The sequence below is a fragment of the Thalassotalea mangrovi genome (assembly GCF_005116735.1).
Taxonomy (GTDB): domain Bacteria; phylum Pseudomonadota; class Gammaproteobacteria; order Enterobacterales; family Alteromonadaceae; genus Thalassotalea_A; species Thalassotalea_A mangrovi.
In genome coordinates, this window is sequence record NZ_SWDB01000003.1 from 1 (window position 1) to 115343 (window position 115343).

Here is a 115343-nt window from a genome sequence, read left to right on the forward strand (position 1 = left end):
CGCAGGATAAACGCCTTTAAAACTCACCCGTAGGGAGTTTGTCAGAGGCCCATTTACTGCCCTATATTTCATATATATAGAATGACTATATCAATGAAATCTATGTTGTAAATGAACCTCGGCCCTAACTCTGAGTTGTGCAAAAACTTAATGGAGTTGGTATTACCTTTTATTAGCAAGGAAACGATTATGCATGACAGTATTATTGTAGGAATTATGTTTACTTCAGTAGTTGCCGTGGCTTTCTCATTTTTGTATTTTGGCCATCGCAATAAAATGGCGCTTCAGGAAACTATCCGCCTGGCGATGGACAAAGGGCAGAATTTGTCGCCAGAGAGCATTGAACAGATACTGCAGAGTCAGGCAGCGCCGCAAAAAGATTTTAAACGCGGTATTTTATTGGTCTGCCTGGCATTAGCGACGGCAGCGTATGGCTTGCTTGATGGCTATGATAGCACCATTATCGGTTTGAGTATGTTCCCATTAGCGCTCGGTGCGGGTTATCTGCTGGTTTGGAAGTTTGACCAGCAACAGCCATAATTGGGTTCAGGGTGGTAGATGATATTGCCCTCAACATTACCGTTTTGGCTATAGGTTTTAGGAATAGATCGTGTCGATATTAAAGGACTGGTTAAATCGTTTTCAACAACAACGGGATAGCCAATCATTTGCACAGGTTGTCGCTCAATGTCAGACACCATTGCAAGGGTATTGTCGACGTTTAACCGCGGGCGATATGGCTATGGCTGATGATATCGCTCAGGAAACCCTGATCAGTGTTTATCAACAGGTCGGGCAACTGCAAAATCTTGATGCATTTAAATCCTGGCTTTACCGGATAGCCTATCGGCATTTTTTACACATCCAGGCAAAGCAAAATCGCTGGAAGTCGATGACCGAGCAAGAGCTTGAATTTGCGTTACAGCAGGAAACTGGTTGTGGCAGCGAACAACAAGCCTGTGAGGATGAACGTCTGGTGTTGCAATATATGGCACTCCTGACTCATGAGGAGCGGGCGGTGATCACCTTAAATCATACCCTTGAGTATTCTCATCAACAAATAGCCTCGTTGTTAGATATGCCGCTGGGCACGGTAAAGTCCCATGCGAAGCGAGGTAAAGATAAACTCATCGCCTTTTCCCACAGACAACAGCGAGGAGCCGCGTAATGAAACCGTCCGAAGATTTTATTTTATCGCAATTACAACGAGGTTTTGTTGCCGACTCACCGGAACAGCAGAAACGTTTTATACAACAAACCGTACTTCGCATGCAGCGTAAATCCCGGCAACGAATGTGGGTGTTGGGCATATGCTCTGTGGTGGCGATTTTGTCATTATTGTTGTTCTTTCCCCTTGAACCATTAGTGCAAGTGCTCAGCTCGCAGACGCTGGTAGCGGGAATATCCAGGTCGACACTATTATTAGCCACCTTGCCGGTTGTCGTTGTTGGCTATGTGATGATCCTGATTGAAAATACCCGCTAATGGTCCCGGTTGTCATATTTGATCACAATCGTAAGTAATTGCTCCTTTTTTGCCGATCCGAATGTCAGATTTCTCTTGTTTAATGGGCTTATGTTCATTAAACAAGAGAAGACCAGATGAAACTTCAACACATATCCAGATTCATCGCACAGTGCTGCTGGTGGGGGATGTATCTATTTGCCGGAACGGGGATCCTGGTGCACTGGGTGGCAGGTGCCAGTATTGCAACGGATAGTCTTCCTGAACTGGGGAATTCGTCATTACATTTAAACCACAACCAGGACGTTGAAAATCGAATAGCGAAAAAGCTGTCATCAACACAGCCCAACACCTTAATCGGCGAAAATATAGCGGCGTATTTTTATACCAACCCGGATATATATGTTGGTGATATTACTGGCATGAACAGCATGGCAATATCCGAGCCGGTGTTTTCGGATGATACCAAGCGGCTAACCGCCGATGGGGATGAATCTAAAGCCATGTCCTGGCAAGGTGGCGTGTCGCTGAGGTTTAACTCTGTCGCCTACCAGCAAAACCTACGCTATTTAAATCCGTCTGAGACTGTGCTTTTGCAGGATGACTTGTATGGTCCGGGAAAGTATCAAATTCTCACCATCTTGCTGATGAGTGACGCGGCGTTAAACGAATGGCTTGCTGAGCAACAGCAGTCGTCATCGAAGAGCAAGCCAAGATGGTTAATTTTGCATAGCCCTTATGAGCAGGAAGCCAGCGAAATCCGCTATGTGATCATGGCGCACAAGTTATCTGATTCCGTTAATCTCGAGCAGGTAAGCTACCGGTTTTAAGTATAGGGGTGAAGGGACGGTGCGGTGAGTGAATCGCGCTCAATCAATACTGGCTGGCTATCATATTTCAGGTTTTTTGATTTAAGCCCGTAGGTGGAGTTCAGTACGCGGTTAGCAGAGACGGCACCAATTTCTTTTATCGGGTTCTTAATTGTCGTCAGGCGCGGATAAATAAATCGAGAAAAATACGCATCATCAAATCCGATAATGGAAAGTTGTTGCGGCATGGAAAAGCCAAAACTTCTTGCGGTTACGATAGCACCCGCGGCCATTTCATCATTGCCACATATCAACCCGGTAAACGGTACTTTAGATTTTAGAATTTTTGCTAAACCCTGTTCTCCACTTTGCTCACTATAGTCGCCCAGATAGAACAATTCATCGGAAAAGGTTAAGCCGTTATCGTCAAGGGCCTGACGATGACCTCGCAATCGCTCCATCGCATCCAGTTTCCAGTCAGGACCTGAAATATAGGCTATGCTGGTGTGCCCGGCTTCAATCATTTTCTGACAAGCCAGGTAACCACCCTGGTAATTATCAATAGACAGACACTGATCCTCAAGGCCATCTACCTGGCGATTGATTAGCGTAAACCGCACGCCTCGACTGTACAGGTCTCGCAAATATTGGTCACTGACCGCTTCCACAAATAAGATCAGTGCATCGCAATTTCGTTGCAACAGGAACTCGATGGAATCTTCTTCAATAGCGGCATCGGCATGACCGGCTGCGATCATGACATGTTTTTTGGCATTTCGCAGGGTGAGTTCGATTTCATTCAGGAGCATACCGTAATACGACCCCTGTAATTCGGAGATAACCACGCCAATGGAATTAGAACGTTTGGACGCCAGTGACTGAGCAATCGAATTTGGCCGGTAGCCTAATTCTTCCATGGCATTGAGTACCTTTTCACGGGTTTTCGGGCTGACGCGAGAGCTTTTGTTCATTACCCGGGATACGGTAGCCGAAGATACGCCGGCCAACTTTGATACTTCGTAGATGGTACTCATGGATTTGCTCAGGGGTTAAAAATATTTAGCTAACTTATCATAAAAAACGGTTAACCTTCAGCAACTTTAATGGCCAGGTATCGACAGTCTGGAGCATGGATTCTTGTCGCTAGACTCGGCTTTTAATCAATGCCGAATACGCAACGCCGCTATCTTTGAGGTAACGAGTTTGCGTTTCGTAGTCTACATAAACCAGTCCGAAGCGCTTGGTATATCCAAGAGCCCATTCAAAATTGTCCATCAGGCTCCAGGCGAAATAACCCTGGACATTCACGCCACTTTCGATGGCGCAATGGACGGCATTGAGATGATCCTGATAGTAATGAATCCGATCCAGATCATGAACCTGTGCATGACTCAATTCGTCGCGCACAGCAGCACCGTTTTCGGTAATATAAATTGGGGGTAACTGATAGCGGTTATGCAACTCCTGTAATAAAGCGGTAAATGCTTCAGGGTATATCTCCCAGCCCATATCGGTTACCGGCGCATTAGTGGGTTCAAGTTCTTCAAAAATGTCTGTGGGGTGAGCCTTATAAACCGCGCGGGTATAAAAGTTGACACCAAGAAAGTCGATTGGGGTATTAATAATAGCCATGTCACCCGGAGCAATATCCGGTTTAATATCAGCCGCAAAGTCGTCAATAATGTCCGGGTATTTGCCCTCGAAGATCGGACGGCTATACCACCAGTTGAAATAATCGTTTGCATACGCGGTTGCCTTGATATCATCGCTGTTGTCAGTTGCCGGAAAACCAGGCGTAAAATTAAGTACGATACCATTCATGCTAGCGGGGCAGTTCGAATGCAACACCTGCATCGCCAGCCCGTGCGCGAGTAACAAGTGGTGTGCCGCCTGGCGACCATCGGCCTGACTGGATTTTCCTGGCGCGTGAACACCAACTTCATAACCCAGGTAAGAGCTACAGAAGGGCTCGTTCAGAGTGGCCCAGGAGTCCACCAAGTCACCAAGTTCGCGACTCGCGATATCCGCGTAATTCCTGAACTCATAGGCAGTTTGACGATTCAGCCATCCGCCATTGTCCTCAAGGTGCTGAGGTAAATCCCAATGATATAGGGTAACAAAGGTTTTGATGTTTTTATCTTTCAGTGCCGACAGTAACTGTCGGTAAAAGTCGATGCCTTCACGATTCGCAGTTCCGTCTTCATTGAGCACGCGTCCCCAGGCCAGGGATAAGCGATAGGCATCAACACCAATATCTGCAATTAGGTTTATATCGTTTGCCCAGCGGTGATAATGGTCACAGGCAACGCTTCCATCGGAACCATCGGCAATGGTGCCAGGTTGTGCACAAAAAGTATCCCAGATACAGGCCTGACGTTTGTCGATGCCCCCCTCGATTTGAAAGGATGCAGTCGCAACGCCATAGGTAAAGTCTTTGGTAAGCATCCTGGAATTGCTGGGTAGGGATAATTTCATAGTGTCTCTTAATACAGTAAAGGCTCAGGGTTTGACGATAGTAAGTGATAACTGCGGTCGTAATTTAACCAGTTAAGGGTAATTTTTGCCTGAGCATGATAAAAGCATTGCTCGCAATTTCCAATTTATGCTATAAATGAAACCGCTTACATTTTCACAAAGGTTAGGGCTTTCGTTTCCAAAGGTCAATACTCTTTGCGACAAATATCAATAAAAAATAACCTGTTAGCGGGCCACCAAATCATAGCCTTACAGGAAAAATAACATCTGGGGAATCAACATGACTTCATCGAGTACGGTCAATCCACCGGTGCAAGCCGCGCAAACGAGCGGTAACTATACATTTGCACTTACGTCGTTAACAACACTGTTTTTTATGTGGGGGTTTATTACCTGTCTGAATGACATACTGATCCCTCATTTAAAAGCGGTCTTTGACCTGACTTACACCCAGGCGATGTTAATCCAGTTTTGCTTTTTCGGCGCCTACTTTATTTGTTCAATTCCAAGTGGTTCATTGGTTAAAAAAATCGGTTACCAAAAGGGGATTGTGGCGGGGTTAATCGTCGCCGCGATTGGTTGTCTGGGGTTTTATCCTGCCGCTGCGATGCACAGTTACCCGGTATTCTTACTGGCATTATTTATCCTGGCATCAGGCATCACCTTATTACAGGTTTCAGCAAACCCCTACGTAACCTTGTTAGGTAAATCGGAAACCGCATCATCTCGTTTAACCCTGACCCAGGCCTTTAATTCTTTTGGTACCACCATTGCGCCATATTTTGGTGCCTACCTTATCCTGGACAACGTCGCCTCTTCAATGGCAACCGCGGCTGAAAAAGCGGCTTCGGTACAAATGCCGTATGTGATGCTGGCAACGTCTCTGTTAGTACTGGCGGCGATCTTTGCCTGGTTAAAGCTACCAAAAATTGAAAAACATAATGAAACATCAGAAGCTATTTCAGGTAGTGCTTTACAATATTCTCACTTAGTTTTTGGGGCACTCGGAATTTTCGTTTATGTGGGAGCGGAAGTTGCTATTGGAAGCTTTATGGTTAACTTCTTCGGCGAAGCAAATATTGCCGGACTCGAAGAAGCGGAAGCGGCGAAATACCTGGGTTACTACTGGGGTGGCGCCATGGTGGGTCGTTTCATTGGCGCAGCTGTGATGCAAAAAATCGCCGCTGGTAAGGTTCTGGCTTTTAATGCGCTGATGGCTTGCTTGTTAATTCTGGTAACGGTTATGAGTTCCGGTGAACTGGCAATGTGGGCGATCCTTTTGGTAGGGCTGTTTAATTCAATTATGTTCCCGACTATCTTCTCCCTGGCATTAAACGGCCTGGGCCCTCATACCGCACAAGGTTCAGGCATTTTATGCCTGGCAATTGTTGGTGGTGCTATCGTGCCTCTGTTGCAGGGCATGCTTGCCGACAGCATTGGCATTCAATTGTCATTCGTTTTACCGATTATTTGCTATGCCTATATTTGTTACTACGGCCTGAAGGGTTCAAAGCCTGCTCAGGCAAACGTTTAATTGAGAAATATTATGACTACATTGAAAAAACATGAGAATAAATCTCGGCTAGCGTCTTTGTTAGTACTTGGCGCCACGTCTACCTTAATGGTCGGTTGTAATCAGGCTGATAACCAAGCCGTTGCGGAGCAGGAAGTTCCGCAATCAAAACCTGTCGCAATGGAACACAACATCGACATTTGGCCGGAACTGAATTTGCCAGTGAAAAAGGATCCTGAGATAGAACGAAAAATCTCTGAGTATCTGGCAAAGATGACCCTGGAGCAGAAAGTCGCGCAAATGATCCAACCAGAAATTCGTGATATTACGGTTGCAGACATGCGCAAATACGGGTTTGGCTCGTACCTTAATGGCGGCGGCTCCTTCCCTAATAACGATAAGCATTCCACTCCCGATGATTGGATTAATCTTGCGGAAGCCATGTATCAGGCGTCAATGGATGACAGCGAAGATGGTATTGCCATTCCTACCATGTGGGGCACGGATGCGGTACATGGTCATAACAATGTGATCGGCGCTACGTTATTTCCGCATAACATTGGCCTTGGCGCTGCAAACAATCCAGAGTTGCTCGAGCAGATTGCTGCGATTACTGCTACCGAGGTAATGGTAACCGGGATTGACTGGGTATTTGCGCCAACGGTAGCCGTAGTACGTGATGATCGCTGGGGCAGAACGTATGAGGGCTACTCGGAAGATCCGGAAATTGTGCGAGAATATTCCGCGGCCATCGTTCGTGGTCTGCAAGGCGCAGCGGAAAAAGACTTCCTTGGTGACAGTCGGGTTATCTCTACGGTAAAACATTTTGTTGGCGACGGTGGTACCGAAAACGGTGATGATCAGGGTAACAACCTGGCATCCGAACAGGAACTTTATGACATTCACGCACAAGGGTACGTCGGCGGTTTAAGTGCAGGTTCTCAAAGTGTAATGGCATCGTTTAACAGCTGGCATGGTGAGAAAAACCACGGTAACAAATATCTGTTAACCGATGTGTTAAAAGACAAAATGGGCTTTGATGGCTTTGTCGTTGGTGACTGGAATGGTCACGGTCAGATTCCGGGTTGTACGAATGACAACTGTAGCCAGACCATCAATGCCGGCCTGGATATCTTTATGGTGCCAACCGACGCCTGGAAGCCTTTATATGAGAATACCATTGCCCAGGTGAAATCTGGCGAAATCCCCATGTCTCGCATCGATGACGCGGTATCCCGTATCCTGCGCGTTAAACTGCGAGCAGGTTTGTTTGAAAAACCAAGCCCGGCGAATCGTCCTGTTTCCGGCAAACTCGAATTAATCGGCGCTGCTGAACATCGAGCGGTTGCTCGCCAGGCGGTCAGGGAATCTTTGGTTCTGTTGAAAAATAAAGGCAATGTATTACCGCTGAATCCGACGCAAAAAATCTTAATGGCCGGTGATGGTGCTGACAACATTGGCAAGCAGTCTGGTGGTTGGACCATCACCTGGCAAGGTACCGGTAATACCAATGAAGATTTCCCTGGCGGTACATCGATTTACGCCGGATTTGAAAAGGCTGTTAAGGCCGCTGGCGGGGACATAGAACTTGCCGCAGATGGTAATTACAAGGTTAAACCGGATGTTGCTGTGGTGGTATTTGGTGAAGAACCTTATGCCGAGGGTATTGGTGATATCGACAACCTTGAATATCAACGGGGCAATAAAAAAGATTTGGCCTTGTTAAAGAAACTAAAGGCAGAAGGGATTCCGGTCGTATCGGTGTTCATTTCCGGTCGTCCGATGTGGGTAAATGCCGAGTTAAATGCTTCTGATGCGTTTGTAGCCGCCTGGTTACCGGGCAGTGAAGGGCAGGGGATTGCTGATGTGCTACTTACTAATGAGAAAGGCAAAGTACAACATGACTTTGTTGGTAAACTGTCTTTTTCGTGGCCCAAATCCGCAAACCAGGCCACAGTGAATCGCAATGATGAAGACTATGCCCCATTGCTGCCTTACGGTTTCGGCCTGCAATATGGCGATGACAATGTGTTGGCCGATGATTTAGACGAAACGGTGACTAAGTCAGCCGATGCCGATCAGCCGTTAGTGTTGTTTGAGCATGCCGCGAAAGCGCCTTGGGCATTAACCATGATGTCTGGAACTGAAGTTTCACTGGTGAACAGCTCTGTTGTTGAGTTGGGCAGTATTAAATTGCAAACCATGGATAAGGACGTTCAGGAAGATGCCCGAACCATCACGTTTGCAGGTAACGATAAGGCAATGGTCGCTTTGCGTGGTAACTTTGTTGAAGATTTGCGTCGCTATAGTGAAAATCAGTCAGCGATTACTTTACTGGTTCGCAAAGATCAGGAATTCAGCGATAAGGTCTATCTGGAAATGCACTGCGATGAGGAAGGTTGTCAAACCCGCGTCGATATTACTGAAAAAATGGCCGGTTTTACTATCGATGAGTGGCAGGTGCTGAGTGTTGATCTTAAATGTTTCACTGATCAGGGCTTAAATATTGCCCGTACGACTTTGCCATTCGGTATTTCTACATCCGGCAGCGGTATCGTATCTTTTGCCGACATTAAACTGGCACCGAATAAAGCATCTACCGCATTAATCAGCTGTCAGTAATCTGACACTATCCAATCAACTGGCTATCGAAATCTGTGCATTTTGGTAGTCAGTTTTTTATTTCTCCTATGGAAAAATTTCAGGGATAAAGCAATGAATGCATCGAACCTAAACTATAAAGATATTTTGACAGTACCTTTGATCACTCTGACACTTGCAGGTTGCAGTAGTGAAAGTGGCAGTGATGAACCTTCGGTAAATACTGAGGCACCGATATTTCCCAGCCAAGTAACGGCTAGAAGTCCCCACTGGCAGCTGTTGTGGCAGGACGAATTTGACGGTGCCATTATAGATAGCCGTAACTGGCAGTTTGAACAAAATTGCTGGGGTGGGGGTAACAATGAGCAGCAGTGTTATACCAACCGGGCAGAGAATGCGTTTGTAGAAGCAGGTTTTTTACATATCGTTGCGCGCAAAGAGTCCTTCACCGGACCTGCTGAAAAAGACGATTCTGACAACTATTTGACGGCCGGTACCAAGACCTTGCCTTTTACTTCAGCCAGACTGCGTAGCAAAGGTTTACAAGACTGGCGTTATGGCCGGGTTGAAGTCCGGGCAAAACTACCACAGGGGCAGGGAACCTGGCCGGCAATCTGGATGTTACCGACAGGCAATGTTTACGGTAGCTGGGCGGCATCCGGCGAAATCGATATCATGGAAGCGGTAAACCTTGGCACTCAAAGTGATGCCGTATGGGCAAAACCCGGAGATCTGGAAAAACGCATACACGGTACTCTACACTATGGCGGAATCTCACCGGACAATGTTTATAACGGCCGGGAATTTGTCTTAAATAACGCTAGCCCCTGGGAAACATTTCACACCTATGCGATTGAATGGCAAGAAGGGGAAATCCGCTGGTATATGGACGATGTCCATTATGCAACTCAGACCCGGGATAGCTGGTATAGCCAACCAAGCAATGAAAATGGTGATAATACCGAAGCTCAGGGTAGCGCGCCGTTTGATCAGGAATTTCACTTGTTACTGAATCTGGCGATTGGAGGGGATTGGGCTGCTAACACTAATGAAAAAGGTATCGCTGAAGATTTAACCGAGGCCCGGCTGATTGTCGATTTTGTTCGCGTATATCAATGCTCGGTCGATAAACAATCAGGGCGGGGTTGTGAGGCAATTTCAGAGCAGGCGCCAATCGTAACAACGCCAACATCTTAACCTTTTCCCAACACTTGCTGTTCAGCGGTTAACCACTGGCAGCAATCTTTATACGAATTCTACAAACAGGTTGCAGGTGAGTCTTCCAGTTTGTGGATTCGCGTCAATATCCCTGTCGATATCGACGATCGTAGAATGTAATAAATTTCCCGGATAAATTACTAACCGATTCGGCTTGTATTCGAGGCGTTGATATAACTCGTACTGGTCATTGCTCGCGGTAATGTACTGACTTTCTGGCTCACCAAATTGATGTAAATGTTGTTGCCGATAGTTTTGGTAGGTCTGGAAACGGTTTTGATGGATACGTTCGAACCCACTGGATTTGTGACGAAACAGGCCTGTATCGCCATGAACACCGTTATTTAAGTAAATCAATACCGCGAAATAAAAGGGACGTTCAGTATCAAAATGTGGCATTCGCTGCAGAAGTTGCAGGTTTTCCTGCTCAGTACTTAACAGTGACAGGTAAGCATCCATAGGTTTTAATCTAAGCGTTCTAGGCACCTGATAAACCTTGTATATACCTTGATATACCGCCTGTAACAGCGGCACATAATACTCGGGCGGAATTTTCGCCCGAACCCCGGGGTATAACGAAAATTTATCTGGTTCAAAGCTGATTTGCTGAGCAAGCTCCTCCAATGCGGTCGATGATGAAAGAAAATCATCGATAATAATCACCGGGGTCTGCTCATTACCTACCCGAATCACCTCTGGCGTAAAATCAGCATTGATGTCGGCTATCGGTTGCATTTATCGTTATCCATCAGAGAGTCGCGTATCTGTTGCTCAGTTAACTATTTGCTGCCCGACAATAGTGCTGGATGAAATCATTGTGATCTGGCCAGCTATCGACCTTCTTGCGAACCCCATTTTTTATCTTGTTGAGAAACGCTTCCAGTTCCTTATCGCCCATCATGTCGACAATTGGGTGATACTGTTCTGGCATCAATCCCTGACCTAGCATCACTTGCACCCAGGATGATTCACCAAATAAATCATCTTGTTTTTTGAAATTGCGACCTGACTCTTTAAATAGCTTCATTCGGTGTTGCAAAGACTCTGGAATATCCATGTTTGCACAATAACGCCAGAATGGGGTGTCACGGCGATCCGTCAGATGGTAATGGAGGATAATGAAATCGCGAATATTGTTAGCCTCTTCGCGGGTTTGAGCATTGTACTCATCCACATCTGACTGCTGAATGCCATGGTGAGGGAACAATTGCATCAGGCGCACAATGGCTTTCTGGAAAAGGTGGATACCGGTTGATTCCAGCGGCTCGATAAAACCGGATGCAAGACCCACGGCAATACAGTTCTTTTTCCAGTGAGTGCGACGGGCACCAGTTTTGTATTTTATGACTCTTGGCTCATTCAATAATTCGCCATCAATGTTATCAAGCAGGGTTTGCTTGGCCTCTTCATCACTCATGTATTTACTGCAGAAAACCAATCCATTACCGGTACGGCTTTGCAACGGGATGCGCCACTGCCAACCTGCATCGCGGGCGATAGAGCGGGTATATGGAACTGGACGTTCTGTGGATTTGGTCTGCACGGCAATCGCACTATCACAAGGCAGATAATGACTCCAGTCGTCGTAGCCACTATGCAAGGCCTGCTCGATAAGCAGTCCCCGAAAACCGGTGCAGTCGAGATACAAATCACCTTCTACGGTTTTACCATTGGCCAGATGTAATTTTTCGATGTATCCGTTATCGGAATTCAGCACTACTTTCTGAATTTTTCCTTCAACTCGCTGGCAACCATGTTGCTCAGCGATATTGCGCAAGAATTTGGCGTACAGGCCGGCGTCCAGGTGATAAGCATGATTAAGATCCTGGTTTGCCATCACCGCGAACTTGCCTTCTCTGGAAGCTAGATGCTCTGGACAATAATCGCCGATGTCACCAACTAAGCCTTTTTGCAGGCCTTTTAACCAAAAGTGATGGAAACCGCAGGCCCAGCAATCCTGGCCTAGAAAACCAAATGAGTGGACATAGTCCTTGTTAACATCGCGCCAGTTTTCAAAGGAGATACCAAGCTTGAAGGTGGCATTGGTAGCCGCCATCACTTCCGCTTCATTGATGCCGAGCATACGATGGAATATATGCAGGGTTGGGATCGTGGCTTCGCCAACGCCAACGGTTGGGATCTCATCGGACTCCACAAGAGTGACTGAAATGGTTTTACCAAGTAGTTTGGTTAATGCAGCAGCTGCCATCCAGCCGGCGGTGCCACCACCGGCAATAACCACATTTTGAATTTTTTTATCTGTCATCTTTTCAGCTTCTCTATTAATTCTGCGCGGATTTTTCTTGCGGTTGATTCCTGCAACGGTAATTCTAACCGTTCATGTTTTTCGGTTGGGAAATGCTCTGGACCCACCTCATCGTGTTCAAAAATATAGTGATTGAACAGTTGCTGCCAGGCTTTTCGCTGTGCTTTTGGTAAGCTTCTTATCGAAAGAATTGCTAATAACAAGGCATTGTTGGGACGCCCCATAAACCCTGGACTATCTCGCCACCAATGAGTAACTAACATATTTACCGGATCAAGGGCTTCTACATGGTGCCACCACATGCTTGGTAAATATAACGCATCACCAGCGTCAAGTTCGGCTATCTGCGCGGCTTCAATGGCATCTGCAAACTTTGGATATTTTTGTAGATCCGGCGCTGCGAAATCGACCAGAGATATATCCTGGCCACCCGGAGCAAAATCCATTGGCCCCACGTACAAATTATGAATTTGATCCGGTGGGAACAAGGTAAAGCGGCGTCTGCCGACTGCCGAAACGGCAATATTATGCGGAAAATCAAAATGAGCGGCAATTCGGCTTTGATTACCAATCCAGATACTGGTTAGTGCCTGATGACCTTCTAAATCGATACTGTGTGCTTCTTTAAACCCCGGCAGAAAACGGGTTACTTCCGTTGAGCCCACATACATAGTGGGCGATTCAGAATCATCTGCATGGCTTAACAGTTTGTCGAGTACCGGATTTAAATCGATTTTCGAGGCGCGATAGTTAAAACCGTCAAAGGTATCGTTGTAAAACACCCGACCGTTAATCTCCGGATCTCCATAACAAGCTATCACCGGATTGCCGGTATAAAGTGTTCGCAGGTAATCGCAAGCATGGGCCGCTGACTGCATTCCCGCCTCTACCAACGGCCAGTGGCGGGCGGCGCCTTTTAAAATTAAAGGCTGTTCAGAGGCAAATACTGCCTCTGGGATATCATCCAGGGTGATACCTTTAATTTCTTTTACTTGCGAGTTGATATCCAACATAGTATTTGCTCGTTAAGCCGGTTGTGCCGCCGCTTCTAAGGCATTCTTCTTGTTTAACAAGGTACGAACATTGCTTTGCGAAGCCAATGCCATATATATCGCTTGTAAATAATTGTCCTTGTGCAAACGCTCAAGCTGTTCATTGCTAAGGGCTGCCAGCTTGTCTTCATTAATGGTGTAAAAACCAATCATTTGATGTTTTTCACCGGTCTGTAACTGCACATCCAGGGTGAAAGGCTCTAACAATTCCATGTCAGTTAATGCCTGACAAAACTGGGTACCATCACTTACCCCAAAGTGCAGGGCTTCTAACATGTTGGCAACTTTATCCAAAAATTCACTGTTGCCACCATAAGGCAAGAACAGAGGTTCACCTTCTTCGGTGCTGACGCGCGGATTATCCATATCCATGCTTAGCATACGCTGTTGTTTTTCTTCACCATTTTCAGTGATGGTTTGCTGAGCAATTAAGAAAGGCTGGCGCATTACAGCCGCTGGAATGTAACTGGCGTGCCAGCCCTGGTCGTCTAAAAACAGGTTTTCCTGATGTTTAAAGCCGAATAGGGCAACCGGTAGGAACTGACCCGTTTCCGGATTCTTGCTGAAAAAGATTGGATAGTGGGCCTGTACCGCACGAAATTCCTGTGGAAAGGTTTGCGCGTACCAAATGTTATCGCCAAGCTCTGCACTGCGTTTGGTAATGATCTTTATGTCTTTATGTTCTTCGTTATTGACGATGACGTGTTTAGCCATGGTGTTCTCCCTTTTCCGGTTTTATAGACAATACGGTAGGCAGTGAGCGCTACACTTTGCTCAATCCGAATTGTCTTATCTTGTTTAGTAATTCCCGATTGGTCGGTAATGTTCGCAGTAAATGCTGCGTTTTCTTGTTGTTTTCATTAAAGTACTGTTGCACCGATTGCATCGGAACGTGGCGTTTTTGCAACCAGCTTAAATCGGTATCGAATCCCATCCCGTAGAGGACATACTGAAAGCTTGCTGCTGGAAATAATTCTTCTGTCCGTGAACTGTCGAACGTGAATGGCGTCTGGTATTGCCATAGGGTCAACAACTCCTGAAGTGGTTCAGGAATCGAATGTTGAGCACGGTTATCTTGCCAATAAGGCTCGCTGCGTTTTGATAGTACGTAATGTAATTTCAAAAATTCGATTATGCGTTGCCAGTGATGGCTGAAGCGTTGGTTAAACCGTTTCGCGGTGATATCCATAATCTGACGGTTGGCCGGAAGCTGTTCGGCTATCATTTTTGCCGATTGCTCAATGAGCGCCAGCGCAGATGCTTCAAGGGGTTCTATGAACCCTGCAGACATGCCAACGGCGACGCAGTTTTGATGCCAGAAGGTTTTACGGTGTCCTGGTTTTATTGATATCTTGCGAATATCAAGGGTGTTGGCCTGATCGCCAATATCGGCACGGATATAATCCCTTAATTGCTGCTCAGCCTGCTCGTCACTAATGTAATCGCTGGCATATACGTGGCCGACGCCCCGGCGAGAGGGAAGGCCTATATCCCAAATCCAGCCACTCGTTTGTGCCGTCGACAGGGTGTGCGAGGCAATTTCAGCATCAGGCGTTTGATACGATACGTGCACTGCAAGTGCTGAATCATTGAATAACACTGAAGATTGATCGATAAACTCAACGCCATAATAGCCGCCAAGTAACAAAGATTTGCTACCGGTACAGTCGATGAATAAATCGCCTTGGATATCGCCATGTTCTAGTGTCGATACACTGGCTATATCATTAGAATGAGGACAAGAGTTAATATCGGTTACATCGTCAAGAATATGCTTAACACCAAGCTCTTGGGTACAGTGTTGCTGCAAAAGTTTACTGAATTTTGCAGCATCCAAATGATAACCATAGTTGGCGTGGAACGCATATTCCGGCGTTGCGATTTGTTTCGGTGCCAGGTTGTTATCGCATAGTTGTCCCTGGCAAGTGACCGCATCGGCAAAGGATACTTTGTCACGATGAGGATACCAGTGTTGGGCGATATTGGTTTCGAAAAAACCGACCGGTGGCGTAAATGGATGATAGTAGCTGTCACCACCACCATGCAGCCAATTACTAAACTTTGAGCCTTGCTTGAAACTGGCGTCGCATTCCGTTAAAAACTGGGTTTCACTGATCCCCATTTTTTTCAGACTGGCACGCATAGATGGCCAGGTACCTTCACCGACACCGACGGTTGGTATATTGGCTGATTCAATAAGTACTACTTCAATACTATTGGAATTTTTGGTTTCGTGTTCAGCGGCAATCAATCCGGCACTGAGCCATCCTGCGGAACCGCCGCCAACGATAATTATTCTTCTAACGGGTTGATTCATTCGGCTTTGAATTGTTGTAAAACTTTTATCTTTATTTAAGTCTACAAAGCACTTTTTTCGATGTTGTTTTTGATAGTGCAAATGTGACGACAACCCTTACTATATCTGGGTTTTCGTCATCTATCTACAGGAAATTTCGATATCTGAAAATTAATTTTCGGTCAATTTTTAACAAGCTGAAAATGCAAAATAAAAAGCCGCACGAGGCGGCTTTTTTATTACGTCTACGGGGAGTAAACGCTGGTTTAGAATACGTAGCGTGCACCTAAGCTGTAACGCGCACCTTGTTGATACACATTAAGTACCTGGTACTCAGAACGACCGTGCTTACGACGGTACTCGTTAGTAATGTTGATACCTTCTACGAAGATAGACAAACCTTCAAGATCCTGGAACGTGTAGCTTACGTTGAAGTCGAACTGCTCGTATTCTTCAACATATACAGGGTGAGCACCCGCGCCGTTACCAGTAGCTTCCAGGTAGTCATCACGCCAGTTATAGGCTAAACGTGCTGAAATGCCGTATTTTTCATAGAAAAGTACAAAGTTAGCAGTATCAGAAATACCTTCCTGTACACCATCATTAGTATCACCAACCACAGCAGTGTTGTCGTAAGGAGGGTTTACTAGGATGCGGTTGTTGTACTCATCACCGGCATCAACAACGGTGAAGTTAGCAAACGCACCGAAACCGGTATCCCAGAATACGTGCTGAATTGCGAATTCCCAACCATCGAAGGTGTTTTCAAAATCACTGTTACCCGGGGTTGTAGTATTAAAGCTCAACAGATCATCGCCAGGGACACCTTCAATGACTATTTGTCCACCTTCCATGTAAACTTCTGGGTTGTCGCTAAAGTTATCGAAGATATATTGACGAATTGCCGCATCATCACCAGCACCGGCAGCGCGGGCAGCGTCTACTTTAGGACCATTACGCGGGTCGTAAATGCCGAATAGCTCAGCTGTTCCACGATCCTGTCCTATCCAGTTTTTCACATCTTTCTGGAACCAGCCTAAAGCAACATAGCTGGACTCATCGTAGTACCATTCTGCTGATAAATCGTAGTTGGTTGACTCTAGAGGTAGGAGACCCGGGTTACCGGAATTACCGTCGGCACCAGCGGCGCTATAAAGCGTGGCAACAGTAGTACCACCTTGTAATTGCGAGTAATCAGCACGACCGATAGTTTCACTATAAGCAGCACGTAAGATAATGTCGTCTGTTACTTCAATATTAAAGTTAAAGTTCGGAAGTAAATGATCGTAATCACCTTCCTGACTTAGGAATATCTGGCTATTACCTTCAGGCTGAGCAAAAACGGTTTCATTCGAACCGATCCATCTAGCTGTCGCACCAGTGTAATCCAGTACCGCAGATTCCGCGAAGATTTCCGTTTCTTCGTAACGAAGACCGATGTGCACGTCAAACGGCATGTCGCCAATTTCACCGTCATAGTTCCACTGTACATAGTAAGACGTGATTTCTTCTTCAACGAAGCGGTTGGTATCACGGGCATAATTGGTTGAAGGGCAGTACAAAGTGCCACAGTCACCTGCAAGGGCAGGGTCTACCATCATTGCGTAGTTGTCACGCGCATATTGAAGGACTGACTCAAAGTCCCACATAAATAGGCTGTCAACAATTTCAAACTCATCCGCAGACATAGTAGGGTGGTTTTCGAAATTGCCGCCACTGACGTCATCGAACTTATCCTGAATGCTTTGCTCAGGGAAGAATTCTGCAGGAATATCGCCGGCATTACCAACACCACCCCACTCATCACGCTGTACCTGAACCGCTAAGTTAGTCTTATTAGCGGTCATCATGTTGATACCAAAATCAATGCTACCAAACTCGTCTAGCTCGTAGGTACCGCTTAATTGCGCCTGATCGATTTCAGAACGGTTGTCATCATTTCGGAAGAAACCACCGGTTAATTGCATATCTGCAGGGGTAATACCCGCTGAGCCGCGAACCGCTAATGTTGGAATGGTACCAGTAAAGTCGGTGGCTGAAGCTTCACGAATGAATGCTGCAGTCGACAATACGTTTGAGCTACCATATGGGCTGTTTGGCGTTTCTTCGGCTTCAGAGGAGTGATAATCAAACTCAAGGCTTAGATTATCATTTACCTGCCAAGATAGATTAAGACCAATAGAGTTGGATTCTGCTTTTGTTCCAGAAACACTTGCGCCCATTGAGAAATCCTGAATTGCATCACCATAATCTTCTGAGTAGTAAAGAGGTGAGAACACACCAGGTTCAGCTTCGGTCCAAACGTTTTCTGAAGGGAAGAACTGATACCAGGCCGATACATCGTTAAACTGACGATCGATTTCGTTAGTCATGTGAGTGTAATCAACGGTAGCTACGAAATCTTCAGTGATTTCATATTGTAATACTAACTGACCATTAATACGGGTACGTTGTTGTTCTTCAAAACGGTACGCGGTTGTTTGTGGAACCGAGTAGATATTGCTGTCATCGAGAGTAGGTGATGGGCGATCGATTTGGTTTTCATAAGGAACCCCACCCCAATCCGCGTTACTGCCACTCCAGTCCTGGTTAATTCTTGCAGGGAATGAACGCCAGCCGGTACCAACTTCAGCTTGCTGGCTACCACTTTCACGCTCGGCGTAACTACCAGAAATTGAAATACCAAATTTATCGTCCATGAAAGTGTTTGAGTACAAACCTGATAATTCAGGAGTTACGCCACCTTCCAGGGTTGAACTATCATCCATTGCTTTTACACCAACGGTTGCTTTCAGACCCGGTGTGTTAAGAGGACGATGAGTAAGGATGTTAATGGTTGCACCGATACCACCTGTTGCGATGGTTGCATCGCTGGATTTATAAATCTCTGCACCAGTAACCAGCTCAGATGCGATGTTATCAAAATCAAACGAACGTCCACCGGTAGAAGTTGGCATCTGACGACCGTTTAATAAAACAAGGTTACGGTCAGGACCAAAACCACGAACCGTTACCCGGCTACCTTCACCGTTATCGCGGTCGATAGCGACACCGGTAATACGTTGCAAAGATTCTGCAAGGTTAGTATCTGGAAATTTACCGATATCTTCGGCATTGATGGCTTCAACGATACCTTTCGCGCTGCGTTTGATATCCATTGATTTCGTTAAACTGCCGCGAATACCAGTAACTTCAATAACTTCGACTTCTTCTTCAACAGAAGCAGTGTTCTCTTCAGCACCGGCACTGGCCATGGTTGTGGCACCTAACACTAAAGACAGTGTTGTAGCCAACTTAGATTTTCGGAACGTCATGTTCGTCATCTGATTCTCCCCTGGGAATTAATCCCTGTTGTTTTTCTTTTGTAACCGCTTACATTTTTTATTTTGGATTCGCAATGGACGCGGCTTTTTATAAATTAATACGATATCTGCGATAGGTCAACAAGATTGTTATCACTTAGTTATTTTAGTGTTATCAGGACTTCCTGTTTAGAGGTGATATGAGTAATGCTGTTTACTTCGATTAACGATTATCTCAATAGCAACTTGTTTATGCGGGCAAGGCAAGGCCCGAAGGGAACTGTTGTGTTCTGGATTATCTGAAGTGGTACATTAAACTATGAGGAAGAATTGCTGGTAAATTCAAGCTTTGTGGGTAGTAGCGTCACAGATAAAATGAAAACAATGGGTGTGGTGAATAATATGAAAAGTTTATGCAAACGAATCTTCATGGATGTTTTTATTCTCTCCACCCTGATTCTTGTGATACCGCCAACAATGTTCGCTGCGCAGGCAAAAGACGGTGCATCAACCTTGATCATCGCTATGGATGACTACCGGGATAAAGTCTATGCGTCCTGGCTGGGGCAAATGGTCGGTAATTTTTATGGATTGCCGTATGAGTTTAAATTCCTTGAACAACCTGGACCAGATACCTTTCCCTATGGCTATGGTTCAAGCCTGGAGCGGCTTAAACAGGCAGGTGGGGCGTTTTCTGATGATGATACCGACATTGAGTACATGTACTTACTGGCGATGGAAAACTATGGTACCGCGCCTTATTATCATCAGCTGGCAGAGACTTGGCAGCATCAGGTTCGCGAGCGGGTATGGGCAGCAAATCGTCAAGCTTTGACTCTGATGCGGGCGGGCTACACGCCCCCACTTACGGGCCATCAACATTTTAACAGTGAATGGTTTCAAATTGACCCGCAATTAGTCAATGAAATCTGGGCGGTGACGGCGCCGGGCATGGTGCGCTATGCGGTCCAGAAAACCGATTGGGCGGCACGAATTACCAGTGATAGTTTCGGGGTCGAGCCGGCGATGCATTATGCCGCCATGTACAGTGCGGCCTTTTACGAATCGGATATTGAAAACCTGATTAACATTGGCTTGCAGGCCCTGCCAAGAAGCTCCCGCTTTGCCGGCGTTGTCGAAGAAATGCTGGCCCTGTATCGAACCTATCCCAACAATTGGCAAATGGCGCGTCAGCAAATGGCAGGTAAATACGCCAAGCGGTTTGAATATAACCAAAACTCCTGGTATCCGATTGATGCGACGCTCAATGGAGCCTGTGCCATACTCGCCTTGCTCTATGGCGAAGGAGATTTTCAGCGTACCATGGACATGTCAGTGGCGATGGGGTTTGATGCCGACAACCAGGCCGCCACCCTGGGCGGACTGCTTGGAATCATCGGTGGCATTAATGCGATCCCGGAATCATTATTATTTCCGCTGGGTAAACAACACTGGTCAAAACCGTTCAATGATAAATACATCAATGTAACCCGGGAAGACCTGCCGGATGCCAGTATTGTCGAGATGGCAAAGCGCATCGCCGAGCAGGGGGAGAAGGTCATTATTGCCAATGGCGGTAGTAAAATTAGCCGTGATGGTGAAATCCTATATCACATTAATAAAGATGCCCGTTTTACCGCGCCTCTGGAGTTGCCACGAGCGCCGGTGCAGTTTATCGAAGTGAATAAAACCACAGACTTTGAATTTTATCCGTTGTTGCATCACCAGACCCTGGACTATTTGCGTTTTTCGATTATTGATGGCGAGCTGCCCAGCGGCCTGAAACTAGAACAAAATCATATAGCAGGGGTGGCAACCAAACCGGGTCACTATCAAGTCACCATTAAAGCCGTGACGCCGGGGATGAGTATGCAGCAGCAATACGAGTTTAGTGTGCACAGTGAAAACCTGGCGAGTACGGCAGTCGCTATCATTCACAACGATCGGGATTATTCGAGAGAGGATGCCAGCATCGATTTATTACGTGATGGCATTCGCAACCTGCAGCAGGGGTTAGGGGCTCAACAAACATTTTACTCAGAGCCTCAGACCAGGGCGCCAGCAGCACCAGACAGCTACGGTTATCGTTTCGCAACGCCCCAGAGAATGTCTGCCCTGTTGTTTAACCCGGGATACGTACTTGAAGACAGTGGCTGGTATACCACATTTAACGTGCAATACCTGAACGCAGAGCAGCAATGGCAGGATGTCGAAGATCTGATAATCACACCGCACATGAGTTTACACAACAATAAATACTTACAGGGTAAAGTCATCGATCATCTGATTCGCTTTCGGCCGGTAACCAGCAGCGCCATTCGCATTCTTGGAATACCCGGCGGCACGCAACCCGATGATCCAGGCAAGCCGAAACAATTTCAAACGGCTATTTCCGAGCTTAGTGTCCATCAGTATTGACCTGGGCGGGAATCGCAGTGACCGGAGATTCAGTGCGCTGTGCTTGTTGCATTAATGAATACCCGGGCTGATAAAAGTAACTGCGCAAAAAACCGGATTCTGGCGCAATAACAAGCGGGTATGCAGACGGCACTGACCGTTGTCTGCTATCTGTTTTAGGCTGTATTGATTGTAATTTGAACCGGGTGATACCACGGTAATCCATGCTGGTGTTGAAATTGTGATAACCGTGGCGAAATTGTCGATAGGTCAAATCTACCGGCAAACTGTCTATCGCCCAGAGCGACGCTGGGATTTGTTGACTTTGAACCATAACACCTGACACAAACTGGCCGCGAGTTGCAGTTTCCTGATTCATCCGTTGGCTTATTTCCAGGCGATTGCTGGCCGCGACGGAAGGATAATTAAACATTAAGCTTAACGCCTGCTGATCAGGAGGTAAGTATTGTGGGTCATTACTGGCGCTCATCGCTCCCAGGTTATGCCAGAAGTGGGTTTGCTTAAATTGGCTGCGTAACACCTGTTCTACTTGTTGCCACGTGTTTTCGTTGAAGCGCTCTTGCTGATGTTGCAACCACAGTGTTTCGATTGGTGAATATTGATGATGTGCTAACAGCCACTGAATCAGTATCGTTGGCGAGGATGCTTTATCTGTCTCTTTTGTTGGTATTTTACCGTGGCCGATAAACCCTTCACTGAATCCAGACAGGTTTATTTGTTGGCGAATTTGCTTTGCTGAATAGATGGCCTCGGGGTACCAGGAAAGGGTTCTTAGTAACACCATCACATACTGGGACTTTGTGGTAATCAATTTACCCGTATAGTGACCGGACGGTTTGTCCTGCTGCTTGAGTATATATTTGAACTGGCCCTCGGTCGTGTCCTGGTAAAAAATCTGTTGATAGTTTAAATCAATGACCTGAATGCTTCGATAAGGGGCAAACTGCTCAGGCAAGGTAATGATGGCTGGGGTGGTGCGCAAATCTGCGATAGCCAGCAAATGCTGAATGCCCGGCGCTGAGTAGTCGACTGGGCTTGAAGGCACTGCCAGTGTGAACTGATTAGGGCCAGCCGCTTGCAAATGGTGCAGTACTCGTTCGGCATGGTAGATGCGGGTGAAAGTAAAGTAGTCGCTGTCTTGCAAACTTGCGCTTTGGGCCATTGTCAGGGTATTGATGGTCAGCGCCAGTATAAACATGCCGAAGCGGGGAAGTATCGGATATCTTGCCATGCACTAAAGCATAGGGCACAACGCGGGAAAACGAAAAAAGCCAGCCGTTGGCGGCTGGCTTGAATGAAACTGGGGTAATTAAGATTCCGCGTTAAATTTCTTGGTGATCGATTGCCAGCAGTCGATATAGTTTTGCTGGCGTTCTTTTCCGTTCAATGCGTAAGCCGTTGGCGCAATGATATAACGAGATTCAAACATAAATGCCAGGGTATTTTCATAACGTTGCGGCTGTAGCTCAACGGTGCTGGCTTTTTCAAAAACATCCGCTTCAGGCCCATGTGGCGACATGCAATTGTGCAGACTGGCACCACCAGGGACGAAGCCATGTTCTTTGGCATCATAAACCCCTTCAATCAGGCCCATATATTCACTCATCAGGTTGCGGTGATACCAGGGCGGGCGGAAGGTATTTTCGGCTACCATCCAACGAGGTGGAAAGATCACAAAATCCAGGTTAGCGACACCAGGAGTACCCGATTGCGAGGTTAACACGGTAAAGATGGATGGATCCGGATGATCATAACTGACCGTGTTGATGACATTAAATCGGGATAAATCGTATTTATACGGCGCCGAGTTACCGGTCCAGGCAACCACATCCAACGGCGAGTGGCCAAGTTCACAGCGGAACAGGTTGCCGTTGAATTTAGTAACCAGTTCAAAGCTACCTTCTTTATCTTCGAAAGCCGCGACTGGATACTGAAAATCACGATCATTACTATACCCGTTAGCACCAACAGGACCGCGCTCAGGAAGATGCAGCAGGTCGCCATAGTTTTCACAAAGGTAACCGCGGGCATTGTTATCCAATAGATTTACGGTAAATTTCATACCACGGGGAATCACCGCAATTTCACCAGCAGTAACGGTTAACTTGCCGCATTCTGTGGCCAGTAACAGCTCCCCCTGTTGCGGGACGAACAAGAGTTCACCATCGGCATTACAAAAGTAACGATCTTCCATATCCGCATTGCAGGCGTAATGATGAATGGCAATCCCGGTATGGGACGCAGCACTGCCATTAGCGGCCATGGTGATCAGGCCATCGATAAAGTCGGTGCGTTGCTCTGGAATGGCTATAGGATCCCAGCGCATCATATCCGGTGGGGTAACGGCTTCGGTAATGGGAGCGGTTCTGATTAAACCATTATCTATCGCCTGATAGTTACCCTGTACGGCGCTCGGGCGGATACGATACATCCAGGTACGGCGGTTACTGGCGCGCGGGGCAGTAAAAGCCGTGGAACTGAATTGTTCAGCGTACAAATCGTATTTCACACGTTGCGGACTAAACTGTCCTTTAGGCAACGCACCCTCAAGGGCCTCGGTTTCGAACTCGTTACCAAACCCAGTCATATATGTTAATGAATCGGCGACCGACATAAAGGCTTCCTATTAGTTATTATCTTTGGTCATTAAGATTAAATACTAACTCAAAAAATCTCTGGAATTAATGCATCATGACTAATATAAACTCGTATAACCGTAAGGTTTGGTCATTTGTGTAATTACAAGTTTACAGCGAATGTAAATAAGGAATATTAAGGGCTTATTGCTGATTTCTGCTTGCTATTTACCAATTTGCCCATAGATTATTGTTTAATTTAAGACGTTATTGCAGGTCCTATGATTCACGTTACTCCTGAAAACTTTCAACAATTGATGTTTGAAGACTCAAAGCAAAAGCTGGTTTTGGTCGTATTCTGGGCGGATCAAATTCCAGAGAGTGTGCAGATGCGCGATGCACTGGCTGCTCGCCTGGCCGGTAAAGAGCAGGCGATCACCTTTGCCGGCGTTGACTGTCAGCAACAGCAGCAAATAGCTGCACAATTTGGCATCCAAAGCCTGCCGACGGCGGTTGTGGTAAAGGATGGTCAGCCGATAGATGGTATTGCCGGACCGCAGACGGACGAATCCCTTAGTCAGTTTGTCGATAAACACTTACCTAGACCCGAAGATGAACTGTTGCAACTAGGGCAGGCAGCGTTGGCTCAGAATCAGCCTGGCGATGCAATGAATGCCTTGCAACAGGCTCACGGTTTCGATGCCGAGCGAGCGGATATCGCCCTGGCACTGGCAGACTGTTATATCCAATTGGGTAAGCTTGATGATGCCGAAACCCTGCTTGCAACCATTAAGATGGTTGACCAGGACAGCTACTTTCAATCGCTGGTGTCGAAACTGGAATTGGCGCGGGAAGCCAGTCAGTCACCAGAAATCCAGGCGTTGGAACAAAAATTACAGGCGGATCCTGACAATATCGATATTCAGCGTCAGCTAGCGGCGCAGTACAGCCAGAATAATCGTCAGGAAGAAGCATTAGATATGCTGTTTAAGCTGTTGCAAAAGGATATGGATGACAGTGAATCTCGGAAGATATTACTCGATATTCTCGCTGCACTACCAGCAGGTGATGCATTGGCAGGCAAGTATCGCAGGAAACTGTATACGTTAATGTATTAGAGCTACAAGCTGTAAGCTGTAAGCGACAAGTAGTTTAAAAATATAACTAAGCTTCTGAGGCCTGAAACCTGAGACCCGCCTACTTTTTTAAGTAGCGCTTTAACTTTTCCAGTTTTGGGGCGACGATTATCTGGCAGTAGGGTTGGTACGGATTGGAATCGTAGTAATCCTGATGATAATCCTCGGCCCGATAGAAGTGGGCCAGTGGTTCAATATTGGTCACTATCTTTTCAGCATATCCTCCATGTTCGTTAAGCGTCCTGATTTTTTCTATTGCTCGTCGCTTTTGCTCTTCGTTATGGGGAAAAATCGCGCTTCGATACTGACTACCAATGTCATTGCCCTGGCGATCTAACTGGGTTGGATCGTGGAGAATAAAAAAGATATCCAGTATTTCATCGAAACTTAGTTGCTCTGCAATAAACTGGATTTGCACCACTTCCGCATGGCCGGTTGTTCCTGAACATATTTGTGCATAGGTTGGATTCTCGACATCGCCGCCCATATAGCCGCTGATCACCTTAACGACACCGGGAACACGCTGAAAGGGTGCCTCAAGACACCAAAAGCAGCCACCGGCTAAGGTAGCCATTTCCATATTTTCAGAGGTAGACATGGGCCGGTCTCCATTGAATCATCGTTATCACCCTGTTAAGTCATATCGGGAAAAGGTAACATTGAATCTCGATACAGGCATTATTGTTATTATGGATCAACAAGAATTAATTGACGCGGTAAATCAGATTATGCCGTTTGGAAAATATCAAGGCAGGCCATTATTAAAGCTTCCAGAACCCTACCTGGTGTGGTTTAAAAGCAAGGGCTTTCCTGAGTCTAAATTGGGACGGCAGCTGGCGTTAATTTATGAAGTAAAATTAAATGGCTTAGAAAGCATGCTGATGCCGCTGTTACAGGAAGAAAATCGCTGAGTCGCAACACCTTGATGATTTTCTTAAAAAGTAAGTTGCCGGCCAGGTAATCGACAGCGCCTGGCCTGGAAGGACAAGACGGTGCATTATTGAATTGGCACTAGTATTCGTCCAGCGCCTACTAACCGGCTACGATTGATTATCTGTAGATCAGAGGGTTGAGTGTTTGCGAATTAAGTTGTGATACACATGGTGCAGGCTGTCCAATTGCTCCCTAGCAACAGATTCGTTACTGGACAGTTGTTGAATGTTTTGATCAAGCTCGAATAATAGCTCGCGAATGTGAGTGTCTTGTACCATGCTTTGCATCCAGGTAATAGCGGCAAAACGAACCCCTGAGGTCACCGGTGTTACTTTATGCAAGCTGCTGGAAGGGTAGGTCACTGCATCGCCCGCCTTGGGTTTAATTCTCTGCTCGCCAAACTCGGTTTGAATGACTAGTTCTCCCCCCTCGTATTCTTCTGGCTCTGACAAAAATAATGTCATCGACATATCGGAACGCAGTACTTCGGCGGAATTTGGGATGCGCATAACCGCCGCGTCAACGTGATACCCGTAGGTTTCTCCCGAACTGTAGCGGTTGAAGCAGGGAGGAAATATTTTGTGTGGCAGTACTGCGGAAACGAGTTTCTCCGTTTCTCCATATTTCGCCAGTAAGGAGTTAGCAAGTTGCTGAACGGTTTTAAAACTGGCATCGGCCTGAACATTATCTTTAACGGCAGCCGCCATGCCCATGGCGGTGCCTTTACCATCTAACCACGGCACTTGATCGAGGTGCTGACGCATCAGGTTAACTTCTTGTTTGGTTAGCAATTGCTCGATCAAGACCATCTGTTTTCTCCTAGAACTGGTAGGTTAACGTTGCGCGAAGTGACTGGCGATCACCGATGTACATGAACTTAGGTGCGCGATACGTTGAGGTGTAATATTCCGTGTCAAATACGTTACCAAGATTTATTCGGGCGGTAATGTCTTCGCTAAAATTATAACTGGCAAACATATTAACAACGCGATATGCGGGCACTTCCGGGCCGGAAGAACCGGTATCGGGTTGCCCACCGGTCATGCTGCTTTTATAGGTAAAATCACCACCAAAGGCAAAGTCATCGGTTAGCTGATAACGAGCCTGGGCAAAGAAGCTGTTTTCAGCAAAAAGCGCTAATGGTAAGCCGACGCTGTCGGGGTTGGATGCCGACTCCAAAATTTCGGAGTCCATCTTTGCGGCGCTCAGCTGAATACTTAGTTCATCACTAAGCTGACCATTCATTGCCACTTCAATACCGGTTACTTCATGCTTACCGGTATTTAAGGCACCGGTTACGTCATAACCGCGACCGGCACCTTCCATGATGTCGTCTTTGACCAGGCGGAACGCCGCTAACTGCACAAATAACGATTCATCATTAAGTGACATTTTTGTACCAACTTCAAAATTGCTCACCGTTTCCGGCTCTGCGTCGGCACTGCCTTCAGAATCGGTACAAACACCACCATATCCGCAATTGCCACCAACGTCAGATTCACCCCCGTTGATATTGGTTGCCGTGCCGTATGACGCATACAGGTTAACATCATCTACTACCTCGTATACGACTCCGAAATGGCCATTAGTCAAAGTATCCGAAAATTCATAAAGGTTTTCACCATTAAAACCATTTGCCAGGTTGCTGTAATCGTAACTATCGAATCGAACACCGGCAAATATCATGAAATCATCTGTAACTTGTATCGTGTCCATTAACGATATGGCAACTACCTCGTAGTTGTAATCGGAACTGAAATCACCTTTCATTGCCGCTGAACGATCAATGATATTATTTAAATCGGCAACCGGATTGCCATCATTGTCTAACCCACAGAAGTTTTCGCTTATGCCTCCGCGCCCGGCACTCCAGCAATTAGTGAGTGCGTTACCCGTATTGGTATAACGTCCATTTAGTACCGAATAGTCGGCATATTCTGCGCTGATTAAAAATTTGTGTTCGACAGACCCTGACTGAATGTCGGCGAATAGATTGAATTGTGTCGCGAAGTGTTGAATATCCTGATAGTTTGAGTGTGTACCGAAGGTGAAGGTACCAAATCCATTGGTCTCATTAATGGCATCTTGTTCGGTCAGGTAACCCGTAGTACCGCCGGCGCTGGTGGCAATATAGCCATTTTCGGTTTCGCCGTAGCGGGTAATATTATAAATCTTCCAGCTATTGTTAATTTCATGCTCAACCCGCAAGGTTGATGACCAGGCTTCAGAGTTCATAAAGTCGCCTTGCTGAGCATATACGGGAATATCTTCGACTATTTTATCGTTAATGACGGTCGAGCCTAAGTCAGGAACATCTTCCGCATTCAGGTAATAAAAATCGGCCCAAACCCGACTTTTTCGGCCATCATCGTATAAACCAGAAAGCAAGGCCCCTTCACGGTTACGCTCAGCTCCCTGGCGTTTTGGAGCATCTTCGCTCGCCTTCATAATATTAATGCGAGTGGCGATATCGTCAGTAAGTGGTTTATTGACATCTACGGATGCACGATAGTAATTATCGCTGCCAACACCGACATCTACCCGACCAAAATCGTAACCAAGAGAAGCTTTTTTGGTAATACTATTAATGGCACCTCCCGAGGAGCCACGCCCGGCAAACGTAGAGCTTGGTCCTTTAGTTATTTCAATTTGTTCAACCGAAAAACTCTCCCGGGTATTCATCCCAGGATCTCGCAAGCCATCTACGAATACATCAGACCGTGCCTCATGACCACGAATAATATAGCGGTCGCCAAAGGCATTACCGTTTTCACCCGTACCTAAGGTAACACCCGCCTGAGTCGACAATACTTCTTTTAAGTCAGAGCGTCCTGATTCTTCAATTTGATCTTTGGTTAAAACGGTAATCGTGGCTGGCGTATCGATTAGATCAGCAAGGCGGCGAGTATCACCCGACTTCTTAACGTTATAAATGGAATCTCGTACACCATGAATTTCAATCAGCTCAATTTCTTTGTCTTTAGCTTTACGTTCTTTAGTTGCGGAGTCATCGGCATAGGCCGATGTCATGCTCACAGATAATGCACCGAATAAAGCAGTAGAGCCCAATAACACTTTTTTGGACATTGTTATTCCCTGTTAAAGTTATTAAAAATCAGGCGCATTATATCGTTAAATATGCGAATGTAAATAACAATCATTCTCATTTAATGTTGTAGGGGGTTAAAGTTACACGATTGCTAAAGTTGCTTTTCGTTACTCTGCGTCCGCATAAAGTGTGCATAACCGGTTCGGTTCATAGCTCATATCACCTCGACTGCGCCGTAACGATAATTCATTGCAAACATCTAATGGTGTGGCTGGTTACTATGATTCTCGGTATCCGGGTTCTTCTCGTACGCCCCGGTTTGATATGCAATTCTCGACTTTGGCAGATAAAAATAATGGCTACCTGGGCTGGCTGTTATGGTTTACCAGGTCAAGTCAGGTTTGCTTCAACCAATTGCCATATTGACCGCATTCGCCGCAGGGCCCAGCAAAGTAAGTTGGGATTTGTCGATTGCCGTTTCATTTACGCTGTCATAAAACCGACAAAAAAATGTCATATCCTAGGGTTTTCGGGTTGCCAGAGTGTTATTTGTGAACTTAAATTAAACGTTAGGGTTAGTTGAATTCACTCCTTTTCCCGGTGCGAATAGCATTAACTACCCGCCTTCCATAAGACGTGTTGATTAGCCAGGAGTTATCAATGAAAAGACAAAAACGCGATCGTCTGCAACGAGCACATTCCCATGGTTACCAGGCCGGCCTGCACGGCAAAAATAAAGAAGAGTGTCCCTATCAAAACCTCGATGCAAAATCCCAGTGGCTGGGCGGTTGGCGTGAAGCAATGTCTGACAGGAGTATGGGGTTATTTAAATAGTGTTATACCAATCACATTAAGTTTGTGCACAACTCAGAGTTAGGGCAGAGGTTCATTTGCAACATAAATTTCATTGATATAGCCATTCTATATTACTGAAATATAGGGCCGGAAATGGACCTCTGATAAACACCCTCCGGGTGAGTTTTAAAGGCATTTATCCTGCGTTACTGATTTTGACAATGGAGTAACCATTCTCTGTAATCAAAGCCTTGCCTAAATGCCTTTAAATTCTCACTGAGTGAGCAATAATTTAATGTGATTGGCATCAATAACAGCGGATTGCGTCGGCCTGGAACTGGATAAAAACTTCGGTTCCATGGCTAAGGCGCAACAATTCCACAGCATATCTGGACGTGTTAATGGCAAAGGTGTGCTCCATCACCTGAACTTTGATTAGCATGCCGTTTCGGCTTAGACGATGTAACTGGCTGATTCTACCGGGCAGGCAGTTGATGATCGAGCTCGCCTCGGGTTTGTTCAGGCTAATACTTAAATCATCCGCTAAAATATAGCAGCGTAATTGTTGCCCCAGAGGTTGGTTCATCAGTGGCGCGAACAGTTTTACCTGATTATGGCTTGGCGCCATAAAATCCAGTTGCGTCAGGCCAAAGTTCACCAGGTGTTGCTTTACTTTCAGGGTTAACGAAGTAGGGCTACTAAACTCGGTCGACATTCGTTCATTGAGGTTATTGAGAACCTGATGCACATGCCCAACCTGGATGATCCGGCCATTTTCCATCACCAGTACCTCATCGGCAAGCTGCTGGATTTCAATAATATTGTGGCTGACGTAGAGGATAGGCAAATTCAGGCGTTGATGGATCAGGCGTAATAAATGGACCATATCCCTGCGTGCCCGGTTATCCAGGTTCGATAACGGTTCATCCATCAATAATAATTCAGGCTCGGCTAACAGCGCCCGGGCGATGGCTACCCGTTGTTTTTCACCCGCCGATAATTTAACGACATCACGCTTTAGCAGCGCACCGATTTGCGTCATTTGAATAATTTCATTGGCATCCAGGCTATTTGGTTTGCATCGCTTGCGAGCATATTCGAGGTTCCCAGCTACGGATAAATGCGGAAACAGGCGGGCATCCTGAAACACGAAACCAATCTTGCGATGTTCAGGTTTGATAAACTGGGTATCACTTTGCAGCGTTCGTTGCTTGAGTATTACCGTCCCCGCGGCATCCCGATTTAAACCGGCAATTACTCGCAGTAAACTGGTTTTTCCCGATCCTGAGTGGCCTAAAATACCGGTGATACCATTAAGGTCAAAGCGAATATCACAACTTAACTGGAAACTGTCGAAACTTAAATTAACGTCGACGCTAAGGTCGCGTTGAATGGCTTGTGGGGCCTCAGATACGGCTAGCGTGCTCATGGTTCCATCCGGTATTTTATGTTGCGTTCATGATTGAAATTGAGCAGGTATATCAGTGCAAGCAATACCATTGAGCCGATTAACAGGCAGGCTGCAAGCCAGTGTGCGGTGCTGTAATTCAAGGCTTCGACATGATCAAACAGGGCAATTGACAGGACACGTGTTTCGCCGGGAATATTGCCACCTATCATTAGTACCACACCAAACTCTCCTACTGTATGGGCGAAGCCAAGGCTGGCCGCAGTGATAAAGCTGGCTTTGGTCATGGGGAGCACCAGGGTGAAAAAACGATCCATGCTATTGGCGGAAAGCATGGCGCCGGCCTCTAGAACATGATCGCCGAGCTGTTCAAAAGCCTTTTGCAACGGTTGCACGACAAACGGTAGCGAGTAAATAACGGAACCGATTAAAATTCCCGTAAAACTAAATGCCAGGGAGTAGCCTGTCGTATCTAACCACCACTTGCCAGGCGTGCTGGTAGGTGAAAATATTACCAGTAAGTAGAATCCGAGTACGGTTGGGGGAAGCACCAGGGGTAATGCGACAATGGCTTCTAAGAATACTTTATAGCGACTCTGGATTTTGCTCATATACCAGGCAAGCGGTGTGCCCAAAAGTAATAGGATCAGGGTCGTCAGGCCGGCGAGTTTGATCGTGGTGTATAGGGCTAACCATTCGTCACTGCTGCTCATGTCCGGTCTTCCTTGTGTCCGCATACCCCATGCTGATGATTAATTCCTGACTACTATCACTGAGAATAAATTGCTGAAATTTTCTTGCTAGATCTTCATTTAATGTGGATTTTAAGATCAGCATTTGCTGTTCAATGGGCTCATGTAATTGACTGTCGATAAGTACGCCGCTACCGGTATCAGATAACAGAAATTGCGAATAGGAAATGATGCCAAAATCGACTGCGCCAGTGCGGGTTTGCTGATAGGTCTGACTGATATTATTGCCGGTGATCACTTTATCATGAAATTTTCGCCACAAGTCCAGGGATAACAGCGCTTCTTTGGAGGCCTTACCGTAAGGAGCCAGGTGCGGTGCAGCGATAGCAATCCTACCTTGATAGGGTGTGAGATCGTCCAGGGCGACCTGATCACGGGTGGTAGACCACAGTGCCAGCTGCCCGGTGGCATAGGTAAAGCGGCTATTTTCCAGCGCCAGGCCTTCCTCTTCAATCAATTGTGGGCGCTTTATATCGGCGGCAAATACCATATCAAACGGCGCGCCATGACGCACTTGTTGGTAAAGCACGCCGGTAGCGGCAACAGATAATTTAACGTCAATGTCAGGCTCAAACTTCTCATTATAGGTATCCACTAATTGCTTGAGTGGTTCGGTGAAGTTCGCCGATACGCCGATTTTTAAGCTTTGTTCGGCTTTTGTTGTCGCGCTGAGCAGCAGGGTTGCACAAGTCAGTAATACAGGGAAAAATGTTTTTACCACTTTTGGGCCTCATTTTGATCGTTTTGATTGGCAGTAACCCAGCGGCTTCCAGCGGCGGTCTGCTCTTTTTTCCAAAAGGGGGCTTCGGTTTTCAGGTAATCCATAATCATCTGACTAGCATAGAAAGCGTCCTGGCGGTGTGCACTGGTTACGCCGACAAAAACAATATTATCATCGACATGCAATTCGCCAACGCGATGAATGATGCGGATTTTGCCGATTTGCCAGCGTTGCTTCGCCTGTTCGGCTATTTGCTGCAGGCTGCGCTCAGCCATGCCAGCATAATGTTCCAGGTACAAGTGGGCAACTTGTTCTCCCTGGTTGTGGTCGCGAACTTTACCAATAAAGGTCACCAGGGCCCCATCTTCGGAGGTATCCCGTTCCAGCCATTTAATTTCAGCGCCAGGGTCAAAGTCCTGCGCTTGCACGGTTATTTTAATGTCCATCGTATCAGCCACCGGTAACCGGCGGAAAGAATGCGATTTCATCACCGGGTTTAATGACGATATTGTCTTGCACCATCTGCTGATTTACCGCCACTAGCAAACTGGAATTGGTAAATACCTGTTGCCACATGTCGCCACGCTTGGCCAGGGTGTGTTTGATGCTGGCAATATCCGTCACGTCTGTTGATGCCAGTGCCAGCTGGTCACAACCGAGTTGTTCGCGAAACTGGGCGAAAAAAAGAACCCGGATGTCCTGTTTAGCTGCGCCAGTGGCCATGTTTTCCTCCTTGCTTTTCTAATACCTGGATATCACTGATTATCATCCCAGGATCCAGGGCCTTACACATGTCGAACAGGGTCAGGGCTGCCACCGATACGGCGGTCAGGGCTTCCATCTCAACGCCAGTCTGGCCTGCCAGTTTACAGAGGCTGGTAATCTTTACCTGATTGTTGGTTTTATCGATGTCAAAATCGACCTGTACTTTCGATAACATTAACGGGTGGCATAAGGGAATCAGATCACTACACTTTTTGGCGGCCTGAATACCGGCGATGCGTGCCACGGAAAAAACATCCCCTTTATGGTGTTTTCCGTCGATAATGTGTTGCAACGTCTCAGGTTGCATAATCACATAGCCCTGAGCCCGGGCTTCTCTTGCCGTTACCGGTTTGCTACTGACATCCACCATATTGGCTTCACCGGATTGGTTAATATGACTAAATCCCATCCTTAGCCCCGTGACTCGCACGCCGTGGTCGCTTGCAGGTGACAGATGAAATTACAGGGTTTATGGGTGGCATCCAGTTGTTCTTTTATGATTTTATCCCAACCGGTTTTACAGGCATTGGTCGAACCCGGAAGACAAAAAATAACCGTATGGTTTGCCATGCCGCCAATCGCCCTGGACTGAACCGTCGAGGTGCCAATTTCTTCATAGGATATGGCGCGGAATAACTCACCAAAACCTTCAATTTCTTTATCGAATAACGGTGCAATGGCCTGTGGCGTATTATCCCGGCCGGAAAACCCGGTACCGCCAGTGAGTAGGATGGCATGTATGTTATCGTTGGCAATCCACTGCGAGACCTGACTGCGTAACTGGTAAATGTCGTCTTTGCAGATATCCCGCGCCGCCAGGTTATGGCCGGCCTGGGTTAATCGTTCCACCAGCACCTGACCAGAGGTATCCGTTTGCATATTTCGGGTGTCCGATACGGTTAAAACGGCAATATTTAACGGTGTGAATGGCCGCGCTTGTTTAGTTGACATAACAGTGAAAACCTCGTTGTTGTTCTATCTGGCGAGCTCTTTGCCTTGCTCGTTGCCATTGTTCCGGCGTATTGGTGTTGTGCAGCCTCTCTGGTGTTCTGCAGTCGAGCAGGTTGACACCAGTTTGTTGAAACATCTGTTTAAAAGAAGGGCCTCTACCTTCAGGATTCGCCCGCAAGCGAAGGAACTCGCTCTTAAGAAACCCTTCAACCATGGCATTAACCGGCAAATATAAGGGTAATGGGTGGTCTTTGTAGCAGGTGACCTGCCCGCTGAGTTCGCCACTTAATTTGATTTGATTTAACTCGTTACTGCCAAGTAGCGGCATATCCACAGGGAGTGCCAATATGGCCTTCGGACGCGTTGACTGGATGACCGAATACAGTCCCATCAAAGGGCCGGCATGAGTGATATCATCGACAATGCCGTGTTGTCCTTGCTTGCCACTAATGACGACATCAACGATGCCGACCTGAGTTAGCAATGACTGACAAAACTGCAACATGGAGATATCAGCCTGGCTATCACCAGCAAGAGACGGTTTGGTTTGCTGAAGAGCGGGTAACAGTGCTTTGTCCCTGCCCATCCGCTGTGAACGGCCACCGGCTAAGACTACGCCCAATATAGAGGAAGAGAATCGCGTATTCATATTAATCAGCCTCCCAGCATCGACAATTGCGTTGTGGCTCCGGTGTGCCCCTGTTGCAGATAGTGGGTCGGTTTTTTCTCAGTCAGCAGGTTTCGAATCGCTGCCTGCAAAGCTTGTGGGTCATCACTATTCAGGTGTTCACGTAATGAAAACCCCTGGTCGGCAAACAGGCATAAATGCAGATTGCCCAGGGCGCTGACCCTAAGCCGGTTACAGGTACTGCAAAAATCTTTGCTGTACGGTCGTATCAGGCCAATCCTGCCGGCAAAGTCATGGTGCTGATACTCCAGCGCCGGTCCGGCAGTTTTCGGACGAGTAGTCAGGCGCCAACCCTGTTGTAATAAAGCGTTTTCGATAATCTGGCCGCTGACATGTTGCTGTCGGTAAAACTCGAGGTTTGTACCGGTTTGCATGAGCTCAATAAATCGCAGTGTCACCGGCGTATGTTTGACGAAATCAAAAAACTGGCTGAGATCATGGTCATTGAACTCGCGCAATAATACCGTGTTAATTTTGAGTTTATTCAGCCCATAGGTTAAACACGTGTCGATACCACTGAGAATATCATCCAGCTTATTTTTGCCGGTGATGGCTTCAAACTGGCGCGGGTCGAAGGAATCAATACTGATATTCAAACTATCCAAGCCGGCATCAATCCAGTCTTGGGCTTTTTGTTTCAGATTAAAGCCATTACTGGTCATCGCCACATGCTCAATGCCATCGGTGTTTTTCACCGTCTGAATTATTTCGGGTAAATCTTTACGAAGTGCCGGTTCACCACCAGTGATGCGAATCTTTTCGGTGCCAAGTCGGGCAAAACCATTGGCCAGGCGGCTGATCTCCGCCAGTGACAGGAAATCCCGATCATGATCACATCGGTAACCATCAGGCAGGCAATAGTTGCAACGGAAGTTGCAAACATCGGTTATGGAAAGCCGCAAATAATAAAATCTACGACCAAACGAATCTTCAAGCATGTTCACCTTTCCAAAGTCGGGAGGCTAACCCGTTTCCCGGTTAACCCTGGTGGCCGTGGCCACGGCTGAGCATTCATAGGTCAGGCCCTTAGAATACATAGCTCGGCGATAATTTAGTTATACCTTTAAGATTAACACTTAGGCAACAAACAACCAATGTTTGTGGCGAAATATGTTGGGCCAAAAAGTGGGGTCAGGTCTTGAATTTTGCACTTGTTGCACAATTCAAGACCTGACCCCATTTAAATCTGGCTATTTGTTTTCGATTTAAAACCCTCTTATTATTAGTGCATTAACCTGTCTGCTAAAAATCCTGACTGGAAATTTAAATAATGACCGCTGATGTCTGTGCCTCTCCCCAATTATTATCGTTTGAACAAGCGCTGGAGCGCATCGATTCTCTGGTCTCAGAGGTTTTACAAACCGAAAAAGTCGCTATTGGGCAGGCGATGGGGCGAGTTTGTGGCAAGCCTGTGTGCTCTCCGGTATATGTGCCGCCAGCAGATAATTCTGCAATGGATGGTTATGCGTTTGTGCATCCGGGCGAGGTAAACCCAGATGAGCTGGCCTTTGAACTGGTTGGCGAAAGCTTTGCCGGACACCCCTTCGCCGGAAACGTGGCGCCAGGGCAATGTGTGCGCATTATGACCGGTGGTTTAGTGCCTCAAGGCTGCGATACGGTATTAATGCAGGAAGATTGTGACTTTGATAACGGCAGAGTCAGGTTAAAGCGTTTGCCTAAACCGGGTAACAGTATTCGCCGTCGAGGTGAGGATATCGACTTCGGCAGTGAGGTTATCAGTAAAGGCCAGGTCATCAGTGCTGTCGGTATCGGCTTATTGTCGTCACTGGGGATCAGTACTGTTGAGGTAAGCCGCCAGGTAAAAGTGGCTATTTTAGCCAGTGGCGATGAACTGAAATCGCCAGGTGAGCCATTAAATAGCGGTGAAATCTATGAAAGCAACCGAATTTCGATTGCCTCCATGTTAACAAGGCTAGGCTGCGAAGTATTAGATTTAGGCATCATCGCCGATGATCCGGATGCTTTGAAGGCGGCATTTGCAAAAGCCAACCGGGAATGTGATGTGGTGATTTCTTCCGGCGGTGTATCCGTCGGAGAAGCCGATTATACCAAGCATGTATTGGCTGAAATTGGCGAGATTGATTTTTATAAAATTGCCATGAAACCGGGTAAACCGTTCGCCTGTGGCAAGTTATCAGACAGTGTTTTCTTTGGCCTGCCTGGAAATCCAGTGTCGGCATTGGTTACCTTTATGCAATTGGCGGTGCCGGGTATCGAAGCGATGCAAGGTAAAGCAAAGCAATCTCGCCCAGGCTTCTGGGCAACTGCCGCATGCGATCTAAGAAAAACCATTGGTCGTCGCGATTTTCAGCGCGGCGTTTATCAATTCAATGAGTCGGGAATGCCAGGCGTAACCTCTACCGGTGCACAGGGCTCAGGTATTTTGACCAGTCTGGCAAAAGCTAATTGTTTTATTGTCCTGGCGGCAGAACAGGGTAGCGTTAAAGCAGGTGACTCGGTTTGGGTTGAGCCTTTCCCGGCCTGGCTGGATTAGAATGGGGTCAGGTCTTGAATTGTGCAACAAGTGCAAAATTCAAGACCTGACCCCTGTAAATATTGAAGGAAACTGGAGCTGATAATGATTATGATTTTTAATAAAGCGCGAATAGGGCAGATGTTATTGTGTCTGCTGGCAATATTGGTGTCGACCCAGGCAAGAAGTGCTGGCGAAGTCTACATTCCCGATAGCCATCAGCAGGGCGAGTTACATCCGAAACTTGCCATGTTTCAGCCGTATTTTGGCGGTTGGCAAGCGAATATGGGTAAAAACCAACAGGGCGAGGAGATGATTGATGTCTCGGTATGGCAACGTGCTTTGAATGGTAATGCGGTGCGCACGTTACATTCCATTAATGACGGCGCTTATGGCGGCGAATCATTGATATTCTGGGATGAGTCGGAGCAAAAAATTAAATTTTATTATTTTACTACCGCAAGCTTCTACACCTCAGGTTGGATGGAAATTACCGGCGATAATCAGTTTACCGCCTTTGAGGACGTCACCGGATCAGAGCAGGGAATTACCCAGGTTAAGTCGACGAGTGAGTTATCGGAAAACGAAATTACTATTTCTACCAGTTATTTGAAAAATGGTGAATGGACCGAACCTCAGGTGCGCAAATATGTACGCAGTGACAGGGCGGTGAAGTTTAAGTAACGAAGTAGGAGCAACTCTTCTGATAGGAGGGAGACTGCGTCGAGGGAGACAACCATCTCGTTGTCAGGTTGTCGGTGACAGGCTGACGCCGGTGGGAACTTGAACAAGAAAGATATCTGTTTTTGGAGGTAAGCTGCGCTGGTGGAGAAAATACTCTCGTTGTCACATTTTGGGTGACAGGCTGACGCCGGTGGGAACTTGAGCAATAGCCTAATGCTTTTAAGACGCAGTCCTCACCGACAGCGTCCTCAGCGAATGAATTTATTCATTCCTCACCGACGCAGTCTCCTTCATAACAAAAACTGGCCGCAAGGCCAGTTTTTCTACCACCCCCTTACTCCTTCCATATCTGGTAGATGATGGGCAATACCTTTATGACAATCGATACAGGTTTTCTCCCCGGATGCCAGGGAGGTGCTGTGTTGTTTGGCGGCGCGAATGCTTTGTGAAGTAAAATCCATGTAGTCAAAGTTGTGGCAGTTGCGACATTCTAGAGAATCATTAGCTTTCAATCGTGCCCATTCGTGCTCAGCCAGCTCTTTACGCTTTTCCAAAAACTTTTCCCGGGTACTGATGGTGCCAAACACCTTGCCCCACACTTCTTTTGATGCCTGCATTTTACGGGCAATTTTATCGGTCCACTCGTGTGGTACATGACAATCGGGACAAGTAGCCCGAACCCCGGATCGATTACTGAAGTGAATGGTTGTCTTTAATTCGTCATATGGATTGTCATTCATTTCGTGGCAGGAAATACAAAACTTTTCCGTGTTGGTAAGCTCGAGTGCGGTATTAAACCCACCCCAGAAAATGATCCCGGCGATAAAACCACCCAGGGTCAGAAAGCCAAGAGAGTAATGTACGCTCGGCTTGGTCAGGGTGTGCCAGACGCGGAGAAAAAATGCTTTCATAATGACTCCTGCTTTACTGGCCTTCTGGCTTCGCTGCCTTTTCGGCCATTATTTTATGCATGTCGACAAACTCGTTATCAACTTTCGGTTGTGTATCTAACTGCGGTACGTGGCACTGATTGCAGAAATAACGACGTGGTGAGATTTCCGCGAGAAAATTGCCATCCCTGTCCATGTAATGAGTGACACTGACCATAGGTGCCTGAGAATCACCAGTGCGATTTCTGGCGTGACATGACATACATTTATTAACGTTTAGGTTAACTTCGTAATTGCGGTCAGTATGAGGGATGACCGGCGGTTGCATTGGATAATTGCGAGCTTGCTTAATGTCATCATTAGTGACTTTCGGAATGTACTGGGGGTTAACATCCTGATCAATCGCGACCTTGTCACGCATGGTGGCGATTTCATCGGCAAATGCAAAGGCCGTCAGCAGCAGGAGGGCGGAACTGAATAACGTTAAAAAGGATTTCATGACTCAACTCCTCACGCTTTTACAACTTTGACGGCACACTTTTTAAAATCCGTTTGCTTGGAAAGCGGATCCGTTGCATCGAGAGTGACCTTGTTTATCAGGCGACTTGCATCAAACCAGGGCACGAAAACCAGCCCTTTGGGTGGCTTATTACGGCCCCGGGTTTCTAGTCGGGTCAACATTTCTCCTCGCCTTGATATCACCTTGACCTGCTCTCCGCGGCGCATATTTCGTTTTTTTGCATCGTCAGGGTGCATATACAGCAGTGCATCCGGGATAGAGCGGTATAATTCCGGCACCCGTTGGGTCATCGAACCGCTGTGCCAGTGCTCAAGAACCCGACCGGTGGATAGCCACATATCGTACTCATCGTCTGGGGATTCAGCAGGTGGCTCATAGGGGAGGGCAAAAATAATCGCACGATCATCCGGTTGACCATAAAACTGCCAGTCCTTACCTTCCTCGACGTAAGGGTCTTCGCCTTCTTTAAATCGACGCAGGGTTTCTTTGCCATCGACTACCGGCCAGCGCAGTCCGCGTTCCTGATGATAAACATCGTATGGCGCCAGATCGTGGCCGTGGCCGCGACCAAACTCAGCGTACTCTTCAAACAGGCCTTTTTGCAGATAAAAACCGAAATGGCGGGCATCATCGTTCAGCTGATCTTCGGCCACTTCCGATAACGGATATCTGTCGACATTGCCGTTTTTAAAGAGCACGTCATATAAGGTTTTACCCTGATACTTACCCTGGGAAATAAGCTCCTTGCTCCACACGTCCTCGACCTTAAAACGCTTACTGAACTCTACCAGTTGCCATAAATCGGAGTGACAGCCTTCTGGTGGCGGCACCTGTTGATACCATGACTGGGTGCGACGTTCCGCATTACCGTAGACCCCTTCTTTTTCGACCCACATCGCGGTTGGTAAAATCAAATCTGCCGCCTGGGCGGTGACCGTTGGATAGACATCTGAGACAACGATAAAATTGTCCGGATTTCGATATCCCGGAAAGCCTTCCTCATTGATGTTAGCAGCTGCCTGCATATTGTTATTGCACTGCACCCAGTAAAAATTGAGCTTGCCGTCTTTAAGCATGCGGTTTTGCAATACCGCATGATAGCCAGGTACCGGGTTAATGGTTCCTTTTGGCAACTTCCATATTTTTTCTGCCATCGCCCGGTGTTCCGGATTTTTCACCACCATATCGGCAGGTAGTCGATGCGCAAAGGTTCCCACTTCGCGGGCAGTGCCACAGGCCGACGGCTGACCGGTTAATGAAAACGGGGAATTACCCGGGGTGGAAATCTTGCCGGTAAGCAGGTGAATGTTATAGACCAGGTTGTTGGCCCAAACGCCGCGGGTGTGCTGGTTAAAGCCCATGGTCCAGAATGATGTGACTTTGGTATCGGGATCGGCGTAGAGTTTTGCCAGCGCAACCAGTTTGTCTTTGGCGACGCCGGATAACTCAGAAACATAGTCTAAGGTGTATTTACTGACAAATTTGGCGTACTGCTCAAAATCAATTTCGACCGAATCGCCGGAGGTTTCATCATTATGTTTGGCCGCCTTTTCAAGCTCGTGTTCGGGGCGTAAACCATAGCCTATGTCGGTAGTGCCCATGCGGAAATTGGTATGCTTGTTGACAAAGTCGCGGTTTACCTTGTCATTTTCAATGATGTAATGGGCAATGTAATTAAGGATGGCGAGATCTGTCTGTGGCGTAAAGATCATGCCATTATCGGCTAAGTCGAAACTGCGGTGAGTGAAGGTGGATAACACCGCAACTTTTACATGTGGGGCGCTCAGGCGTCGATCGGTTACCCGAGTCCAGAGGATCGGGTGCATTTCTGCCATGTTCGAGCCCCATAATACGAAGGCATCAGCCGCTTCGATATCGTCATAGCACCCCATGGGTTCATCAATGCCGAAAGTGCGCATAAAGCCAACGACTGCCGATGCCATGCAATGGCGGGCGTTGGGGTCGATATTGTTACTGCGAAATCCGGCCTTATAGAGTTTTACCGCAGCATAACCCTCATGCACAGTCCATTGTCCGGAACCAAACATGCCAACCGCTTCCGGGCCTTTATCGTTAAGCGCCTGCTTGGCTTTTTCGGCCATGATATCGAAAGCCTGATCCCAGCTAACTTCCGTGAAATCGCCATTTTTATCGTATTGGCCATTGCTCATCCGCAGCAACGGTTTACGCAGGCGATCTTTGCCGTACATGATTTTTGACAGGAAGTAACCTTTGACGCAGTTTAGGCCTTTGTTTACGGGTGATTTTATGTCGCCATGAGTGGCAACGACTTTGCCATCCAGAGTCGCAACATTGACACTGCAGCCTGTGCCACAAAAACGACACGGGGCTTTATCCCATTTTAATTTAGTGATTTCCCTTGAAGTAATTAAATTTGATGCGCTGGCTGGAATACTTAAGCCTGCAGCGGTAGCCGCTGCGGCGATGGCATTCGCTTTGATAAATGCTCGGCGATCTAGTTTCATCAGAATTCTCCACTACTCGCTGGTATATTGATGGTACACGGGAGCCAGAGACAGCACCCCGGCTATATCTTTGAGCAAATCCATTTGTTGAGCGATTTGTTTGTCAGAAGACGCTTCGAGGGTGAATACCAGTTTGCCCTGGTGTGACTGGATATGGACCTCGCCGCCAGGTAACGCGGCTATTTTCTCACAGACCTGGTCAATCGCAGCAGGTACTACCTGAGCGACAAAACTGGCAACATGATACTCGTCAACGGATTGCATCAACTGGGCTCCTGTCGTTGAATCAATTCAGTAGCTCCTGTGGGGCAGACACTGATGCAGGCGCCACAATGCGTGCAATCTGATTGCTCTACCACGGGTTCCGGTATGGCGGTGTTATAGAAAAAGCCGATTGCCTGTGTATCACAACTATCGGCACAGCTTTGACAAAAGATTTGTTGTTTGGCCAGGCAGGTCTCTTTGATGTTGAGGTAGCCTTGCAGTGGTTGTTGCCGGACGTTGTCGAACAGTGGCTCTGGACAAGCCTCCACACAGGCTCCACAAAAGGTACATTCGCCTTTTTTGAAATCAAGGAATGGCAGGCCGTCGGAGTCAATGGCAATGATGCCGGTTTCACAGCTGCTCACACATTGCTCACAGCGACTGCAATGGCTGGAGAAATGATTTTCGCTAATGCTCCAGGGAAGGCGAAATTGTGTCGACTGCTGGTGAGTTTTAGCGCGCAGGAATCTACGTCGTGACAGGTTGAGACTTTCGACCTTTGCCATTAGTGTCCTCCGGGAGGACCGTATATCATTTGGCTGATCCAGACAATAAAGCCATAACTACCGACAATAACCACCGCCAATACTGGCGCCAGAACGACGGTTAAAAACAAGAATGTATTGCGTTCCCTGGACTTCTGTTTACCAGCATCCATGGCAACAGTGTCATTATTGTCTACTGATTCAGGATTGGACATATCGTTCACACAACTATATTTGAACTTCTTACATCGTGCGTCTTCGCAATGGTCGGTAAAAAACTAAACGTTTCATTTACGACGAGTGACTTTATCGAAAGCGCTTGCAAGGCCTATCATTAAAGTTAGCAGACAAGGCGAGAATTGGTAAAAATAAAGCCAGTTTATTGTGCGCTCGCCAATCGCATGGACACTGCATGTTAAGGTGTTAGATAGCAGTCGTTTAGCGCTAATGGTTCTGTTAAACTTAAGCTTTATAATTAACAGGTTAGCTAATAAATTGATGGTCGATGTCCCCTACCAATGGTTGCACTGGTCGCGACAACAACCGCGAAAATTTATCTGTCTGCAAGCAAATCAGACAGGCAGTGAACGTTTAGCGACCGAATTGGCACAGGTGTTATTTGGCTATTTTCAATCGCAAAATGATAGCTTTGCGCAATTATCCTCACAAGCACCTGCACCCGTCCATGCTGTATTCTGGCAAAACAGTCCGCTGCTGGCCGACAAATCCGTAACGTCATTACCCGACGATGTCCTTACCCTCCTCGAACGAAAATTGCTAAGCAAGGATAGGCAAACGCCAACGCTTGCCGGCGGTGAATTAAACGGCGATGAATTCCGAATTCGGGTGATAAACGCTCAACAGTACCGCTCACAGTTGGGACAGGAAAATCGTTTGCTGGTGATTGACGCGCGGCAGGGCTTTAACCCCGATGCCATTGCAGCATTGTCTGGCACCATTATCGGCGGCGGGGTAGTGGTTGTTATCATAGATACACAAATAACGGCTGACTCCATTTCATTAACGCATTTTATCGGTGGCATCGAAAACCGGAGCAACTGTCTTGCCCTGAATCTGACGAGTGCCAACGAAAAATCAGAATGGCTGGCACCGTTAACCAGGATGCTGACCTTTCATGATGTAGCCTCAGATCTGCGATCGCTACCTGATTTATCCGATGGTGCTGTTAATCAGGCTCAACAGGAAGTCGTTGCAGGTATTGTAAAAGTTGCCTCCGGTAAGCGTGATCGCCCCATGGTGCTGACAGCCGATCGAGGACGTGGCAAAACCACGGCGCTGGCACTTGCTAGCAGATATTACCTACAACAGCACTCTACCTCAGCACAATTGATAAAAATCGTGATCACGGCGCCTACACCTCAGGCGGTGGCGACGTACTTTAGGCATTTGCAGGATAGCGAAGGCTGGCAGGTTAATGGACTAGCCGCCCAGTTTGCCGGGCACCAGGTAAAATTCATGCCGCTGGAACAACTTATCGAGGAAAAACAGGATTGCCATTTATTATTGGTCGATGAAGCCGCTGGTATCCCAATACCGCAGCTGTTGTCATTATCGAAGCAATATCATCGCCTGGTTTTTGCATCTACGGTACATGGGTATGAAGGCGCGGGACGCGGCTTCACTCATAAGTTTTTGCCCTATCTGCGAGCGACTTACCCGGGCACCCGACTAGCACAATTGCGTGAACCGGTGCGCTGGTCGGTCAATGATGAGCTCGAACAGCTGTTATTTGAACGCTTTTTTCTCAATGCCTCGCTGGCTGAGTTACCGTCTGTGGCATCGTTGCCTATAACGGCGCAGCAATTGCGTTATCGCTGGGGTCATGGCCGGGATTTATTAGACGATGAGCAACTTTTTTCCCAGGTAATTGCCTTGCTGGTCAGTGCTCACTATCAAACCAAGCCCTCGGATTTAAAATTAATACTTGATGATCCAAACCTTGTTCTTGGCCTGCAGTTTAGTGAGCTTTCGACGGCCGAGCAACAAGCGGAGCGCTCGGATACCACTGGCAATAATCACCTATTGGTGGGTGTTGTTTTACTGTTGTTCGAAGGTGGCCTGGCACCTGAACTGGTGGAGAAAATTAGTCGTGGAGAGCGTCGTATTCCAGGGCATTTCACCCCGCAATCATTGCTTACCCAGGCAAATGCTGACTGGGCGTTTGCTTATACATATGGTCGTATTGTCAGGATTGCGGTGCATCCTGATTTACAGAATCAAGGACTTGGCCAGCAGTTGCTGTCAGCGAGTGAGCAATATGCCATAGAAAGAGACATCAATGGCTTGTCGACCAGTTTTGGGGTTAACTCCACTCTCTTCAACTTCTGGTATCAGGCTGGTTTTCAGATTGCCCGGCTTGGCTTTAGTCGTGATAAAGCCAGTGGCGAGCACTCGGTACTAATGCTCAAGGCGTTAACGCCTGGGTTGCGAAGCCAGGCGAAAAGATTACAACAACAGTGGCGTGAAAACCTTCCCGGTTATTTAAGTGACGAATTTAAAACGTTGCCGGCATCGTTGATGGCGATGATGCTTAGCGCCAGTTCTGATCAACAAAACCTGGGTGTGGCCGGTGAAAGAGACATTGACGCCGATAATCTGCAGCAACTGCAAAGGTTTATCGATGGTAGCCGGCAGTACAGTTACTGTGTACCGGCATTGCATAAATTATTAATGTCGCTGGCAAAAAATGACTATAGTTATGTTAAAAATATTGCCAGCCAGGATGAACCCGAGCGCCATCCACATTCCCTGTTGCTCGCTAAGGTATTGCAAAAGGTAAGTGTGACAGAACTGGTTAAGCGCGGCGGCGTCAGCGGACAAAAAGCATTGCTACAACAGCTCAAAGATGCCACCCGGGCATTATTATCACAACAGACATATTGACAATAAAATGGTTATCCGGTGATTGAAGTTAATAAGTTATCAAAACATTACAGAGACGTAATTGCGGTTGATGACATCAGCTTTACGGTAGTCCAGGGACATTGTTTTGGTTTATTGGGGCCCAATGGTGCCGGTAAGACAACGACCATTGAAATTATGGAAGGGATCCTGACTCCAACTCATGGAACCGTTGAATTTGCCGGCGTTAATGCACAGGAAGTGAGCCAGCATATTGGCATTCAGTTTCAGCATACGGCACTGCAAGACTACCTGAGTGTGAAAGAGACCCTTAACCTGTTTAAATCTTTTTACCAACGTTCTGTTGATATCGAAACTCTGGTGCAATGGTGTGATCTGCAGGATATTATCGACCGCGATAATCGTTTGTTATCCGGCGGTCAACGGCAGCGCTTGCTACTGGCATTGGCGTTGATTAATGACCCGCAAATTGTATTTCTGGATGAACCCACCACAGGACTGGATCCGCAGTCGCGTCGCCATTTCTGGCAACTGATTGAAAACATCAAGGAGCAACACAAAACCGTCATTCTCACCACCCATTACATGGATGAAGCGCAGCAATTGTGTGATCAGATTGTGATTATGGACCACGGAAAAATCATAGAGCAGGGCTCTCCGAAAGCCTTGCTCGAGCGTCACTTTGATCAGGTGTTTCTGACTTTGCCAACGCAGGGACTGGATACCCGCATCCTGTCGGATTTATTTCAACCAGGGCAATGGCAGATTATCAAAGAACGGGTGGAGATTGCCACCGAGCATGTGGAAGATACGGTGAAAAGCCTGATTCAGGCGAACGTGCCATTGACAGGCCTGCACGTAAAGTCGGCAAATCTAGACGATTTATTTTTAAAACTGACCGGCCATAGTTTGCGAGGATAATGATGTTTAGTGGCAAGCGATTTTGGGCGGTAGTGAAAGCACGCAATCTCGAATTTTTTCGCGATAAATCGTCGCTGGGCTGGAACCTGCTGTTCCCAGTATTATTGCTGGCGATTTTTGCCCTGGTGTTTTCAGGTGATGGCCGCAGCGTCTATAAAGTTGGGGTGCTGGACAAAGATCCGCAATCGTTAACCTTTCTTAATACTCGTTATATCGACTTTATTGATTATCAACAAATTGATAAGGCAAAAATTAAATTGCAGCAACATGAAATTGATTTGATTATCGATCAGGGGCGCAGTGAGTATTGGGTGAATGAGGAGTCTCCAAAAGGATACCTGGTGGAAAAGATGTTCCTTAGTGAGCAGCTCGCCTATGTCCGAAAAACTACGCAGGGGCGAGCGATTCGTTACATCGACTGGGTTTTACCGGGCATTCTGGGCATGAATATTATGTTTTCCTGTCTGTTTGGAGTGGGTTATGTGATTGTCAGGTATCGCAAAAATTCGGTACTAAAACGGCTGAAAGCTACGCCTTTGTCGGCGCTGGAATTTGTCTCAGCGCAATTGGCATCAAGGTTATTCATTGTACTGTTTATGGCAACCGTGGTTTATGTGGGTTGTGACCTGGTATTTGACTTCTACATGCTCGGCAGTTACTTCGACTTGTTTATCGTTGCTCTGATTGGTGCCATGAGTCTGATTTCCCTTGGCCTGGTGATCTCGACCCGTAGTAAAAGTGAAGAGTTGGTGGGCGGCCTGTTAAATATGGCGACCTGGCCGATGATGTTGTTGTCTGGGGTCTGGTTTTCTCTGGAAGGTGCACCACAAATTGTGAAAACCATCGCCGCCGTGTTTCCGCTAACGCATTTGGTGTCAGCAGGACGCAAGATCATTACCGAAGGGGCAAGTTTGAGTGATATTCAGTGGGAGTTGTCAGTGCTGGTAGCAATGACGGCAGTATTTTTACTGCTAAGTGCCTGGTTATTTAGCTGGGATGGTGACCGTTAACGGTCACCATCATAGCCTTAATGGCCCGGGATTATTCTGCTTTCGCTAAGCAATGCTCAATCGATACTGACAGCAACTGTTTGGCATTTTGTGGCTCTTGTTCCTGTTGTACATATTCCTGACTGGCGGTAACTTTATCGCCCCATTTTATGTACGCAGCACCCCAGGTTAAACCAGCACCGAATGCAGCACTCATAATATTATCACCGGGTTTCACTTTGCCTTGCTCCAGCGCTTCACACAGGGCAATTGGCACTGTTGCCGCGGAGGTGTTTCCATAATTCTGGATATTGACCATGACCTGATCATCGCGCAATTTTAATTTGCTTTGCAGGGTCTCAATAATTCGTACGTTGGCCTGATGAGGCACCAGTAGATCAACGTCTTCAACACTCAAACCGGCTTGTTGCATAACATTTTCGGTTGCCTGACCCATGCCACGCACGGCGCGCTTGAAAATATCCTGCCCCTGAAATGCGATGTCCAGTGCCGATGGCGGATTGACATAACGATCCATATCGGTACCAAAGTTAGTAATTGACAGAATATCTCGGGCGTTTGAGTCGCACCCCAGTTTTGCATTCAATAACCCACAAGGTTTATCCGTTGCTTCAAGGATCACCGCACCGGCGCCATCGCCAAATAATACCGCCGTATCGCGTTTCGCCCAGTTAATAAACCAGCTCATCCGCTCAGCACCAATTACCAGTGCTTTTTTTGCCGCTCCAAAACGAATTTGCGCGGTAGCATTTTGTAATGCGTAGAGAAAGCCGGTACAGGCCGAGCTTAAATCAAAACAGGCAGCGTTGTTACTGCCCAATAACTGCTGAACCCGTGAAGCAGTATTGGGAACCAGAGTGTCAGGACAGGAAGTCGCAACAATAATTAAGTCCAGCTCACTGGCATCAATGCCGGCGCTGGCCAGGGCGTGTTTTGCCGCCAATGCTGACATTTCTGCGGTATTAATATGTGAAATGCGACGTTCCTTAATGCCCGTGCGGGTGCGAATCCACTCATCTGAGGTTTCGATAAAGGTTGCCAGATCGTCATTGGTTAAGATGGCCGGTGGAGTGTACTTCCCCCAACCCGTAATTTCAGCATATTGCATAAGAACACCTAATATCACCCGCTAAGTCAATTGACTAAACAGGGCAGAAAACTTCGAATAATGGGTTAGTTTAATGACAATTGCCGACAAGTTAAAGGAAATACTTGTAATCCCTGCGCAGCCGAATCCTGTCAAATCAAGGAATCTCGGCCACTATCGCAAGTCGTTGAAGACCGATGAGCGATTATCCCATCAGATACAGGTAGACTGCCAAAAAGTGGCAGCAACTGCCGGCCAACACAAAAACGTGCCAGATGGCGTGATTAAATGGAATTTTTTTAAACGCGTAAAATACGGCTCCCAGGGTATAAGCCGCACCGCCACTGGCCAGTAAAATTAATCCCCCGGTCGCGACATTGGCGATCATCTGTGGCATGGCAATCACCACCAGCCATCCCATCAATAAATAGGTAGCCAGAGAAAGTTTTGGGAATCGCTGGCGAAAAGCCACTTTAAATAAAATACCGGCAATTGCCAGGGTCCAGACCACGGAAAGAATGGCGTAGCCCCAGGCGCCCTCTAGCGAAATCAGCATAAACGGGGTGTAAGTGCCAGCGATTAGTAGATATATGGCACAATGATCGACGAGCTTGAGCACCGATTTAGTCGATTGATGAGTAATGCTGTGATACAGGGTGGATGCCAGAAACAGCGCTATCATCGAACTGCCATATATAATGGCACTGGTTAGCTGGGTAGCGTTGGTTGCCACCATGATCATTAATGTTAAAGCGGCAACGCTGAGTAAAGCACCAATACCATGGGTGATGGAATTAACCAGCTCTTCAATAAGCGAGTAACCGTGACGGAGATTTTCCTGTAGCGAGTGGGTGGTCATAAACGCCCCTGAAATCGATGAAGATAAAATCAGATTATGCGCTGAAGCCAAGGGGATTTCAAATGGGGAAGTGCAGAGGATTGAGGTTTAAAGAAGGGTAACCGGCCTGGTGAAAGTCACTCATTTCCGGAAACCCAACGTTGTGTTTTGGTAGCAGAACTTACCAGTCTTAACTTTCTTCCAGTAAATATTCCAGTGAGTTATCGTAACTGTGTAGTTCTTTTTCGAGAGCGAGTTTTTCCTTAAATTGTTCTATCTCACGCCATTTTCGCTTTTTGCTCGAGTTTGTTTTTGTTTTAGTTTTGCCTTCGACAATTTCCATTAAGCTATCAATTGGATCCATAATAAACTAGCTCCTGCATTACAATTGATTACAATGACACTTTTTTAATATCACAAAAAAAATTTTTATAAAACCATTTTTTCGCCAAAAAAATGCACAAAAAAAGCGGTTAAAAACCGCTTTTTTTGTTGGATTATTAGGCAGGATGCAGGGTCTGTCGATATCTTAGTGAGTCGTAAACTTACATTTTTCACTATAGCGTTTATAACAGTTTGCGTAATTTTTGCTCAAGTTTGATTTGATCAACGGTGAAGCCGCGAATGCCTTCTGCTAATTTTTCCGTCGCCATCGCATCTTCATTCATCATCCAGCGAAATTGTTGCTCGCTTAGTTTGTCTTCAGCGGGTACCGTTGTATTAGCCGGGTAAAGCTTTTGTTCAACGGTGTCACCAGACTGCGCCAGTTCCGCCAGAAGTGCAGGACTTATGGTCAGGCGATCGCACCCGGCCAATTCCAGTATCTCGTCTTTGTTGCGAAAGCTTGCACCCATCACAATGGTGCGATAACCGTGCTGTTTGTAGTAATTGTATATTTGAGTAACCGATACAACGCCAGGATCCTCTGCTGCTGGATAACTTTCCTTGCCGGTGGATTTTTTATACCAGTCGAGAATTCGACCTACAAATGGCGAAATCAGATAAACGCCGGCTTCGGCGCAGGCCTGTGCCTGAGCAAAGCTAAATAATAAGGTCAGGTTACAATTAATCCCCTGTTGTTCAAGTTGCTCTGCGGCACGAATGCCTTCCCAGGTCGAAGCAATTTTGATCAGAATTTTATCTTTACTGACTCCGTGTTGTTCGTACAGGGCAATGAGTTTTTGTGCTTTCGCGACCGTAGCCTCGGTATCAAAAGACAAACGTGAATCGACTTCGGTGGAAATGCGGCCAGGGACAATTTTTAAAATTTCAACGCCGGTTAATACCGAAAACATATCCGCGGCTTCAATAATCTGAGCATCGGCATCATCAGCGTTTTCCTTGCCATAGGCAATCGCTTTTTCCAGTAACACCTGATAGCTCTCTAAGTCAGAAGCTTTAAGCAGTAGTGAAGGGTTGGTCGTTGCATCCTCGGGTTGAAAACGGGCGATCGCATCCACGTCGCCAGTATCGGCTACGACGGTGGTCATTGCTTTTAATTGAGATAACTGATCGGTCATTGTCCTGTCCTTAAAGAGTGTCGCTGCATCCATTGAAACCAATATTGGTGAGCTTTACAAGAGATAATAGAGTAAATAATCGAATATATTATGATTATTATTATTGGGGAAGATTGCCACAATTCAACATTGATGAACCTGGGTCACCGGTCGCAGATAACTTTTCATTGATATCATGTTATAGTCTGACAAAATTTACAGTCGTTAAATCATTGGAAGTTAGATAATGCTTATTGTTGTATCTCCGGCAAAGAACCTGGATTATGAATCGCCGCTTACCACCGAACACTTCAGCCAGCCAGAATTACTCGATGACAGTCAGGAATTAATCGAACGTTGTCGTCAGTTAACCCCGGCAGAATTATCGTCACTTATGTCAATTAGCGATAAACTTGCTGGCCTGAATGCAGCGAGGTTTGGCGAGTGGCACCTGCCATTCACACCGGACAACGCCCGACCTGCCGTATTGGCGTTTAACGGAGATGTATACACAGGATTGGATGCGAAAACATTCAGCGAAGTTGATTTTGAGTTTGCGCAGCAGAATCTGAGAATTCTATCCGGCCTTTACGGGGTGCTGAAACCACTGGATTTAATGCAGGCTTACCGCCTGGAGATGGGCACTAAGTTGGATAATAACCGGGGCGCGAATCTTTACCAGTTCTGGGGTGATATCGTCACTAATAAGCTTAATGAAACATTAGCTCATGAGGACGATTCGGTTCTGATTAATCTCGCATCGAATGAATACTTCAAAGTGGTTAAGAAGAAAAAACTCGATGCAACGGTGATCACCCCAGCATTTAAAGACTGGAAGAATGGTGAGTACAAAATGATTAGCTTTTTCGCCAAAAAAGCCCGCGGTTTAATGGCCAGGTATATCATCCAAAACCAGTTAACCGAGGTGGAACAGCTAAAAGGCTTTGATCTTGACGGCTATCAGTACAATGAGGCTATGTCTACGGATGCAACGCCGGTCTTTACTCGTAAGCAATAAAGTTCACAACCAAACTGCGTTTGCCTCTGTTGTCGGTAGCAGACTGACGTTCAGTCAGAAAACCTGTCGAGTTCAGGTTTTCTGTTTGCCGCCAGTGCGCAAGCTCAAGCCAGTTAATTTACCACTTTCTTATAGATACACCGTCTTTCCACTTTTTTGACCCAGTTCTCATGTCGCCTGTTGGATAATGTACAGGACGTACTAATGCAATTGGCTTCATGGATGAATACTTTCTATCTGCGACGGCTCAATTAAAACAGGCAGCGTAGTAGGTCACATGCTCGTTTGCGTTGCTTAGCACTATCCGGTAATTTAATAAACCGGCCAGCGACCGAGAAGAGCGATTAGCAGTTATATACTCAGTTTGAAACGACTGAAGAGAAGCAATGCTCTGGCAGAGACTAAAAGCCGAAAATATAAAGCACATTTTAAAAAGTAAGGAACACTTTTGAATAAATTCGCGTTAACACTATTAATCTCTCTTAACCTTTCATTAGTGGCCGAGTCGGCTGCAGAAGATACCTTCACTTTCGGCTTAGGGGCAGGAAGTTTATACAGTGGCTTGGGTGCCAATGTTGGGATACAAACTAAAAAAGATATTAAGTACCTTGCTGTTGGTTGCGTCTCTTATTCTTCAATGTATGGAGCAACATGTGGAGTCGGAGCAGGCTGGGTTCATACCGATATATTTAACTTTCAAACGCCAAACCATGGCCTGGGCATATACGTAGGTATCGTAGGTGACCAATACGATTATTTTGATCGCGATGCCGTTTACGGGGCTGGGGTTGGCTATCACTATTTCTTCAGTGGTATAGATAAATCAGGAGTAAATCTGGGATTCACTGCTACTGGAGCCGACTCGAAAGATGGATTTGATTTGGGTGGGATGTTTCAACTTGGCTACCAATTTTAACTTTCAGGTATCAAGTAGTCAGAGGCTGTAACGAGCGAGCAGCAGTCACTCAGCTACTGTCATAAGAATAAACTGTTAGGTGTTACATAAGTCATGAAAAAAATATCAGGTTCAACATTCTATTTTAAAAAGCTATTTCCAACAGTATGGTTTGGCTTTTTATTTATCTTTTTTATTACATCTCTTTCTTCGGGAGCTTCTCAAGAATCATTAATGTTTCTCATAATGCCTATTTTTATGGCTGGTTTTGGTTTTATTTTGTTTAAAAAGCTAGTTTGGGATTTAGCCGATGAGGTAATTGATCTGGGCGATCATTTATTATTTAAAAAAGGCTCTAAAGAACAAAGGGTTTATTTTAAAGATATGATCAACATTAATCACCAAATGAGTTCACCCGAAAAGATCACTATCCATACAAGGGAAACAGGTGCTATTGGTAATGAAGTGTCTTTTAATCCACCAACAAGGTTTAATCCTCTAGCAAAAAATCCAATTTATAAAGAATTAATAGCTAGAATGGATAGTGCCCGTAACACCTAGAAATCATCGTATATTAGCAATTGCTAACGGGCGGCTATTGGCGCATAGCTGCCCCTAGGCTCGGCTAAGATTCCCTGTCGTGGCAGGGAATGACTCAAGGGATTTTGCTTTTTCTTCCACCAGCGAAGCTCTCCTCACTCGGAGGGACGTTTTTAGTCCCGTACTAGGAACAATCTTTGATTGTGTATTCGAAGTGGCGTTTTCCGCCACGTGCTCGGAGTATCGTTCGCGATACGTGCTCTGGGAGTTTTAACTCCCGTTACTGGTACTTTAGAGACACTCGGACTTGGATCAAGATACCGTGTAGTATCACGGTATGACGATGTTGATTTGCTTTTAACTCGGAGCGACGTTGTTTGTCGCGTGCTCGGAGTGGCGTTTTCCGCCACGTGCTAGAAACAATCCCCGATTGTGTGCTCGGAGTGACGTTTTCCGTCACGTGCTAAGGGAGTTGACAGTCTCAACTCCCGCCTTTATTTCTTTTTCGCTGCCTTTTTGGCTTTTTTCGCCTTCTTTATCGCTTTTTGTTTTTTGCTCAGCCCGGCATTTTTTTTCACTTTGGTTTTCGGTTTTTTCTGCGGAACCCGGGCCTCTTTGTGTTGAGGGCGAAGCTCTTCAATGATTCGGCGGCTTAAGCGCTCATCGATATAACGCTCAATTTTGCCTAGTGAAACCATATCATGGGCTTCAACCAGTGAAATAGCGGTACCTTTCTTGCCAGCCCGACCGGTACGGCCAATGCGATGCACATAGATATCTGCCTTACGCGGCATATCAAAATTGATCACATGGGTGATTTCATCAATATCCAGGCCACGGGCGGCAACATCGGTAGCCACCAGGATATTCACCCGGTTATTTTTTACTCGGGCAACAGCGGCATTGCGTTTGTCCTGAGGCATTTCACCTTCCAGCCAGACATTCGCAAGATCATGACTTTGTAATTTACCTGCCAGGAACTGCACCGTTTCGCGCTTATTGGCGAACACGACCGCACGTTTAACGTCCTCTTGCTGCAAGATGTTTAACAACAATTGGATTTTATGCTCTTTACTATCGGCAAGATGGATCCATTGATGTGTCTTGGCCTTTTCTTTACGAGAAGGATGAGACTCGACAAACACTGGCTCGTTAAGGATATCTTTGGAAAAGCGAATAATTCCCGCGCCCGCCAGGGTGGCACTGAATAACAGTGTTTGTTTGCGCCATCTTGCTTCACCGGCAATACGATTAATGTTGTCAGCAAAGCCCATGTCTAGCATACGATCGGCTTCATCGAGGACCAGGATTTCGATTTCCCTGGCATCAAATTGTTCATTGTCGATATATTCGAGCAGACGTCCAGGAGTGGCGATCAGCACATCTGTGGTGCTGGTTAATATTTCCTTATGAGACCCATAATTAACCCCACCAGTGATCAAACCACTTTTAATATTGGTATGTTCGCTAAGTTGCTCTGCGTGTTGATAAATTTGCGTCGCTAGTTCACGGGTCGGAGCGAGTATTAATACCCTTGGAAAGCCAGGTTTGGTGCGAGGATAATCTAACAGATGTTGCAGGCAGGGAAGCAAAAATGCCGCGGTTTTGCCAGTGCCCGTTGGTGCGCTGGCGAGCACGTCTTTACCGGCCATCGCTTCGGGAAGTACCAATTCCTGGATAGAAGTTGGTTTTTTGTAGCCAACGGATTTGGTGGCGGCAACGAGTTTATCGTCAAGATCAAACTGTTCGAACATGCTAGAGAGTACCTTAGAATTCACTTTTTATTCAAAGCCCGGCGAGGACAAAGTATAGGCGCTCGGGGCGGTTAATCCAAACCGCGCCAAGCCTTAATATCCAATTATGGATGGTTATTTATGCTTGCAGATCAATAATTTCCTGCAGGATTTGTTGACACCACTGATCGATTCTGTCGTCGCTCAGGTCGTATTGGCATTCATCGTCCAGGGCGAGTCCAACGAAATACTGTTGATCTTCACTCAGGGCTTTGGAAGCAACAAATTCATATCCCTGATTCGGCCAGTAGCCGATGATGTTGGCATCGCGAAGAATAACCTGGTCATGGAGCATACCGAGCGCATCCTGAAACCATTCGCCATAACCCTGTTGATCGCCCATACCAAATAAGGCGACGATTTTATTGTTTAAATTTAAGGTGGCGATGTCATCCCAGTGTGATTCCCAGTCTTCCTGTAATTCGCCGAAATCCCAGGTAGAAATACCGAAAATAATAATGTCGTAATCTTCACAATTGGCCAGCGGTACGTCTTTGATATTGAATAGTTCAACCAATTCTGGACCGATAGTGGCCTGAATTTTTTCGGCAGCCATCTCGGTATAGCAGGTTGTTGATCCGTAAAATAAGCCAATTTTCATGTTGGTCGCTGGGTTGGGAGAAATTTCGCCGCGAATTTTAACAAGTTCAACGGCCAGACGCCATCGTTAATACCTTTGAATTCATTTAGGTCTATGCTTAAAGCAATATTAATCGGCATTAAAAAACAATGGTGCTAAGACCAGCATCCAAAAGGGTTGTAATTTAGGGGTATAGCCAGTAAGTTAGTTATCCCTAATTCGGATACCGAAAGTTAGTTTAGGAAACGTTATCGTGAATCTTTATAAGTCTACAAAACAGCGCATCGGGCAATTGATGGCCCTGTGTGTCCTTGCTCTGTCCGCACTAAATATGAGTAGCGCTATCGCTGCTGAACCTCTATCTGCCGAGCAGGTCGATACCATAAAATCTAAGCTCACTAAGCTGGGATTAAACGCCGAGTCGGTGCAGCCTTCAGAAATGCAGGGATTGGTTGAAATCTTTACTGATCAGGGTTTGTTTTACACCAGCGTTGACGGTAGTTATCTGATTCAAGGCACAGTCTATGACCTTTCCGGTGAACAAATTTCCAGCCTTACTGAGAAATCCTTGGCTAAAGTCCGTGTTGACGGTATGCATGAGTTCGAGAATTCGATGATTGTATTTCCCGCAGATAAAGAGCAGTATCAGATTACGGTTTTTACCGACTTAACTTGTGGTTATTGCCGTAAATTACACCGTCAGATTGAAGAATATAACGATCTTGGCATTACCGTACGCTATCTGGCGTTTCCTCGCGGAGGTTTAGGTAGCCAGTCTTTTGTAGATATCCGCTCAGTGTGGTGTAGTGACGATCAACAAAAAGCGATGACTGAAGCTAAAGGTGGTGCCGAAGTACCGCAAAAAATGTGTGCGCAACCGGTTGCTGAACAATACCAGTTCGGACGCAAAATCGGTGTTAATGGGACCCCGGCTATCATGTTAGAAGATGGTCTGATGCTTCCGGGCTATAAGTCACCGGAACAGTTACAACAAATTCTTAAGAGTGTCGCTGCGACCAACGCTGGTTAATCTAATCAAGTTTAGGTCGTCGCAGACCTTTATCGGAGCGTCCGATAATACCAATCACATTAAATTATTGCTCACTTAGTGTGATTGGTATAGCTAACGGTACGTTCCGTGTTATTCTGCTTCAATCAATTGCAGAAAAACCCTCTGAAACCGCATGTCAAAAACTATTCGTCGACGTTCTCCAAGTGATTGTGAAGCGTTGAATATGCCGTTAGACCCGCTATTAAAGCTGCTTTATGCCAACCGTGGCATTCGTGCTCCAGGTGAATTGGATACCGAATTAAAAGCGTTACATTCGCCAGCATTAATGAAAGATTTGCGCAAAGCTGCAGACATTCTGTTTGCGGCAATTGGCCAGGGCAAAAGGATTATTGTCGTTGGTGATTTCGATGCTGATGGAGCAACCAGTACGGCCTTGATGATGCAGGGCTTAGCTTTGTTGGGTAGTGATAATCACGATTTTCTGGTACCGAACCGCTTTGAGTATGGTTATGGTTTGACGCCAGAAATTGCCGACCTTGCTATTGCCAAAGGCGCTGAATTATTGATCACGGTCGATAATGGTATCAGCTGTATCGCAGGTGTTGCCAGAGCCAAAGCCAGTGGCGCCAGCGTGATTGTTACCGATCACCACTTACCTGCTGAACAATTGCCGGACGCGGATGCTATTGTCAATCCCAACCAGGTGGACTGTCAATTTCCGAGTAAAGCCATAGCTGGCGTCGGTGTGGCGTTTTATCTGTTGTTGGCGTTGCGTCAGGTTATGCGCGAGCAGCATTGGTTCCAGCAACGAGGCCTGGCGGAGGCGAACCTGGCTCAGTTACTGGATCTGGTAGCCCTTGGAACGGTCGCTGATGTGGTCAGTCTCGATCAAAATAACCGCGTTTTGGTGGCGCAGGGAATCAAGCGAATCCGCAGCGGTTATACTCGTCCGGGTATCACCGCATTACTGGAAATTGCCAAGAAAAACCCACAGCGCTTGCGAGCCAGTGATTTTGGTTTTGCCCTGGGGCCCCGTTTAAATGCCGCTGGCCGTCTCGATGATATGGCCCTGGGAATTCAATGCCTGCTGGCACCGGAGCTTAATCAGGCGCGGGTGATTGCAATGCAATTGGATCATCTCAATAAAGCCCGGCGAGAAATTGAACAGGGCATGCAACAGGAAGCGGAACAGGTACTACAAAAGCTGGATTTTAATCAACAGTCACTACCTAACGGTATCGCCCTGTATCAACAAGACTGGCACCAGGGCGTAATTGGTATTGTCGCTGGCAGGATAAAAGAAAAGTATCATCGCCCGACTGTGGTGTTCGCTGCCGGCAGTGAAGGCGAGTTAAAAGGTTCGGCGCGTTCCATTCCTGGTCTGCATATACGTGACTTGCTTGAACATCTTGACTCGCAGAACCCGGGCTTGATTATAAAGTTTGGTGGCCACGCTATGGCGGCGGGTCTGTCACTTGCGGAAAGTCAGTTTGCCCGCTTTCAACAACTCTTCGAGCAACTTGCCGGGCAATGGCTGACGCGGGAGATGCTAGAGAACAGTGTGTTAAGTGACGGACCATTAACCTTGTCGCAAATGACTGAACAACAGTGTGAGTTGATTGAAAATGGTGGCCCCTGGGGGCAGAATTTCCCGGAACCTGTATTTGATAATCAGTTTGAACTCGTGCAGCAACGACTTCTTGGCGAAAAACACCTGAAAATGGTGGTTCGCTTTGAGCAGCAAGTGTTTGATGCAATTGCATTTAACGTCGATACCAGTATCTGGCCAAACGAGCAGGTTGATAATGTACACCTTGCCTACAAACTTGATATTAATGAGTTTCGCGGACAACGTAATCTGCAGCTGATGGTTGAACATTTGGAGCCGCTTTAAGCTGCACCCACGTGCGGATAAATATTTCGACGTTTTTTCCTCGAATAACCTGCGTTTGCGCTATATTCCACCATTGGGATGCGCTACAATGCCGGGCTATTTTGCTTTTTAATACCAATCACATTAAATTATTGCTAACTCTGAGTTGTGCACAAACTTAATGTGATTGGTATAAGTGAACAACACGAGAATTTTTAACGAGCAATGTTTGAAACCAATCCGATATTGAACAAATTGAAAGATATTCGCGAACGCACTGATTTGCTTCGGGGGTACCTTTGACTACGATCATAAATCTGAGCGCCTGATAGAAGTTAATCGCGAACTGGAGTTGCCAGACGTCTGGAATGAACCTGAACGGGCGCAGGCTCTTGGCAAAGAACGTTCATCCTTAGAGTTAGTCGTAAAAACCATCGACGATATGGTTACCGGCTGTGAGGATGTTGAAGGTCTTTTAGAGTTAGCGGTTGAGGAAAACGACCAGGAAACCTTTGATGACGCTCAATCCGAAGTGGATGAGTTAGAGAAGCAATTAGCCAAACTCGAATTTCGACGCATGTTTTCTGGCCCACAGGATGGTAATGACTGTTACCTGGATATTCAGGCCGGTTCCGGCGGTACCGAAGCTCAGGACTGGGCCAGTATGCTGATGCGTATGTATTTACGCTGGGGCGATGCGCATGGTTTCAAAGTTGACGTGATTGAAGAGACGGATGGTGATGTTGCGGGTATTAAAGGCTGTACCCTGAAGTTTTCCGGTGAATATGCCTATGGCTGGTTACGCACAGAAACCGGTGTTCATCGTCTGGTGCGAAAATCCCCGTTTGATTCGAATGCCCGTCGTCATACGTCATTCGCCTCGGCCTTTATTTATCCGGAAATTGACGACAGTATCGAGATTGATATCAATCCTGCGGACTTGCGTATTGATACGTTCAGAGCGTCCGGGGCCGGTGGTCAGCACGTTAACAAAACGGATTCGGCGATTCGTATTACCCACGAGCCAACCGGAACCGTGGTCCAGTGCCAAAATGATCGCTCGCAACATAAGAATAAAGCGCAGGCAATGAAGCTGTTGAAAGCAAAATTGTATGAGCTGGAAATTCAAAAGCAGAACGAAGACAAGCAAGCCCTGGAAGAGGGCAAATCCGATATCGGCTGGGGCAGTCAAATTCGCTCCTACGTGCTTGATGACAGCCGAATCAAAGACTTACGCACCGGTGTAGAGAGTCGCAATACCCAGGCGGTTCTGGACGGTGGTTTAGACCAATTTATTGAAGCCAGCTTAAAGTCTGGCCTGTAACCGAGAAGTGACAATGACTGAAATTGCCAAAGACGAAAACAAATTGATTGCAGAACGTCGTGCCAAGCTAGCGGCGATTCGTGAAAACTGTCCAGCTAATGGACATCCCAACGACTTTGAACGTGAGCACTATGCTGCCGATATCCAGGCTGCCCATGGTGATATGGATAAAGAAGCGTTGGAACAGGCGGATTTAACTTACGCGGTTGCAGGACGGATTATGGCCAAGCGTGGGCCATTCCTGGTATTGCAGGATATGTCCGGACGCATTCAGGCGTATGCAGATAAAAATGTCCAGAAAGACATTAAGCAGCGCTGGGGCATGCTGGATATCGGCGATATCGTCGGGGTGAAAGGAAAATTGCACAAATCCGGTAAGGGTGATTTGTATGTCAACATGGAAGAGTATGCGCTGTTGACTAAATCCTTGCGTCCATTGCCAGAGAAGTTCCATGGTTTATCGGATCAGGAAACCAAATATCGTCAACGTTATGTAGATCTGATCATCAATCAGGAAACTCGTGATACCTTCCAGGTTCGTTCTAAAATCGTTAATGGTATTCGCAAGTTTCTGACCGAGCGTAACTTTATGGAAGTGGAAACGCCAATGTTGCAGACCATTCCTGGTGGTGCGTCGGCGAAACCGTTTGAAACCTACCATAATGCCCTGGATATCGAGATGTTCTTGCGTATAGCCCCAGAGCTTTACCTGAAACGCCTGGTTGTTGGTGGCTTTGAACGGGTATTTGAAATCAACCGTAATTTCCGCAATGAAGGATTGTCGACTCGTCACAATCCGGAATTTACTATGATCGAATTCTACCAGGCCTATGCGACCTACGAAGATCTAATGAATATTACCGAGGAAATGCTGCGTACCCTGGCACAGGATGTGATGGGCACAACGGTGATCCGCAATACGGTGAAGAATGGCGAAGGTGAAGTGGTAGAAGAAAAGTTCTACGACTTTGGTAAGCCATTTGTGCGCCTGTCGATGATGGATGCCATTATGACCCATGCGCCAGAGCTGGACGAAGCGGTTATCCGCAATCCAGAACAGCGATTTGATGAGCTTAAAGCCATTGCCAAAAAAGTTGGTGTGAAAGAGCCTACTGGTGAAAACGTCTGGGGTGCTGGTAAGTATCTGTGTGAGATTTTTGAGGAAGTCGCTGAACATAAACTGGATCAGCCGACCTTTATTACGGAATACCCGTGGGAAGTATCACCACTGGCACGACGCAATGATGATAATCCGTTCATTACCGATCGCTTTGAATTTTTTGTCGGAGGCCGCGAGCTGGCTAACGGCTTCTCTGAGCTTAATGATGCCGAAGATCAGGCGGCTCGCTTTAAAAAGCAAGTGGAAGAGAAAGACGCGGGCGATGATGAAGCCATGCACTTTGATGAAGATTACATTACCGCACTGGAATATGGCCTGCCACCAACAGCTGGTGAAGGCATTGGTATCGATCGCCTGGTGATGCTGTTTACTGACTCACCCAGCATCAAAGACGTGATTTTATTTCCGCATATGCGACCGCTGGCGGAATAATTTGTAAACGAAAATGGAAACGGGAGCCAGTTGGCTCCCGTTTTTTTTGGTGCTGGCTTGGATAAAGCCAAAATCCAGCATTGATATATACTTAACCACGGAATATAGCGACGATCTGGCGAGGCAAGTATGGAAGGGTTGTTACCTTTAATCATTCAGCTACTTAGTGGAGCATTGGGCGGAAATTTAGCCGGTGCGATTTTTCATCGGTTGTCGCTGGGTACCATGGGCAATTCCTTACTCGGAATCTTAGGTGGCGGACTGGGTGCTTATTTAATATCAATGCTAGGTATAACCCTGGCGCCGGGTGGCAATTTAGATTTGTCCGGCATTATTGGTAGTGTCGCCAGTGGAGCCGTCGGGGGCGGAGTGCTGATGGCGGTGTTTGGTTTCGCTCGCGCCATAGTTGGTCGTTGAATCGATTACTAGCGGTATCTTCAGACATAGGGCTCGTCGCGTTTTCTGCTAGCAGTTACTCTGCGTGGTAAACTCTGCTAAACTTCCGATTTTTCTGATAATTGATTTTTTATGGCAATAAACTGGTTCCCCGGGCATATGCACAAGGCCCAAAAAGAGATCAAGGAAATCATTCATCAAATTGATGTAGTGATCGAAGTTTGCGATGCGCGATTGCCGTTTAGCAGTGAAAATCCGATGATCACCAGCATTCGTGGTGAAAAGCCGCTGATTAAAATCCTCAATAAAGCCGACCTTGCAGATCCTGAATTAACCCAGGTGTGGCTCGACTATTTTCAATCCCAACACAATGTCCGGGCACTGGCATTAACCACAGAAGAGCCATCTGGGGCCAAACAAATTGCCGGTTTAATTCGCAAGCTGGTGCCTAATAAAGACGAAACCGGGAAGCAGATCAATGCGATGATCATGGGCATTCCTAATGTCGGTAAGTCAACCTTACTCAATACCCTGGTTGGAAAAGTAAAGGCGAAAGTCGGTAATGAACCGGCGGTAACTAAGGCCCAGCAACGTATCCGTCTTGAAGATGGCTTATATCTGTTTGATACGCCCGGTATGTTATGGCCCAAAATTGCCAATGAAAACAGTGGTTATCGCCTGGCGGTTTCCGGGGCGGTGAAAGATACCGCCTTTGATCATGATGAGATTGCCTGTTTCGCTGCCGAGTATCTGCTTGAGGCTTATCCGCAGCGACTTATTGATCGCTATCAACTCGATCCATTACCGCAGCAGGAAGTGGAATTTCTTGAGGAGATGGGGCGTAAACGCGGAGCGGTCCGCGCGGGTGGTCATGTGGATTTTCACAAAGCATCACAGATACTGGTCAATGAAATTCGCGATAAAACCTTAGGGCCTATTACCTTTGAAACGCCACAGATGGTCGAAAAAGAACAGGTTTATTTTGCCGAATTGCAACAGCAACGTGAAGCTGAGCGCGAGGCTCGCAAGGCTGCCAGAGGCAGAGGCCGAAAAAATAAACGTAAATAATGGAATGAGTATGAGTGAGAATAATGAGTTTACCTTACATTCGGATTTGCAACGCGACTGTGTGCTAGTTGCGTCTTTGCCCTTGTGTGAGTTGTTGCTGTGTAACGACAGTCAGTACCGCTGGTTTATTATGGTACCGAGGCGTAACGACGTCAGTGACTTGCATCAGCTGGATTGGCAGGACTTACAGCAATTTATCAATGAATCAAGCATGGTCAGTGAGTTACTGATGCAGGAATTTCAGGGCGATAAAATGAACGTTGCGGCTCTGGGTAATGTGACGCCGCAGCTGCATATTCATCATATCGTGCGTTTTAAAGATGATCCGGTATGGCCAAAACCCATCTGGGGACAATTACCCCTCAAGCCTTATCCGCAAGGTGAAATCGATCGAATTCAGACATCATTATCGGCGAAATTGGCCGAGATAATGGCGCAGTAATTATTTTTTCTGTAACTGGTTGATTTGGGTCACGCACCACTGATTTTGTGGTGCCGCCCGGCCAGAATGTTGAGCGCAATTGACGATGTAGCCATTGATAAACTCAATTTCGCTTTGTCGGTGTGCCAAAATATCCTCGCGCATCGATGAACTGTTACCCGCCGTCTGCCGGATGACCTGATAAATGGTATTGCGCAGACGCTCTGGCTCAAGGTTGATTTTTTCTACCTTAGCCTGAACTACGACTTCATTAATTAATGCGTCAATGATGTCGGTAAAGCGGTCGTTGTTCAGTTCGCCATTTAATACATCATAGATGGCGGTAAGAGGATTAATGACACAGTTAACGGCAAGTTTGGTCCATTGGATTTCGCGGATGCTTGGATACCAACTGCAGTCCTGAAGGTGGTTCAGCAACGCTGCTGCAGGATTATCCCGGACATCGAATGCCTGGTAGCTCCCCAGTTGCCAGTTGCCTTTGCCCGTGTGCAGCACTTGTTCATCTTCTACACGACGTGCGCCCTGAGTGCTAAGTAACAGCCCCAGTTTGTAATTATCACCAAGAGCCTGACGTACCTGCTGAAAAACACCCATGCCATTGTGCTGAAGCACCAGTGGACAATCAGGCGACAGAAAAGGAGCGATGTACTCGACAGCACCTTTTACCTGATAGGCTTTTAACGCACAAATAACCATATCCGCCTGTCCAATCTGCTCGACCTTGATGTAGCGCCTTACCAGCTGCTCGGTGTTGCCATTAAGGTGAGTGAATTGATAAGTCTCGGTAAAGCCGAATTCCTGCTGACCAGGTTTGGGTAAAAAATGTACTTGATGATAAGCATCTAATTGCTGGTGTAGCAGGGATCCCATAGCACCGGCGCCGATCATTACTATGTTCATTGTTGTTGTTCCTTAATGATCGTATTTAGGGTTTTCATCATCATTACAATATTGATCTGGATTGCAACGAATCCTAGCAAAACTCAGGTTTAAAGAGAATTTATTGGATTGCCATAAGCCAGTTTGGTAGTCTACATGCCATTGCAAACATTATAGAAAAGAGAGTCTGCTATGCCATCTATGGACATCGTATCAGAAATTAATATCGAAGAAGTTCGTAATGCTGTCGACAACGCCAGTCGCGAGCTCAGCACCCGTTTTGATTTTCGTGGTGTCGAAGCATCTTTTGAGTTTATTAAACCTAATGTGAAAATTAAAGCAGAAGGTGATTTCCAGCTAAAGCAAATGCGCGATATGTTGCGGGTGCAATTATCGAAACGCGATGTTGATGCCAAAGCCATGACAGTAGGCGCAGAAGAGCATACCGGCAAGACCTACCAGCAAACCCTGACCTTTAAAGAGGGGATAGAACAACCAATGGCGAAGAAGGTCATTAAAATGATCAAGGACAGCAAATTAAAGGTCCAGGCCAGTATCCAGGGCGAACAAATCCGGGTAACCGGTAAGAAGCGGGATGACCTGCAAAGCGTAATGCGCCTTATTCGAGAAGCCGAATTAGAGCAGTCGTTCCAGTTTACCAACTTTCGCGATTAATCCTACCGGTTCGGGATACCATTAATGGTATTCCGAACCATTCATTCCAGGGCGCGTTTATCTTTGAAGGTCGATACCCTCTACCCATTTGCCAATTTCATTTGTCACTGCAACGGTACACAGTGATCGATTAATTATCAGACTCGGTAATCGATGAGGCTTTTTTGCTCCGTGGTGCTTGCAATCGGTGGCCACAGCGTTTTATATTGCCAGACCACAATCACCATTTAAGTGGTGCTGACAATAATTTATAACAACAAGTAAGAAGAATTCCTATGGCATCCTCTCGCGGTGAATTTAGTTCACGACTCGGTTTTATTATGGCAGCAGCTGGTTCTGCTGTCGGTCTCGGTAATATCTGGGGTTTTCCAACCCAAACCGCATCCAATGGTGGTGCGGCCTTTGTTCTGGTGTATTTAGTCCTGGCTTTCTGCCTGGCATATCCGGCATTTATGGCAGAACTTTTGATCGGCCGCTATGGCCAGGCCAATGCTGTTACCTCGCTACAAAAAATGTCGTCTCGTTCCTGGCAAAAGCATTTTGCTTTTCTGGTCGGCTTCGGCGGTATTATTTGTGCGGCATTGATTTTAAGTTTTTATGGCATCATAGCCGGCTGGATGATGTCTTATGCCATTGAAAGCGCTGCCAGTTTGTTTGGCCTCAATTCCGTTGCTGAGTGGGTAATCGGCAACAGTGTTGAGCGTAATTTACTGTTTACTATCGCCTTTATGGTATTAACCGTATTTATTATTCGCAAAGGCGTAGAAGACGGCATAGAGAAGTGGTCAAAACGTTTAATGCCAATGTTGATAGGCCTGCTTGTATTGCTGATCATTTATGTAATGACCTTGGACGGTGCAGCAGAAGGATTAAACGCCTACCTGAACCCTGATATCGAACGGTTAAAAGACCCGTCATTGATTGTTAGTGCGTTAGGACAAGCCTTCTTTTCACTATCCCTGGGGACCAGCGTAATGGTCATCTATGGCTCCTACATCGCCAAGAAAGAAAACCTGGTGAGCTTAGGCGCCCAGGTTACCCTGATTGATGTTAGTATCGCTTTCCTTGCTGGTTTGCTTATTATTCCTGCTATGTATGTCGCCCAGGCTCAGGGCGTGGCGATTTTTGCTGAAGATGGAAGCCTGATTTCCGGACCTGGCATGGTTTTCGATGTATTGCCTAAATTATTCGAAGATATGGGAATGATCGGTACCTTTGTTGGCCTGGCGTTTTTTATCTTAATGAGCATTGCCGCACTGACTTCGTCTATTTCCATGCTAGAAGGACCGGTATCTTATACGGTGGAACGTCATAATGTACCGCGAGCAAAAGCAACCACCCTGATAGGGTTTGTTATCCTGTGTATCAGTGTCGCGATTGTCGCGAATATTGAAACTGGCCTCGATTTTGTGGCGACCTTATCTACCCAATACGGACAACCGATAATTGCCATGTTGTGTTGTATTTTTGTCGGTTGGATATGGCACCGTAGCTCGATTCTTAAAGAGCTAAAACAGGGCAATGACAGTGTTGAGCACTCCCTGTTCTGGAAGATCTGGCCCTGGTATACCAAGTTTATCTGTCCGGTGGCTATTGCAGCGGTATTTATTAACTCGCTGTAACCCATGAGAATGTAACTATGAAAGCGCTGCGGTTAGTTCTGCAGCGCTTTTTTTGTGGCTATTTGTCGGTCTTAGCTGGATATACGCCAGGCGCTACTTGTCGGAGTTTAACAATTCACGAATCTGTTGTTGGTATTTGGCGAACAACTCGCCGTCCTTGGTTGGGACATCGGCGACAAATTTATAGGCGATATCGTTTAACTCAAAGCGGATTTGAAAAGCATGCAGGTAGCCTCGATCTGCGGCTGAGTCTGAACCGTAAATGGGGTCGCCGATAATCGCCGTACCAAGACTATTCATCGCCACTCGTAGCTGGTGGGTTTTGCCGGTTTTAGGCATTAACTTAAAGAACCTGACTCCGTCGCCAAGGGAATATGACTCAAATTGAGTAATGGCAGGGTTGTCCATCGAACGCAGTAATTTGAAACTACCACGTCTGGATTTCGCCATATCGCCTTTGATCCAGCCCTGCTTTTTTTTCGGCTTACCGCGAGCCAAGGCTATGTAAGTCTTGTCTACCTTACGCTCAGCAAAGAGCCTCGACAGATGTTGCACTGACGCGCTATTTCTTGCCATCAACATCACGCCGGACGTCATTTTATCCAGTCTGTGTAGCGGGTAAAGCTCATCATAGATGGCTTTATAGCGATTGAAAAAACCCTGCCCTAACGCATCTTCGTCATGGAAATTTACGCCGGAGGGTTTATTCACCACGATAAAGTCCGGGTGCTCAAATAAAGGGGCTGGTAACGGTTCGAGGTTCATACTGATCATTGGTAATGAGATTGTGAAAATTATAAATCGATTTTGCGCGCTACCCAATGGCTTTATTGGTTAAACAACAAAGTTGGTCTATTTTTGTGGGAGGAAAATATCTGTATTTCAGTACCTTTGTCTTAAATGCCATTGTAAAATCAGTATCTTCCCCCACATAATATGTTTATTGCCATTTTGTGGTGCACAACTAGGTTCGCCAGTGATGCGAGTTTTGGAGCAAAATTGACTTTATCTACATCCGATTTTATTGCCGAATTTTCAAAACCTTCTAATTTATCTGCACTGACGGGCATCAACCGTGGAATTGAGCGGGAGACCCTGAGAATCAAAGCCAATGGGCACTTATCCGAGCAGGGTCATAACCAGGCATTAGGTTCAGCGTTAACGAATCCACTGATCACGACCGACTATTCGGAAAGTCTATTGGAGTTTATCACTCCGGTTAGTGAGTCCATTGATGAGTCAATTGCTCAGCTAAAAGATATTCAGAAATTTACCCTTGATAATGTTAATGGTGATTTGTTCTGGCCGATGAGTATGCCATGTATTGTCGAGCACGAAGACGATATTAAAATCGCCCGCTATGGGTCTTCCAATATCGGAACAATGAAGAGCGTGTATCGCCAGGGCCTGAAGAACCGTTACGGCTCGATGATGCAGGTTATTGCCGGGATCCACTTTAATTTTAGCTTTAGTGAGAAATTTCATCAGACCGCGCAGTCGTTGTTAGGTGACAACAGACCACTGCAGGATTTTATCTCTGATCGTTATTTTGCCCTGATACGCAATTACAAACGTTTTGGCTGGCTAATTCCTTACCTGTTCGGCAGCTCGCCGGCGCTGTGTCCTACATTTTTGCAAAGCCGCCAGCATAATTTTGACTTTAAAAAAGCGCCCAGTGGTTGCCTGTATCTCGAACATGCAACCTCATTGCGAATGAGCGATTTGGGATATACGAACTCCGAGCAGTCGACTCTGAATATCTGTTATAACGATGTCGATAGTTATGTCGCCAGCGTCCAGAATGCGATTAATTTACCCTCCGAAAAGTTTGCCTCAATTGGGGTTAAAGAAAACGGTCAATATCAACAACTGAACAGTAATATTCTCCAGATTGAGAATGAGTTATATGCGCCGATTCGTCCAAAGCGGGTGGCTAAGTCCGGTCAAAAACCTTCCGAAGCGCTGGCACACGGCGGTGTTCAGTATGTTGAAGTCAGAGCCATGGACGTCAATCCGTACATTAGTACAGGTATCAGTCGTGAGCAAATGTATTTTATGGATGTGTTGCTTACGTTCTTTTACTTCCACGAATCTGCGGCGATGACGCCGGAAGAGTTTAAGCTTGCCTCTGAAAATACCGATAAGGTAGTTATCCAGGGGCGTGCTCCCGGCCTAAACCTCAATGACCAGGGTGTCGAAAAAACCATCCCGGTATGGGGGCAGGAGATATTTTCCGAATTAACAGCAATAGCTAAACTGCTCGATCAGGCGTATCAGACCGACCAATATAGCATCGCGGTTGCCAGGGAGCAGGAAAAGTTAAGCAATCCTGAGCTGACACCATCCGGCCGGATCCTGAATGATTTATTAACCGGCGGGCGAGGTATTATTGGCTGGTCATTACAGCATGCCAAGCGTTATCAGGAAGAGTTAAATCAATGGCAATATCAGGTATTTGACCAAGCCTATTTACAAAAGCTTGCGTCGGAATCCCTGGCAGAGCAAGCGGCAATTGAAGCTTCGGACCAGGTTGATTTTGACCAGTTTTTAGCGGATTATTTTGCAAAATAAAAACGGGTGAGGCGCATGGAACAAATAGAATGGCAGGATTTTAGTAAAGTACAATTGTGTGTGGGCACCGTACTCAGTGCCGAAGTATTTCCTGAAGCACGCAAACCTGCGTATAAACTGACCGTCGATTTTGGTGAGCACGGTATCCGCAAATCCAGTGCCCAAATTACCGATTTATATACTCCCGAAACCCTGGTAGGGAAGCAGGTGGTCGCAGTCATTAACTTTCCAGAAAAGCAAATTGGGCCATTTATGTCGCAGTGCCTGGTAACTGGCTTTTATAACGAAAAAGGGCAGGTGTGCCTGGCCGTTCCGGATAAGGATGTTCCTAATGGTTCGCGTCTGGCCTGACCTGCGAATAGGAATCCGATGCTCAAAAAACAAAACCTTTTCGGGCAAATACCGGCAGATTTAACGGTCGAGGTTTTTGATATTCTATATCAAAAACACGGGGTGACCATTGAGCGTATTGTTTCAAACGGCCAGTCGTCACCCGAACAGGGCTGGTATCAACAATCTCACGATGAATGGGTAATTGTGTTGCAAGGGAGTGCAAGTTTAGGTTTTGAAACCGAGGACGATGTGCAACTAGCTGCCGGGGAACATATTTTGATCCCGTCAATGATGAAGCATAAAGTCGTCACCACCTCGAGTAATCCGCCTACGATCTGGTTGGCGGTTCACGTCAATAACCCGGCTGGATGCTGCGCTGATAATGCTGACGGTACAGCATTGTAAACCACAGGATTATCAAAGCGAGCAAGCTGTACGCTGGTATGTATAACTCTGCATCTGGTGCAAACAGCCATGCCCCATAACAGATTGCCATATAAAGGATTGCCGCCAACAGCATCCAGGCGTAAAACCGCCAGTTGACACGAATGGTTTCCGTCGGTTGTAGCAGGTTACGACTATAACGAGAAGCATTAAATGGTACCACGCCGGTAATTGCATAGTGCAGCATTGGCAGCATAGACCCTGACAATAACCACAGCCCATTCATATCTATCGGACGTGTCGAAAGGACGACGGTTTCCCACAGGTATGCACAACAGGAAGTCAGCCAAATGGTTGTGGCTATGATAAACCAAAAACCCGGAACGGTTTTACGCATCTGAACCCAAATCATTTGTTGTTCGAGTTCGATTAATCTGTTTGCCTCAGAGTCGGCGTTATCAATTTCGGGTTGATCGGTTAAGGTTGAAGTAGGCTTGGCCATAATGAATGAAGTTTTTTTTTGAGGAATATACCCCTTGAACAATTGCACGGCAAGGCTTTGCGATGTGAATGACGATTTTAACATCAATTTACGGTTCTGTAGATATACGGCGCCGGGCGAGCGCATATCGTCGTGATATTTTTTCTATATATTTCAATCAGTAAGCTAGCCAGGTGAAGATGAACTTTAAATTGAGCAATAAATATACAGTTTTTTTTATTTCACAATGAACTTTTTCCTATTTGATCACTCTTATAAATTGAAAGCGTTTATTCCCTGGACGACTTTCCTTAAGATTCCGGCGCGATGTTTATCGCGCCTTTTTTTTTGTACAAGGATGTACTTATCCTCCCGTACCATGGATGGTAGCAAGGGAGGGTTGCCGAGATGGATGTACATGGTGAATGTATGGGCACATACGAACGAAAAATTGAAGTAGGTACCCTGCATCACAGGGACGGAATGATGCATGGGTGTACATGGTGAATGCATAGGTGTACATGGAAGTGCTTCGTCGTGATATTGTCGTCCCTGATATCACGACATACCATAAATCCCTTTATATATTCTCCCCACCAAAACAAAACTGCACAAAATAACAGCGATCTCTCACTTAGCCGAAAATATAACGAAATATTCGCTTGCAAATGCCGTTTAATTGATTCAGAATCAGCGCCACTCGAATTGGTGAAGGCTACCCTGGCTTTCAAATTAACAATCAATACGAGATCTACTTGCAGATGTGGTGGAATTGGTAGACACGCTAGCTTCAGGTGCTAGTGGCCTAACGGCCGTGGGAGTTCAAGTCTCCCCATCTGCACCAATTACTAAATCCTACAATTATTTACCGAAACATCATTGAATTTCGATCAGCTTCTATTTGCACAACAGAACGTCGTAAATCGGGCTCTAATCGTCTGGATATTTGTCGAAATTGTTATCTTTGAGGCAACCTTCTCTGTTCAACTTTTCCGACTGAACCGAAACTTACTCTCTACTAAATCTGCTTGATAATACTTCGAAGTTTGCTAATATCGCTTACCTGATAAAAATTAAACAAGTGCTGGTTTTGCCGAAAATATCATCAATCGTTGTTACTGTTTTGCTGATGCTTGCTCTTTTAGGGCAGGGGTTTGCCTATGCGGCGATGGCCTGTGATATGTCCCGGCACGATTCCCATGCCCAGATGGAATCTGAAAAGCACGCCATGCATGGCGATATGCATGCCAGTCATCATTCTGAATCCAAACAAGCGGATGTGACGACAGATAGTGCACATAGCGACTGTTGCATGGATGAATGTTTATGCCCTGCAACGGGTTGTAATAATGTTGTTTTTCTTGTCTTTGCAGCCGCGCAGTCGCAACGGCCTGAAACGCATGAAAAATATTCTCCTGCTCCTCCTTTCTTTGCGTCATTAACCCACATTTCTTTGTTTCGCCCACCCATATCTGCCTAACCCGGGATTAGTGTGTCCAAAATTTGCTGAACAGCAAGTTTGTGCACTCGTTAAGCGTTTTTTCGGTTTTAAAAAAAGATAGGCTATTTGGCGGAATTCAATGAAAATCAGAACTTTTTTTGCAGTTGCTGTGACAATTGCCAGTAATCATGTGTTCGCAAACACGGAACATCAAACCCACCAGCATTTATCCGATGCGGAGCAAAACACCATAGAGTTAATTGTTTATAAAACGCCAACTTGTGGTTGCTGTAAAAAATGGATAGACCACATCAATGACCAGGGAATGGCTACTCAGAGTCGTGATTATCGCGACATCAGTTTTATCAAACAAGAGTTGAACATTCGACCTAACCATCGCTCTTGCCATACGGCGGTAACTCATGATGGTTTTGCCTTTGAGGGGCATGTACCCGGCAAATATATTCGTCAGTTTTTAACGGAAAATCACCCTGAAGCGATTGGCCTGTCAGTGCCGGCGATGCCAGTCGGTTCTCCCGGCATGGAGATGGCAGAACATTTTATGCCATATCAAATTTTGATTTTGTATAAAGACGGGAGCAGTGAAGTTTACGCTCAAGTCAGTCATTATGAGGAACAGTTTTAATGTCTTCGGTAACAGTAAAAGGGCTAAGAACTTGCCTATTACCTTTGGTTGCGCTGCTCAGTTTGCAGACCACGGCCAGTGAGGGGTTGAGTTTACCTCAAGCGGTATCTTTGGCTCAGGGCAATGACCCCTGGTTGCAGGGAAACAGGCTGCAACAGTCGGCAGTAGAAGCCCGAAGCAATGCGGCTTTGACGCTGCCGGATCCGGTTGTATCGGTCAGTGCTATGAACTTACCAACGGATAGTTGGCATTTCAATCAGGAGCCAATGACCCAGTTAAAAGTTGGTGTCAGCCAAATGTTTCCTCGTGGCGATACCCGGGCAATAAAAAATGCGCAATTAAAAACTGATGCCACTAAATTTCCTTTTCAGCGCGCAGATCGCAATGCCAGGGTGGCCAGCCAGGTGAGCCAACTTTGGCTGGACGCGTATCTTGCCCGGGAGACGATTGAACTTATCAATCGTGATAAAGCGTTGTTTGAACAAATGGTTGAAATCACCAAGGCGAGCTATTCGAGCGCAGTGGGCAATACCAGGCAACAAGACGTGATTCGGGCACAATTAGAATTGATAAGACTCGATGATCGACTCGTTGTCGAGCAACAGAGATACGATGCGGCAATGGCGATGCTGTCTCAGTGGTTGTATCAATCTGCTTATGAAAATACCGATGTCTTTGCTTCCATGGGACAGCGAGTTTTTCAATTAAGTAGGCAACTACCTGAACTATCCCCCGTTTATGACTATGCGAGTACGGATGATCTTTCCAGGACTGAACTCGCCCAACTACTCAGTAGTCACCCCGCTGTGTTAGCGATTGATGTGAAGCAACAGGTAGCAAGCAAGGAAATTGACCTGGCAAATCAGCAGTATCAACCGCAGTGGGGGTTGAATGCCAGCTATGGATACCGGGACGATGCTCCGAATGGCATGGAACGCGCCGGCTTTTTCTCGGTTGGAGTAACCTTCGACTTGCCTTTGTTTACTGAAAAACGACAAGACCAACAAGTATCGGCATCGATTGCCGAGTCAGAAGCGGTCAAAACTGAGAAACTACTGCTGTTGAGAAATTTAATCGCAGAAGTGGAAAAAGAAATACGAAATCTAATGCGATTATCGCAACGCCAGAGCCTGTTTCAACAGCAACTCATTACCCAGACCCATGAACAGGCGGAAGCTGCGCTCACCGCCTATACCAATGATACTGGCGACTTTGCCGAAGTTGTCAGGGCAAGAATTGCCGAGCTGAATACCACAATCGCCAAAGTTCAGATTGATGTAGATACCCTAAAAACCATTGCCCGGTTAAATTACTTTTTTAGCAAGGCCGAGCCACTTCAGAACGAATTCAAGGAGACGACTCATGTTCATTAATCGACAAACGGTGATTGCCCTGGCTATTGGCGCCGCCATTGGCGCGGCAACTTATGCGATGTTTGCGCCGGGTGATAATGGCGATGGAGCGAGCTCAGAAAAATCAAAAGAGAAAAAACCCCTATATTGGGTGGCGCCGATGGACTCGAACTATCGACGTGACAAACCAGGTAAATCGCCAATGGGGATGGATTTAGTCCCGGTATATGAAGAAGACAACAGTGCGGATGACTTTGGGCCGGGCGCCGTTTCGATTGCCCCCAATGTGGTAAACAATCTTGGCGTTAAGACTGCAGAGGTAGAGCTTGGTTCGCTCACTAAAACCATATCCACGGTTGGCTTTGTTCAATATGATGAAGATAAACTGGTACATATTCACCCCCGCGTATCGGGTTGGGTTGATAAGTTATTTGTTAAAGCTGAGGGGGATCCGGTCAAAAAGGGCCAACCGCTTTACACCCTTTATTCGCCCGAGTTGGTGAACGCCCAGGAGGAGTTATTAATCGCCTTAAAACGTAATAGTAGCTCCCTGGTAAAAGCTGCCAAAGAACGCATGTTGGCGTTACAGCTTTCCGCAAAATTTATCGAAGAGTTACAAAAGAGTGGACAAGTTCAGCAAAACATCACCTTTTATGCGTCGCAATCCGGCGTTTTGGATGGTCTGAAAATTCGCGAAGGATTCTATGTACAGCCGGGTACAACCCTGATGAGCATTGGTCAATTACAACAGGTATGGGTAGAAGCCGAAGTCTTTGAGCGCGATTCCGCCTTTGTCAGCGAAGGCCTGCCAGTGACCATGACATTGGATTACCTTCCCGGAAAAGAATGGCAAGGTGAAGTCGATTATGTCTATCCCAGCCTTAATGCAAAAAACCGCACGCTCCGCGTCAGGTTAAGGTTTGATAACCCGAATTTCACGTTAAAGCCTAATATGTATGCTCAGGTTGCCATCGAAGCCAAACCGCGTGGACAGTCGATTTTAGTGCCGAAGCAAGCGGTTATTCGTACCGGTAAACAAGACCGTGTGGTGTTAGCGCTTGGTGATGGTCAATTTAAATCCATTGCCGTGCAACTGGGGGCCGTGGAACGAGATAAGGTTGAAGTACTGGATGGACTGGTAGAAGGCGACAGTATTGTGACCTCCGCGCAATTCCTGATCGATTCAGAATCCAGCAAAAATTCAGATTTCAAGCGAATGGCAGCCAATGATGAGCCGAATTCGCTTTGGATGGAAGGTGAGATCAACAGCGTTATGGCCGGCCATAGAATGGTTAATATTACCCATGGGCCTGCAGAGGAATGGGGCTGGCCGGAAATGACCATGGATTTCATGGTTGCCGACAGTGTCGATATTGATGCAATGGCAGCGGGACAAACCCTGCATTTTGAAGTGTCGAAAACCGACGATGGTGGTTACCAGGTAACCGGTATTCATATTATGTCCGAGCCAACCGTGTCATCAGCAACGGTAAATGGCTTGATCAACAGCATCAATGCCGATAGCAGAGTCGTGAATATTAGCCGTGATGCCATTGAAAAATGGGATCGCCCTGCGGCGACAATGGATTTTGTCGTTGCCGATGATATTGATTTATCCGCATTTAGCATTGGCCAACAGGTGACATTTACCTTTGAAATCCATGACGATTTCATCATCGTCGAGATGCAACCTGTAACCATGAGCTCTGGCGAACCGGCAGAGCCCATGAATCATAACCAGCATAATTAGGTGAGCCTGCAATGATTGAACGTATTATTCATTGGTCGGTCTTTAATCGCTTTTTTGTGTTGCTGACTACCTTGATTATTATCGGAGCCGGGCTTTTCGCCTTTAAGAACACACCGGTCGACGCTATTCCTGATTTATCGGATGTACAGGTGATTATAAAAACCTCCTATCCCGGGCAAGCGCCGCAGGTGGTGGAGGATCAGGTTACCTATCCGCTTACCACGGCGATGCTATCTGTGCCTGGAGCACAAACGGTGCGTGGTTATTCCTTCTTTGGCGATTCGTATGTTTATATCATCTTTGATGATGATACTGATCTCTATTGGGCCCGCTCGCGCGTGCTCGAATACCTGTCACAAGTCGCCCCGGACTTACCCGCGTCCGCGAAGCCGCAGCTGGGACCCGACGCAACCGGCGTTGGTTGGGTCTATCTGTATGCGTTAGTTGATAAAACCGGTAAACACGATATCAGCGAATTGCGCAGTTATCAGGACTGGTTTTTAAAATATGAACTACAAACCGTACCTGGGGTTTCAGAAGTTGCGGCGATAGGCGGTATGGTCAAACAGTACCAGGTTGTGGTTAACCCCGATAAGTTGCGCGCTTATGATATCCCCCTGAGTTTGATTCAAACCGCGATCAAGCAGGGAAATCAGGAAGTTGGTGCATCGGTGGTGGAGATGGCCGAAGCCGAGTATATGGTCACTGCATCCGGATATGTACAGTCGATTGCCGATCTTGAAGCGATTCCATTGGGCCTGAATGTAAATGGTACGCCGCTATTACTGGGCGACATTGCACAGGTTACGCTCGGTCCACAAATGCGTCGTGGTGTCGCAGAGCTTAATGGTGAAGGTGAAACCGTTGGCGGTGTGGTGGTCATGCGGTTTGGTGAAAATGCGCAAAAGACCATAGCTGGCGTTAAAGCAAAGCTTAAGCAGTTAAAACGAGGCCTGCCTGACGGTGTTGAAATCGTCACCGTGTATGACCGCTCAGGATTGATCGAGCGAGCGGTTGACAATCTTTGGTCAAAACTGGTCGAAGAGCTTGCCGTCGTTGCCCTTGTCTGTGTGGTATTCCTGTTCCATATTCGTTCTTCCGTGGTTGCTATCGTCAGCCTGCCGCTGGGGATCCTGGTGTCGTTCATCATCATGTATTTTCAGGGCATTAACGCCAACATCATGTCGTTAGGTGGTATCGCCATCGCTATTGGGGCAATGACTGATGGCGCCATCGTGATGATTGAGAACATGCATAAGCATATGGAGAAAACACCACTTACCGATGAAAATCGCTGGCAGATAGTTGCCAAATCGGCCTCGGAAGTCGGTCCTGCGTTATTTTTCAGCCTGTTAATTATCACCGTTAGCTTTTTGCCAGTGTTCATATTGGAAGCCCAGGAAGGACGCATGTTTGCGCCGCTGGCTTATACCAAAACCTATGCGATGGCAGCCTCCGCTGGATTGGCAATTACCCTGATCCCGGTATTAATGGGTTACTTTATTCGCGGCAAGGTGATTTCAGAACATAAAAACCCGGTTAACCGGGCGTTGATTGCTGCTTACCGTCCGATTCTGACTCAGGTGTTAAAACATCCTAAAGCGACCTTAGTTGCGGCTTTGCTAATAACCTGGGTGGGTTTCTGGCCAGTGGATAAAATTGGTAGTGAATTTATCCCGCCTCTGGACGAGGGCGATCTGATGTATATGCCGACCACCTATCCTGGTATCTCAATCGGTAAGGCTAGGGAGTTGTTGCAACAGACCGATAAATTAATTCGCACCGTACCGGAAGTCGAAAACGTATTTGGTAAAGTTGGCCGCGCAGAAACGGCAACGGATCCTGCGCCATTGACGATGATCGAAACCTTTATTCAATTGAAACCACGCCATCTGTGGCGTGACGGGGTGACCACCGAGAGCCTGAAACAGGAGTTTGACAAGCTGGTACAATTTCCGGGTTTGACCAATGCCTGGGTGATGCCAATTAAAACGCGCATTGACATGCTGGCAACGGGGATTAAAACCCCCGTGGGTATTAAAGTTGCCGGCGCAGATCTGTCGGTAATACAAGACATCGGTCAGCAGCTGGAAACCGTGTTAAAGGATTATCCGGGCACGGCGTCAGTGTATTCTGAACGGGTGGCAGGTGGTCGCTATATCAAAGTTGATATTGATCGAGTAAAAGCTGCTCGCTATGGCCTGAACATTGCTGATGTTCAACAGGTTGTTGCGACCGCGATTGGTGGCATGAATGTCGCGAAAACCGTTGAGGGACTGGAACGCTACCCGGTAAACCTGCGTTATCCCCAGGATTATCGTAACTCTCCCGAGCAATTACAAAACTTGCCGGTGGTGACGCCTAATGGACAACGAATCGCCCTGGCGGACGTTGCCCATGTTTATGTGGAAGAAGGGCCACCGGGAATCAAGAGTGAGAATGCCCGGATCAACGGCTGGACGTTTATTGATATCGAAGGTGTCGATATTGGCAGTTACGTTGAAGGCGCGAAGGCTAAGGTTGCCAATGAAATCAGCCTACCGCCTGGATATTCCATAAACTGGGCCGGTCAGTATGAATATATGGAACGCGCCAAAGATAAATTAAGTTATGTCCTGCCCCTGACGTTGGCAATTATCATTGTGTTGTTGTACTTAAATTTCCGCAACTTTGCCGAGGTCTTCATTATTATGGGGACATTACCACTGGCGATGATTGGTGGCGTTTGGCTGATGTACCTGGAAGGCTTTAATTTTTCAGTCGCTGTCGGGGTCGGCTTTATCGCCCTGGCCGGGGTAGCGGTCGAAATTGGGGTGATCATGCTGGTCTACCTGAATCAGGCCTATCAGGAAGCGCTGGAAAGGGCGGCTGAACGAGGACGCGAACTTGATCATCCGGCGCTGGTACAGGCAATTATGCAGGGAGCGGGTCTTCGGGTCCGTCCGGTAATGATGACGGTGGCAACCATTATTATCGGCTTAATGCCAATTCTATATGGCAGTGGAACCGGTTCTGAGGTGATGAGTCGTATTGCCGCACCTATGGTTGGCGGCATGGCCAGTGCGGTCATCCTGACGTTATTAGTATTGCCGGCCGTATATTTATTGTGGAAGGGGTACTCGCTGAATCAAGCGGGGAAAACGCCATTTAGCCTGGTTAAGACCAGTCGTAAATATCATAAATGGTTGATGGCCTTTTTAGGGGCTCAGTTTATGATTTGGTCCGCTACCGGGGCCTATATGGTCTTTTTTGATATTGATTACGTGCATGGCGATACCTTAGTACACAACCATCAGACTAAGCTGGACGTTAATAATATTCAATATTCACAACAGTCGCTGTATCAGGCTTACCCGCAGGCAGAGCAGGTTCAGCTCACTAAATTTATTGACCTGGATGTATATCGTTTTGTCCAGGATGGCACGCATTACCTGGTAAATGCCAGCAACGGAGAATTATTATCGCCGTTAACTGAAAATATCGCAGTGCGGGCGGCGAGACATGAATATACAGGCTCCGGCGATGTGGCCAGTATTGAGTTTATTGAGGAAAATCCACCATTTGAGTTGAGTCGTCCGGTGCATGATGCATTGCCGGCCTGGCGGGTCAACTTTGACGACTTTGGCAGCCCATCAATTTATATTTCGGCTCGTTCTGGAGCATTATTGGCCAAGCGCCATGAGTGGTGGCGAATCTTTGACTGGATGTTCAGGTTTCACGTCATGGATTATGAGGACAGCGAAATCGATAATCAGTTGTTATTCTGGTTCACCCTGTTTGCTATTTTCGCCGCAGTCGCTGGCTTGTTACTAACCTTCTTTCGTATTTTTAAAAGTAACCAAAGCTCTCCATCGTCAGAACAGGCTGGAGGGAATATCTAATGGATTGGCTTAAAAAAATTCATAAGTGGGCTTCCCTGATTGTCGGTCTGCAGTTTTTGATCTGGTTGAGCTCAGGGATCTTCTTCAACCTTATGGACCACCATAAGGCTGGTGGCCATCAGTATCGGGCCCACGTTCATCATCCAGATAATATTGATCGAAGCCGCCTTATCGAACCCGGTGTCATTTTAGCGAAGGCTGATGCGGCAACGTCACTCCGGTTAAGCAATTTGCTGGGGGACCATTATTACCTGGTTAATCACGAAAAGGGCCTGTACGCGAACTTTAAAAATCGTTACAGCTTATATGACGCGTACAGTGGCGAACCGGTAATCGTAGATGAAACTCTGGCGTCGGCTATTGCGATGGAATCTTATAACGGACCGGGTGAAATTACTTCGGTCCGTTACCTGGCTGAAAAACTCGAGGATTTCCCGAAGCAAAAAAATCCTAGCTGGCAGGTGAATTTTAACGACGATGTTAATACCAGTGTCTATGTGGAGGCTGGATCCGGTCGTATTGTTGGTCACAGTGATGATGACAAACGCTTTGCCGACATTTTTTTCATGTTGCACTTCATGGATTATGGCAATGAAGGATCATTTAACAATATGCAAATCATCGTGTTTGCATTTTTTACTTTTTGGTTAGCGGCAACGGGCGTTATATGGACCGTAGATCTGGCGTTAAAAGGGCAGTATAAATTTCAATGGTTCGCAACTGAGCGCAAGGTTAAGCTATTTGATAAGCATCAACAAAGTATTGGTGAGGTGACTCTTTCAAACCATCGTAATTTACTGCATGAGTTGGAACAGCAAAACATTATCTTGCCATCTAGCTGTGGTGGTGGCGGTACCTGTGGTAAATGCCGGGTGTTAATCAGCCCAAATGCAAAAATTACTTCAGCCGATGAACAGCAGTTTGATGTTGAAGAGTTAGATGAAGGCTATCGCCTGGCCTGCCAGCATTTCGCTGATGATGCAGAGCATATGACGTTAATGGACGTGACCGAATGCAAAAAAGTGACTCTGCAGCTACTGGACAATAAATTTCTTAGTCCAGATATTAAGGAGTTGAAATTCAAGGCTCAGGACGGCTGCGTGGATTATAAAGCCGGGGCGTTCATGCGCTTTTTAATTCCGGCTGGTCGCGGAAACTACCTGGCGAATAACATTCCTGATCAATACCAGCAATTCTGGCAAGATGTTGAAAAGCTTGATTATCAACATCCTGCCTGCTCGCGCAGTTACTCTATTGCCAATGCCCATGGCAACAATGGTGAACTTACTTTCACGGTTAAAATGCAACGTGCAAGTCATAGTGAGCATTTGCCCGGGATTGGTTCAAATTTCATCGGTAATATGTTACCGGGACAAACCATTGAAGCGTTGGGACCATTTGAGGACTTCTTCGTCAGGCCAGAAAGTGGGCAAACTCTGGTGCTAGTTGGTGCTGGTTCGGGAATGGCGCCGTTAAAAGCCATTATTGATGAGCAACTTGCGACCCAGCCGGAAAAAAATATTGTATTTATTTATGGTGCCCGCAGCGAGGATGATTTGATTTACCAGCAGGAGTTTTATCAACTCGCGAAAACCAATAAAGCGTTTACGTACCTGCCGACACTTTCCCGCCCCGGAACTGACTGGCTCGGCGCACAAGGATATGCTCAGGATGTGCTGGAGATGAATTTCTCAACTTTGGGGGAACTGTCTAATTTAGACTTTTACCTGTGCGGACCACAAGGCATGATGGAGGCAACCATCGATTTGTTAAAACGCCGGGGGGTAACCGAAAAACGCATTTCATTTGATGACTTTAGCTAACACGCCCAGCCACAAGGCACGGTTATTAGCAATAAATATGCGCCCGTTTTCTAAAACCTTTGCACTAAGAGCGGTTAATCAGCATGGACTATAGTCAGTAATACACTGGACCTGTTAGTGATGTAAATCCGAGGTGATGAGATGAAATCAATGCAACTGAGCGTTAAGGGAGCCAGTTGTGCCAGCTGCGTGAAGAAAATTGAAACGGCTTTGATAAACACCAATGGCGTATCTTCAGCACAAATGAACTTTGCCGATCGCACCGTATCGGTAGAGGGAGTAGCCAGCCCTGAATCACTCATTAAGGCTATCGAAGCGATAGGCTATAAGGCCTCTCTAAATGCCGCGCAATCCAATCACCTATTCGAGCAGGAACAACAAGACCAGAAGTATTATAACTTGCTGATCCGCAAAACCTATATTGCCCTGGCGCTGGGCGTGCCGTTGATGCTCTATGGAGTTTTAGGTGGCAATATGCAAGTTTCGACTGACCTTGACCGTATCGTCTGGTTGGTCATTGGCTTGCTGACATTAATGGTAATGGTATATTCCGGTCGACATTTTTACCTAGGTGCTTGGAAGTCATTTGTGCATCACTCGGCTAATATGGATACCTTAATTGCTTTGGGTACTGGCACCTCCTGGCTTTATTCCATGGCCATTGTTATTGCTCCGACGATTTTTCCTGAGATGGCAAAGCATGTGTATTTTGAAGCAACCGCGATGATTCTCGGGTTACTAAACCTTGGCCTTGCCCTTGAACTCAGAGCCAGGGGCAAAACTTCTCAAGCGATTAAACGCCTGATTGGCTTACAACCTAAAACCGCCACGGTCATCAGGCATAATGAGTCGTTAGAAATTAATATTGAAGACGTGGTTGCGGGCGACCGGGTAAAAGTAAGGCCGGGTGAAAAAGTTGCCGTTGATGGTATTGTTGTTGAAGGGAGTTCTTTTGTCGATGAATCGATGTTAACGGGAGAACCGATACCGATCAATAAAGAAGTCGATGATGAGGTCGTTGCCGGTACAATCAATAAGTCGGGAATGATTATATTCAAAGCGTTACGAGTCGGTAAAGACACAGCTTTGGCTCGTATAATCGAACTGGTGAAACAGGCTCAGAACTCGAAACCCTCTATCGGACGCCTGGCCGATGTGATTTCTTCGTATTTTGTACCAACGGTAATGATCATCGCAATTTTGAGCGCCTTATTATGGCTCAATTTTGGCCCGGAGCCTGTCGTTGTTTACGCAGTTATTTCTGCAACAACCGTGTTAATTATTGCCTGCCCTTGCGCGCTGGGTCTGGCGACGCCGATGTCGGTGATGGTGGGTGTTGGCAAGGCGGCCGAGTCTGGGGTGTTGATACGAAATGGTGAAGCACTGCAAACGTCATCAAAAATTACCACTATGGTAGTAGATAAAACCGGTACCATCACCGAGGGCATGCCAAAAATGACGGATTTTATTGTTGTTAATGGTATGGCCAGGGAAATGGCATTGCAATTAGCCGCCAGTCTTGAAAGCTCATCTGAGCATCCACTGGCGGAGGCGATAGTAACAACTGCGAAGGCCCAGGGTATCAAGCTTGTCGACATTAATGGTTTCACATCGATAACAGGCTTAGGGGTTAAAGGGGGCTGCGACGATAAAAAACTGCTGCTTGGCAACCATAGGCTGATGAGTGAACAGCAGATTGATGTAAGCGCCCACCAGGAAACCGTTCAGGCGTTAGCGTCGCAGGCGAAAACAGTCATGTATTTCGCGATAAACGGGGAAATGGCAGCGTTAATTGCCGTTGCCGACCCGGTCAAAGACGACTCGAAATCGGCCTTAAGTCGTTTGCAGGGGGATGGCATTCGCATCGTAATGTTAACGGGCGATAATCCACAAACTGCCAAAGCGGTTGCCGATAGTGTTGGTATTAGTGAATACCTTGCTGAAGTATTACCCGAAGATAAAGCGGACAAGGTGAGAATGTTGCAAGCGCAAGGCGAGGTGGTTGGCATGACGGGGGATGGTATTAATGATGCCCCAGCCCTGGCCCTTGCCGATGTCGGATTTGCGATAGGTAGTGGAACGGATATCGCGATGGAAAGCGCCGATGTAACCTTAATGCGAAGCTCACTGCATGGTTTAGCGGATGCGATCGCGATCAGTAAGGCGACGCTCAGGAATATTAAACAGAATTTATTCGCCGCCTTTATCTACAACATAGCGGGGATCCCAGTCGCAGCAGGGTTGCTGTATCCGTTCTCCGGCATATTGTTAAGCCCGGTTATTGCTGGTGCGGCAATGGCATTTTCTTCCCTGACTGTGGTTAGCAATGCCAACCGACTGCGCTTATTTAAACCAATGGATTAATGAGATGATTCTATGATTATGGTTAACTTGCTGGGGCTTGCCCTGATTGCATTGATTGTCTGGTGGTTCTGGCTTTACCAGCGTCACACCTATATGTCGCCAACAACAGAGGTTACCATTGACCTTGCGGATGGTGTTTATCACCCTGATGTCATTCAGGTAAAGGCAAACAGTACGGTGAAACTTAAGTTTTTGCGCACCGATCCATCGCCCTGTTCAGAAATACTGCAAATTCCATCCCTGAATTATTCTCAGCAACTGAACCTTGATCAAATAACAGAGGTTACGATTGAAGATATCCCCCGCGGCGACCACCCATTCCATTGCCAAATGAAAATGTATAACGGCTTGTTGCAGGCGGTTTGAATCACCTGAAGTTATCGTAGCAATGATATCTGGGTATCGGCTGGATAATTGCTAATTGTCTGTTATTCTTGAACTTATCCATGAGTCGATCGTTGCGGTATCCAGTAGTTTATGCGGGTAACCGATCATTGTGGTTTTTTAATCGATAAATTAGGAAACAAATGATGAATACAAAATTAAAATTACTGGTTCTGGCTGTTGCCGGCTTTTGTTCTGCAGCGGTAATGGCTGAAGAATCAAAAGAAGATAAGATTGCCCGCGCTAAATCTGCCGCACCAGCCAGTGTCAGTGATAATGCCACGGTCATCGATACCGATGGCAGCGTTCTGGTTGAAGGTGACAATGGCTGGACTTGTATGCCGGATACTATGCCAGGCGACAAAGCCCCCATGTGCAACGATGCAACCTGGATGAAAATGATGGGCGCGGTCGGCAAAAAAGAGCCGTTTGTCGCAGATAAAATTGGCATCTCCTACATGCTACAGGGTGAACCTTCTGGCTCAGGTGTCAGCAATTCAACCCCATATCACCCGGATCATAAAAATTCCGATGATTATGTAGAAACTGGCCCACATTTGATGATTATTGTGCCCAAAAACCTGCTTGAAGGGATGACCGACGATCCCAATGTTGGCGGCCCTTATGTGATGTGGGGAGACACCGATTATGCCCACATCATGGTGCCTGTGTCTTTAGATGGAAAGCAGGTCAAAACCAAAAAATCTGAATAAGCGTCAGGTCATTCGTTCTCCCCGAAATTGTCGGGGAGCGGCCTTGGCCTCTGCCCTGAGACGTGAGTTGGGCAATACCTGAATCAACCCGCAGCACTGCCCTGGTGGGACCGTGTATTGCATTTTCGATGCTGTCGGTTGAAATCTTTGCTTATGTCCCAATACCTATTTAGAAGGAGGGACTATTTTTATGCAGGATAACTCACCGAATCCTATCGAAAAACATTTCAAATCTATTCACTACCCCGTTTCTCAGTTTATTCGCGCTCAGACAACGGCGAGTGCAATGCTGTTGCTGGCGACTCTTGTCGCCCTTTGGTGGGCCAACTCCGGTTATGCCAGCACCTACCAGCATTTGGTTCATAAGCCGATTGGCATAATTCTTGGTGACACTAATCTCCAGGCCTCACTAAAGCACGTGATTAATGATGGGCTAATGGTGATATTCTTTTTCATGCTGGGATTGGAAATCAAACGTGAATTAATTGCTGGCGACTTAGCAGATTCGCAAAGCAGGCGGATGCTGGTCCTGTGTGCGCTTGGGGGTATGGCGTTTCCTGCACTAATTTACGCGGCATTGAATTGGTCGCAGCCCTCGGTAGTGGGTTGGGGGATCCCGATGGCCACCGATACTGCCTTTGCCCTGGGGGTATTAATGTTGGTCAGAAAATACATACCCACCAGTTTGTTGGCATTTATTGTCGGCCTCGCCATTGTCGATGATATCGGTGCGTTACTGGTTATCGCGGTGTTTTACACGGATCAGATATCTCTATTACACTTTTTCTCAGCGGTGGGACTGGTGTTGTTGTTAACGATGGCGAATCTTGCTGGTATCCGCAAACCCATGTTTTATATTCTGGTTGGCCTTTTCGTCTGGTGGTTTATGCTGAAATCGGGAGTTCATGCGACGTTAGCCGGTGTACTTATCGCCCTGACGGTGCCAGCACGACCGAAAGACGCGCCGGAAAAAATTATTAATAAAGCCAAAGATGTTATCGAAGAGATTAGGCAAGATAAGCCTGAAATCGATGTTCTGAGTAATAAACGTCACCATCAAAAAGTAACAGCCCTTGGTGAGGTGGCCGAGCGAGCAAGTACGCCGCTGCGGCGCTGGGAGGATGCGTTGGAATTACCGGTTGCATTGATTATTGTGCCGTTATTTGCATTGATTAATGCAGGTATTCCAATCAATATTGCCGCTATTGAAGAAAGTGTTTTGGCACCAACCGGACTGGGAATTATCTTAGGCCTGGTCCTGGGTAAGTTTATCGGGATTTCAGGTGCCAGTTATCTGGCGACTCGACTAAATATTGGCCAGCTGCCGGTGGGAATGAACTTTCAACACATCATTGGCGTGTCATTCATTGCCGGCATTGGCTTTACTATGTCGACCTTTATCGCCACCCTTGGCTTTGAGAATCAACCGGAAAACCTGTTAATTGCAAAAATGTCTATTATGCTTGGCTCTGTAGTTGCTGCATTTTTAGGCGCTCTCTTCCTGTTTGCTAACGGTAAACGCAGTAACAAAGCCAAGCCGGCTTCCGCGACAGAATGACAGGAATATTGACTGTAACCGTTTTTATCATTGAGACACTTATTGCAATGGTAAAAACTCTTTTCACAAACTGAAGGAGTAAACTATGGCTAATGAAGGTTACCATGAACCGATAAGCGAACTGAGTGACGAGACCCGGGATATGCATCGGGCCATCACGTCTTTAATGGAAGAGCTGGAAGCGGTGGACTGGTACAATCAGCGTGTGGATGCCTGCAAAGATGAAGAGCTACGAAAAATTTTAATTCACAATCGTGATGAAGAGAAGGAGCATGCTGCGATGGTGCTGGAATGGATACGTCGAAAAGATCCGACTTTCGACAAAGAGCTAAAAGACTATCTGTTTACCAATGACAAAATCTCTCACGATTGAACGTTTTTTGCTGATGGGCGTTATGCCCATCAACGTCTTCCTCATTTTACCGCCTGTTTTACTGTGCTGCCGACCTTTAAGGTAATAAAGGTGATAACTGACAAAACAATCGCTATTTCGTAACGCCCCCAGGCGACGGCGATGCCGATAGCGCCGGTTGTCCATATGCTGGCGGCAGTCGCCAGGCCGCTGACGTTATCGTCGGTTTTTAAGATCGCGCCGCCGCCGATAAAACCGATACCGGTTATCACACCTTGCACCACCCGAGCCTGGGCATTGACATCGACAAATACATGAGTGGAAATCAGCACAAATCCGCAGGCGGCCACGCTGACGATAGGAAAGGTACGCAGGCCTGCTGTTCGGGTTTTTGTTTCCCGGTTAATGGCTATCGGTAGTGCCAGTAAAAATGCCAATCCCAGGTTGAAGCTGTGGGTCAGGATCACCGGCCAATCAAGGTTGAACGTCCACATTAAGTTAATCCCATTACGTTAAATTTGGTAGTAGGCCGCCAGATACAAGGTAAATCCCAGGCCCATGATGATAGTCAGGGGAATCCCGGCTCTGAGAAAATCTGAAAATTTATAACCACCGGCACTGAAAATCATTAAGTTGGTCTGATAGCCAATCGGGGTGGCGTAACTCATATTCACCCCGAACAATACCGCTAGAATAAAAGCTTCTGGCGATGACCCTAATTCTTGTGCAATATTAATCGCTACCGGGGTGCCAATCACTGCCGCAGCGGTATTTGAAACCACATTGGTTAACAGCGACATCAGAAATATCAATGCCGCCAGAATCACCACCGGGGGCAGACCCTGCATCATCACGATAAACTGGTGGCTGAGAAACTGATCGGCACTGGTTATTTGCATCGCTTTACCCAATGCCAGTGAAACTACAATAATCATGATGATCGATGGATTCAGCGCATGGCTGATTTCCCGCCAGTTAAGGCAGCGGGTTAACAACATAATACCGACCCCGGTCAGTGCACTGACGGAAATGGGCAGTAATTGCAGAGCCGCAATGGCGATGACGGCAAGCATGGTAAAAATGGCTATTGGCGCTTTTTTCGATGAAGTGACATGAATGGTATTATTTAAAACCAGCAATCGCGTGTTGTCCTTTAATCGTTGCAGGTTTTCAGGTTTGCCCTGAACCAGAAGAATATCACCACGATGCAAGGCGACATCGGATATCGAGCTGTCAATTTGTTGAGGTTTATTAAGACGATGCAAAGCCAATACCACCAATTCGTGGACTTTCGCAAAACGGGTTTCTTTGAGGGTTTTATTTGCCAGGAATGAGCCTTCGGTAACCAGTATCTCTGCCAATACCTGGTCATCTTCGGTAAACGGGTTATCTTTGGAGATTGGAAGATTGCGGTCATTAAGGCTGTATAAATCGGCTTTAAACTGTTGGCTGTAATCGATAAGCTGTTCTGCGGTTCCGCTAATAATCAGGCCATCGCCAGATTTCAGGGTAATCGTAGGTAACTTAATCAGCTGATTATCACCGCGGACAACTCGTGATATCTCCATTTTATAATCGGTACGGCGCAGGACATCGGCTAAGGTTTTGCCATGCAACGAACTGTCTTCGGTAACCATAAGGGAGGCTCGAAAAACCCGGTTTTCCTTGTTCTGTAAGGGCAGGGCTCTTTGCGGTAATAACATTGGGGCGATAAAAACCAGGTACAATAACCCGATGCCGCCGACAAGAACGACCGGCATGGCAAAATCGAACATGGTAAAGCGGTGAATATTTAAATCTTCGGCAATGGCAACAATGAGCAGGTTGGTTGACGTACCGATGGTGGTCGCAGTGCCACCAATGAGTGTCGCCAGGCCCACCGGGATCAGAATTTTGGATGGCGATTTGTTATTGCTCAAAGCGACACCGATGAGCACGGGCAGCAACATCACCACAATGGGGGTATTGTTAAGAAAGCCGCTGAGCAGGGCGCCGATAACCAGGGTCATGGCCAGGCTCAGGGTAGGGTATTGTCCCCAGTATTTCGCCATAAGTGAGGTTAATGGCTTGAGGGCGCCACTGATTTCGATACCACGACCCAGCATCATTAGCGCGCAGATGGTCAGTAATGCTTCATGACCAAAGCCCATAAAAAATTCTGCAGGGTTGAATGGTTTGCCACTTTCCGTCGCATAGGGATAGAGTTGAAACCCCAGTACTAAGGCTATCAGTACCAATAAACTTGAGGTTTCAAGACGAACGCGCTCCTGAGCAAAGAGCACCAGTGCAACGACAATCAATAATAAAACAGCGATGCTGTGAGGGTTTAATACTGGCGTCATGCTTTCCTGTTATTATCGTCTTTTATTCCATTATAGTGTCAGTTGTTTATCACCATGCAGTTAATAATGAATCAGCTTGATACGCTATCAACCTTAAGTGAATATAACTGCCAGCCTGGTTTTGGGGTTAAATTTTTCTCGGTAGTGACAAAACGGATTTTTTTCTCTTTAGTTATCGCAAATAGCAATACTGAAGTATTCGGGTCGTGATCGGCTTGCCAGTTGCTAAACTGGTAATTTTCGGTGAGTTGGGTGGTTTTAATCTGTGGTTTGGCGCGAACCATGCGTCGTAAATCCCGGTAGCGAATGTTTTCAGCAAACAATACCTGGCCTTTGTAAAAACCGCTGGCACGATGTTTGGCGTGTGTTTTCTCGTCTTCGGCTGATGCCAGGGTGTAAACATTGCGAATACCAAAATCTTCCTTGAATCGAAGTGCGGCCGCCGTATTCTGACTATGGTATGGCGATAGCCCAAGCATACCGCCCAGACCGGATGTATCCAGATACATATCTGCATGCTCGGAGAACGGGTTACCAAAATACGTTTGCAGTTCATTCATCCGGGCATCGGCGATATTTTCCCAGTGGCTATCACACAATAGTGTTTTAACCCCTGCCTGTTGCAGGGCTTTGGCGATGGTAACCGCTACCGGATTAGCGCCAATGATTAAATAGCCTTCGTTGTCCGGTTCGCTGACGCCAAGCAACCTTGCCAGTGGTCTGGCGGTCGCGCTTTGAATGACGACGGTACCGATAATGACACTAAACGCCAGGGGCACCAGCAATTCGGCATTGTCCAGTTGCAGCTCCTCGAGGCGCAGGGCAAAAACCGCAGATACGGCGGCAGCAATTATCCCTCTGGGGCCGATCCATGCCAGCAAAGTGCGCTCTGCCACACTAAATCTGGAGCCTATTGTTGAGACAAACACTTTAAGAGGTCGGGCTACAAACTGCATGACGATGAGAATTATCACTGCGCCCCAGCCAAGCTGGACCAAGGTATCGAAATTAATCCTGGCAGCGAGAATGATGAACAGGACTGAGACAAATATAACGGTCAGGGTCTCTTTGAAGTTTAAGATATCGCGAATATGAACATTCTTCATGTTTGTCAGCCAGATCCCCATCACCGTAACCGTTAATAATCCCGATTCATGCATCAGGGTATTAGAGAGGGCAAATGCTGCGCCGACGAAGGCTATCGCTGCGTAATTGTGAAGATAGTCCGGGAGCCAGTGGTTGCGTAATAACAATCCGAAGCAGTAGCCGGCAGCGACCCCAAGCGCAACGCCAAGCATAATGGTTTGTCCAAATACCATAAACACATGGCCAACACTGGCACTGGTTTGTTGGGCAACTATCCACTCAAATACCAGCACCGCGAGCAGGGCACCAAGCGGATCAATGACGATGCCCTCCCAGCGCAATGCCTTGGCGATTTTGCTGTTGGGCTTCACCGAGCGTAACATCGGCATAATCACCGTAGGTCCGGTGACTACCATAATGGCACCAAACAAAGCCGACAGTGACCAGCTTAAACCGATAAAATAATGGGTAGCGATTGTGGTCACCAGCGCATTGATAAGAGCGCCATAGGTCACCATGTTGCGGACAGTTGTGCCGATATCTTTGAGTTCCTGCAGCTTCAGGGTCAGGCTACCTTCAAAAAGAATAATAGCGACGCTAAGCGAGATAAAGGGAAACAACAGGTTGCCAAACAGCGCGTCGACATCGACGAGCTGAAAACCAGGACCGATGAGGATTCCGGTAAGCAACAAAAATAATATCGCCGGTAGTTTAACGCGCCATGCCAGCCACTGGCATGCGAAGCCTAATAATCCAATTAATCCTAAGGTGAGTAAATCCGGCATACAGTTATCCGTGTTGAGCCGGAACTTGTGGCATATTGTTCTGCCAGGAATCCGGATTTTAACCTAACCTCTATAGATTAGCTTAATTTTATCTAATTAAACCAATAACATTGGTTTAGTTGGTGATTAACGTTACTCTATATCATCATCTAATTAAATTCGACTCAATACCATGTAAGTCGAATTCACCCAGGCTTGGTTCAGGTAAATGTCGGCACCATTAAATTCACGAATCTCTCAGCCAGACAATCAGTCGCCCCGTGCCCCAGTCCGCAAACAGCTTGGCATATTGACACAATTGTTAAAATTCGTGCGGCCATATCGGCGTCGAGTCATTGCGGCTTTAATTGCTCTTCTGTTTACCGCGGTGGTTATGCTGTTTGTTGGCCAGGGAGTTCGCATGTTGATCGATCAGGGATTCGCCCAACAGTCAATGTCCGAGCTTCGCAGTGCGGTTATCTATATTCTTATTGTCACGTTATTGGTTGCAATTGGCACCTTCAGCCGTTTTTATCTGGTGTCCTGGCTCGGCGAGCGGGTTAGTGCAGACATCAGGCAAGCGGTATTTAATCATGTGATTACCCTGCATCCGAGCTACTTTGAAACCACAGGTAGCGGCGATATCATGTCCCGTATTACCACCGATACGACGCTATTACAAAGCATTATCGGCTCCTCATTTTCGATGGCACTGCGCAGTGCCTTGATTTGTGTTGGTGCCATGGTGATGCTGTTTGCAACCAATTTTAAACTTACCCTGGTGGTATTGGTTTCGGTGCCATTCATTCTGGTGCCGATATTATTCTATGGCCGAAAAGTGCGAAAACTGTCACGCCAAAGTCAGGATTCCATGGCGGATGTCGGAAGTTATGCGGGAGAGGCTATTGAACATATCAAAACCGTGCAAAGTTATACCCGCGAGAAGCAAGAACAAAGCGCGTTTTTCAGAGAAGTAGAAAAGGCGTTTGCCATTGGTCGGCAGCGAATATTGCAGCGGGCAATTTTAATCGCCGGTGTTATCCTCATCGTATTTGGCGCTATCACAGGTATGCTCTGGGTCGGGGGCAGTGACGTGATTTCTGGAAAAATGACTGGTGGCGACCTCGGGGCCTTCGTTTTTTATGCTATCCTGGTTGCGTCCAGCCTGGCTACTATCTCGGAAGTGATTGGCGAATTGCAGCGCGCTGCTGGCGCTACGGAGCGATTGATTGAACTCCTGAATGTGGAAAATCCAATTGACAGTGTAAAACCACCGGTGGCAGATATTCACAACCTGGTTCCCGAAATTAGCTTTGTTGACGTATCATTTCATTATCCATCCCGGCCACAGCAAATGGCAATCAGGCAACTGTCATTAACCGCACCTAGAGGCAAGGTGCTCGCTTTGGTGGGGCCGTCAGGCGCGGGAAAATCGACAATTTTTGAACTCCTGCAACGTTTTTACGACCCGCAGCAGGGCCAGATATGTCTCGGTGGTGTTGATATTCGTCATCTCACGCTCAAAGATCTCAGAAATAAGATGGCGCTGGTTCCCCAACAACCGGCGCTGTTTAGTAGTGATGTGATGCACAATATTCGCTATGGCCGTCCCGATGCCACAGATGATGAGGTGATATTAGCCGCAAAACAGGCGCATGCGCATCAATTTATTGAAAGTCTGCCTGAGGGCTATCACAGTTTTCTGGGCGAGAAGGGCGTACGATTATCCGGAGGGCAACGACAACGTATAGCAATTGCCCGGGCGATCTTAAAAGATCCGGATATCCTATTACTTGATGAGGCAACCAGTGCCCTGGATAGTGAGAGTGAGCACCATGTGCAACAGGCATTAGAGGGGCTAATGCGAAACCGCACAACGCTGATTATTGCTCACCGCTTATCAACCATCCAGCATGCGGATAATATTGCGGTGATGGATGCGGGCGCTATCGTTGATATTGGTGATCACCAGTCACTGCTGCACTCCTGTGAGTTGTACCAGCGACTGGTGAAACTGCAGTTTCGCCAACAGAACTAGCGATGTGTCGCTGTTATTCTTTGCTCTTGAAATTAGCATAGGGATTAAAGTCGGCTGGACTGTCTTCCTTAGAACGACGCCCGGACGGCTTTTCTCGCTGTTGTCGGTAAGGGGATTTACCGTCTGCGCGTTGTTTACCTCGACTGTCACGCTCCCGTGAAGCCTTCGCTTTTTTTAGTCGCAACCGCTCAGCATCTTCCAGGCTGAGCTCTTTTGGATCCCCTGGTTTTTGGTGCAATGGAACAATGCGATCCCGAGGCGGCAGTTCGTACATGGCATCATCGGCGCGCGGCAGGTTTTTATACTGATACAGATAAAAACTTTCCACTTTGTGTTGTGCCCATTCGGTCTTTTTCAGGAATTTTACGCTCGCTTTTATGCTGGGGTTATTCTTGAAGCAGTTAAGGTTTAAGTAAGCCGCTAAAATTTCCCAACCATAATGTTCAACCATTTCGGTTAACAGCTGTTCCAGGCTTGTGCCATGGAGTGGATTATTTTCGTATTCTTCCTGAGTGTACATAGTCAGGCCTTTTACTTTCTATAAACAATGGTCACATTATACGTTTTTTTGAAATAAGGGTTTCTAGAAATTTACGATTAAGAGTTTTGGCTGCAAAAATTTCGAAAATTTTTAGAATCTGAACCATAATCATTGACTGGAGAGAACCAATAATTAAATAGGCATTCAAGTCTACAGGGAAAGCGTTGCTGGCTTGTTATAAGTTTCCCATCGCCAATTGATGCAACGTTTGTGATTCCAGAATCGATTTTATGTCTTTTTTGCTGTTTCGTCGTACTGATTGGCTCTTGATTAACAATAAGATGCTTAACAGCGAGCTTGATAATGGATAAAAATAATACCCAACCGTTAGTATCAATTATTACACCAGTCTACAACGGTGAAGAGTACCTGCCTAAAACCGTTGCTTCCCTTCTTGGACAGGACTATGAAAATATTGAACTAATTTTGGTTAATGATGGCTCAAGTGATGGATCTGCACGGTTACTGGAGTCTCTTCGGAATCAGGACCCTCGCATTAAAGTATTTCACCAGGAGAATGCAGGGGTTGGCGCCACCAGAAATTTTGCGGTATCTCAAGCTTGTGGTGATTTTCTGGCCTTTTGTGATCAGGATGATATCTGGCATCAAACTAAACTGTCTAAACAGGTTCCCCTGTTTGGTAATCCGAAAGTCGGCCTGGTTTATTGCGGAGCCTTAAGTGAATATGTTCAGCGTAACTCTGTACATAGGCCGTCATTTGAAGATAAACATCGCGGGGATGTTTTTGAGCATTTGATACGACTGAATATGTTGACTTGTTGTACCGCAGTGGTTCGCAAATCTTTGTTTGATTATGTTGGTGGTTTTGATGAGTCAATGGAGTTAATGGGGGTCGATGACTGGCATTTGTGGCTAAAAATTTCATTGTTTAGCGAATTTGATTTTGTTGAGGAACATCTGGCTACTCATGTATTTCATGGCACCAATTTTTCACAAAATGATTTGCTTATGTACCGTGCAGAACTGGAGTGTCTGGATAAAATTCAGAAGTACCTGGATGAGTTGAGGCTGCATAAAAATATCCCATGGAGTAAGATTAAATTCGCCAGCAGTATTCGTTATGGAAAGTCTTTCGTTTACAGCGGCTTGTATAATTTAGCAGGAGAGACATTTATTCAAGCGGATCAATGGGTACCTTCTCCGAGGCACCGATGGCTAGGTCGTATCCTGAAGTTTGTTCCGGACTTCTTACTTCGCCTTGGTCAAAAGAGCAGACGTTTTCTCACGCGACAAGTTAATGGCTAACCCATCATATCAACCGAATTTGATATAACTTCAAACGGATAAATCATAAAACCATATGATAAAGAAAAATAAAAATAGTCGTTCAAAACTTCAGTCGCAGGCGATCATAGTTATTGGTATGCATCGCAGCGGAACCTCGGCCCTTTCCGGTGAACTTTCTCGGTTAGGGGTGTTTATGGGCAAACACCTGCTGAAACCGCAAAAAGGAGTAAACGATAAAGGCTTTTATGAAAATGCCCGGTTACTTAAATTAAATGAGCAATTGCTGGATAGAGTTCATTTAAGTTGGGATCATCCATTATTACCGCCTACCTTGCCCGAATCAATTAGCGAAACATTCAAGCGAAGAGCAATTCGTTTTGTGCGTCAGGAATACGAAAGCGCATCGCTATGGGGAATGAAAGACCCCAGGGTTTCCATGTTGTTGCCATTCTGGCATCAGGTTTTTTTAGCCAGTGCAATTGAACCTGTTTATGTGCTGATGATCCGCCATCCTCTCGAGGTTGCAGCATCACTTCAAAAACGTGACGGTTTTAGCCGTGATAAAGGATTAATGCTCTGGTTAAATTACAATTTTTTTAGTTACTTATATTCATTGCAAAGTCGGCGAGTGATCATTGACTTTGAATCGTTACTCGACAATCCGAACGCAATGATACGGCCGCTGATGGAACAGTTGGCGATTACCCCTGTTAATGACAGCGACAATTGTTTTATCGATCGCAGTTTAAAACGCCAACTCTCTGCAGATAGCAATGCCAAAGGTATCCTGGCCAATATGGCGATGGATTTATATCGGGCGATTAATCGCAATGATCGCCATGAGGTTGAATGCTTATTTAAACAATATCAGGTGTTTCAATCCAGCTTACATCCGGTGCTTAAAGAACATTTACGACAGGTTAAAGCCGATGAAGTGCACTTTAGGAATCGGTTTGAATCCTTGTATGACAGTCTTACCTGGCAACTTATTCGCCCTCTGAAAAAACTGGAGAGCCTGCTAACCTCAAAACAGTTTTAGCGGATGAGCCGATTTAACGTTAAAATCGCTCGAAACATTATGGCCATGAAATTAATCTCGCATTCGCGGATGCCTTTTGGGCTCATAGAGATGGCCTTCGATAATCTGAAAACCAATGGTTGTAATTTAACCCTCGACAACCAATAATATCCGGCGTTGTAATTCTCTGTATGGCTTGCCGTTTTTATGCCTGACTCACTACTGTTTCACAAGACGTATAAGCATCCAACCAGTAATGAATGGGTGGTTTTTATTCATGGCGCCGGTGGCAGTTCCAGCACCTGGTTTCGACAAATCAAAGCATTTAGAAAACACTTCAATCTATTGCTGCTCGATTTACGTGGACATGGTGGCTCTGCATCCATATCCCGAACCGGCATCTTTACCGGTCGCTATACGTTTAAAGCGGTAAGCAAGGACATTCTCGATGTACTCGATCACCTGGCGATTCAGCGAGCTCACTTTGTTGGTATGTCTTTAGGCACCATTTTAATTCGCAACCTTGAAGAGCTTGCACCGGAACGAATCTCTTCGATGATCCTCGGCGGCGCTGTGACCCGTTTTAATTTTCGTTGTGCTTTTTTGGTGAGGCTGGGTGATATGTTTAAGCATCTGTTGCCCTATATGTGGCTTTATCGTTTATTTGCATTTGTGTTAATGCCGAAAAAATCGCAGAGTCTGTCGCGCAACCTGTTTATACGTGACGCAAAAAAATTATGTCAGAAAGAATTTAAACGTTGGTTTAAATTGGCAAATGATGTTAACCCGCTGATGAAGTTATATCGCCAGCGCCCTACCAGCATTCCATTGTTATACCTGATGGGAGAAAATGACCATATGTTTCTTGAGCCGGTACGGGAAGTATCTGCGTTGCAACATCAGGTTCAGCTACAGGAAATCGCTGACTGCGGGCATGTCTGCAATGTCGATCAGGCTGGCCTGTTTAATCGCTATTCGATTGAATTCATTCATCAACAAACGCAACATCAATAAATAGACTCGCCGACTACCTCCCGGGTCTTGTTATATACCTCATTAAACCAGGCGGTAAATTGTTTAGAAGACTGGTTTAGGGCATTGTCAATTTGGGTTTCGCTCCACCAACGACAATCCATGACTTCGTCCGGGTTGGCCGAAAATTCAAGAGTTGGACACTCGCAGATCAGGATATGATCATACTCGTGCTCGGTGAGGTGATTATCGAGTCTGGCTTTATAAATTATATGACCAATACCAGTGAAATTGAGGGGTTGCACAATGCCCAGTTCCTCATCGATACGACGCGTCGCCGCCTGAGTAATTGATTCACCATCTCGAGGATGAGAACAGACGGTGTTACTCCACAACCCACCACTATGGTATTTATGGCGAGCCCGTCGTTGTAATAAATACTCAATCCCCTGATTGGTGAGCCGGAACAGCATGACTGAAAAAGCCAAATGTAAATCGCCATCAAGATGAGCCTGCAATTTGCCTTTTAGCCCGACAGGTTTACCTGATTCATTTGCTAACACTACCTGCTCTTGTCGGTCATCCACAACAATCTGCCGTTCAATTAACTTCGTATTTATTAAGTGTAGTCGGCTACAGCGGCTATGCTTATACCGATGCCATGTGCGAGTCATTAGATTCCATTGAGCAGGAATAATGACCCCACTCCGATATGGATCAGTGATTATCATTAGTTTGAGGAAGTAGTTATGTCCAAGTTTAATCGTCGTGCTTTTCTGAGGTTGTCGTCAGCTTCGGTAATTGGGGTGACCTTAGGTGGGATATCACTAAGAAGTTACGGAGCGGAGCAGGTGGATCCCGAAGACCCAACCGCTAAAGCCCTTAAGTACGTTCACAAGTCTGAGGTTGAAGGGAAAAATTGTGCAAACTGCACCCATTTGCAGGCCGGTGATGATCCACAATGGAAACCCTGTGCTTTGTTCCCTGGTAAACTAGTCAACAAAGACGGCTGGTGTAGTGCCTGGATGGCGAAGGCCTAAGCCTGGGGCAGTATCACCGCATAGAGCAGGCAATCGGATAGGGCGATATCCGTGCGGTTGGTGATCATAAACAGGTGTAGCTTTGTAGAGCATCGGATTTCACCGTGTTGCAGGTGAAACAGTTCATCGATGCGCTCCTGACCATGCTCATCTGTTGCTGTCAGGCTGTTAAAACCCTCTTCACTTGCCCAACCGAGTAATTGCCCAGGGTGCCAGTCAGCGAAATTGTATGCATCGATATTTGCCATCAGGGTAATATCGTCTTTTGGCTGTTTACTGTTGCTGTATCCAAGCCGGACAGCCTTATCTTTTCTCACTTCGAGGCGAATTGGCTGGTCGAGGATGACCGCTGGTTCACTGTCAATGCGAAGTTCTGACAGTGGTGTGTGCATCAACCGATGAATACCTGTGTAAGCGGTTTGATTCGCTAATTCATCGCCGGTACCGCCACATTCGATAGTGACACAGGGAAAGTCAAACTCCAACTCAAACAGAGCACCAACATTTAGCTGTGAGCGCACAATAAAGGGACTAAATTGCTGGCAAAGCAGGGTGTGATTGTGCGTTAAATGGCGGGTTACAGCAAACGCCGGGCTGGCACCGGAAGTGTTATGTAAATCGAGTAGCCAGCGCGGTTTTAGGGTATTTACGAAGTAAAATATTTTAAATGCCAATAATTCCGGAAGCATAAGTTTAGTCGATCCACCCGATTGGCCATCAATACTTGCGTTGCTCTGTGCAAGGGCGTAATTCGCCGCCCAGGTTTGCAGGTTACTGATTTTAAAACAGCGGTTCAGATCCGCTTCATTAGGCAGCATTCGATGATAAAACTTTGGTGGCGTTGTCGCAACGCGAACGGATGCAACCAGGATATAGGTATCACAATAAGGGGTTGGCTGTGTATCGAGTAAACGTCGTAAGGCTTCAACCCCAGACGTTTCATTGCCATGTAGTAAGGTAGTGAAAATCTGTGGCTTGCCGCTTGCTGCGGATTTATCTGCAGCAAAGCGAACCACAAAAGGTTCACCATCAAACTGGGCAATAAAATCGTCCAGGTTTATTCCTGCAGACAGTTGCCTGGCCTGATAAAGTTTAAATCCATGCAGAATTTGAAAAGCGGTGGCTGTATGTTTGATGTCGTTCATGGCGCAGTCACAGTCCATTCACTAACCGGAATATCCTGGTGCTGATAGTTCAGGTAGGTTTTCAGCATCGCCTGTAATGCCTGATGCTGCGGTAAAGTTTCGACATTTCTGGCGAGCTGCATTCGTTGCCAGTGCGCCCCTGAAGTTTGTGCCTGCCAGCGTTTTTCAAAGATGGTCAGCCAACGTGTTGCTTCGAAATCATCCACGCCAAGCTTTTTTAGGCCGTCTTTTGCGCTCGGCCACAATTGGCTGAGAATATCATTGGGCGAACATTCTTTGAGGCCAAATCCATCGGATTTTGGCCAGATCAATCGCGCATTCATCCCGTGTTTCGCCGCTCGATAAAAATTATACTCGGCATATTTAAATGGTAATTTAACCAGGTATTGTTCGATATTTTCTGCCAGGCCAAATGCGAGGCCAGCCATCACCGCAGCATTTGCCACCATGTCAGAGATCGTTGGGCCGGCTGGCAATGTTCGCAATTCTATTCGTAAATGGCCATTTTCATGGTGATCATAAATTCCTCGGTTCCAGCTCCAGACCGTTCCCTGATGCAACTGCAACTCTTCAAGTTTTGCTGTATTTTCCCCAGAGGTATCCGGAGTGTCATAAATTTGTGCAAAAATGGGTTCGTACAAATGCACATTACTGGCGAATAACTCCCAAATACCATGTCGGTTCCACTCTTGTCCGTAGACAACTCTGGGCGGAAATCGCCACTCTTTATGACCGCGCCTGGTATCGATGGATTGTTTAAACAAGGCTATCCGGGTTTCATCCCACAATCGGTGGCCGAGTAATGTCGGAGAGTTCGCACTATAGGCCAGTACGGGGGCAGTGATGAGTTGTACAGCATTATAAATGTTGGAAAATTGCTGAGTTGGAACCCTAAGGTGCAGCTGGAATGAGGTTCCCGCACCCTCAAAAGCAATGGACTCAGTGGTGATATTTAACGGGTCTTCGCCGTCAATATTTAACTGAAATGGTTCACCGCGTTTTTTAAGTAATTTCGCTGAAAAAAGCTTGTAACGCTGCATATTGGAGAGCACCTGGTTATTAAGGTCGTCTTTATCCAACGTCGGCAGAATGCCGATGCTAACCAGTTCTGTATTATGTTGTCTGGCGCATTCATTAACGTCTCGAATCGCCGATTTTATTTCTGCGGCGAGATTGGTGAACGGGTTACCCTGACTGAGTTGCGGCGTTAAGTTGAATTCAAGATTGTAGCGGTTTAACTCTAGCGAAAGTCGGGGGTCCTGACTCTGCTCAAGTAGTTGTTGATTTGTGTAGCTTGCTTTACCCCTGGTATCGATAATATTGGTTTCCAGCTCTGCGCCAATACTTAATGGACCGTCTCCAAACCCAGGCTGCTCAGTAATCTCCTGTAATAAGTCGAGTTGTTGGTGTAATCGTTGCCGGAACAGTCCCCGGTCCTGATCTTCGGGACGGCTGGATATTTCTCTGCCCATCACTAACCCTCTTGGTTGTTAATTATTATCGACAGTTTCGTCATTTCTGAATAACCGTTTTGACGCAAGCTAAGCGTATGTATCTATCAGTATAATTGTTGTAGATAATTGCAATAGGCAATCACCTGTTAAAATCATCATAAAGCATTCATTGTTAACTTTATGATAAATTTGACTTTGCTTTGATTTGGATCATATTCCATCCTTCAGGCCACCTGATGAACTATAATCATAGAGCGTGTTGACCTTTGCTGGACGAACTTTGTTCAATAACGATTAATTGTCGCTCCAATCATTGAGTCTACAAAAAAGCTTATTGTATGAAATGTACCATTGAATTCTGCGAACAGCGTTTGTTTTGAATCTGGCCTGCGTTTTTTCTCTTTACCGTACAATAAGTACGCTAAAGGGAAAAACCCTTGCCCATATCCCAAACAACTCGCTGCAAAATTGACCTTCAAAGATAAACACGCTCTAGTAAACTCGAACGGCAGAATAAGCTTTCTGGCCCTTGCTGATAACATCAATGCTCATATGGCTCGGAAGCTTTTCTCGCCGATCTGTTCCATGTGTGTCAGGAGGTAGCTATGACAATTGCATCAACACTGGAATCTTATTTACACGACCACCATATTCCTTTTCAAAGCGTGGTTCACCCTCACAGTAGTAGCTCAATATCTACCGCAATTTCTGCGAACGTACCCTTGCAAAATATTGCTAAAGCAGTGGTGTTAAAAGACCACGAAGGACGTCGGTTGTTGGCGGTATTGCCAGCAAGCTTTAAAATCAGCTTGTCTGCGCTTAATGACGAATTACTGGCAACTTACCGGCTGGCCCGGGAGCAGGAAGTTTATAAAATGTTCAGCGATTGTGAGCATGGCGCTATTCCGGCACTAGGGGCTGCTTACAATATGAATACCGTATGTGAACAAGTTCTAGATGATATGGAACATGTCTATATCGAAGCTGGCGACCATCAGACCCTGATAAAAATCGATAAAGCTCACTTCCAAGATCTGATGAAAGACAGTAAGCATTTACACTTTAGTCGCCAGGTGATTCACTAATTGTAAGATAAGAGTGAAAGGTGGAAGGTGGAAGTAGTTGAGCAGACAGCTATTGCTGTCTGCTCTTCAGGATGCTTTTATAACTGCCACTTAATACCGGTGAAGATGATTTTGCTGTATACGCTACGCTGGCTGCGCGCCGAAAATCCTTCCATACCCTCCATGTCCCGGACTTTTTTACGCATCGCAAACCAGTCAGGTTCGCCCCATAGGTAACAGCGCTTTTTTAAACCTTCAAAAATCTGATCTAATTCGGTATTTACCTCAGGGCCGAGCATGAAATATCCCATCTCATTGTTAATAAAACGAGAGCGGTAGTCGAGGTTGGTGGTACCGACGAAAGAAACATTATTGGTGACGATAAATTTAGCGTGCAACTTACCGTAGGTCGTATCACCTCCTATCAGGTCCGAGTCCAATCGGCCAAGCTGATAGATTTTAATTCGTGGGTTTTTGATGGCATTTTGAAATTTGTCTGACTGAATAAATTCCGGATTCTCTTCACTGACCTCCAGGTCATCCTGCCACTGGTCAATCATAGCGGGGTCATGCATTAATAATCGAGGAACCATTTCCATATCGATGATCGACTGAGTCATGAAGTTATCGGAAGACATCACAGAGTTGGTGATTACTTCTATGGTTCGCTCGGGGTCTTGTGCCAGCCATTTCTGCATGCGTTCCATTTCCTGGTAGCGGCCATCTTTTTCTTCAGGTTCTTCATTGGCGAGAAAAATGTAGGGAGATACAATTCTCACGTGCTTGACGTTGTACTTGGTGCTGCCTAGTTCATCAAGGATTTCAACGATAGAGTTAGGGTTTCTGCCCTGCACTTCGGCATAGCTTTCGAATAACTCCCAGCTGACAATGTTAGCCATTTCATGGGCAAGCTTTAATTTAGACGGGTGAAAATCACGGTTTATCTCTTCGGCAATTTGCGCGTATGCAGGCGCAAATATCGGCCCTTTTTTAAGCTCATCGAGAGATTCGATTAACTTCTCCTGTTGTCCTTTGTAAGGTAACCAGACGCTTAGGTTTTTGTTGCCATCATGGCTGTAGAGTACGGTCAGGTACAACTCTGATACCCGGGAGATGGTAAGGGGGGAGCCATCTTTTGCTTTTTTATGGGTTTGCAATAGTTCTTCACGGGACATATCCGGGTTTCGGATCAGAATCTCCAAATCCTGGAAGGTATCTTTATTAACCTCACCATTTTCATCGATTCCATAATAGTGCAGGGATATATTTCTGCCGCCTGTCATCACATAGGCATTTTCTGGCGAGTTTCCGTCGACCACGAGCAGCTTGTCGTGAGAGCGGCGGTTAATGTTAACAAAAATTTTCGATACGGCATTAAAGATTAAAACCTGAACCCGGGCTCGCTTATTGGTCAGGTTACCATCAGGGGCGCGAATAAAACCTGCTTCATCGGCACATCGTAAAAGCCCTTTTAATTCCTCGTGTCGCATGTCCGCCGATCCCAGTGAGTCAATCATCAGCCTGACGTCTACCCCACGCTTGACGGCATTACAAAGTGCGCCAAGGATAGCATAACCCGCTAAATCGTTATCGAAGATGTAATAGGTTGCGTCGACCGTGTATTTAGCGTTCTCAATAAGCCATATTTTCATAGCCAGTGAATTCACACCATCTTTAATGGTCGGGCCGATCACCTTAACCTGGCCTTCAAGAATTGGAATATCAGCATCAATTCCCAACTGCAAAGGGTTATCTTTTAGCTCATCGGTACTTCGCCAGCGTCGTTGATCATAATACTTATTGATAACGTCATTATCGTTGGCTTGCGCCTGCTCACACTGATAAAGCTTGTATTGCGGTGGGCAGTAATCATCAGGTTGTGATGAACAACCCAGCAAAGAAACGAATAAAATAAAGCAGAGAAGAGGTAGCCTTAGAGGTAATATCCCCATAATTTCACCCTTTGGCGATGTAATTATCGCTTGTTATTCAATGGACTTACTTGAGGGGCACTTCTGTCGTCCTCAGGCAACAATGCTGCCAAGTTTTATCCAGATTATGAATCTGCAGATAATGCAACACCCCTCACTAAGCTTAGACGTGAAATGTGGAAATGGAAAAGTTAGGGGGGGGAATCCGGCTGTTGTTGCCGTTAAATCAAAACAACCGGATACTTGGGTGTAATTGTGGCTTATTTTTCTTTAAACCAGGCGATTTCATTGCATTGGTAGGAGCTGCTCAGAAACTCCATTAACAGGGCTTTTTCTTTAAGGCGCTTTGCTTCCTGACGACATTCATCAAGTGTCGTGTAGGTACCTATTTCAGCAACTTGTCGACTTTCGGCGTCGAGTTTTACCAGTTGAAAGTGATCGCCAACGACTTGATGAACAAGATAGGCAATCGCGGTCAGCACAATTAAATCTTTCATATCACATCACTCCGTGAATGGATTGCTCAAGGAATTTATACCAATTCCAATTAGTTTACCGTGATGAATAAAAACTGCTGTTAACAATGTGTAATCTTTTGGTTGTTTTTTGTTGAATGAATATTAGGCAGCTGTTTAAGGCAGGGGCGCTGTTACTGGGCTACTAGTTTACCAAACCCAAGGGCAACACAATGCTTGCCCGGGCACCGCCTATGGGGCTTTGACTTTTAACGAGTTTTCCTTCGTGACGCTTAATAATGGACTCGACAATGTATAAACCAAGTCCGAAACCTGTGGTTGTTCCCTGGTTGTTGGTCCGCTGCCTGGCAGCATTAAAGCCCGGGCCATCGTCGTCTATATGAAACCATATTTGTCGCTCGTCAAACTCGACACTTAACTGAATCCGGGTATTGGCATAGCGCAGGGAATTGTTAATTAAGTTCGATAGCGCAAGTTCAAGTTGGGCACGATTAGCCGCGATGGCTTTGGTGTCAGCCACGGTCTGAAATTGTACCGGAATTTCGAGGTTTTGATATTTATTGCTTAGCACTTCAAGCAGTGTGTTTAACTGCAGAGGTTGCAAATACCCCTGATCAAGCTGTTGCGAACGACTAAATTCCATATAGTCTGTGGCAAGGGTTTCTAGTTCGGCAATATCGGCTCGCATTCGTTGCAAGTGCTTATCCTCGATATTTCCTTCCAGGCGCTTGAGAACAAACTTCATGCGTGCGAGCGGCGTACGAACTTCATGAGCGATGATTTTTGCTAAATCCCGGTGTAATTCGACAAACTCAACCAGGCGGCTACTCATGGTGTAAAGGGCGTGCGCTAACGGGTAGACCGTTGATTTTTTATTGATGGTAAGTGGCTGCGGCTTTTGGTTTTCACCAAATTCATTGGCACATTTTTGTAGATAGGCCAGATCACGAAACATCGGCCACATTAACAGCAGAAATACTACAGCCAGGGCACTGTAAAAAAACAGGACCATGAAGTTATCATCGACAGGTTCCGGCGTTAAGGCGATGGGCCCCCATTGAATGAATCTTTCGCTGTCGTGGTTACGAAGATAATACATTTGCTCATTTACCGCGAAGGCAATGGTCTGCTCGGCATTTATTTGCGCGAGTATGTCATCGGATAACTGAATATTGGCTTTTTTAATGAACCTGAACGCTGCTGGATTGCTGCTATTATGCGCTGCAAACACATCTTCTACGGGAATATTATATTGCACCGGCGGTGCATAGAATTGTTGATAGAGTTGGCTAAAACTGAAAAATAATGCAAATACCGCCAATAAGATGAACAGGTAAAAACGGATAAAGTGACTATGCATTATTCAGATGTGCCCAGTACTTAAATACATAGCCTTTATTACGAACCGATATTATTGTTAATTCTTCAAGTCCTACGCTAATCAATTTCTTGCGCAGACGACTAATGCGTAAGTCTGCAGCGCGATCTTTACCATCATAACTGCGACCAATCACATCTTCGAACAGGCTGTCACGGTTTATAATGTCATCACCACGTTGGGCAAAATACCAGAAAATTTCAAATTCCTGTGCGGTCAGATCCAACGCTTTACCGTAATAGGTGACTTGTGCTGTTGCTTTATCGAGATAAAGATTGCCCAAAGTTAATGTGGTTGCCTGAGTCCTTCGCTCAACCACGCGGATATTGGCGCGAATCCTGGCAAGCAAAACTTCCGGGTCTACTGGCTTTAAAATATAATCAGCGGCACCCGCATTTAGCCCTTTAACTTGTGACGAGCTATCGGTCATTGCGGTGAGGAATAAGATCGGCACGTGAGGTTGTGTCGACAACTCAGGTAACAGATCAAAGCCATTGGTATCCGGCAACATAATATCGCATAAAATCAGGTCAAAGGCCTGGCGTTTAATTTGCGTTAACGCGTCATGTCCATTGTCGGCCCAGGTGACCCGAAACTCAAAATCATTGAGGTAATCACTAACCAACTCCGCGAGCGGCTGATCATCTTCAATAAGGAGAATTGTGTAGGTTTTGGCAGTCATTAGAAAATCCAGCCTAAGTTTCTTCTCGGGCGTAAGTTTACCGGTTTAAATTCAGCGAGTTTCAGTACTGATGTATACAGCACCTGATTCGTATGTTCCTCGACAATATCGATTGTTACGGTTTCATTAATGGTTAGGACTCGTTGAAACCTGGCTTTTTCGACCTGCGCCTGGCATTGACGTATGCGTAGGGCTTCGATAACCAGGCATACATCCATTTTTGCGGTCAGCTGTAAATCGACATCGAGTTTAAACTGGCACTGGGCATTGTTTTGGTTACGCACACAGATCTCGGGAAGGATATTGATTTCGGAAATTTGCGTTGAGACATCGCTAACCTCCTGAGCCTGTGCGAAAGCGCCACTTAATGCGCAGATAAACATACTACCAAGTCGAACTATCATCAGCTTAAACGTCATCCTAGTACCTGTAAGAAACTCCGACAAATCCCGAAGAGTAATTGGATTCTTCAACTAAAATGCTTTGTTTAAATTTACTGTCGAACCAGGTTTTTTTAAATGACAAGCCGACCGACCAGCTGGGATTAAAATGATATCTCAAGTTAACACTGCTCCATGGTGACAGGGTGTCACCAATGTCCTGCTGTCGAATAGCTATAGTATTTTCCTGGTCTGTCAACCGGTAATAATAATCGCTTATATCTGCCGATTTATAAGTAGCGCCAAACTGGACCGTTACGGTAAATGAGTTCCACTGCATTGGTTTGGCAAACGTCAGTGAAATTTCTTCACCATGGTGTACTGAGGTGATGTCTTTGGCGATAGATAAATTGGTTCGATACCAGGTGTTGATATGACTGATGTTAATGCCAGCCATATAGCTTAAATCACGCTCTATATCTTCGAGGTTTAACTCAACCCTGGTTGCCTTCCAGGTATTTTGGGTGATACCTGCGATAGAAATGACTTTTGCAGTATTGGAGTCGGCAAAGAAATAGCCGTCATTATTGAAGTAACCGTAAGCATCAACCAACCAGATTGGCGACTCATACAGGCTATAACCAAAAACCAGGTTTTCGATGTAAAGTTTGTCGCCATAGTAGCTAAACTCAGGTAACAAGGGTGAACGAATGTGATCGCGCTCCCGTAACGGGTTTTCGATACCACCAAACCCTGCTGTCAGGCGGAAATCGAATGACCCTGGTTCAACCAGAGTTTGCTCAGTTTTATTTTGCGCCAGAGACATTGGGGACATAAAGATGCTGGCGAGAAAAACGGAGAATAGAATAGCGTACTTCATTGTTATAATTTATCGCTTATCTGAGACATATAGCGTGATTAATTAACCACATATCTAAACGATATTTATCTGAGTTGCAATGCTTTAAGTGTGGTTTTTTGTACGTATTTGTAGCATTGACCTTGGGTTATCGATTGGTTTACAAGCTGGTTACCTGATAAGAACAGCCCATTATCTGCTCCGATGAGGTTAGACCTAAAAATCTGGTTGCTAACCGGTACGTTTCATCAACATGAATTAACTTATTGAATGTTAACCAGTGTTTGACGATTTACTGGCAAACTGGAAACTATCTTATAGACTTTAAACTGGTGACGTAAAACAACAACTATTCATTAAGAGAAGGGACTTGCCTTGAAATCGCTAATACTCCCCCTGACCATGCTATTGGGCGTTGGTGTCGTACAGGCGCAGACAGATACACAGCCTGCTCAACAGGATCCCGTCGTTGAAGCCTCGCCGGCAGAACCGATGACGGCTGACCAACAAGAAACAGAGATGTCAGGTAACGAAACACCTGATGGGGTAGAGCAGTCAGAACAACAGCAAGCTCCTCCAACGGCGAAAGAAAAGCAAGAGGACAGCGTCTTTGCCTACGATGATTTTGGATATGGTCTGGGTTTTGGCATCTTGTACTCAGGGTTGGGAGCAAACGTCAACGTTACCAAAGCCAATGATATGAAATACGCCTCATTGGGCTGTTTGGGACATTCCTCCGAAGGAGGGCTTGCCTGTGGTGTCGGAGTAGGTTGGATTCGTACCGATCTTTTCGATGTCGATCCGTTTTATGCGGATAAGCATGGTGTAGGTATCTATGTTGGCGCCGTGGGCAGTGAAAAAAGCCGCGAGCCGAGTCGTCGTTTCCCGGATTACGACAATGAGATCGTCTGGGGTCTGGCTGGAAGCTATCACTATTTTTTAAATGGTATAAAGAATCCCGGCACCAATCTGGGGGCCAGTTTTGTCATTGGAAATGGTAATGACGACATTGAGTTTGGTTTGCTGCTACAGGTTGGCTATCAGTTTTAGATAATACTTTTAATCGAAAACTCGCTAATGAATAAGATTGTCATTATATCTTTCTGTATTAGGAATAATGTATCAGATATTTATTGAGGCTATTATTCCAGTTCGATCATTTTGCTTTTATTGATACTATTCAGTCTATTAGCTGGTTTGATTAGTTGTTAATTGAGCTTCTTTAAGGCTTTATGCTAGTATCTTGGTAATAATTTATTATATTGGCCGATTAAAATGTCAGTACTTGTAAAGATTCGCGCGATCCGCGACTCACTTACCTCAAATGAGGCTAAAATTGCCGACTTCTCCCTAAAATCTCCGAATGTTATCAAAGATTTATCATCGCAAAAGTTAGCCATGCTGGTAGGCGTCAGTCAGTCGTCAATCGTTAAGTTCACACAAAAGCTGGGTTATAAAGGCTATCCGGATTTTAAATTTGCGCTAATTGAAGCAATTAATGCCGAAGCCGATGATGTGCAATTACATGGAAAAATTACCGTCAATGATGATTTTGAGCAACTGAATAAAAAATTGTTGGCCAGTAAACATAAAGTATTGATAGAAACGTCGGGTCTTAATGCCGACCAGAGTATCGAGCAGGCGGTACAAAAGATTAAATCTGCAAAACGAATTCTGGTTAGTGGTATTGGTGCGTCGGCTCTGGTGGCCAAAGATTTCAGTTATAAGCTGCAGAAAATTGGCAAAATGGCACTGGCGGAAGCAAGTGGCCATATTCAGTTATCATATGTATCGACGTTTTCTTCTGATGATTTGGTAATCTGTATCAGTGAATCAGGGAATACCAGTGATGTAGTTGCTGTTGCTAAGCTAGCCAAAAAGCGCGGTGCCCAGGTAATTACCATTACCAATTACAGCGATAACCAATTGATGAAATCCGCAGATGTGAAGCTTTATACCGTTGCAGAACAGTCTTCGATTCGACTATCTTCAATCATATCCCGCACCTCCCAGGAGTTTGTTATCGACCTCTTATTCATCGCCCTGACCCAGGCATCTCGCGGTGCCCGTAAATCGGTGGAAGAATCCAATAAGGCGGTGAAGGATTTTGTAAATCAGAAAGACTGACCTAAACGCGTCGCTGAGGCGCGTTTCAGGTGGAGGGCTTCGCCAGTTGGAGAAATCGCTCCACTGAGTTGCGAGTTAGGTGGAGGGCTACGCCAGGTGGAGTAAATACTCCCTTGCGTTGTATTTAGGGTGGATTCTAGCGATGAGGGAGCCAAACACTCGAATTCCTCGTATTTTGGGATACCTGAAAACCAACATTGCAGCTATGCCGCAACTCCACCGAAAATCGCTCCTCGATAATGCTCCTTGATAACTGCTCCTCGATAACTGCTCCTGCGTTATTCTACCTACATACTTCCATGTATTAGTGCGTTATTCTACCTGCGCACATCCATGTCCTTGTGCATTTTCGGCATACCGGCCAATCCATGGCCATAACCTTCAAGGCAACGCCTTGATTCCATCTCCTTTTTCGTCCTGAACAAAAGTGCAGGACAACACCCGTCCCGCGTCCTGCTATTCGAAAATCGTTCCAGACATTTTCGATATACACACCATCCATGGCGATAACCGGGCATACATACATCCATGTAATAAAAAAGCCCCTCTCGGGGCTACAGGGAGATGTATTCACTGGGTCTTGCGACCCAGCGGCCTCAGTTCATGTTAGAACTTCACTGAAGCATTAAGGAACCAACGGGTACCGTTATCGTTAATCAGCTGGAAGATACCGCCCCAGTTATCCGGTGAATTTTTAGTGCGATATAGCTCACCAGTCAGGTTGATACCCTGCAAGCTCAATTTCAGGTTATCGGTTACATCGTAAGAGAATGCCACATCGATTGATGTTTGCTCTTCGACTTCCACGGCCGACCCAATACGATAGCCAGCAAACCAAGGACCACGGTAGTTAGCCATGATTCGAGCAGAGAAAGTATCATTCTCCCAATACCCAGTAGCATTCCACATTTCTTCAGAATTTCCAGGAAGTGCTAGACCTGAGTCTCCGGTGTTATCGGTAACTTCAGCATCGGTATAGGTATAGTTAGAGATCAGACCAAAACCATAAGCGAACTCTGTTTGGAATTGCAGCTCGATACCTGTCAGTTTACCTTCACCACCATTACGTGTTCGACTGACTTCGAAAACTCCAACCTCGCCTGGTATCGTTTCCTGCGCAGAGAACGGGAACAGGAATTGATCGATATCCTTGTGGAATAGTGTCGCACTCAGCAGAGAAGCTTCATCAAAATACCATTCAATACCGATATCTAATTGGTTTGCACGCCATGGTTCGAGATATGGATTTCCGGCATTACCGGTGAAAGTATCGGTGTTGTAACTAAAAGTATTCTTTAGATCCTGATAATTTGGCAAAGACATAACTTTAGCTAGCGCACCACGAAGCAATAAATCATCAGTAATGTCGAACGTTACGTTTAAGCTCGGTAGTACTTCTGAATAGTCATTTTCCGTTACCACCCCCATGATCCAAACATTATCTCTTAATTGGTTGGCGATCGAGTCAAGCTGATAGTCGACATATCGAATACCAAAGTTACCTTTCAAACGGCTATCAATCGCCTCAAATTCGGCCATTGCATATATCGCCAGGGTATCTTCGTTGATTTCATAAAAGTCATTTAAAGATTCGTTTTCAGGTAATTGTGTATTATCGACGGTATTTTCAAGGGAAAATGCTTTTACTCCACTCAAACTAAAGAGTGGTAAACACTCGAGGGTATTGGCCTTTCCAGCTTCATCAAATCGATCACATTTGGTGCTGACAAAGCCAAGGTCTGCCATCGTCTGATATTGTGCGCTCAGGCTGTCATAATTTTTCAGTCCAAAGGAGTGTGATGAGCGTTCATTTTCATGTTCTTTATATTTCACACCCGTTTTTACCGAAGTTAGGAATGCCAGCTCAATTGGAAATGTCAAATCGAGTTGATAATAAGTTTCCTGATCTTCATCGCTGATATGGACATTGCCGTCACCCCGTATTTCTAACGGATAACTTGCTGGATTTGCATAGTCAAAGTCGTTAAAACTTACCCCTAAGGCATTACCTGTTAAGTCCAGGGTGAGAATTTCGTCTCCACTAAGACCGGCTTTAGCCATATTGGAGGTATTGATTTTGCCAGAGTAACCGTAAACCTTGATATCCCCTTGCGCCTGGGTACGACCAATTTGCGCATGCAAATCAAACAGGTCATGAGAATATTCGATTTCAAGGTCAATCGTACTTGCATCTGGTTCCGTATTGCGGAAAAACGTGTCTGGACCAAACCAATAATCATTACCTGCGCTGCCATCAATATCACTCAAATAAACATCGTGTTTAAGCGCTGCGTCACCGAGACCGTAGGAAACTACATCACTGGCGCTAGCGTTGCGCAATACTCCGGCCCGGCCTGGTACAACCAAATAGTTAGAGTTAACGTTGTTCGCCTCTAATGAAAAATCCAGGTAATTCAGAGTAAAACCCAGAGAGTCCGTTGGTTGATATTGAAATGTTAAGTTGTACGCATTTCGTTCGCGCTCCTGCTGGAAGATAGCATGACCAGCACCCCAGGTGGCGTGTGTTGCCCCAGACGTATCCCCGCCGGCTGCAAAAGCCGCCGATTTGTCTGATGCCATGTAGTTTTCCATACCATCATAGGTAGTAAAACGTTCCTGATGAGAAATGGAAGCCAGGAAACCAAATTTTTCATTGTCAGATTTCCAACTAAATAGGCCTGATAAAGCGGGATCCCAGCGATCAGCATTTTCAGAATATTGGTATTCCAGAGATGCTTGCAGTGTGTTTGCATCGAGATCGAGCGGTTTACGGGTTTTGATATTGATGGTACCACCGATTGAGCCTTCCGGTAGATCGGCTCGTGGTGATTTATAGACTTCCAGGCCTGCAACCAATTCGGCTGCTAACATATCTGAACGGAAACCACGGGTTGGGCGATAGCCTTCAAACCATTGGGCGGTAGAGATAGATTGGCCATTAAGAAAGGTTAAACTTAACGACGGGTCTAGACCACGAATTGAGATCCCGTCGGCTTCACCGAATCGTCTTTCGATACCAACACCGGCGATACGCTGCAAAGCATCACCGATGTTTTTATCAGGAAACTTACCAATATCTTCAGCGGTAATCGCATCTACAACTGTTGTTGCAAATCGTTTTGCATTCAGGTTCTCGCGAGCCGACGCCCTGAAACCTGTAACTTCAATTTTTTCTATTTCTTGTTGTTCAGCAGCTTGCACTTCTTCCTCTGCAGCGAATGCACTCGGTGCATACATTGCTGCCAAAATGGATGAAGTTAAAACCGAAAGTTTTAATTTCCCAGTGACCCGATTAGCCATTTGAGATTCTCCCATATCGATGTTTCTTAGTCGTTGTTTTTAAAAATATAAAAAGGAACATGGATCATTTTTACACAGTTTTTTTACAAAAAACAAATAAATTATTATCAATTGATGGTTGGTAAAGAATATTTTCTTCCGCGTATCCTGGGTATTTTTTAGTCATCTTCTGTGGTTTTTATTTGTACAGTTTCTGTATGGGTTTTGCTCTACCTCTTAGTATTCAAGGTTTGCGCTGACAGCGTTGTCAATTTGCCAGGCAGCAATGATGCAGAAAAAGGGCGGGTTTATTTGTCTTTAATCAGCAAATAATCGCAATAAAAATTATTTTCGGGCAGGCGTTTTTATAGCGGCTTAGCAAAAAGCCAGAGACTTGCGGTAGCATCAGCGGCGATCTTCGCGATAGTATAAAATCAAACAGCGACATATAAGAAAAAAGTGTTATGAACAAAAAAAGATTGCTGATTCTTGGTGGTGGTACTGCTGGCTGGATGACTGCACTGCTAATGGCAAAGCGCTTAGGTGAGAATATCGACATAATTTTAGTCGAGTCTCCAGATATCCCGGTTATTGGCGTTGGGGAGGGGACAACGCCATATATTAAGCAGTTTTTTAAACAACTGGATATCCGTGAGCAGGATTGGATGCGCGAATGCCAGGCGACGTATAAGTGTGGTATCAGATTTCCTGACTGGTCTACAAAAATAGGTTATCAATCCTATTTTCATCCATTTTTTTCGCCACTGGACAAACAGGTAGGTGAGGCTTTTTTTCACAATGTAAACTGCCGCCGCGCTGGTATCGATGTTAATGCCAACCCGAGCCATTATTTTGTTACTTCCTATCTTGGCGAAAGGGGGTTGTCTCCCCATTGTTATCAGGCATTACCGTTTGAACTCGATTACGCCTATCATTTTGATGCCGCCTTGCTGGGTAATTATTTACGGAAAATTGCTGTCGAGATAGGGATCATTCATCGCCAGGCCAATATTATTTCGGTTGGGCATCAGGTGAATGGCAATATCGAAGCCTTGATTACTGATTCCGGGGATAAGTTGACTGCAGACTTGTTCATTGATTGCAGTGGCTTTCGGGCACTCTTACTGGCTGAGGAGTTAAATGTGCCTCTACACTCATACGCCGATAGTTTGCTAAATAATGCCGCCGTTGCCATACAGGTTGATCATCAGCAGAGCTCTTGCCTGGATACCTTATTACCAACCGAGACTCGTTCCAGCGCGTTATCAAATGGCTGGATGTGGAATATTCCTCTCAATCAACGGTGGGGCAATGGTTATGTGTATAGTCGTGATTATATTTCTGCGAATAGCGCCGAACAGGAATTACGGGTGGCACTTGCCATCGATGACAGTGTAGATGCCCGGCATCTGTCGATGCAGGTTGGTCGTCGCACTCGGCACTGGCAAAACAACGTTATCGCGGTGGGATTATCACAGGGCTTTGTTGAGCCACTTGAGGCCACGGCATTAATGCTGGTGCAATACACCATTGAACACGCTTGTGCAGTAATTGAAAAATCAGATTCGCAAAACCTGCAGGATATAGCGGACGGCGAGAAACGTACCTTCAACGACATAATCAATGCCATGTTCGATGGCGTTCGTGATTACATTCTGGTGCATTACCTGACTAATTCTCGTGATGACACTAAGTATTGGCGAGATAATCGCCATGGATTAATGATTCCTGATACGGTCCGTCACTTGCTCGAAGTCTGGCAATCGGATGCCGATATTGAACAAGAGCTAGGGGGCTATTTCAAGACCTCGATGTATTCAAAAGCCAGTTGGTATTGCTTACTTGCCGGGATGGGAGTTTTTCCTGAATTAGTCGATGATAATAAGAGGTCCAGCCATTCAATTGCTCCGTTAGAGCCTGTAATTGCCTACAATCAAAATTGTATGCAACACTTCCGGCCGCAAAGGGAGATTATTGGCTAGCGTGGCTGGAGGTATCTGAGGGTGACTAAAGGTGACGACGGGTGACTTTGGTAGCAACTAAACGTCTTGTTGCTGCGTTAATGCTGAAAAAGATTCACCATAAGGCGTTTGGCCCTCCGAAACCTGAATCCTGAGGCCTGAAACCTAAAACCTGAGACCTAGTCTCAGGTTTTGTTAGATTTTTTGAAAGTCATTCTCCTGCAGGCGTGTTAGCAGCTCCCGGTTAGTAGGTAATTGCTGTTTTGCCTGCTGCCAGCTTTGTTGCAGCCACTGAGATTGCTGTTGTGCTTTTTCTCGTTGTGCCGGGCTGGTAACCGGCGAATCCATCCGTAACTCCGGTCGCATCCCATAAAGGATAAACTCATAACTTTCTTTGGTGAACGGCTCATACTGGCTGCTAAAGTCATATTTAGATATCGGATTTTCCAGCCAATAGTCCAAACGTTGTTGTAAACCTTCGGGAATCGAAGCCGGGTCTTTATTGTCGCGCCAGAACGGGGAATCATCACGCTCTGAAAGTACGTAATGCATCTTGATAAACTCAACGGTTTTCTGCCAGCGAAAGGCAAACGACTCATTAAACTGA

General features: G+C 46.3%; 102 protein-coding genes, 1 tRNA gene, 1 pseudogene and 1 riboswitch (1 of these 105 running past the window's edge). Of the genes and pseudogenes, 52 read left to right on the forward strand and 52 right to left on the reverse strand.

Annotation, left to right across the window (positions count from 1 at the left end; all coding sequences use genetic code 11):
* The first annotated feature begins 189 nt into the window (after window positions 1–189).
* From E8M12_RS00830 to E8M12_RS00845, 4 genes are all read left to right on the forward strand, one after another.
* Window positions 190–540, forward strand: a complete 351-nt coding sequence (locus E8M12_RS00830) for a DUF6249 domain-containing protein (RefSeq protein WP_169302995.1) — start codon at window positions 190–192, stop codon at window positions 538–540.
* Window positions 541–610: 70 nt separating this feature from the next.
* Window positions 611–1168 (forward strand): RNA polymerase sigma factor, encoded by a 558-nt coding sequence (locus E8M12_RS00835; protein WP_169302996.1) that lies wholly within the window; start codon window positions 611–613, stop codon window positions 1166–1168.
* Entirely contained in the window at window positions 1168–1485 is a 318-nt protein-coding gene (locus tag E8M12_RS00840; protein ID WP_136734179.1) for a hypothetical protein, read from the forward strand. Before E8M12_RS00835 ends, E8M12_RS00840 begins: the two co-directional genes overlap by 1 nt.
* A gap of 116 nt (window positions 1486–1601) precedes the next feature.
* A complete protein-coding gene (locus E8M12_RS00845) occupies window positions 1602–2294 on the forward strand; it encodes a hypothetical protein (protein WP_136734180.1) in 693 nt (230 codons plus the stop codon).
* Here E8M12_RS00845 and E8M12_RS00850 read toward each other — a convergent pair.
* Both E8M12_RS00850 and E8M12_RS00855 read right to left on the reverse strand, forming a co-directional pair.
* Entirely contained in the window at window positions 2291–3307 is a 1017-nt protein-coding gene (locus tag E8M12_RS00850) for a LacI family DNA-binding transcriptional regulator (protein ID WP_136734181.1), read from the reverse strand. The genes E8M12_RS00845 and E8M12_RS00850 overlap by 4 nt on opposite strands.
* A 109-nt stretch (window positions 3308–3416) precedes the next feature.
* Window positions 3417–4748 carry a GH1 family beta-glucosidase gene (locus E8M12_RS00855; protein WP_136734182.1) on the reverse strand — a complete coding sequence of 444 codons (1332 nt, stop codon included), beginning with the start codon at window positions 4746–4748 and terminating at the stop codon, window positions 3417–3419.
* 280 nt (window positions 4749–5028) lie between these two features.
* Between E8M12_RS00855 and E8M12_RS00860 the strand changes: the two genes are divergently transcribed.
* From E8M12_RS00860 to E8M12_RS00870, 3 genes are all read left to right on the forward strand, one after another.
* Complete coding sequence (locus tag E8M12_RS00860; RefSeq protein WP_136734183.1) at window positions 5029–6282, forward strand: sugar MFS transporter; 1254 nt, start codon at window positions 5029–5031, stop codon at window positions 6280–6282.
* A 12-nt stretch (window positions 6283–6294) separates the two neighbouring features.
* Window positions 6295–8883, forward strand: a complete 2589-nt coding sequence (locus tag E8M12_RS00865) for a glycoside hydrolase family 3 protein (RefSeq protein WP_246033972.1) — start codon at window positions 6295–6297, stop codon at window positions 8881–8883.
* A gap of 93 nt (window positions 8884–8976) precedes the next feature.
* The gene (locus E8M12_RS00870) at window positions 8977–10059 is read left to right on the forward strand and encodes a glycoside hydrolase family 16 protein (protein WP_136734184.1); all 1083 of its coding nucleotides are present in this window, start codon (window positions 8977–8979) and stop codon (window positions 10057–10059) included.
* 48 nt (window positions 10060–10107) lie between these two features.
* On the opposite strand, the gene E8M12_RS00875 is transcribed toward E8M12_RS00870, so the two are convergent.
* The 6 genes from E8M12_RS00875 to E8M12_RS00900 form a co-directional block, all read right to left on the reverse strand.
* The gene (locus E8M12_RS00875; RefSeq protein ID WP_136734185.1) at window positions 10108–10815 is read right to left on the reverse strand and encodes a DUF6445 family protein; all 708 of its coding nucleotides are present in this window, start codon (window positions 10813–10815) and stop codon (window positions 10108–10110) included.
* A 40-nt stretch (window positions 10816–10855) separates the two neighbouring features.
* The gene (locus E8M12_RS00880) at window positions 10856–12346 is read right to left on the reverse strand and encodes a tryptophan halogenase family protein (RefSeq protein ID WP_136734186.1); all 1491 of its coding nucleotides are present in this window, start codon (window positions 12344–12346) and stop codon (window positions 10856–10858) included.
* The gene (locus E8M12_RS00885; protein WP_136734187.1) at window positions 12343–13359 is read right to left on the reverse strand and encodes a cupin-like domain-containing protein; all 1017 of its coding nucleotides are present in this window, start codon (window positions 13357–13359) and stop codon (window positions 12343–12345) included. Before E8M12_RS00885 ends, E8M12_RS00880 begins: the two co-directional genes overlap by 4 nt.
* Before the next feature lie 12 nt (window positions 13360–13371).
* The gene (locus tag E8M12_RS00890; protein ID WP_136734188.1) at window positions 13372–14112 is read right to left on the reverse strand and encodes a SapC family protein; all 741 of its coding nucleotides are present in this window, start codon (window positions 14110–14112) and stop codon (window positions 13372–13374) included.
* A gap of 49 nt (window positions 14113–14161) precedes the next feature.
* Window positions 14162–15715 carry a tryptophan halogenase family protein gene (locus E8M12_RS00895; protein WP_136734189.1) on the reverse strand — a complete coding sequence of 518 codons (1554 nt, stop codon included), beginning with the start codon at window positions 15713–15715 and terminating at the stop codon, window positions 14162–14164.
* 245 nt (window positions 15716–15960) lie between these two features.
* Entirely contained in the window at window positions 15961–19017 is a 3057-nt protein-coding gene (locus E8M12_RS00900; RefSeq protein ID WP_136734190.1) for a TonB-dependent receptor, read from the reverse strand.
* A 381-nt stretch (window positions 19018–19398) separates the two neighbouring features.
* On the opposite strand from E8M12_RS00900, the gene E8M12_RS00905 reads away from it, so the two are divergent.
* Window positions 19399–21414, forward strand: a complete 2016-nt coding sequence (locus E8M12_RS00905) for an ADP-ribosylglycohydrolase family protein (protein WP_169302997.1) — start codon at window positions 19399–19401, stop codon at window positions 21412–21414.
* Here the strand turns inward: E8M12_RS00905 and E8M12_RS00910 are convergent.
* Both E8M12_RS00910 and hmgA read right to left on the reverse strand, forming a co-directional pair.
* Window positions 21395–22645 carry a DUF1254 domain-containing protein gene (locus tag E8M12_RS00910; protein WP_136734192.1) on the reverse strand — a complete coding sequence of 417 codons (1251 nt, stop codon included), beginning with the start codon at window positions 22643–22645 and terminating at the stop codon, window positions 21395–21397. The two genes, E8M12_RS00905 and E8M12_RS00910, sit on opposite strands and share 20 nt — an antisense overlap.
* A gap of 78 nt (window positions 22646–22723) precedes the next feature.
* Window positions 22724–24028, reverse strand: coding sequence for a homogentisate 1,2-dioxygenase (gene hmgA / locus E8M12_RS00915; protein ID WP_136734193.1), 1305 nt, complete (start codon window positions 24026–24028; stop codon window positions 22724–22726).
* A 243-nt stretch (window positions 24029–24271) separates the two neighbouring features.
* On the opposite strand from hmgA, the gene E8M12_RS00920 reads away from it, so the two are divergent.
* Window positions 24272–25108: a tetratricopeptide repeat protein gene (locus E8M12_RS00920; protein WP_136734194.1), complete on the forward strand. Its 837-nt coding sequence runs from the start codon at window positions 24272–24274 to the stop codon at window positions 25106–25108.
* 79 nt (window positions 25109–25187) lie between these two features.
* Here the strand turns inward: E8M12_RS00920 and msrA are convergent, their stop codons facing one another.
* Window positions 25188–25724, reverse strand: a complete 537-nt coding sequence (gene msrA, locus E8M12_RS00925) for a peptide-methionine (S)-S-oxide reductase MsrA (protein ID WP_136734195.1) — start codon at window positions 25722–25724, stop codon at window positions 25188–25190.
* A gap of 91 nt (window positions 25725–25815) precedes the next feature.
* On the opposite strand from msrA, the gene E8M12_RS00930 reads away from it, so the two are divergent.
* The gene (locus tag E8M12_RS00930; RefSeq protein WP_136734363.1) at window positions 25816–26037 is read left to right on the forward strand and encodes a DUF3820 family protein; all 222 of its coding nucleotides are present in this window, start codon (window positions 25816–25818) and stop codon (window positions 26035–26037) included.
* 150 nt (window positions 26038–26187) lie between these two features.
* Here the strand turns inward: E8M12_RS00930 and E8M12_RS00935 are convergent, their stop codons facing one another.
* On the reverse strand, window positions 26188–26868 hold the full coding sequence (locus tag E8M12_RS00935; protein WP_136734196.1) for a Fe2+-dependent dioxygenase: 681 nt from the start codon (window positions 26866–26868) through the stop codon (window positions 26188–26190).
* 10 nt (window positions 26869–26878) lie between these two features.
* Complete coding sequence (locus tag E8M12_RS00940; protein WP_136734197.1) at window positions 26879–29146, reverse strand: TonB-dependent receptor; 2268 nt, start codon at window positions 29144–29146, stop codon at window positions 26879–26881.
* Window positions 29147–29768: 622 nt separating this feature from the next.
* On the opposite strand from E8M12_RS00940, the gene rmf reads away from it, so the two are divergent.
* On the forward strand, window positions 29769–29942 hold the full coding sequence (gene rmf / locus E8M12_RS00945; protein WP_136734198.1) for a ribosome modulation factor: 174 nt from the start codon (window positions 29769–29771) through the stop codon (window positions 29940–29942).
* Window positions 29943–30210: 268 nt separating this feature from the next.
* Here rmf and modC read toward each other — a convergent pair whose 3' ends face one another.
* From modC to moaA, 9 genes are all read right to left on the reverse strand, one after another.
* Window positions 30211–31332 (reverse strand): molybdenum ABC transporter ATP-binding protein, encoded by a 1122-nt coding sequence (modC, locus tag E8M12_RS00950; protein WP_136734199.1) that lies wholly within the window; start codon window positions 31330–31332, stop codon window positions 30211–30213.
* Window positions 31329–32024 (reverse strand): molybdate ABC transporter permease subunit, encoded by a 696-nt coding sequence (gene modB / locus E8M12_RS00955; RefSeq protein ID WP_136734200.1) that lies wholly within the window; start codon window positions 32022–32024, stop codon window positions 31329–31331. Before modB ends, modC begins: the two co-directional genes overlap by 4 nt.
* Window positions 32011–32784: a molybdate ABC transporter substrate-binding protein gene (gene modA, locus E8M12_RS00960; RefSeq protein ID WP_136734201.1), complete on the reverse strand. Its 774-nt coding sequence runs from the start codon at window positions 32782–32784 to the stop codon at window positions 32011–32013. The genes modB and modA overlap by 14 nt, the downstream gene beginning before the upstream one ends.
* A complete protein-coding gene (gene moaE / locus E8M12_RS00965) occupies window positions 32778–33230 on the reverse strand; it encodes a molybdopterin synthase catalytic subunit MoaE (protein WP_136734202.1) in 453 nt (150 codons plus the stop codon). Before moaE ends, modA begins: the two co-directional genes overlap by 7 nt.
* 4 nt (window positions 33231–33234) lie before the next feature.
* Complete coding sequence (moaD, locus tag E8M12_RS00970) at window positions 33235–33507, reverse strand: molybdopterin converting factor subunit 1 (protein ID WP_136734203.1); 273 nt, start codon at window positions 33505–33507, stop codon at window positions 33235–33237.
* Window positions 33488–33958: a cyclic pyranopterin monophosphate synthase MoaC gene (gene moaC, locus E8M12_RS00975; RefSeq protein ID WP_136734204.1), complete on the reverse strand. Its 471-nt coding sequence runs from the start codon at window positions 33956–33958 to the stop codon at window positions 33488–33490. The genes moaD and moaC overlap by 20 nt, the downstream gene beginning before the upstream one ends.
* Window positions 33959–33960: 2 nt before the next feature.
* The gene (gene moaB / locus E8M12_RS00980; RefSeq protein WP_136734205.1) at window positions 33961–34500 is read right to left on the reverse strand and encodes a molybdenum cofactor biosynthesis protein B; all 540 of its coding nucleotides are present in this window, start codon (window positions 34498–34500) and stop codon (window positions 33961–33963) included.
* Window positions 34490–35149 carry a molybdenum cofactor guanylyltransferase gene (gene mobA, locus E8M12_RS00985; RefSeq protein WP_136734206.1) on the reverse strand — a complete coding sequence of 220 codons (660 nt, stop codon included), beginning with the start codon at window positions 35147–35149 and terminating at the stop codon, window positions 34490–34492. Before mobA ends, moaB begins: the two co-directional genes overlap by 11 nt.
* A 5-nt stretch (window positions 35150–35154) precedes the next feature.
* On the reverse strand, window positions 35155–36126 hold the full coding sequence (gene moaA / locus E8M12_RS00990; RefSeq protein ID WP_136734207.1) for a GTP 3',8-cyclase MoaA: 972 nt from the start codon (window positions 36124–36126) through the stop codon (window positions 35155–35157).
* A riboswitch (molybdenum cofactor riboswitch) is annotated at window positions 36114–36246 on the reverse strand. It overlaps the preceding gene by 13 nt.
* Window positions 36247–36458: 212 nt before the next feature.
* On the opposite strand from moaA, the gene moeA reads away from it, so the two are divergent.
* Both moeA and E8M12_RS01000 read left to right on the forward strand, forming a co-directional pair.
* Complete coding sequence (moeA, locus tag E8M12_RS00995; RefSeq protein ID WP_136734208.1) at window positions 36459–37703, forward strand: molybdopterin molybdotransferase MoeA; 1245 nt, start codon at window positions 36459–36461, stop codon at window positions 37701–37703.
* Window positions 37704–37787: 84 nt separating this feature from the next.
* Window positions 37788–38366, forward strand: coding sequence for a hypothetical protein (locus E8M12_RS01000; RefSeq protein ID WP_246033973.1), 579 nt, complete (start codon window positions 37788–37790; stop codon window positions 38364–38366).
* A 323-nt stretch (window positions 38367–38689) separates the two neighbouring features.
* Here E8M12_RS01000 and E8M12_RS01005 read toward each other — a convergent pair whose 3' ends face one another.
* From E8M12_RS01005 to napE, 6 genes are read right to left on the reverse strand one after another with little or no spacing between them, the layout of a single operon-like run.
* On the reverse strand, window positions 38690–39277 hold the full coding sequence (locus tag E8M12_RS01005) for a cytochrome c3 family protein (protein ID WP_136734209.1): 588 nt from the start codon (window positions 39275–39277) through the stop codon (window positions 38690–38692).
* A 13-nt stretch (window positions 39278–39290) separates the two neighbouring features.
* Window positions 39291–39755, reverse strand: coding sequence for a nitrate reductase cytochrome c-type subunit (locus E8M12_RS01010; RefSeq protein WP_136734210.1), 465 nt, complete (start codon window positions 39753–39755; stop codon window positions 39291–39293).
* An 11-nt stretch (window positions 39756–39766) separates the two neighbouring features.
* A complete protein-coding gene (napA, locus tag E8M12_RS01015) occupies window positions 39767–42262 on the reverse strand; it encodes a nitrate reductase catalytic subunit NapA (RefSeq protein ID WP_136734211.1) in 2496 nt (831 codons plus the stop codon).
* 12 nt (window positions 42263–42274) lie between these two features.
* On the reverse strand, window positions 42275–42526 hold the full coding sequence (locus E8M12_RS01020; RefSeq protein ID WP_136734212.1) for a chaperone NapD: 252 nt from the start codon (window positions 42524–42526) through the stop codon (window positions 42275–42277).
* The gene (gene napF / locus E8M12_RS01025; protein ID WP_136734213.1) at window positions 42526–43032 is read right to left on the reverse strand and encodes a ferredoxin-type protein NapF; all 507 of its coding nucleotides are present in this window, start codon (window positions 43030–43032) and stop codon (window positions 42526–42528) included. Before napF ends, E8M12_RS01020 begins: the two co-directional genes overlap by 1 nt.
* On the reverse strand, window positions 43032–43226 hold the full coding sequence (napE, locus tag E8M12_RS01030; protein ID WP_136734214.1) for a periplasmic nitrate reductase, NapE protein: 195 nt from the start codon (window positions 43224–43226) through the stop codon (window positions 43032–43034). The genes napF and napE overlap by 1 nt, the downstream gene beginning before the upstream one ends.
* Before the next feature lie 283 nt (window positions 43227–43509).
* Between napE and E8M12_RS01035 the strand changes: the two genes are divergently transcribed.
* From E8M12_RS01035 to E8M12_RS01045, 3 genes are read left to right on the forward strand one after another with little or no spacing between them, the layout of a single operon-like run.
* Complete coding sequence (locus E8M12_RS01035) at window positions 43510–45915, forward strand: GNAT family N-acetyltransferase (protein WP_169302998.1); 2406 nt, start codon at window positions 43510–43512, stop codon at window positions 45913–45915.
* An 18-nt stretch (window positions 45916–45933) separates the two neighbouring features.
* A complete protein-coding gene (locus tag E8M12_RS01040; RefSeq protein ID WP_136734216.1) occupies window positions 45934–46815 on the forward strand; it encodes an ABC transporter ATP-binding protein in 882 nt (293 codons plus the stop codon).
* The gene (locus tag E8M12_RS01045) at window positions 46815–47825 is read left to right on the forward strand and encodes an ABC transporter permease (RefSeq protein ID WP_246033974.1); all 1011 of its coding nucleotides are present in this window, start codon (window positions 46815–46817) and stop codon (window positions 47823–47825) included. Before E8M12_RS01040 ends, E8M12_RS01045 begins: the two co-directional genes overlap by 1 nt.
* 31 nt (window positions 47826–47856) lie before the next feature.
* Here E8M12_RS01045 and E8M12_RS01050 read toward each other — a convergent pair whose 3' ends face one another.
* The 4 genes from E8M12_RS01050 to tal form a co-directional block, all read right to left on the reverse strand.
* Window positions 47857–48933, reverse strand: coding sequence for a ketoacyl-ACP synthase III (locus E8M12_RS01050; RefSeq protein WP_136734217.1), 1077 nt, complete (start codon window positions 48931–48933; stop codon window positions 47857–47859).
* 184 nt (window positions 48934–49117) lie between these two features.
* Window positions 49118–49771, reverse strand: a complete 654-nt coding sequence (gene trhA, locus E8M12_RS01055; RefSeq protein WP_136734218.1) for a PAQR family membrane homeostasis protein TrhA — start codon at window positions 49769–49771, stop codon at window positions 49118–49120.
* A 169-nt stretch (window positions 49772–49940) separates the two neighbouring features.
* Complete coding sequence (locus tag E8M12_RS01060; RefSeq protein ID WP_136734219.1) at window positions 49941–50114, reverse strand: DUF3545 family protein; 174 nt, start codon at window positions 50112–50114, stop codon at window positions 49941–49943.
* 202 nt (window positions 50115–50316) lie between these two features.
* On the reverse strand, window positions 50317–51270 hold the full coding sequence (gene tal / locus E8M12_RS01065; protein ID WP_136734220.1) for a transaldolase: 954 nt from the start codon (window positions 51268–51270) through the stop codon (window positions 50317–50319).
* 226 nt (window positions 51271–51496) lie between these two features.
* Between tal and yaaA the strand changes: the two genes are divergently transcribed.
* The 3 genes from yaaA (at window position 51497) to E8M12_RS01080 (ending at window position 53723) form a co-directional block, all read left to right on the forward strand.
* The gene (gene yaaA, locus E8M12_RS01070; RefSeq protein ID WP_136734221.1) at window positions 51497–52267 is read left to right on the forward strand and encodes a peroxide stress protein YaaA; all 771 of its coding nucleotides are present in this window, start codon (window positions 51497–51499) and stop codon (window positions 52265–52267) included.
* Window positions 52268–52715: 448 nt separating this feature from the next.
* Entirely contained in the window at window positions 52716–53183 is a 468-nt protein-coding gene (locus E8M12_RS01075) for a hypothetical protein (RefSeq protein ID WP_136734222.1), read from the forward strand.
* Window positions 53184–53276: 93 nt separating this feature from the next.
* Window positions 53277–53723: a hypothetical protein gene (locus E8M12_RS01080; RefSeq protein WP_136734223.1), complete on the forward strand. Its 447-nt coding sequence runs from the start codon at window positions 53277–53279 to the stop codon at window positions 53721–53723.
* A gap of 473 nt (window positions 53724–54196) precedes the next feature.
* Here the strand turns inward: E8M12_RS01080 and srmB are convergent, their stop codons facing one another.
* Both srmB and fldB read right to left on the reverse strand, forming a co-directional pair.
* Window positions 54197–55456: an ATP-dependent RNA helicase SrmB gene (gene srmB / locus E8M12_RS01085; protein ID WP_136734224.1), complete on the reverse strand. Its 1260-nt coding sequence runs from the start codon at window positions 55454–55456 to the stop codon at window positions 54197–54199.
* Window positions 55457–55574: 118 nt separating this feature from the next.
* The gene (gene fldB, locus E8M12_RS01090) at window positions 55575–56096 is read right to left on the reverse strand and encodes a flavodoxin FldB (protein ID WP_136734225.1); all 522 of its coding nucleotides are present in this window, start codon (window positions 56094–56096) and stop codon (window positions 55575–55577) included.
* A 232-nt stretch (window positions 56097–56328) separates the two neighbouring features.
* On the opposite strand from fldB, the gene dsbC reads away from it, so the two are divergent.
* The 7 genes from dsbC (at window position 56329) to E8M12_RS01125 (ending at window position 63742) form a co-directional block, all read left to right on the forward strand.
* Window positions 56329–57105 carry a bifunctional protein-disulfide isomerase/oxidoreductase DsbC gene (gene dsbC, locus E8M12_RS01095; protein WP_246033975.1) on the forward strand — a complete coding sequence of 259 codons (777 nt, stop codon included), beginning with the start codon at window positions 56329–56331 and terminating at the stop codon, window positions 57103–57105.
* A 154-nt stretch (window positions 57106–57259) separates the two neighbouring features.
* Window positions 57260–58981, forward strand: coding sequence for a single-stranded-DNA-specific exonuclease RecJ (gene recJ, locus E8M12_RS01100; protein WP_136734226.1), 1722 nt, complete (start codon window positions 57260–57262; stop codon window positions 58979–58981).
* Window positions 58982–59185: 204 nt separating this feature from the next.
* Window positions 59186–60284 (forward strand): peptide chain release factor 2 gene (gene prfB / locus E8M12_RS01105; protein WP_136734227.1). Its coding sequence is split into 2 segments (ribosomal slippage): window positions 59186–59260 and window positions 59262–60284, totalling 1098 coding nucleotides; the frame shifts between segments, so codons are not numbered across the junction.
* Between the two features lie 13 nt (window positions 60285–60297).
* Window positions 60298–61836 (forward strand): lysine--tRNA ligase, encoded by a 1539-nt coding sequence (gene lysS / locus E8M12_RS01110; RefSeq protein WP_136734228.1) that lies wholly within the window; start codon window positions 60298–60300, stop codon window positions 61834–61836.
* Window positions 61837–61965: 129 nt separating this feature from the next.
* Window positions 61966–62253, forward strand: a complete 288-nt coding sequence (locus tag E8M12_RS01115) for a hypothetical protein (RefSeq protein ID WP_136734229.1) — start codon at window positions 61966–61968, stop codon at window positions 62251–62253.
* A 111-nt stretch (window positions 62254–62364) separates the two neighbouring features.
* Window positions 62365–63300, forward strand: coding sequence for a ribosome biogenesis GTPase YlqF (gene ylqF, locus E8M12_RS01120; RefSeq protein WP_136734230.1), 936 nt, complete (start codon window positions 62365–62367; stop codon window positions 63298–63300).
* Window positions 63301–63310: 10 nt separating this feature from the next.
* Entirely contained in the window at window positions 63311–63742 is a 432-nt protein-coding gene (locus E8M12_RS01125; protein ID WP_136734231.1) for an HIT domain-containing protein, read from the forward strand.
* Here the strand turns inward: E8M12_RS01125 and E8M12_RS01130 are convergent, their stop codons facing one another.
* Window positions 63743–64642 carry a ketopantoate reductase family protein gene (locus E8M12_RS01130; RefSeq protein WP_136734232.1) on the reverse strand — a complete coding sequence of 300 codons (900 nt, stop codon included), beginning with the start codon at window positions 64640–64642 and terminating at the stop codon, window positions 63743–63745. It abuts the gene before it with no gap.
* Between the two features lie 171 nt (window positions 64643–64813).
* On the opposite strand from E8M12_RS01130, the gene E8M12_RS01135 reads away from it, so the two are divergent.
* On the forward strand, window positions 64814–65296 hold the full coding sequence (locus E8M12_RS01135; protein ID WP_136734233.1) for a YajQ family cyclic di-GMP-binding protein: 483 nt from the start codon (window positions 64814–64816) through the stop codon (window positions 65294–65296).
* A 275-nt stretch (window positions 65297–65571) separates the two neighbouring features.
* Window positions 65572–66918 (forward strand): sodium-dependent transporter, encoded by a 1347-nt coding sequence (locus tag E8M12_RS01140; RefSeq protein ID WP_136734234.1) that lies wholly within the window; start codon window positions 65572–65574, stop codon window positions 66916–66918.
* A 93-nt stretch (window positions 66919–67011) separates the two neighbouring features.
* Here E8M12_RS01140 and E8M12_RS01145 read toward each other — a convergent pair whose 3' ends face one another.
* Entirely contained in the window at window positions 67012–67683 is a 672-nt protein-coding gene (locus tag E8M12_RS01145; protein WP_169302999.1) for a TIGR01621 family pseudouridine synthase, read from the reverse strand.
* A 234-nt stretch (window positions 67684–67917) separates the two neighbouring features.
* On the opposite strand from E8M12_RS01145, the gene gshA reads away from it, so the two are divergent.
* Genes gshA through E8M12_RS01160 form a run of 3 tightly spaced genes read left to right on the forward strand, consistent with a single transcriptional unit; the run spans window position 67918 to window position 70227 of the window.
* Complete coding sequence (gene gshA, locus E8M12_RS01150; RefSeq protein WP_246033976.1) at window positions 67918–69489, forward strand: glutamate--cysteine ligase; 1572 nt, start codon at window positions 67918–67920, stop codon at window positions 69487–69489.
* A gap of 15 nt (window positions 69490–69504) precedes the next feature.
* A complete protein-coding gene (locus E8M12_RS01155; RefSeq protein ID WP_136734237.1) occupies window positions 69505–69840 on the forward strand; it encodes a tRNA-binding protein in 336 nt (111 codons plus the stop codon).
* Window positions 69841–69858: 18 nt separating this feature from the next.
* Window positions 69859–70227, forward strand: a complete 369-nt coding sequence (locus E8M12_RS01160) for a cupin domain-containing protein (protein WP_136734238.1) — start codon at window positions 69859–69861, stop codon at window positions 70225–70227.
* On the opposite strand, the gene E8M12_RS01165 is transcribed toward E8M12_RS01160, so the two are convergent.
* Window positions 70175–70792 (reverse strand): hypothetical protein, encoded by a 618-nt coding sequence (locus E8M12_RS01165; protein ID WP_136734239.1) that lies wholly within the window; start codon window positions 70790–70792, stop codon window positions 70175–70177. The two genes, E8M12_RS01160 and E8M12_RS01165, sit on opposite strands and share 53 nt — an antisense overlap.
* Window positions 70793–71444: 652 nt before the next feature.
* Between E8M12_RS01165 and E8M12_RS01170 the strand changes: the two genes are divergently transcribed.
* The 12 genes and pseudogenes from E8M12_RS01170 to E8M12_RS01225 all read left to right on the forward strand — a co-directional run bounded on the left by E8M12_RS01170 (window position 71445) and on the right by E8M12_RS01225 (window position 86972).
* Window positions 71445–71531, forward strand: a tRNA-Leu gene (locus E8M12_RS01170).
* A 246-nt stretch (window positions 71532–71777) separates the two neighbouring features.
* The gene (locus tag E8M12_RS01175; protein ID WP_136734240.1) at window positions 71778–72167 is read left to right on the forward strand and encodes a CopL family metal-binding regulatory protein; all 390 of its coding nucleotides are present in this window, start codon (window positions 71778–71780) and stop codon (window positions 72165–72167) included.
* A gap of 100 nt (window positions 72168–72267) precedes the next feature.
* A complete protein-coding gene (locus E8M12_RS01180) occupies window positions 72268–72774 on the forward strand; it encodes a DUF411 domain-containing protein (protein WP_136734241.1) in 507 nt (168 codons plus the stop codon).
* Entirely contained in the window at window positions 72774–74147 is a 1374-nt protein-coding gene (locus E8M12_RS01185) for a TolC family protein (RefSeq protein WP_136734242.1), read from the forward strand. Before E8M12_RS01180 ends, E8M12_RS01185 begins: the two co-directional genes overlap by 1 nt.
* Window positions 74137–75876, forward strand: a complete 1740-nt coding sequence (locus tag E8M12_RS01190; RefSeq protein ID WP_136734243.1) for an efflux RND transporter periplasmic adaptor subunit — start codon at window positions 74137–74139, stop codon at window positions 75874–75876. Before E8M12_RS01185 ends, E8M12_RS01190 begins: the two co-directional genes overlap by 11 nt.
* Window positions 75877–75887: 11 nt before the next feature.
* A pseudogene (locus E8M12_RS01195) lies at window positions 75888–79001 on the forward strand (efflux RND transporter permease subunit); the annotation flags it as partial.
* A 755-nt stretch (window positions 79002–79756) separates the two neighbouring features.
* A complete protein-coding gene (locus E8M12_RS01200) occupies window positions 79757–81580 on the forward strand; it encodes a 2Fe-2S iron-sulfur cluster-binding protein (protein ID WP_136734245.1) in 1824 nt (607 codons plus the stop codon).
* 141 nt (window positions 81581–81721) lie between these two features.
* Window positions 81722–83944, forward strand: coding sequence for a heavy metal translocating P-type ATPase (locus E8M12_RS01205; RefSeq protein WP_136734246.1), 2223 nt, complete (start codon window positions 81722–81724; stop codon window positions 83942–83944).
* 12 nt (window positions 83945–83956) lie between these two features.
* On the forward strand, window positions 83957–84310 hold the full coding sequence (locus E8M12_RS01210; RefSeq protein WP_136734247.1) for a cupredoxin domain-containing protein: 354 nt from the start codon (window positions 83957–83959) through the stop codon (window positions 84308–84310).
* A 161-nt stretch (window positions 84311–84471) separates the two neighbouring features.
* Window positions 84472–85041, forward strand: coding sequence for a hypothetical protein (locus E8M12_RS01215; RefSeq protein ID WP_211244961.1), 570 nt, complete (start codon window positions 84472–84474; stop codon window positions 85039–85041).
* A gap of 190 nt (window positions 85042–85231) precedes the next feature.
* Entirely contained in the window at window positions 85232–86599 is a 1368-nt protein-coding gene (gene nhaA, locus E8M12_RS01220) for a Na+/H+ antiporter NhaA (protein WP_136734248.1), read from the forward strand.
* 85 nt (window positions 86600–86684) lie between these two features.
* Window positions 86685–86972: an encapsulin-associated ferritin-like protein gene (locus E8M12_RS01225; protein WP_136734249.1), complete on the forward strand. Its 288-nt coding sequence runs from the start codon at window positions 86685–86687 to the stop codon at window positions 86970–86972.
* Between the two features lie 41 nt (window positions 86973–87013).
* Here E8M12_RS01225 and E8M12_RS01230 read toward each other — a convergent pair whose 3' ends face one another.
* The 3 genes from E8M12_RS01230 to E8M12_RS01240 form a co-directional block, all read right to left on the reverse strand.
* On the reverse strand, window positions 87014–87445 hold the full coding sequence (locus E8M12_RS01230) for an MgtC/SapB family protein (RefSeq protein ID WP_136734250.1): 432 nt from the start codon (window positions 87443–87445) through the stop codon (window positions 87014–87016).
* Between the two features lie 18 nt (window positions 87446–87463).
* Window positions 87464–89293, reverse strand: coding sequence for an SLC13 family permease (locus tag E8M12_RS01235; protein WP_136734251.1), 1830 nt, complete (start codon window positions 89291–89293; stop codon window positions 87464–87466).
* A 71-nt stretch (window positions 89294–89364) separates the two neighbouring features.
* Entirely contained in the window at window positions 89365–91164 is a 1800-nt protein-coding gene (locus E8M12_RS01240) for a cation:proton antiporter (RefSeq protein ID WP_136734252.1), read from the reverse strand.
* 208 nt (window positions 91165–91372) lie between these two features.
* On the opposite strand from E8M12_RS01240, the gene E8M12_RS01245 reads away from it, so the two are divergent.
* On the forward strand, window positions 91373–93181 hold the full coding sequence (locus E8M12_RS01245; protein WP_136734253.1) for an ABC transporter ATP-binding protein/permease: 1809 nt from the start codon (window positions 91373–91375) through the stop codon (window positions 93179–93181).
* 13 nt (window positions 93182–93194) lie between these two features.
* Here the strand turns inward: E8M12_RS01245 and E8M12_RS01250 are convergent, their stop codons facing one another.
* On the reverse strand, window positions 93195–93701 hold the full coding sequence (locus tag E8M12_RS01250; protein ID WP_136734254.1) for a VF530 family protein: 507 nt from the start codon (window positions 93699–93701) through the stop codon (window positions 93195–93197).
* Between the two features lie 324 nt (window positions 93702–94025).
* Here E8M12_RS01250 and E8M12_RS01255 point away from each other — a divergent pair, with 324 nt between their 5' ends.
* The 3 genes from E8M12_RS01255 (at window position 94026) to E8M12_RS01265 (ending at window position 97002) form a co-directional block, all read left to right on the forward strand.
* Entirely contained in the window at window positions 94026–94988 is a 963-nt protein-coding gene (locus tag E8M12_RS01255; protein WP_136734255.1) for a glycosyltransferase family 2 protein, read from the forward strand.
* Between the two features lie 55 nt (window positions 94989–95043).
* A complete protein-coding gene (locus tag E8M12_RS01260) occupies window positions 95044–96009 on the forward strand; it encodes a sulfotransferase family protein (RefSeq protein ID WP_136734256.1) in 966 nt (321 codons plus the stop codon).
* A 186-nt stretch (window positions 96010–96195) separates the two neighbouring features.
* The gene (locus E8M12_RS01265; protein ID WP_136734257.1) at window positions 96196–97002 is read left to right on the forward strand and encodes an alpha/beta fold hydrolase; all 807 of its coding nucleotides are present in this window, start codon (window positions 96196–96198) and stop codon (window positions 97000–97002) included.
* Here E8M12_RS01265 and idi read toward each other — a convergent pair.
* A complete protein-coding gene (idi, locus tag E8M12_RS01270) occupies window positions 96996–97547 on the reverse strand; it encodes an isopentenyl-diphosphate Delta-isomerase (protein WP_211244962.1) in 552 nt (183 codons plus the stop codon). The two genes, E8M12_RS01265 and idi, sit on opposite strands and share 7 nt — an antisense overlap.
* A 162-nt stretch (window positions 97548–97709) precedes the next feature.
* On the opposite strand from idi, the gene E8M12_RS01275 reads away from it, so the two are divergent.
* Window positions 97710–98000 carry a high-potential iron-sulfur protein gene (locus tag E8M12_RS01275; protein ID WP_136734259.1) on the forward strand — a complete coding sequence of 97 codons (291 nt, stop codon included), beginning with the start codon at window positions 97710–97712 and terminating at the stop codon, window positions 97998–98000.
* On the opposite strand, the gene E8M12_RS01280 is transcribed toward E8M12_RS01275, so the two are convergent.
* Together E8M12_RS01280 and E8M12_RS01285 are read right to left on the reverse strand one after the other, a co-directional pair.
* The gene (locus tag E8M12_RS01280) at window positions 97997–99145 is read right to left on the reverse strand and encodes a M14 family metallopeptidase (protein WP_136734260.1); all 1149 of its coding nucleotides are present in this window, start codon (window positions 99143–99145) and stop codon (window positions 97997–97999) included. The two genes, E8M12_RS01275 and E8M12_RS01280, sit on opposite strands and share 4 nt — an antisense overlap.
* Entirely contained in the window at window positions 99142–100617 is a 1476-nt protein-coding gene (locus E8M12_RS01285) for a glutamate-cysteine ligase family protein (RefSeq protein ID WP_136734261.1), read from the reverse strand. Before E8M12_RS01285 ends, E8M12_RS01280 begins: the two co-directional genes overlap by 4 nt.
* A 587-nt stretch (window positions 100618–101204) precedes the next feature.
* Here E8M12_RS01285 and E8M12_RS01290 point away from each other — a divergent pair.
* Complete coding sequence (locus E8M12_RS01290; RefSeq protein ID WP_136734262.1) at window positions 101205–101684, forward strand: YbaK/EbsC family protein; 480 nt, start codon at window positions 101205–101207, stop codon at window positions 101682–101684.
* A 77-nt stretch (window positions 101685–101761) separates the two neighbouring features.
* Here the strand turns inward: E8M12_RS01290 and E8M12_RS01295 are convergent, their stop codons facing one another.
* The 6 genes from E8M12_RS01295 to E8M12_RS01320 all read right to left on the reverse strand — a co-directional run bounded on the left by E8M12_RS01295 (window position 101762) and on the right by E8M12_RS01320 (window position 107390).
* A complete protein-coding gene (locus tag E8M12_RS01295; RefSeq protein ID WP_136734263.1) occupies window positions 101762–103615 on the reverse strand; it encodes a phospholipase D-like domain-containing protein in 1854 nt (617 codons plus the stop codon).
* A 239-nt stretch (window positions 103616–103854) separates the two neighbouring features.
* Entirely contained in the window at window positions 103855–104091 is a 237-nt protein-coding gene (locus E8M12_RS01300) for a hypothetical protein (protein WP_136734264.1), read from the reverse strand.
* A 163-nt stretch (window positions 104092–104254) separates the two neighbouring features.
* A complete protein-coding gene (locus tag E8M12_RS01305; RefSeq protein ID WP_136734265.1) occupies window positions 104255–105430 on the reverse strand; it encodes a sensor histidine kinase in 1176 nt (391 codons plus the stop codon).
* Window positions 105423–106130: a response regulator transcription factor gene (locus E8M12_RS01310; RefSeq protein ID WP_136734266.1), complete on the reverse strand. Its 708-nt coding sequence runs from the start codon at window positions 106128–106130 to the stop codon at window positions 105423–105425. The genes E8M12_RS01305 and E8M12_RS01310 overlap by 8 nt, the downstream gene beginning before the upstream one ends.
* Window positions 106130–106549, reverse strand: a complete 420-nt coding sequence (locus tag E8M12_RS01315; RefSeq protein WP_136734267.1) for a DUF3019 domain-containing protein — start codon at window positions 106547–106549, stop codon at window positions 106130–106132. Before E8M12_RS01315 ends, E8M12_RS01310 begins: the two co-directional genes overlap by 1 nt.
* Before the next feature lies 1 nt (window position 106550).
* A complete protein-coding gene (locus E8M12_RS01320; RefSeq protein WP_136734268.1) occupies window positions 106551–107390 on the reverse strand; it encodes a MipA/OmpV family protein in 840 nt (279 codons plus the stop codon).
* A 354-nt stretch (window positions 107391–107744) separates the two neighbouring features.
* Between E8M12_RS01320 and E8M12_RS01325 the strand changes: the two genes are divergently transcribed.
* Entirely contained in the window at window positions 107745–108419 is a 675-nt protein-coding gene (locus E8M12_RS01325; RefSeq protein ID WP_136734269.1) for a hypothetical protein, read from the forward strand.
* Window positions 108420–108644: 225 nt separating this feature from the next.
* Complete coding sequence (locus E8M12_RS01330) at window positions 108645–109496, forward strand: MurR/RpiR family transcriptional regulator (RefSeq protein WP_136734270.1); 852 nt, start codon at window positions 108645–108647, stop codon at window positions 109494–109496.
* A gap of 606 nt (window positions 109497–110102) precedes the next feature.
* Here E8M12_RS01330 and E8M12_RS01335 read toward each other — a convergent pair.
* Window positions 110103–112811 carry a TonB-dependent receptor gene (locus E8M12_RS01335; RefSeq protein ID WP_136734271.1) on the reverse strand — a complete coding sequence of 903 codons (2709 nt, stop codon included), beginning with the start codon at window positions 112809–112811 and terminating at the stop codon, window positions 110103–110105.
* 428 nt (window positions 112812–113239) lie between these two features.
* Here E8M12_RS01335 and E8M12_RS01340 point away from each other — a divergent pair, with 428 nt between their 5' ends.
* A complete protein-coding gene (locus tag E8M12_RS01340; protein ID WP_136734272.1) occupies window positions 113240–114757 on the forward strand; it encodes a tryptophan halogenase family protein in 1518 nt (505 codons plus the stop codon).
* Window positions 114758–114931: 174 nt separating this feature from the next.
* Here the strand turns inward: E8M12_RS01340 and E8M12_RS01345 are convergent, their stop codons facing one another.
* Window positions 114932–115343, reverse strand: the 3' end of a protein-coding gene (locus E8M12_RS01345) for a tryptophan halogenase family protein (RefSeq protein ID WP_136734273.1). It continues 1148 nt past the right edge of the window; 412 of the gene's 1560 nt are visible here — the last part of the coding sequence; its start codon lies beyond the right edge, outside the window; its stop codon occupies window positions 114932–114934.

Excerpts from the sequence above, each read along its gene's own strand:
- E8M12_RS00830 (WP_169302995.1), top strand. The coding sequence starts at position 190 with ATGCATGACAGTATTATTGTAGGAATTATGTTTACTTCAGTAGTTGCC.
- E8M12_RS00840 (WP_136734179.1), top strand. The coding sequence starts at position 1,168 with ATGAAACCGTCCGAAGATTTTATTTTATCGCAATTACAACGAGGTTTT.
- E8M12_RS00845 (WP_136734180.1), top strand. The coding sequence starts at position 1,602 with ATGAAACTTCAACACATATCCAGATTCATCGCACAGTGCTGCTGGTGG.
- E8M12_RS00850 (WP_136734181.1), bottom strand. The coding sequence starts at position 3,307 with ATGAGTACCATCTACGAAGTATCAAAGTTGGCCGGCGTATCTTCGGCT.
- E8M12_RS00855 (WP_136734182.1), bottom strand. The coding sequence starts at position 4,748 with ATGAAATTATCCCTACCCAGCAATTCCAGGATGCTTACCAAAGACTTT.
- E8M12_RS00860 (WP_136734183.1), top strand. The coding sequence starts at position 5,029 with ATGACTTCATCGAGTACGGTCAATCCACCGGTGCAAGCCGCGCAAACG.
- E8M12_RS00865 (WP_246033972.1), top strand. The coding sequence starts at position 6,295 with ATGACTACATTGAAAAAACATGAGAATAAATCTCGGCTAGCGTCTTTG.
- E8M12_RS00870 (WP_136734184.1), top strand. The coding sequence starts at position 8,977 with ATGAATGCATCGAACCTAAACTATAAAGATATTTTGACAGTACCTTTG.
- E8M12_RS00875 (WP_136734185.1), bottom strand. The coding sequence starts at position 10,815 with ATGCAACCGATAGCCGACATCAATGCTGATTTTACGCCAGAGGTGATT.
- E8M12_RS00880 (WP_136734186.1), bottom strand. The coding sequence starts at position 12,346 with ATGACAGATAAAAAAATTCAAAATGTGGTTATTGCCGGTGGTGGCACC.
- E8M12_RS00885 (WP_136734187.1), bottom strand. The coding sequence starts at position 13,359 with ATGTTGGATATCAACTCGCAAGTAAAAGAAATTAAAGGTATCACCCTG.
- E8M12_RS00890 (WP_136734188.1), bottom strand. The coding sequence starts at position 14,112 with ATGGCTAAACACGTCATCGTCAATAACGAAGAACATAAAGACATAAAG.
- E8M12_RS00895 (WP_136734189.1), bottom strand. The coding sequence starts at position 15,715 with ATGAATCAACCCGTTAGAAGAATAATTATCGTTGGCGGCGGTTCCGCA.
- E8M12_RS00900 (WP_136734190.1), bottom strand. The coding sequence starts at position 19,017 with ATGACGAACATGACGTTCCGAAAATCTAAGTTGGCTACAACACTGTCT.
- E8M12_RS00905 (WP_169302997.1), top strand. The coding sequence starts at position 19,399 with ATGAAAAGTTTATGCAAACGAATCTTCATGGATGTTTTTATTCTCTCC.
- E8M12_RS00910 (WP_136734192.1), bottom strand. The coding sequence starts at position 22,645 with ATGGCAAGATATCCGATACTTCCCCGCTTCGGCATGTTTATACTGGCG.
- hmgA (WP_136734193.1), bottom strand. The coding sequence starts at position 24,028 with ATGTCGGTCGCCGATTCATTAACATATATGACTGGGTTTGGTAACGAG.
- E8M12_RS00920 (WP_136734194.1), top strand. The coding sequence starts at position 24,272 with ATGATTCACGTTACTCCTGAAAACTTTCAACAATTGATGTTTGAAGAC.
- msrA (WP_136734195.1), bottom strand. The coding sequence starts at position 25,724 with ATGTCTACCTCTGAAAATATGGAAATGGCTACCTTAGCCGGTGGCTGC.
- E8M12_RS00930 (WP_136734363.1), top strand. The coding sequence starts at position 25,816 with ATGGATCAACAAGAATTAATTGACGCGGTAAATCAGATTATGCCGTTT.
- E8M12_RS00935 (WP_136734196.1), bottom strand. The coding sequence starts at position 26,868 with ATGGTCTTGATCGAGCAATTGCTAACCAAACAAGAAGTTAACCTGATG.
- E8M12_RS00940 (WP_136734197.1), bottom strand. The coding sequence starts at position 29,146 with ATGTCCAAAAAAGTGTTATTGGGCTCTACTGCTTTATTCGGTGCATTA.
- rmf (WP_136734198.1), top strand. The coding sequence starts at position 29,769 with ATGAAAAGACAAAAACGCGATCGTCTGCAACGAGCACATTCCCATGGT.
- modC (WP_136734199.1), bottom strand. The coding sequence starts at position 31,332 with ATGAGCACGCTAGCCGTATCTGAGGCCCCACAAGCCATTCAACGCGAC.
- modB (WP_136734200.1), bottom strand. The coding sequence starts at position 32,024 with ATGAGCAGCAGTGACGAATGGTTAGCCCTATACACCACGATCAAACTC.
- moaE (WP_136734202.1), bottom strand. The coding sequence starts at position 33,230 with ATGGACATTAAAATAACCGTGCAAGCGCAGGACTTTGACCCTGGCGCT.
- moaD (WP_136734203.1), bottom strand. The coding sequence starts at position 33,507 with ATGGCCACTGGCGCAGCTAAACAGGACATCCGGGTTCTTTTTTTCGCC.
- moaC (WP_136734204.1), bottom strand. The coding sequence starts at position 33,958 with ATGGGATTTAGTCATATTAACCAATCCGGTGAAGCCAATATGGTGGAT.
- moaB (WP_136734205.1), bottom strand. The coding sequence starts at position 34,500 with ATGTCAACTAAACAAGCGCGGCCATTCACACCGTTAAATATTGCCGTT.
- mobA (WP_136734206.1), bottom strand. The coding sequence starts at position 35,149 with ATGAATACGCGATTCTCTTCCTCTATATTGGGCGTAGTCTTAGCCGGT.
- moaA (WP_136734207.1), bottom strand. The coding sequence starts at position 36,126 with ATGCTTGAAGATTCGTTTGGTCGTAGATTTTATTATTTGCGGCTTTCC.
- moeA (WP_136734208.1), top strand. The coding sequence starts at position 36,459 with ATGACCGCTGATGTCTGTGCCTCTCCCCAATTATTATCGTTTGAACAA.
- E8M12_RS01000 (WP_246033973.1), top strand. The coding sequence starts at position 37,788 with ATGATTATGATTTTTAATAAAGCGCGAATAGGGCAGATGTTATTGTGT.
- E8M12_RS01005 (WP_136734209.1), bottom strand. The coding sequence starts at position 39,277 with ATGAAAGCATTTTTTCTCCGCGTCTGGCACACCCTGACCAAGCCGAGC.
- E8M12_RS01010 (WP_136734210.1), bottom strand. The coding sequence starts at position 39,755 with ATGAAATCCTTTTTAACGTTATTCAGTTCCGCCCTCCTGCTGCTGACG.
- napA (WP_136734211.1), bottom strand. The coding sequence starts at position 42,262 with ATGAAACTAGATCGCCGAGCATTTATCAAAGCGAATGCCATCGCCGCA.
- E8M12_RS01020 (WP_136734212.1), bottom strand. The coding sequence starts at position 42,526 with ATGCAATCCGTTGACGAGTATCATGTTGCCAGTTTTGTCGCTCAGGTA.
- napF (WP_136734213.1), bottom strand. The coding sequence starts at position 43,032 with ATGGCAAAGGTCGAAAGTCTCAACCTGTCACGACGTAGATTCCTGCGC.
- napE (WP_136734214.1), bottom strand. The coding sequence starts at position 43,226 with ATGTCCAATCCTGAATCAGTAGACAATAATGACACTGTTGCCATGGAT.
- E8M12_RS01035 (WP_169302998.1), top strand. The coding sequence starts at position 43,510 with ATGGTCGATGTCCCCTACCAATGGTTGCACTGGTCGCGACAACAACCG.
- E8M12_RS01045 (WP_246033974.1), top strand. The coding sequence starts at position 46,815 with ATGATGTTTAGTGGCAAGCGATTTTGGGCGGTAGTGAAAGCACGCAAT.
- E8M12_RS01050 (WP_136734217.1), bottom strand. The coding sequence starts at position 48,933 with ATGCAATATGCTGAAATTACGGGTTGGGGGAAGTACACTCCACCGGCC.
- trhA (WP_136734218.1), bottom strand. The coding sequence starts at position 49,771 with ATGACCACCCACTCGCTACAGGAAAATCTCCGTCACGGTTACTCGCTT.
- E8M12_RS01060 (WP_136734219.1), bottom strand. The coding sequence starts at position 50,114 with ATGGATCCAATTGATAGCTTAATGGAAATTGTCGAAGGCAAAACTAAA.
- tal (WP_136734220.1), bottom strand. The coding sequence starts at position 51,270 with ATGACCGATCAGTTATCTCAATTAAAAGCAATGACCACCGTCGTAGCC.
- yaaA (WP_136734221.1), top strand. The coding sequence starts at position 51,497 with ATGCTTATTGTTGTATCTCCGGCAAAGAACCTGGATTATGAATCGCCG.
- E8M12_RS01080 (WP_136734223.1), top strand. The coding sequence starts at position 53,277 with ATGAAAAAAATATCAGGTTCAACATTCTATTTTAAAAAGCTATTTCCA.
- srmB (WP_136734224.1), bottom strand. The coding sequence starts at position 55,456 with ATGTTCGAACAGTTTGATCTTGACGATAAACTCGTTGCCGCCACCAAA.
- fldB (WP_136734225.1), bottom strand. The coding sequence starts at position 56,096 with ATGAAAATTGGCTTATTTTACGGATCAACAACCTGCTATACCGAGATG.
- recJ (WP_136734226.1), top strand. The coding sequence starts at position 57,260 with ATGTCAAAAACTATTCGTCGACGTTCTCCAAGTGATTGTGAAGCGTTG.
- lysS (WP_136734228.1), top strand. The coding sequence starts at position 60,298 with ATGACTGAAATTGCCAAAGACGAAAACAAATTGATTGCAGAACGTCGT.
- E8M12_RS01115 (WP_136734229.1), top strand. The coding sequence starts at position 61,966 with ATGGAAGGGTTGTTACCTTTAATCATTCAGCTACTTAGTGGAGCATTG.
- ylqF (WP_136734230.1), top strand. The coding sequence starts at position 62,365 with ATGGCAATAAACTGGTTCCCCGGGCATATGCACAAGGCCCAAAAAGAG.
- E8M12_RS01125 (WP_136734231.1), top strand. The coding sequence starts at position 63,311 with ATGAGTGAGAATAATGAGTTTACCTTACATTCGGATTTGCAACGCGAC.
- E8M12_RS01130 (WP_136734232.1), bottom strand. The coding sequence starts at position 64,642 with ATGAACATAGTAATGATCGGCGCCGGTGCTATGGGATCCCTGCTACAC.
- E8M12_RS01135 (WP_136734233.1), top strand. The coding sequence starts at position 64,814 with ATGCCATCTATGGACATCGTATCAGAAATTAATATCGAAGAAGTTCGT.
- E8M12_RS01140 (WP_136734234.1), top strand. The coding sequence starts at position 65,572 with ATGGCATCCTCTCGCGGTGAATTTAGTTCACGACTCGGTTTTATTATG.
- E8M12_RS01145 (WP_169302999.1), bottom strand. The coding sequence starts at position 67,683 with ATGAACCTCGAACCGTTACCAGCCCCTTTATTTGAGCACCCGGACTTT.
- E8M12_RS01155 (WP_136734237.1), top strand. The coding sequence starts at position 69,505 with ATGGAACAAATAGAATGGCAGGATTTTAGTAAAGTACAATTGTGTGTG.
- E8M12_RS01160 (WP_136734238.1), top strand. The coding sequence starts at position 69,859 with ATGCTCAAAAAACAAAACCTTTTCGGGCAAATACCGGCAGATTTAACG.
- E8M12_RS01165 (WP_136734239.1), bottom strand. The coding sequence starts at position 70,792 with ATGTTAAAATCGTCATTCACATCGCAAAGCCTTGCCGTGCAATTGTTC.
- E8M12_RS01180 (WP_136734241.1), top strand. The coding sequence starts at position 72,268 with ATGAAAATCAGAACTTTTTTTGCAGTTGCTGTGACAATTGCCAGTAAT.
- E8M12_RS01185 (WP_136734242.1), top strand. The coding sequence starts at position 72,774 with ATGTCTTCGGTAACAGTAAAAGGGCTAAGAACTTGCCTATTACCTTTG.
- E8M12_RS01190 (WP_136734243.1), top strand. The coding sequence starts at position 74,137 with ATGTTCATTAATCGACAAACGGTGATTGCCCTGGCTATTGGCGCCGCC.
- E8M12_RS01200 (WP_136734245.1), top strand. The coding sequence starts at position 79,757 with ATGGATTGGCTTAAAAAAATTCATAAGTGGGCTTCCCTGATTGTCGGT.
- E8M12_RS01205 (WP_136734246.1), top strand. The coding sequence starts at position 81,722 with ATGAAATCAATGCAACTGAGCGTTAAGGGAGCCAGTTGTGCCAGCTGC.
- E8M12_RS01210 (WP_136734247.1), top strand. The coding sequence starts at position 83,957 with ATGATTATGGTTAACTTGCTGGGGCTTGCCCTGATTGCATTGATTGTC.
- E8M12_RS01215 (WP_211244961.1), top strand. The coding sequence starts at position 84,472 with ATGATGAATACAAAATTAAAATTACTGGTTCTGGCTGTTGCCGGCTTT.
- nhaA (WP_136734248.1), top strand. The coding sequence starts at position 85,232 with ATGCAGGATAACTCACCGAATCCTATCGAAAAACATTTCAAATCTATT.
- E8M12_RS01225 (WP_136734249.1), top strand. The coding sequence starts at position 86,685 with ATGGCTAATGAAGGTTACCATGAACCGATAAGCGAACTGAGTGACGAG.
- E8M12_RS01230 (WP_136734250.1), bottom strand. The coding sequence starts at position 87,445 with ATGTGGACGTTCAACCTTGATTGGCCGGTGATCCTGACCCACAGCTTC.
- E8M12_RS01235 (WP_136734251.1), bottom strand. The coding sequence starts at position 89,293 with ATGACGCCAGTATTAAACCCTCACAGCATCGCTGTTTTATTATTGATT.
- E8M12_RS01240 (WP_136734252.1), bottom strand. The coding sequence starts at position 91,164 with ATGCCGGATTTACTCACCTTAGGATTAATTGGATTATTAGGCTTCGCA.
- E8M12_RS01245 (WP_136734253.1), top strand. The coding sequence starts at position 91,373 with ATGTCGGCACCATTAAATTCACGAATCTCTCAGCCAGACAATCAGTCG.
- E8M12_RS01250 (WP_136734254.1), bottom strand. The coding sequence starts at position 93,701 with ATGTACACTCAGGAAGAATACGAAAATAATCCACTCCATGGCACAAGC.
- E8M12_RS01255 (WP_136734255.1), top strand. The coding sequence starts at position 94,026 with ATGGATAAAAATAATACCCAACCGTTAGTATCAATTATTACACCAGTC.
- E8M12_RS01260 (WP_136734256.1), top strand. The coding sequence starts at position 95,044 with ATGATAAAGAAAAATAAAAATAGTCGTTCAAAACTTCAGTCGCAGGCG.
- E8M12_RS01265 (WP_136734257.1), top strand. The coding sequence starts at position 96,196 with ATGCCTGACTCACTACTGTTTCACAAGACGTATAAGCATCCAACCAGT.
- E8M12_RS01275 (WP_136734259.1), top strand. The coding sequence starts at position 97,710 with ATGTCCAAGTTTAATCGTCGTGCTTTTCTGAGGTTGTCGTCAGCTTCG.
- E8M12_RS01280 (WP_136734260.1), bottom strand. The coding sequence starts at position 99,145 with ATGAACGACATCAAACATACAGCCACCGCTTTTCAAATTCTGCATGGA.
- E8M12_RS01285 (WP_136734261.1), bottom strand. The coding sequence starts at position 100,617 with ATGGGCAGAGAAATATCCAGCCGTCCCGAAGATCAGGACCGGGGACTG.
- E8M12_RS01290 (WP_136734262.1), top strand. The coding sequence starts at position 101,205 with ATGACAATTGCATCAACACTGGAATCTTATTTACACGACCACCATATT.
- E8M12_RS01295 (WP_136734263.1), bottom strand. The coding sequence starts at position 103,615 with ATGGGGATATTACCTCTAAGGCTACCTCTTCTCTGCTTTATTTTATTC.
- E8M12_RS01300 (WP_136734264.1), bottom strand. The coding sequence starts at position 104,091 with ATGAAAGATTTAATTGTGCTGACCGCGATTGCCTATCTTGTTCATCAA.
- E8M12_RS01305 (WP_136734265.1), bottom strand. The coding sequence starts at position 105,430 with ATGCATAGTCACTTTATCCGTTTTTACCTGTTCATCTTATTGGCGGTA.
- E8M12_RS01310 (WP_136734266.1), bottom strand. The coding sequence starts at position 106,130 with ATGACTGCCAAAACCTACACAATTCTCCTTATTGAAGATGATCAGCCG.
- E8M12_RS01315 (WP_136734267.1), bottom strand. The coding sequence starts at position 106,549 with ATGACGTTTAAGCTGATGATAGTTCGACTTGGTAGTATGTTTATCTGC.
- E8M12_RS01320 (WP_136734268.1), bottom strand. The coding sequence starts at position 107,390 with ATGAAGTACGCTATTCTATTCTCCGTTTTTCTCGCCAGCATCTTTATG.
- E8M12_RS01330 (WP_136734270.1), top strand. The coding sequence starts at position 108,645 with ATGTCAGTACTTGTAAAGATTCGCGCGATCCGCGACTCACTTACCTCA.
- E8M12_RS01335 (WP_136734271.1), bottom strand. The coding sequence starts at position 112,811 with ATGGGAGAATCTCAAATGGCTAATCGGGTCACTGGGAAATTAAAACTT.
- E8M12_RS01340 (WP_136734272.1), top strand. The coding sequence starts at position 113,240 with ATGAACAAAAAAAGATTGCTGATTCTTGGTGGTGGTACTGCTGGCTGG.